This window comes from Methylobacterium oryzae (assembly GCF_036441375.1).
Lineage (GTDB): Bacteria > Pseudomonadota > Alphaproteobacteria > Rhizobiales > Beijerinckiaceae > Methylobacterium > Methylobacterium oryzae_A.
Genome location: NZ_MLCA01000014.1, coordinates 230,687 through 344,456 on the forward strand (window position 1 = coordinate 230,687; position 113,770 = coordinate 344,456).

Sequence of the window (113,770 nt, forward strand, 5' to 3'; positions counted from 1 at the left end):
CCTCCGGCTGGCCAGCGGCCTGATCCTGTTCGGCTACGTGCTGACCCACCTGCTGAACCACGCCCTGGGCAACGTCTCCCTCGACGCCATGGAGGACGGCCTCGACCTCGTCACGGCCGTCTGGCTCAACCCGGTCGGCCTGGCGCTGCTCTACGGCGCGCTGGCGGTCCATCTGCTGCTCGGCCTCCAGGCCCTCTACGCGGCCCGCTTCTTCCACTGGCGGCCGTCCGAGATCCTGCAACTGGTCTCCGGCCTGCTGATCCCGCCGCTGCTCATCAGCCACATCGTCGGGACCCGGGTCTCCTTCGTCACCGCGGGGCTCGACAAGGGCTACGCGCAGGAACTCTACGCCTTCTGGATCGCCTCGCCGACCCTCGGCCTCCTGCAGGTGACGGTCCTGGTCGTGGCCTGGATCCACGGGTGCATGGGCCTGACTTTCTGGCTGCGGCTGAAACCCGGTTTCGGGCGCATGGCGCCCTGGCTGCTGGCGCTCGCGGTGCTGGTGCCGGTCCTGTCGCTGCTGGGCTTCGCGCAGGGCGGCCGGATGATCCTGACCCTGGCGCAGGATCCCGCGTGGCGGGCCGTGGCGCTCCAGCCGGTCCATGTCGGGCTGCCCGATCAGGTCGCGCGGCTCGCCGCCATCCGGGACGGGCTGCTCGGGACCTACGCGGGCCTCGTGGCGGCGGTGATCGCGGCCCGCGGCGCGCGGACGCTCGCCGAGATCAAGCGCGGCACGATCCGGCTCAGCTACCCCGACGGGCGGGTGGTGCGGGTGCCCCGCGGCACGACCGTCCTGGAGGCGAGCCGGCGCAACCGGATCCCCCATGCCAGCGTCTGCGGCGGCCGCGGCCGGTGCTCGACCTGCCGGATCCGGGTGACGGACGGCAGCGACGGCGCGCCCGCGCCCGGCCGGACCGAGCGGGCGGTGCTGGAGCGCATCGCGGCCGGCCCGGGGGTGCGCCTCGCCTGCCAGTTCCGGCCGGAGACCGACATGGCCGTGGTGCCGCTGCTGCCGCCGCAGCCGCGGATGCGCCAGGCCGACCTGCTCGACCGGGCCCAGTCCGGCGAGGAGCGCTTCATCGTGGCGATGTTCGTCGACCTGCGCGGCTCGACGCGGCTCGCCGAGGAGCGCCTGCCCTACGACACGGTGTTCATCATCAACCGCTTCCTCGGCGCGGTCGGCGACGCCGTGCGGGAGGCCGGCGGCTCGACCAACCAGTTCCTCGGCGACGGGCTGCTGGCCCTGTTCGGCCTGGAGACGGAGCCCGAGCAGGCGGCCCGGGACGCCCTGCGGGCGATCGACGGCATCGCCGACGCGGTCGAGACCCTGAACCGGCTGCTGGCGGAGGATCTGGAGCACATCCTGCGCTACGGCGTCGGCGTCCACGCCGGTCCCGCGATCGTCGGCGAGATGGGCGACGCCACCGATGCCCGCTTCACCGCGCTCGGCGACACCGTCAACGTCGCGTCCCGGCTGCAGGGCCTGACCAAGATTCTGGGCTGCGTGGCCGTGGTGTCGGAGGCGGTCTACCGGGCGGCGCGCGTCGCGCCGGCCGGGATCCGGGACGTGGCCGTGGACGGCCGGTCGGAGGCGGTCCGGGTCAGCACCCTGGGCAGCCTCTGACGCTTCCGTCCTCGCGCGCGCAGCGAGGCGACCGCATGCCGCCCTCAGGCCCGCTGCCGCGCCGCCCCGAGGCGCGGCGCCAGGGCCAGCATCAGCGGCACCACGGCGAGCGCCGTCCCGGCCGCCGCCACCGCGGCCCAGTGCGGCCCGGCCGCGTCGCCGAGCCTTCCGTAGAGCAGCGGCGCCGCCAGCGCGCTGCCGCCGAGGGTCCAGGTGTAGAACACCGCGAAGGCCCGCTCGACGCGCCCCCCCGGCGCCAGCTCCGGCACCGTCCCATAGAGCACCGACGAGGTGCCGTTCAGCATCACGCCGAGCAGCGGCAGCAGGATCAGCCCGGGGGCCAGCGGCAGGACGATCACCGCCAGGATCGCCAGCGCCGTCCCGGTCTCGGTGAGGATCACGGTCCGGGTCACGCCGAGGCGTTCCCCGAGGCGCCCGCACACGGCCTTGCCCAGCGCGCCGCCGACGAAGACCAGCGACAGGGCGAGGCCCACCGTGGTCAGCGCCGCGCCCTTCTCCTGCAGCAGGAACGGCAGGTAGAGCAGGAAGGCCGGCCGGGCGGCGTTGTCGAGCATGCCGATGGCGACGAGGAGCCGGAAGCCGGTGCCGCTGCCAGATCCGGCGGGCGCCCGGGGCGCCCCCGGCTTCGCCGCGGCCCGCGCGCCGCGTGACTCCGGCTCACGCGGCAGAAGCCGCCCGACCGCCAGCGCGACCACGATCCCCGCCCCGGCGATCACCCAGAGCGCGTGCCGCCAGCCCGTCAGGGTCAGCAGCAGGCCGACCACGGGAGGGACCGCCGCCTTCCCGAGATCGCCGGTGAAGTTGTAGGTGCCGAGCGGGCCCCGTGCCCCGGGACCGTAGGCCCGGGCGATGACCGCGGAGGCCAGGGGATGCTGGGTGCTGCTGCCGGCGCCGCCGAGCAGGAGGCCGATCCCGAGCCCGACGAGCCCGCCCGAGGCGCCGGCGATCGCGTAGCCGGCCGCGCTGAGCACTGTGCCGAGCACCAGCACGGTGCGGGCGCCCCACGCCTGGGCGAGGCGGCTCGCCGGCATCTGCAGCGCCGCCAGCGCCCCGTTGTAGAGCGAGCGCAGGAACGCCAGGGCGACGTAGTCGAGGCCGAACTCCGCCTGCCAGACCGGCAGCAGCACGTAGATCAGGTCGGTGTAGCCGTCGTGCAGGGCGTGATTGACGCCGGTGGCCACCAGCGTGCGCCGGGCGTCCGGCAGGGAGACGTGTTCGGAAGACGCGGTCAGATCGGACGCGACGGACATCCAGCCATCCTTCGTGGTGCCGCGCCAGGATGGCCGCCTGGTGCGTGGCTGACAAACGACTTATGCTGACGCGCGTGTGAGGAAACCTGACCCGTGCACCGCCGCCTGCCGCCGCTCAACGCCGTGAAAGCCTTCGAGGCGGCCGCCCGCCACGGGAGCTTCACCCGGGCGGCGGACGAGCTGCGGGTGACGCACGGCGCGGTCAGCCGGCACGTCCAGACGCTGGAGGGCTGGCTCGGTGTGCCGCTGTTCGAGCGCCACAACCGGCGCGTGGTCCTCACCGAGGCGGGCAGCGCCTACGCCACCGAGATCGGCGCCGCCCTCGACCGGATCGCCCTCGCCACCGCCCGCCAGGCCGAGCGCGGCCGGCCGCGCCTGCTGCGCGTGAACGCGCTCGCCACCTTCACCCTCCGCTGGCTGATCCCGCGCCTGTCGGGCTTCCAGCGGGCCAACCCGTCGATCGAGGTGCGGCTGACGACCTCGAACGTGCCCCTCGCCAGCCTGGCCGAGCCGTTCGACGTGGCGATCCGGGGCGGGCCGGACAGCCGCCCGGGCCACCGCGCGGAGCCGTTCCTGTCCGAGCGGCGCATCCCAGTCTGCAGCCCCGCGCTGCTGCAACGCCTGCCGCTCCGGGTGCCGGAGGATCTCCGGCAGCACACGCTGCTGCACGCCGCGACGCTCCCGCGGGTCTGGCCGGACTGGCTGCGGGCGGCGGGCGTCGCGGACCTGGCGCCGCGGGCCACGGTGACGCTCGAGCATTTCTACCTGACCCTCCAGGCCGCCCTCGACGGGCTCGGGGTCGCCATGGGGCCGGAGCGGCTGATCGCCGACGACGTCGCGGCCGGCCGCCTGACCCTGCCCTTCGCGGGGCCCGCCCTGCCGGCGCGGAGCTACTACACCTACGTCCCGGACCCCCGGGCGGAGGATCCGGCGGTAAGGGCCTTCTGCGGCTGGCTCGCCGAGGCGGCGCGGCAGCCGTGACATCCCGTCTTCGCGAGCGCGGCGAAGCAACCCGGTGTCGCGCAACGGTGGGAGCCGTGGCGCGGCTGGATCGCTTCGCCGCGCGCGCGAAGACGGCTCCGGAGTGGCGTCCGGGCGCGGTTCCGCGCATGGATCGGATCCGGAACGCCCCCAACCGCGTCCGGGTTGGCGTGAGACGCTTCTGCCGAAGGTGACCGCATGGCGCGCAAGCGTCTCCGCCCGACGATCGAGAGCCTGATCGAGTCCGTAGGCCGGCTCGGCCTGTCGCCCGACGCGGTCGATCTCGACCGGCTGCTCGCCCATCTCGAGCTGCCCGATTACGGCGCCGAGGTGGAGGACGAGCGCGTCGCCCGCGCGCTCCGCGAGATGCAGGCGGCCCGGGCCTTCGCGGAGACCGGCATCCCGGCGATCCGGAAGGCGATCCCCGCCCTCCGGGCCGTGGTCACCAAGGACCACCGCATCACCTGGCTGATCCGGACCGAGATCCCGCTCCTCGACAACGGCCGCCTCGACCTGCGGCTCGACATGGCCCCCGAGCCGGAGGCGGCCGAGATCCTCGCCCGCATGGCCGCCCGGAACGACCCGGCCCACCGCCTGGAGGCCCTGCGCGAGGCCGTGGCGCGCACGGCCCTCCAGGCGACCCGCGCCCTGCACAAGCCGGTCGACAAGCTGCGGGCGCAGCTCCTCGTCGACCTGCGCGAGGTCGGGGCGGACGCCGCCGCCTACATCGCCCACATGGACCGCTCGCTCCGGTCCCGGGTCTTCACCTACGGCCCGAAGCTCGCCCGCGGCCTCAACGACACGCTCACGCCGGTGCGCCGGCACGCCAAGGCGGTCGCCCGCGAGGGCTCGCGCCTGCGCCGCCTGCGCGATCAGGTCGGCTTCGGCGCCTATATCGAGCGGTTCACCGCCGCCCGGCGCCTCAACCGGGCGATCCTGTTCCACATGGGGCCGACCAATTCCGGCAAGACCTACGCGGCGCTCCAGCACCTGACCGCGGCCGGGACCGGCGCCTACCTCGCCCCGCTCCGGCTCCTGGCGCTGGAGAACTACGAGACCCTGCGCGAGCGCGGCTTGCGCGCCGGCATGATCACCGGCGAGGAGGTGCTGGGCGAGGCCAACCCGACCCACACCGCCCGGACCATCGAGACCGCCGACCTGACCCGGCCGATCGACGTGGCGGTGATCGACGAGATCCAGATGCTGTCGGACCCCGACCGGGGCTGGGCCTGGACCAACGCGCTGTTCGGCGTCGCCGCCAAGACCGTGATCGTCTGCGGCTCCGACGACGCGCTGTCGTATGTCCGCCGCGCCGCCGAGGCCGCCAACGAGTCGCTGGAGGTGATCCCCTTCACCCGCAAGTCGCCGCTCCTGCTCGTCGAGGAGCCGGTGCCCCTGGAGAAGGTCGAGGCCGGCGACGCGGTGGTCGCCTTCTCCCGCCGGGCCGTGCACGAGAACCGCGAGATCCTGGTGGCGCGGGGTCACCGGGTGGCGACGATCTACGGCGCCCTGTCGCCGGAGGTCCGCCGGGCCGAGGCCGCGCGCTTCCGCTCCGGCGAGGCCAACGTGCTGGTCACCACCGACGCGATCGGCATGGGGCTCAACCTCGGGCCGCTGAAGCGGATCGTGTTCTCGGCGGTGCGCAAGTGGGACGGCACCGCCGAGCGGGCGCTGACCCATTCGGAGATCCGGCAGATCGCCGGCCGGGCCGGCCGCTACGGTCACCAGGATGTCGGCTACGTGGCGGCGACCGACCCCTACGCCGCCGAGCCGATCCGCACCGCCCTCTCGGGCGCCCCGACGGCGCCGGCGGCCGACACGCGCTTCTTCGTCCGCCCGGACCTCGGGGCGATCCGCTCGGTGGCCGAGGAGATGCGCACGCACAGCCTGCACGAGGTGCTGACCCACTTCGCCCGGGCGACCTTCTACGCCGGCTCGCCGTTCCAGCCCTCGGCCCTGGAGGAGGTGCTCGACGTCGCCCGGATCGTCGACCGGGCGCGGCTGCCGATCGAGGAGAAGTTCGCCTTCTCGGTCTGCCCGATCGACCGGCGCGACGAGATCGCCATGGGCCTGCTGGAGCGCTGGTGCCAGGCCCGGGCCGCCGGCCTCACGGTCCCGGCTCTGCGCGGCAACCTCGCGGGCGAGCTCGACTACCAGGAGCGGACCGTGAAGCTCGCCAGCGCCTATCTGTGGCTGTCGCGGCGCTTCCCCGAGACCTTCGACGACGTGGACGCCATCCGTCACATGCGCGGCCGCGCCAACGACGCCATCGAGCAGCACCTGCGCGAGACCGCGACCCGCAAGGCGGAGCGCCGGAGCCGGCGGAGTGGCGGGGCGCGGTGAGGCCGGAATTCCGCCAGTCGAACCTGAAACGCCCGGCTCACCTGGGACGGATCAGCGTCAGCCAAGGTATCCGGCCGCACGAATGCGCGCTGCTCGAAGTTCCGTACGTTCACGGAGCTGAATTTGCGTCACATCGCATTTTCCGAAATACGACGGATGTGTCGGCGAAGTGGGCTCAACGAGTGGCTACCTGAAAATCCCGATGTGGTCTGCACGTGCGCATGACCCCTGTGCCGCAGCAAAGCTTTCGGACCGGTTTGTCCGGTCTGAAGCCGAAGATGTCCGACACCGTGACGCCGGACAGAGGCAGGGCCGTTATCCTAGTGCGATTCTATGATCGCGGTTCATCGTCAGGTCTCTCACCGCCAAGCATGAGCCCGCCACCGGGGAGCTGGCGGCGAGCAACGAACAACTTGTCGCGCGTGTCGTAACCATCGCCAGGATCGTCGGGCGCGACATTGCGAGCCCGGCCGAGGCCCGCGCGATTCTCCGTCTGTAAATGGTCGACGCGCGGGGATCTTCGGAATGGAGGGTCCTCGTCCAGCGGCTCCTGGCGCGGAGAGAACCGGACCATGGACCTCAAGAGCACCGACCCGCGGGACTATGAAGCATCGCCGCACGGTATCGCGGCGATGCCGAAGGAGTTTCCAGCCGGCTCCCGCGTCCCTCCGCATGTCCATGGACGCGCGCAGCTGATCTACGCGACCTCCGGCGTCATGGAGGTCACGACGGCGGACGGCCTCTGGCTGCTCCCACCGCAGCGGGCCCTCTGGATGCCGGCCGGGATCGCCCACGCGATGGTCGCCCGCTGCCACGTCTCCCTGCGAACGCTCTACGTCGCCCCGGACGCGTGTCCCGCCGCATTTCCGGACACACCGCGCCTGGTCCGGGTCTCGGCCCTGCTGCGCGAACTCATCCTCCGGGTCGCCCGGATGCCGCTGGACCGGGAGCCGAGCGAGCACGAGAGGCGCATCGTCGCCCTTCTTCCCTACGAGATCGCCTGGGAGCCCGGCGGTCTCCTCCATCTCCCGATCCCGAAGGACAGGCGCTTGGCCCGGATCTGCCGCAGCCTGATCGATGATCCCGGGGACGGGCGCGATCTGGAAGCCTGGGCGGCGGAAGTCGGCGCCTCGTCGCGGACGCTCGCGCGCCTGTTCAGGCGCGAATTCGGCAGCACCTTCCTGATCTGGCGGAAGCAGGTGCGCGCCCTGTCGGCCGTGCCCCGTCTGGCGGCCGGCGAGCCGGTCGGCATCGTGGCGGCCGATCTGGGCTACGAGACTCCCGGCGCCTTCGCGGCGATGTTCCGGCAGATGATGGGCGCGCGGCCGAGCCGCTACGGTGACCGAGACCGTTCCGGATCGACCGGCGAGGCGGGCCTGACCTTGTCCGATCCGGCCTAGCAAGTGGCCGGAATCGCGACGCAGGCCAGTGCGGCTCCGCCTAGTCTGCGTTCATGCCGCGCGACAAGCCGCCCAATACCTTCCTGTGCCTGGTGCTGCTGTCGACCTTCCTTCAGGGATCGTCCTTCGTGGCCACGAAGGCCGTTCTTCGTGACGTCCAGCCGCTGTGGCTGGCGACGCTCCGCTTCTTCGTCGCTGCACTCTCGCTGGTGCCGGTCCTGCTCCCCCGCCTCCTGCACCCGAACCGTCGGTCGGGTTCGCGCATGCCGTGGCCGCACCTTGCCGCGATCGGCCTGCTGCAGACGACGGGCGTCATGGCGTTTCTCACTATCGGGCTCACCTCCAGCACGGCGCCGATGGCGGCCATCCTGATGGCCAGCAATCCGTTGCTGGTCGCGCTCCTGGCGGGCGTCCTGCTCGACGAGCCCGTGCGCCGGCAGGGCTGGGCAGGTCTCGCATTGTCCTTCGTGGGGGTGGTCCTCTGCATCGGCGTGGAGACGGTGTTGACCGGCGCCATCGGCCGGGGTGAAGTCCTCGTGATGCTCGGCTCGACGTGCTGGGCCTTGGCGACCATCGTCTCACAGCGCTTCAACCTGTCCATCGATGCCTGGGTTCTGGCCTTCTGGCAGATGGTGTTCGGGACGGCGGGTCTCGCGCTCGTCACCCTGATCCGCGGAGACCCGTTCTCGCTGCCGGCGAGCCCGACGGCGTGGCTCTGGTTCCTGTGGCTCGCGATTCCCGTCTCGACGGGCGCGATGGGCCTGTGGTTCGCGGCCCTGCGGCGGGGCGGTGCGGTGCGCACGAGCGGTTTTCTGTTCCTGTGCCCCCTCTTCGCGGCCGTGATGGCGTTCGTGGTGCACGGCGAGCGGGTGTCGTGGCATCAGAGTCTCGGCGGCCTGCTGATCGCGGCCGGCATCGGTCTCGTCACGACGTCCCGCGCGTCGGGGGCTCCCGCGAGCCGAACGTCGGGGGTCTCTCTCGGGATGGACCGATGACCGCCGGCTTCCCGCAGCGGCGACAACGCCGGCTTCGCCGATCGCCGATCGCGCGACGCCTCGTGCGCGAGACCTGCCTCTCCGCGGACGATCTCATCGCCCCGATCTTCGTCGAGGAGGAGGCGGACGATTTCACCCCCATCCCGTCGATGCCGGGCATCTCCCGCGTACCGGAGCACGCCCTCGCCCGCGAGATCACGGAGATCGCCAGAGACGGCGTGAAGGCGGTGATGCTGTTCGGGATCTCGCATCACAAGGACGCGGACGGCACCGATACAATGGACCCGAGCGGGCTGATGGCGCGCATGGTCCGGGTCGCCAAGCAGGCCGTGCCCGAGATGCTGGTGATCACCGACAACTGCTTCTGTGAGTACACGACCCACGGTCATTGCGGGATCTACCGTGACGGCGCGGTGCACAACGATCTGACGCTTGCAAATTTGGGCCGGCAAGCTGTCGTGGCCGTAGAAGCCGGAGCCGATATGGTCGCACCGTCGGCGATGATGGATGGGCAGGTCGCCGCCATCCGTCTGGCGCTGGACGCGGCGGGGCACCCCGAGGCTCCGATCATGGCCTATGCCGCGAAGTTCGCGTCCGCCTTCTACGGGCCGTTCCGGAGTGCTGCGGGCTGCGATCTCGTCGGGGATCGCTCGGCCTATCAGATGGATCCCGCGAACGGGCGGGAAGCGGTCCTCGAGTCTCTGCTCGACGAGACGGAGGGCGCCGACCTGCTCATGGTCAAGCCGGGCTTGGCCTATCTGGACGTCCTGGCGCGGCTTCGGGACCGGACGCTGCTGCCCCTCGCCTGCTACCAAGTCGGCGGCGAGTACGCGATGATCCGGTTCGCCGCGCAGGCAGGTGCGCTGGATGAGGCGACGACGGCGCGCGAATGTCTGCTGGCCATGAAGCGGGCGGGGGCCGATCTGATCATCAGCTACTACGCGCGCCGCGCTGTGCGGGAGCGGTGGCTGAGCGATCCGTGACCGAGAACGGTCGCGCGAAAACGCGAAGACCCCGCCGTCTTACGGGCGGGGTCTTCGGACAGTTTGTTTGGTTGCGGGGACAGGATTTGAACCTGTGACCTTCAGGTTATGAGCCTGACGAGCTACCGGGCTGCTCCACCCCGCGCCAAGTGTCTGCGGCTGGTCCGGGCGCGCCGGCTCTTGTGAGCGTGCGCGGTGTATCCGGGGCCGGATCGGTGATGGTGATGAGGGAATGTGTGTCTTGCGTTGTGCGGGTCTGGCGGCGACCGACTCTCCCGTGTCTTGAGACACAGTACCATGGGCGCTGGCGTGTTTAACGGCCGAGTTCGAGATGGGATCGGGTTCTGGGCACGCCGCTCAGGCCACCAGACCGGCGCAACGCAAGTGTTTGGCACTGGGCGGCGCAGGGTGCTGCGCCGGCGAGTGCTCAGTTCGGCAAGCAGGCAGCGGATCCGCTGCGGGTCTTTCTGTTTCGTGTGTCTCTGGCTTCGCCAGCCTTTGCGGCTGGCAGGCGCGCCTCGCGGCGCTGAAGGCCGATCCCGCCTACGCCGCCGACCCGGCCTTCCGGGCGGCGCTCGATGCCGGCCTCGCGCAGGTCGCCCGGGCGGTGGCGGTCGGCGACGGCCTCGCGGTCGTCTACAACGGCCTGAGCTTCGCCAGCATCCTGTTCATGGCGGCGGCCGGTCTCGCGATCATCTTCGGGCTGATGGGCGTGATCAACCTCGCCCAGGGCGAGTTCATCATGCTCGGCGCCTACGCCACCTACGGCGTGCAGGAGGCCTTCCGCCGGCTCGCCCCCGGCCTGCTCGACCTGTACCTGGTCGCCGCCATCCCGGTAGCGTTCGGGGCGGTCGCCCTGGTGGGCATCGTCGTCGAGGCCCTGATCCTGCGCCACCTCTACCGGCGGCCGCTGATGAGCCTGCTCGCCACCTGGGCGGTGAGCCTGTTCCTGGTGAACCTCGTCCGCGTGACGGTCGGCACCCAGAACCTGCAATTCGCCATGCCGGCCTATGTCAGCGGCGGCGTGCCCCTCTACGCCGACTTCGTCATGACCTGGAACCGCCTGTTCGCCATCGGCTTCGCGGCGGCGACCCTCGTCCTGACGCTCCTGATCCTGCGCCGCACCCCGCTCGGGCTCGACATCCGCGCCGTGACCCAGAACCGCGACATGGCCGCCTGCCTCGGGCTGCCGACCCGGCGCGTCGACCGCCTCGCCTTCGGGCTGGGCTCGGGCCTGGCCGGCCTCGCCGGTGTGGCGCTCTGCCCGATCTACAGCGTCAATCCCGGCATGGGCTCGGGCTTCATCGTCGACAGCTTCATGGTCGTGGTGCTGGGCGGCGTCGGCAGCCTCGTCGGGACCCTGGTGGCGGCCCTCGGGGTCGGCGGCGCCAACGTGCTGATCGAGCCGATCTCCGGCGCGGTCGCCGCCAAGGTGATCGTCCTCGTCGGCATCATCCTGTTCCTGCAGCGCCGGCCCGAGGGCCTGTTCGCCGTGCGGCGGCGGCGATGAGCGGCGCCGTGCAGACCGCCCTCGCCGCCCCCGCCGGACCGGGACGCCGCGCCGTGCGCGATCCCCTGGTCGCGGGGCTCGTCGGACTCTGCCTCGTGGCCGCGGTCGGGCTCCTCGTGGCGCCGCCCGCCCCCTATCTCGTCAACGCGCTGGGCCAGCTCGCGGCCTTCGCGATCCTCGCCGTGTCGCTGGATCTGGTCTGGGGCTATCTCGGCATCCTCAGCCTCGGGCACGGCCTGTTCTTCGCCATCGGCGGCTACGTCTGCGCCATGCACCTGCTGGCCCACGGCGCCGCCGTCACCGGCGTGCTGCCGGACTTCGTGCAGTTCATGGGCTGGAAGAGCCTGCCGGCCTACTGGACCGGCCTCGACCACGCGGCCTACGCCTTCGTCCTCGCGCTGGCGCTCGCCGGCCTCGTCGCCTTCGTGTTCGGGCTCGCCTCGTTCCGCTCGCGGGTCAACGGCGTCTACTTCTCGATCATCAGCCAGGCGCTCGTCTACGTCGCGATGCTGCTGATGTACCGCAACGACACCGGGCTCGGCGGCAACAACGGCATGACCGGCTTCCCGCTGCTGTTCGGCTGGCCGATGGGCGCGCCGGGCGTGGTCACCGGCCTCGCGGTCGCCGCCCTCCTGACGCTGGCGGCGGTGCTCGCCGGCGCGCGGCGCCTCGTCGGCAGCGCCGTCGGGCGGCGGATGCTCGCCTGCCGCGACGACGAGACCCGCCTGCGCACGCTGGGCTACAGCACCACGCGGCTCAAGCTCGGGATCTGGTGCCTCTCGGCCATGATCGCGGCGCTCGCCGGCATCCTGTACGTGCCGCAGGTCGGCATCATCAACCCGCGGGTGCTCGCGCCCGACCTGTCCATCGAGATCGCCGTCTGGGTCGCCATCGGCGGGCTGGGGCGGCTCGGCGGCGCGGTGATCGGCGCGATCCTCGTCAACGGCCTGAAGTTCTGGCTGAGCGCCGCGATGCCGGAGGCGTGGCCCTTCATCCTGTCCGGGCTGGTGCTCGTCGTGGTGCTGGTCCTGCCGAACGGCCTCCTCGACCTCGTGGGCTGGCGCCCGCGCCCGACCTGGCTGCGGGGCGCCCGATGACCGCCCTCACCATCGACGCCCTCACCGTCGCCTTCGGCCGCTTCACGGCGCTGGATTCCGTCTCGCTCGCGGTCGACCCCGGCGAGGTGCGGGCCGTGATCGGGCCGAACGGCGCCGGCAAGACCACGCTGCTCGACGTGATCTCAGGGATCACCAAGCCGGTCTCCGGCCGGGTGATGCTCGGCGACCGCATCGACCTGACCACGCGGTCCGAGGCCGAGATCGCGAAGGCCGGCGTGCGCCGCAAGTTCCAGAAGCCCAGCGTCTTCCCGGCGCTCACCGTGCGCGAGAACCTGGAGATCGGCTGCGGCCCCGCGCTCCCCGCGCGCCACCGCCCGGCCCGCATCGCCGCCGTGCTCGGCGAGATCGGCCTCGGCCCCCGCGCGGACGTGCCGGCCGGCAGCCTGGCGCATGGCGAGAAGCAGTGGCTGGAGATCGGCATGGTGCTCGCCGCCGAGCCGGCGCTGGTCCTGCTCGACGAGCCTGTGGCCGGGCTCTCCGACGCCGAGACCGCCCAGACCGCCGCGATGATCCGTACCCTGCGCCGGCCGGACCGGGCGATCCTGGTGATCGAGCACGATATGGGCTTCGTCGAGGCCATCGCCGACCGGGTGACGGTGCTGCACGAGGGCCGGACCCTCTACGAGGGCAGCATGGCGGGCGCGCGGGCCGATGCCCGGGTGATCGAGGTGTTCCTCGGCCGATGACGCAAGCTTGCGCATCTCTACCCGCACGCCTCGCCGTCGAGGGGCTCGACCAGCATTACGGCAGCGCGCAGGTGCTGCGCGGTATCGGCCTCGACGTCGAGCCGGGCGCCTGCCTCGCCGTGCTCGGCCGCAACGGCGCCGGCAAGACCACGCTGCTGCGCTGCCTCACCGGGCTGATCCCGGAAAGCCGCGGCCGGATCGCCCTGGACGGGACCGAACTGACGCGCCTGTCGCCCAATCGGCGCGCCCGCTCGGGCCTCGCCTACGTGCCGCAGGGCCGCGAGATCTTTCCCGACCTAACCGTCGCCGAGAATCTGCGGGTGGCGGCCCGTGCCCACGGGCTGGAGCGGACCGACGCGGTCGACGAGGCGGTCGCCCTGTTCCCGGCGCTGCGCGGCCTCTGGCACCGGCCGGGCGGCAACCTCTCGGGCGGCCAGCAGCAGCAGCTCGCCATCGCCCGGGCGCTCGCCACCCGGCCGCGTGCCCTCCTGCTCGACGAGCCGACCGAGGGCATCCAGCCCTCGATCGTCGCCGCGATCGAGGCGGTGATCGCCGGGCTCAAGGGCCGGATCACCGTGCTGCTCGTGGAGCAGTACCTCGATTTCGCCCTCCGGGTCGCCGATTCCGTGGTGGTGCTGTCCCGCGGCAGCGTCGTCGAGCGCGGCGATCCGAAGGTGCTGAACCCCGAAGCCCTCACCCGTCACATCGCCGTCTGACATCCGTAGAAGGAGCCGCCGTGCCGACCCATCACGAGATCCCCGCGACGCCCGAGACCATGGTGCTCGGCTATTTCGACGCCGCGCTGCCGCCGGTCCTCACCGTCGCGTCCGGCGACACCGTCACACTGCACTCGCATCCGGCGGGCGGGCGCGAGTCGCTTCACCCCGACCCCGCCCGCGTTCCCGCCGACCTGCTCCACGCCCTCGACACGCTGGAGCGCGGCCCCGGCCCGCACTTCGTCACCGGCCCCGTCCACGTGGAGGGCGCCGAGCCCGGCGACATGCTGCAGGTCGACATCCTCGACCTGAAGTTCCGCCTCGACTGGGGCTTCGTGGCGATCCTGCCGCTGCTCGGCACCCTGCCGGACGAGTTCACCGAGTACGAGACCGTCCACGCCGACATCGACACAGCGGGCGGCCTCTGCCGCCTGCCCTGGGGCACGGAGCTGCCCCTCGACCCGTTCTTCGGCATCATGGGCACGGCCCCGCCCGCCGCCTGGGGCCGGGTCGGCAGCCCGGTGCCCCGCGCCTTCGGCGGCAACATGGACAACAAGGAACTGAAGGTCGGCACCACCCTGTACCTGCCGGTCTTCAACCCCGGCGGCGGCTTCTATGCGGGCGACGGCCACGGCGTGCAGGGCGACGGCGAGGTCTGCATCACCGCCCTGGAAACGGGCCTGAGCGGCACGTTCCGCCTCACCGTGCGCAAGGATCTCACGGGCGCGTGGCCCTTCGCCGAGACGCCCACCGACCTGATGTCGATCGGCCTGCACGAGAGCCTCGACGAGGCGATGCGCCAGGCCGTGCGCGAGATGGTGCGCCTCGTCTGCGCGCGGACCAGCCTCACCCGCAACCAGGCCTACATGCTCTGCTCGCTCGCCGGGAACCTGCGGATCACCCAGACGGTCGACGGCAACAAGGGCGTGCACATGCTGATGCCCAAGACCGCCCTGGCATCTGCGTCAGCCAAGTCGGCTTGAGGCCCGGGACACGCGGCTGATAGGCAGGCGCGCCACGCCGAGCCCGGCGCCTCAATTCGCGCTTCGTCCGAACGCGAACCGGCCGACACAGGCGTTGGCACCGCGGTGGCGCGGTGCCGGGTGCACGTCTGCAGTCCCGGTCTGGACCGGCCGCGCGCGCTCCGCCCGGACGGGCTGCACGAGCAGGGCGGCCCGGAGCCGCTGGACCTCCGCACGGAGGTCGGCATTCTCCCGCTCGATCCGATCGAGCCGGGCGACACCGGCGGGCTTCAGTCCGCCGAGCCGTCGCCGCCAGCGATAGAAGGTGCCGAGCGAGACATGGGCGGTCGCGCAGATCGCGGCGATCGGTATACCCCGCGCGGCCTCGTCCAGCAGGAAGGCGATCTCCTCGTCCGTGTGCAGGGATCGACGCATGCAGGGTCTCCCGGTTCGGCAGCCTCGGGGCACTCTTCGGGCGGAGGATCAGCAAGAAGCGGACCGGCCACGACGGGCCAACCACGACGCTTTCGTGCTGCAATGCCCGCGATCCAGGCCGGCGGTCGCCGATTCGGGTAACCGGCTCTCGGTTCTGACGTCTCCGTGCGCTTGGGTTTGCGGGCGCTTGTTGCGCGCGTGTGGATCAGCGCTGCGACCGCATCAGATTGGATTTTTGGCATCGCCCAATCAGCTATGCCGCGGCGCGGCTGGCCAGGTAGCGGCGCCAGCCGCCGAACTGCGTGATGTCGGCCGGCCCCCGCGACGCCCTCCGTCTCGACCAGGAAACCCAGCCGCCCGATCGACCTCCGCAACCTGACGCCGATGATCCTGGTCCTCGCGCATTTGCGCGGGCGATCGCTCTCCGTCGCGGCGGCGGAGTTCGCCGATCAGCTCGTTGTTCGGCTCAACCGGGAAGCGGTCTGACGCGATGCACGCCCTGAGGCCGGCCCGTCACCGCTCCCCGCGCCCGGGCGTTGATGCCGGTCGCAACCGGTGCCCGGGATTCCGCGCTGCGCGACGCGTGTGTCTGACGGAGCCGCGCCGGATCAGGGCGCGCCCGCTTCGGCCGTGGCGAGGAAGGCCCGCACGGTGTCGCGGAGGAAGGCGGCATCGGCCGGGTTGGTCGACGGGTTGCCGGCGCGGTGGCCCCAGATGCTCGGGATCGGCTTGAGGACGGCGTCGCGCAGGTGCGGCAGTTCGGCGGCGTTGTCGGCGACGCGGAAGTAGAGATCCGTCTCGCCCGGCATCAGCAGCAGCCGGGCGGTGATCGCGTTGAGCGCCCGGGTGAGATCGCCGCCGTAGCGCGGGTCGCGGCTGATGTCGCCCGCCTCCCAGGTGCAGAGCTGGGCGTAGAGATCGGCCGCGGGGCGGCGGGCGAAGCGTTCCTCCCAGTCGGTGCGCAGGAAGCTGTCGAGGTCCGGGGCGCCGAGCGCGGTGCGGTGGAGGTCAGCCCGGTAGAAGTCCTGGCTGAGCGCCCAGCCCGCATAGATGCGCCCGAAGGCCCGGAGGGCGGCGGCCGGCTCGGCCCAGAAGCGGCCCCCGCCCTCATGCTCCGGCGCCGCCTCCAGCACCGCCATGAGGCCCTTCAGGAACACGCGGTTGTGGGTGGCGGTGCGGGCGCTGCCGCAGTTGATCACCGCGCGGGCCACGCGGTCGGGGAACAGGGCGGCCCAATGATAGGCCTGCTGTGCCCCCATGGACCAGCCGTAGACGGCGTGCAGGCGTTCGATCCCCCACACCTCGGCGAGCAGGCGGCGCTGGGCGTGGACGTTGTCCCAGGCGGTGACGAGGCCGGGCCAGTCCGGGGTGTTCGACGGGCTCGACGACAGACCGTTGCCGAACATGTCGGGGATGACGATGAACCAGCGGTCCGGATCCAGCACCCCGTCGGGGCCGATCAGCCATGCGAGGTCCGGATGCTGGGCCCCGTAGCTCGTCGGGTAGAGCACGACATTGTCGCGCCCGGGCGACAGGGTGCCGTGCGTCTTCCAGCGCAGCTGCGCGCCCGGCAGAAGCGCCCCCGACTGAAGCGTCAGGTCGCCGAGTTCGAACGTGCCGGTGGCCGTCGCCCAGGCGCTCACGGGCGCAGCGTCCGCACGATGCCGATATGCCAGCGGGCGTAGCCCCCCTGCAGCACGCCGGGCCGCCCGCGCATCCCGGTTGGGGTGTCCGCAAGGCGGTGGAACGGGATCGACGGATAGAGGTGGTGCTCGGTGTGGACGGGCATGGCCTACATGAGGCGCCGCATGAGGCCGTTGGTCAAGGTCGTGCGCGTGTGGGTCGGGCCGTTGTCGTCCATCGTGGCGGCCGCCCGCTCCAGGTCGGGCCGGCCTTCGACGCGCCCGGTGTCGGACTGAGATACACGGAAGATCTACTGCGTACATCGGTGTAATAATTTTTGTCGGAAAAATATTTCCCCATCCCGGCGATGTAATGGATCGGTCGGTCCGAAAGCTGCTTGGCACGCGTGTTGCGAATGGGCTGGACGCTTCAGGAGTCCTCTGGCTTGTCCCGCACGTCCGACGTGACCGATCTCTCCCGCCGCACCGTTCTGGCGCTTCCCCTCGGCCTCGCAGCGGCCGCGAGCGGTGCGCGCGCCGCCGAGCCGAGACGCGGGGGCACGATGGTGATGATCGTCCATCCCGAGCCCTCGACCCTGGCCCATTACGCGGTGTCGGCGGGCAACATCCCGCCGATCGCCACGCAGGTCTACGAGGGGCTCTGCACCTACGACTGGGACCAGAACCCGCAGCCGAACCTCGCGAAGTCGTGGGAGGTCGCGCCCGACGGCAAGACCATCACGTTCAAGCTCCAGGACGGCGTGACCTTCCACAACGGCAAGCCGTTCACCAGCGCCGACGTGCAGTACTCCTTCATGGAGATCCTGAAGAAGTACAATCCGATCGCGCCGGTCATGCTCGCGGAGCTGGTGGCCGTCGACACGCCGGACCCGATGACCGCGATCCTGCGGCTCGCCAATCCGGCGCCCTACATCATGAAGGCGCTGTCCGGGCGGGACCTGCCGATCCTGTGCCGCTCGGTGTTCGAGGGCACGGATGTCCTGCAGAACACCAGCGCCAACAAGCCGATCGGCACCGGTCCGTTCAAGTTCACGAGCTGGGAACGCGGCCAATTCGTGCGCCTGGACCGCAACGAGCATTACTGGAAGCCCGGCCTGCCGTATCTCAACCGGATCGTCGCCCGGTTCATCCCGGATGCGGCCACGCGCTCGGCCGCCATGGAGGCGGGGGAGGCGCATTTCGCCGGGTACAGCGCGGTGAACTACGCCGACCTCGCGCGGATGAAGACCAACCCGATCCTCGATCTCACGACCAAGGGCTACGAGATGACGCCGGCCCAGAGCGTCCTGGAGCTGAACGGCCGTCACCCGCATCTCCAGAAGAAGAACGTGCGCCAGGCAATCGCCTACGCCATCGACCGCAAGGTCATCCTCAAGGACGTGATGTTCGGCTACGGCCTGCCCGCCACCGGCCCGCTCAGCCGCAAGTTCAAGACCGCCGGCCTCTACACCGACGACGTGCGCCAGTACGACGTGCCGGACCGGCTGGACATCGCCAATAAGCTGCTCGACCAGGCCGGCGCCCCGCGCGGCGCGGACGGGACCCGCTTCGCCCTGCACTTGGAGGTGAACTCCTTCGGCGAGCAGTGGCTGCGGCAGGCCGAATATTTGAAGCAGGCGCTGGCCGTCGTAGGCATCGCCGTGACGCTGCGCTCCGAGGACACCGCGACCTGGCTGCGGCGCGTCTACACCAACTACGATTACGACCTGAACGAGCCGTTCCTCAGCCAGGGCGTCGACCCGGTCTACGGGCTGAACAAGCAGTTCCTCACCAGTCAGATCCGCAAGGGCGTGACCTTCGTCAACGACACCTTCTACAGCAATCCCGAGGTCGATCGCATGCTCGGCGAGGGCGCGCGCGAGCCGGACCCGGAGAAGCGCGCCGCGCTCTACAATAAGGTCCAGCAGATCCTGGCAGAGGACAGCCCGATGATCTGGCTCATCGACGTGCAGTACGTCAGCGTCTTCAACCGGCGCCTCAAGGACCACACGACCGGCCCCCTCGGAACCCAGCAAGCCTTCGAACGGGCCTGGATGGACACGTAGTCCCGTGCGGCTCGCGCGGTTCCTCGGTTACCGGCTGCTGCTGGCGATCCCGGTGGTGCTCGGCATCGTCGTGCTCAACTTCTTCCTGATCCACCTCGCGCCCGGCGACGCGGCCTCCGTGCTGGCGGGCGAGAGCGGCGCGGCGAGCCCCGAATACATGGAGCAGCTGCGCCACAAGTTCGGGCTCGACCAGCCGCTTGCCACGCAGTTCGGCGTCTATCTGCTCAACATGCTCCACCTCGATCTCGGCTACTCGTTCCGCAACGACAGCCCGGTGGGAAGCCTGATCGTCGACCGGCTCTGGCCCACCGGGCTCCTGATGCTCACCGCCTTCGCGGCCGCGTTGCTGATCGGCACGCTCCTCGGCCTCGTGGCCGCGACCGGGCGCAACAGCTGGCGCGACGCGGTCATCTCGCTGGTCAGCCTCGTGGCCTACGCGACGCCGGGGTTCTGGCTCGGGCTGATGATGATCGTGGTCTTCGCCATCCGTCTCGGCTGGCTGCCTACCAGCGGCTACGACACGGTCGGCGCCGACAACGAGGGCTGGGACGAGGTCTGGGACGTCGGCCGCCACCTCGTCATGCCGGCGGTCGCGCTCGCGCTGTTCTACCTCGCGGTCTACGCCCGGGTGATGCGCGCCTCCATGCTGGAGCAGGTCGGCATGGACTACGTCACCACCGCCCGCTCCAAGGGACAGACCGAGGCGCGGGTGATGACCGGGCACGTCCTGCACAACGCGCTGCTGCCGGTGGTCACCATGGCGGGCGTGCAGGCCGGCAACCTGATCGGCGGCTCGATCGTGGTCGAGACGGTGTTCGGCTGGCCAGGAATCGGCACGCTGGCCTTCAACGCGCTCCAGTCGCGCGACCTCAACCTGCTCCTCGGCATCTTCTTCGTCTCGGCCTGCCTCGTGGTCGTGATCAACCTCGCCGTCGACCTCGTCTACGTCTGCCTCGATCCGCGGCTGGAGCTCTAGCGATGCGTACGGCCCTGGCGCGATTCGCCCGGAACCGCCTCGCGCTCGCGGGCGCGGCGGTGCTCCTCGGGCTGGTCGTCCTCGTGGCGCTCACCCCGCTCCTCTATCCGGGCGATCCGTTCCGGCTCGTCGGCCCCGCCCTCCAGCCGCCGGGCGGCCGGTTTCCGCTCGGGACCGACACGCTGGGCCGGGACGTGGCCGCCGAGATCGCGTACGGCGCCCGCACCTCCCTGATCATCGGCCTCAGCGCGACCGGGGCGGCGATCCTGCTCGGGACGCTGATCGGCGGGCTCGCCGGCTACTACCGGGGCGGCGTCGAGATCGCGCTGATGCGGCTCACGGAGTTCTTCCAGACGATCCCCGCCTTCGTGCTGGCGATCCTGATCGTGGCGATCCTGTCGCCGTCGCTCTTCAGCGAGGTCGTGGCCATCGTGGCCGTCTCCTGGCCCGGCATCGCCCGCCTGGTCCGGGGCGAGTTCGTGGCGCTCGGCGGCCGGGAGTTCGTGCTGGCCTGCGACGGCCTGGGGGCGGGCGACGCCCGCATCGTCTTCCGCCACATGCTGCCAAACTGCACCGCGGCGATCATCGCGGTCGGCACGCTCCTGATCGGCACGGCGATCCTGATCGAGGCGGGGCTCGCCTTCCTCGGCCTCGGCGATCCGAATGTGATGAGCTGGGGCCTGATCATCAGCTCGGGCCGCGCGGTCCTCCGGTCGGCGTGGTGGATCTGTACCTTCCCCGGCCTCGCGATCCTGCTGACCGTCCTCGCCATCAACCTCGTCGGGGATGGCCTCAACGAGGTCCTGAATCCGAGGCTCCGAGAGCGATGAGCGACGCCGTCCTCAAGATCGAGAAGCTCACGATCACGCTGCCGCCCGGCGCGGACCGTCCGAATGCCGTCACAGATCTGGATCTCGTCCTGCGGCCCGGTGCGGTCACCTGCCTGATCGGCGAGAGCGGATCGGGCAAGTCGATGGTGGCCCGCGCGATCCTCGGGCTGCTCCCGGGACCGCGCGTGCGCGTCAGCGGTGGCCGCATCCTGTTCGACGGCGCGGATCTCGCCGCGATCACCCCGCGTCAGATGCGCAAAGTCCGGGGCGCGCGCATCGCGATGATCTTCCAGGAGCCCATGACGGCCCTGAACCCGCTCCACACGATCGGGCGGCAGATCGATGAGGTCCTGCGCATCCACACACCGCTCGGGCGCGCGGACCGCCGGGCGCGCATCCTCGCGCTGCTCGAAAGCGTCCACCTCCCGGACCCGGCCCGGCTGTTGCGCTCCTACCCGCATCAGCTCTCGGGCGGCCAGCGGCAGCGGGCGATGATCGCCATGGCGCTGGCGTTGAACCCGCGGCTGCTCATCGCCGACGAGCCGACCACGGCGCTCGACGTCACCACGCAGGCGCAGATCCTCTCCCTGATCCGCGACCTGCAGCGCGAGCACGGCACGAGCGTCCTGTTCATCACGCACGATTTCGGCGTCGTGGCCGACATCGCCGACACGGTGGCGGTGCTGCAGAAGGGGGTCCTCGTCGAGCAGGGGCCAGCGGCCTCGGTGCTCGGCGCCCCGAAGCATCCCTACACGCGCGCCCTCATCGCCGCCGTGCCGAAGCTCGTGCCGCCGCCGCGGCGGGCCGCCAGCACCGCCCCCCTGGTGGTGGAGGCGCGGCAGGTCGAGAAGACCTACGGCGCCCGCGGCCTGTTCGGCGGCCGCGTCACCCGGGCCCTCGACGGCGTGGACGTCCTGCTGCGGCGGGGCGAGACCCTGGGCCTCGTCGGCGAGAGCGGCTCCGGCAAGAGCACGCTCGCCCGGGCGATCACCCGGCTGATGCCCGTCGACGGCGGGGAGATCCTCCTCGCCGGGCACAGCGTCGCCGAACTGACGCGACGCCAGATGCGCCCGCACCGCCGGCGCGTGCAGATGGTGTTCCAGGATCCCTACGGCTCCCTCGACCCGCGCCAGCGCGTGGTCGACATCGTAGCCGAGGGACCGATCATCCACGGCACCGAACCCGGGATCGCGCGGGTCCAGGCATGCGAGATGCTGGCGCTGGTCGGCCTCGACCCAGCGGCGGCGCAGCGCTACCCGCACGAGTTCAGCGGTGGCCAGCGCCAGCGGATCGGTATCGCCCGGGCGCTCGCCATGAAGCCCGAGATCCTGGTGGCCGACGAGCCGGTCTCGGCCCTGGACGTCTCCGTCCAGGCGCAGGTCCTGGCGCTGCTCGCCGACATCAAGACGCGGCTGCACCTCAGCATGCTGTTCGTGACCCACGACCTCCGGGTCGCGCTGCAGGTCTGCGACCGGATCGCCGTGATGCGGTCCGGTCAGGTGGTCGAGGTCGCGCCCACGGCCGAGATCTTCTTCGCGCCGAAGCATCCCTACACGAAGGCGCTGTTCGCCGCCGTGCCCGGCGCCCGATGGCAGGAACCGATCCCCGCATGACCACCGCGCAGCCCCCCTCGATGGACCCGTTCCTGCCCGGGCCGCGCGTCCGCGTCGCCGGATCCGCGACGGGGCCGCTCGCCGGCCTCACCTTCGCCGTCAAGGACCTGATCGACGTCGCGGACACGCCCACGGGTGGCGGCAACCCGGACTGGCCGCGGGTCTACCCGACGCCGACCCGCCATGCCGGCGTGGTGCAGAGGCTGCTCGATGCGGGCGCCTCGGTCGTCGGCAAGACGGTGACCGACGAGGTCTCCCTGGGGATCCTCGGCGAGAACGCCCACGACGGCACGCCGCTCAATCCCGCGGCGCCCGATCGGGTGCCCGGCGGCTCGTCCAGCGGCTCGGCCTCCGCGGTGGCCTCGGGCGCCTGCGACTTCGCCCTGGGAACCGATACCGGCGGCTCCGTGCGCGTGCCGGCGAGCTTCTGCGGGCTCTACGGCATCCGGCCGACGCACGGCCGCATCGACTTTTCCGGGATCTGCGTCCAGGCGCCGAGTTCGGATACCTGCGGCTGGTTCGCCCGGGACGCGGCGACCTTCGCGCGGGTCGGCGAGGTCCTGCTCGGCCAAGGGATGCCGGACCGTCTGCCCCACACGCTGCTCGTGGCCGCCGACGCGCTCGGCTTCGCGGATGCCGCCGTGCAGGAGGCGCTGGCCCCGCAGATCGACCGTCTGGCCGCCCTCATCGGCGAACGCCGCGACGTGACGCTCGCGCCGCAGGGCCTGTCCGTGTGGCAGCGGGCGCAGCGCGTCCTGCAGAGCAGCGAGGCGTGGCAGACCTTCGAGCCCTGGCTCGATGCCTGCAACCCCCGCATGGCCTTCTCGGTCGCCCGCTCGCTGATCCAGGGCTCGATGACGACCGACGCCGAGCGCAGCGCCGCGGGCCTGATGCGGATCGAGGCCCGGGCGCGTCTCGCGCGGCTCCTGCCCCCCGGCACGATCCTGTGCCTCCCGACCATCCCGTTCCCGGCGCCGCCGCGCGGGCTGCCGCTCGGCGCGCTGCATCCCCTGCGCGAGCGCATCGCCTGCCTGACCAGCCACGGCGGCCTCACCGGCGTCCCGCAGGTCAATCTGCCGGGCGCACGGGTCGACGGCGCTCCGGTCGGCCTGTCGATCCTCGGTGCGCGTGGAGCCGACCTCGACCTGATCCGTACCGCGGTCGCCCTGGAGGCCTGAATGGACGTGACCGTGAACCGCCCCGAGGTCGTGGCCGAGATTACCGCCCTGTTCGAGCGCTACGAGCGGGCGCTCGTCGAGAAGGACGTCGCCGTGCTCGACGCGACCTTCTGGGACAGTCCGTACACGATCCGCTACGCCCTCCATGAGAACTGCTACGGCTTTGCCGAGGTCCACGCCGCACGCGTCGCAGCCGATCCGCCGCCGGGCGGCACCAAGGAGGCGCGGATCCGGCTGGAGATCCTGACGCTCGGGACCGACTTCGCCACCGTCAACCTGGAGTTCAAGCCGCGCGGCAAGCCCGGCCTCGGGCGCCAGAGCCAGACCTGGATGCGCTTGCCCGATCTCGGTTGGATGGTGGTGTCCGCCCACGTGTCCATCCTGCCGATCGGGACGTGAAGCAGGATCGCCGGACGCGGGGGACCGGACACACTAGGTTTGGTCAACCCCGCGGCTCGTCTCTGCCACCAGCCAGTCGATGATCGTGTGAGCAGGACGCAGGCGTCCGCCTCTGGAAGATTGCGTCGACTAGCTGAACGGCTGAGGCGTTTTGGCAGGAGGCCGTCCGCTTTTGCGGCAGTCCCGCTCCGAAGCAGACCAGCCGCTTACGGCCATTTGCAGCCGCCTACTTCGCACCTTTCACTAACTCGAAGGAGCGACCTCCAAGACAATCTTCCCGCGTGGGCGGCGTTCAAGGCTGTCCAGCATCTCATGAGCTCGTCGGGCTTCGGCAACCGGTAGAACGGTGCCGACGCTCGCGGTCAGTACCTCATCGTCGAGGAGGCATCCCAGTTCGGACAGCATTGCTGAGGTCACGTCGACGAGGAAGAACCTGGCTTCCACGTCGGCTCTTTGGGCCAAAGCCGGATCCGGGTGAGATACCGCCGAGACGAGGGTGCCGCCGCGTCTCAGCACAGCGAAAGAGCGCGCCTGAACCTCACCGCCGACAAGGTCGATCACGGCATCGACATCCGTCACGGCATCCTTGAAGGCCGTCGAGCGGGAATCGACGACCTGATCGGCACCGAGACCCTTCACGTAGTCTACGTCGGCTGAGCTTGTCGTGGCGCTGACCTTGAGGCCAGCCTGCCTGGCGAGCTGCACCGCATAGGCGCCCACGTTACCGGTGGCTCCATGGATCAGTACGCTCTGCCCGCGAGCGAGGGGAGCTTGCGCGAACAGCGCTTGCCAGGCCGTCACCGCGACGACCGGCACGGAGGCGGCATGGACATGGTCCAGGCTGTGCGGCTTGAGCGCCAACATACCGGCCTCCGCGACGGCATAGTCGGCATAACCGCCCGTGAAGCGCTTGTTGGTCACGCCGAAAACCGCGTCGCCGACCGCGAACCCAGACACACCCTCGCCGACGGCCGAGATCTCGCCCGAAAGGTCGGACCCGAGCGTCAGGGGGAGTGGCTGCGGCAGGACGCTCCGCCCCGCCCGTATCCAGGCATCCCACGGACCGACGCCGGCCGCACGGACCCGCACGAGAACCTCGCTGGGACCCGGCTTAGGCACCGGGATCTCGTCGAGGCTGATGGCTTCCGGGCCGCCGAAGCGGTGAACGCGACAAGCTCGCATGGGCTACGGGTCCGGCGTCGTAAGCGGATGGTCCCCGGTGTCGAGGACGAAGACGGCTAGGAGCCGTGCGGGCTCGGTGTCGCTGGCGTTCTCGCTGATGGCGTGATGCGCTCCAGGGGGCTCGGAGAAGCTCTCGCCGGCCCGGTACACCTGCGCAGGCGCGTCACCGACTTGGCTGCGGATCGCGCCGGACACCACGAAGGCGTAGACGAACGCGGAGGTGGCATGCCTGTGCGGCGGCGACTTCGCGCCCGGAGGATAATCGACGACCGCGCTGACCAAGCTCTTCCCCGATACGTTCGGGATGGGGGCGCTGAAGGCGGGCGTGACACGTTCGTGCCACTCAGGCTCGGCCCGGACGCCTCGCACCTGTCCGACCAGCGTCAGCGCCGCCGACGCGAAAACCACTACCGTCCTCATGCCCGTGCTTCCAACTCGAATTGCATCAGCGGCGAACTCCAACCTCGGCACGTCGGCATCCAAGCTCTCAGTCTCCGCGAACGGCCCCCTGCAGGCCGGATCAGCGCAGGCCGGGCGCTTCAGGCGCTCCCCCTGGCGACGTCGGCACCCTCAGGACCGCTTGCGGGTGAGGCGTCCGCGCCGCGCTCGGCGGCAGGACTGGCAGCTCGATGTGGGGAGCCTCACCGGTCAGCGTGCGCAGGAACGCCGCGATTTCGCCGGTCTCCTGCGGGGTCAGTTCCTTGCCGAGTTGCGCCGTCCCCATGATCGCGACCGCCTGTTCAAGGCTCCAGACCTTACCCGAGTGGAAGTAGGGTGCCGTCAGGGCGACGTTGCGCAGGGGCACGGCCCGGAACACGTATTCGTCGCTGGCCGTCTTCGTGACGGCGAAGCGGCCTTTGTCCTCGGGCGGGAGGACGTCGCTTCCCGGACGCTCAACGACGCCGAAGGGGAAGTAAGCTTGCCCGCCAAGATTAATGCCGTTGTGGCAACCTGCGCAGCCGGTCTCCATGAACAGCCTGAGCCCGCGCTTCTCCTCGATCGTCAGGACGGTAAGGTTCCCCTCTAGGAACTGGTCGAACCGGGCGGCGGGCGTGATCAGGGTGGCCTCGAAATCCTCAAGCGCGCGCGTGACGTTCTCGAACGTGACGGCGTCGGGCTCACCGGGGAAGGCGGTGGCGAACCTTTGCCGGTATTCCGGAATGCTGCTGAGTACGCCGATCACATACTCTGGCGTCGAGGCCATCTCGACCGCTGCTTGGATCGGCCCCCTGGCCTGGGAGCGGAGATCCTCAGCCCGACCGTCCCAGAATTGGGCAGCGTTGAAGACCGCGTTGAACACGGTCGGCGCGTTACGCGGGCGCTTCTGCCAGCCGTGGCCGATGGAGGTCTCGACGTTGTCGCTCCCGCCCGCGGCAAGGCTATGACAGGAGTTGCAACTGATGACGCCGCTGGCCGAGAGGCGCCATTCGAACCAGAGCATGCGCCCGAGCTCGACCTTTTCCCGCGTGACCGGGTTGTCCTTGACGGTGGGAACGAGCGCCGGGATGGCCTGGAAGACCTCGTTGGCGGCCGCGCGTAGCTCCACGGTGTCCGAATCGAGTGGGGTAGGCTGCTGCTTCCCGCCTTCTGCCGCCCGAGCCCGTTCCAGCGTTGCGACAGTGGCGCAAGGCACCACTGTCGCCAAGAACAGTGATACGACGAACGGCCGGAGATGGTTGATCGGTCGCATCCGAGCTTCTCAACAGGGTGAGCGCCGGGGCCTGGGCACAGATCGTCCAGCGAAGCTTTCGCGATGCCGAGCCAGTCGGAGCTTGTATCGGTCTCACCTCCACGCGGTCCCGCAGGCGACGACGGAGGTGGGCGCAGTGTGACGCGCTCTACCTTGGCCGTATTGTCCCAGATTGCGCTTCCTTGCGCATGGATTGCCGACCTGCGGTCCGGTCGCTCGATGCGTCACCTCGCGCGAAGGCGATACTCGCCGGGTGGTACCCCGACCGCCCGTCGGAATGCCCTTGTGAAGTTCGCTTGCGACGAGAAGCGGCACGCTAGGGCGATGTCTGCCAAGGACATGTGCCCGAGACGAAGCAGCGCCTTGGAGCGTTCGAGACGCCGAAGCCCGAGGTAGCGGTGCGGCGGTAGGCCCGTCGCGACCTTGAACGCCCGGATGAAGTGGTACTGGCTGAGGCAGGCGACCGCCGCGAGATCCTCCACACCGATGTCACGGTCCATGTTGGCGTCGATGAAGTCCCGCACCCTGGAGAGCCGAGTCACGTCCAGCGCGTGCGGTAGCCCACTTCGAGCGCCAGGAGGTAGGCAATTGCCCGAATGCCGGTGGGCCAGGGACGCAGCGAGTGCCAGGGCTGCGCTCTCGACCAGCAGCTTTCCCGATGCTGTCTCGCGTTCGAGTTCCTCCGCGATGGTCCAGCCGACCTCGTTGATCCAGGTGTCATGGGAACCGGCCGCGTATAGGACAGTCGTGGCATCAAGGTCCGGGAACGCGTCCTCTCGCGACAGCACACGGAAGGGCTGGTGGGGCAAGTAGACGTGGAGCATCGCCGGGATTGCGGCCGTGATGCGGATGGAGTCTTCCGACACGCCTTCAGGACACAGCCAATACGTACCGGTTGCGGCCCTGGTCTCTTGGCGGAGGCCATTCCCGCGCCGGTGGATCACGGCGTCCGGATTGCCGCGCAGCGCCAGACCCACGACTGTACGGTCGGAGATCATCTCGGGCAGCTCACCGGTCGTGTGCCGTCTAGTCTCGGCTGCGACCCCGTACCATTTTCGTCCGTTCGAGCAGAGGAGAAGGTTCGCCGAAGGCAGCGCCCAGCGTCCCTCCCCGATCAGGTCGTCGCCCGCTTCGCTCATGACCTCACCCCGGCCAGGACGGCGAAGAGCAGATTTGATACCTGTCAAATGCCGCTGTGCAAGTATCGTCCGATAAGGCGCATGTCCGCCAGAGTGCTAGCCGAGCGGGGGCCTGCCTTCGGATAATGCGGTGTGAGGCTGCTACGACGAAGTCGATTCGGCAGAGGCTCGTCTGCTTGTGCGTCGCGCCTGCTCAGAAGCGGCCGTTCCGCTTACGGCCACACTGCGCCATGCCGGATCGTAGATGGACGCAAAACCGGTCGTTCCGCTTTGCGCCCATTCCGGCCATACGAGCAGCCTGAGCCGCTGCTCCAAAGCAGGCAGTCGCCATTACAGCCGAAAATTCGACCTCTGCGCTGAATAGTGCCGCCTTACGGAACGAAGGGCTGCGCTACGATGAAATATCAGGCGTAGCGAGATGGCGGGCGTTGCGTCTAAGGACCTGGGGCGGCTGGCCGAACGCTCGCAGGAAAGCGCGTCGCATCCGCTCCCGATCGGCGAAGCCTGTCTCCTGAGCGACCGTATCGAGAGAATGCCTGCCGTCCTCCAGCATCGTCCGCGCGGCGTCCAAGCGGAGGTTCTCGACAGCCTTCGCGGGCGACTGGCCGGTCTCGTCGCGGAAGATCCGGCTGAATTGGCGCGAGCTAAGGCGCGCAGCCTCCGCCAGTCCCTCGACGCTGAGTTCGTTCCTGAGATTGCTTCTGGCGTAGGCTAAGACTTTCTGGACCCGGTCGGACCGTGGCTGAAGCTCCAGCAAGGCGGAGAACTGCGACTGGCCACCCGTCCTGCGGTGGTAGACAACGAGTTTCCGGGCGATGCTCTTCGACATCTCGGGCCCGAGGTCGTCCTCGACTAACGCCAGCGTTAGGTCGATGCCCGCGGTCATACCCGCCGAGGTCCAGACATTGCCGTCGGAAACGAAGATGCGGTCGTCGTCGACCTTGATCGATGGGTGCAGCCGCTGCAGGTCGCGGGCGTGGGCCCAGTGAGTCGCTGCCTTCCGACCGTCGAGCAGGCCCGCCTCGGCCAGCAGAAACGCTCCCGTGCAGGTCGCGGCAATCCGCCGGGCGGTAGCCGCCGTCTCGCGCAACCGCTCGATCAGGCCGGGGGCCGAGGGGTCGACCTTGATCGAGCCCACCACGATGACCGTGTCGAAGCGCCGGCCCGAGAAGGCGTCCGTCTCGATGACCATGCCGATCGAAGTCCTGATCGGCAAACCTTCCTCAGACAGAAACGTCACATCGTAGAAGTCGTGGCCGAGTTCGAGATTGGCGAATTCGAAGGCCGTCAGCGGGGCCAAGTTCATGACTTGGAACCCGGGGAACAGGACGACACCGATGGAAGGCATGACGGGTCCCTGCGTCGAATGTCCTAAAAAGGTGGATCTTCGACATATGGGATATGCCGGCGTGCGTCTAGGTTTCATCGCAACAGGCGTGGGCAACACCCCGCGCAGACCCGTCGCTCTGGAACCCGACCGCCATGACCGTGCAACTCGTCACCAGCCTGGGCCATGAAGCACAGGACTACACTTGCCGCTGGCTCCCGTCCGGCGAGATCGCCGTCGCGACCCTGCCGGACGGGACTCGCATCCGATACGTCAAAGTCGGCAGGGGGCCAGACCTCGTCCTGATCCACACGGTGCGGACCCAGCTCGACCTGTTCCAGCGTGTGATCCCACTGCTGTCGCCGCACTTCACGGTGTACGCACTCGACCTGACAGGCTTCGGCTGGTCAGACCTGAGACCGGAAGCCCCGAAGGACGAACCCACCCTGCGCGCGGCTCTGAGGTCGTTCATCGCCACCCTGGGCATCGAGCGCCCGACCCTCGCAGGCGAGTCCATCGGGGCGACGTTGTCGCTCTCGCTCGCCGCGGAACTCGGTGATCAGGTCGAGAGGGTCTTCGCGTTCAACACCTACGACTACCTGCCGGGACTCGAACGGTCGAACCTCCTGGCCTCGATCATCATTAAGAGCGTGCGGGCACCGGTCGTCGGTCCGGTCTTCGCAGCGCTGGAGAACAGGGCCATCACCGGCGGCATCATGAGCGGGGGCTTCCACGACCCACGCAGCCTGCCTTCTGACCTCTTGGACGAGTACGCCCGGGTCGGCGGTCGGCCCGGCTACAGCAAGGCCGCGCGGTCGTTGCTCAAGGCGCTTCCGAGCTTCGTCGCCGCCCGCGCGCGCTATCGCGCGGTCACTGCGCCGGTCACGCTCGTCTGGGGCGACAAGGATTGGGCCACGCCCCGGGACCGCGCGGGCGTCGAGGCCGCCATCTCCTCGCCGGAGGTCATCACCCTCGATCGGACCGGGCACTTCAGCGCGCTGGAGCGCCCCCAGGCCTGGGCAGACATCATCCTCGCACGGACGGCGAAGACGAAGGTCTCGGCGGCGCGCTGACAGCCTGCCGTCTTCGCCGTCCAGATCCCGCGCTCTGCGGTCCGGACGGGGCGAGTTCCGCTGTCATGGCCTACACCGCATTCGCCGCGAGAAACGAGGAATTCATACCATGTCCGAACAGATGACCTCGACCCACGTCACGGTTGAGCACGTGACGCTCCGCTCGCTGAAGTCCTTCGAGGCGGCGCGCGCTGCCCTGGAAGCCTCGGTGCCTCCGCTCGATCACGCCTATGCCAAGCTCCTGCGTGACGGGAAGGTGGATGAGGCGCGCAACCTCCTCGAACGACAGGCGCCGCTCTCGATCTTCGGTGCCCGGGACCATGGCGGCCTGCTCCTCACGGCCGGACTGACCCGCAGCGCCATCCAGTACGATATCGGCAATCCGCTGACGGCCGCGCGGATGACCCGCCACGCTCTCTCAGCCGCCTTGTATGCGCCGATCCGGGTGCTGCTGCGTGAGGATGCCGATGGCGATGTCGCGTTCGAATACGACCGCCCGGCCACTACCTTCGGTCAATTCGGGAAGCAGGAGGTCGATGAAGTCGCCCGTAACTTGGACGACCAGCTCCGGACCACTCTGGCGATGGCTGCAGGCTGAACAAGTGCGATCCTTCCGCGCGGCTCGCTTCGTCGGTTTCGGCGCTGAGAGGCGGACGATGGCCAACGCTGCATCAGCGTCGACGGATTTCACGCGACCATCGCGACGATAGTCCTGCGCTATCCTTGTTGAGAAGATGAACTCATGAAAAGATCTCTGCTTCTTGCCACTGCAATCGCTCTGACTGTTTCTGGAAGAGCATCGGCTGATCAGAGCGTAACCGACGCTCGGGATCTGTTCGCCAGATTCGTGGCCGCGCAGAATGCCCATGCCGTGGACGACGTGAAATCCATGCTTTGGGCTTCGCCGGAGACACTTTTCTTCTCGCGCGGTGTAGACATCCGGGGAGCCGACGCTGTGGCTGAGCGCTTCAAGAGCTACTATCAAGGCACTTGGCGATTGAACCCGGACATGAGCAAATTCCACGCAACGATGCTTTCGACCGATGTGGTCCAGATCCTTGTTCCTATTGTCTTCACGCGCGGGCTTCCGGGACATGAGCCGCAGAGCGACACCTTTCTGATCTGTCAGACACTCAAGAAGACTCAGGACGGGTGGCGTATCGCTTCGATCTTGCCGATAGCTAACAATACGCTGAAATAGGGGCCCACCACCCTAATCCGCCGCGCAATAATCCACCAAATCAGGTGGCGATAGCGCCTTCGGCGACCAGAGTTCGGCGCCCTGTGACTCTTCAGAGTCCGCGGATATTTGCGCGCAGGCACAGCAATGTCCTGCAAAGATTCCGATGAAAAAATCTTTCAAGTTCTATCATCCGAGATTTGGTGAATTTCCATCAACAATGGGAGTTATCATGCAGACGTGTCTTCTTCCGATCGCCGCAATCCTGATGTCCGGGGTGACATCGACCGCCGCTTATTCAGCCGGGCTGCCGAGCGGGGCGGCTCACAATATTGTGCTCGTTCACGGCGCGTTCGTCGACCAATCGAGTTGGAAGCCGGTGGCCGATATTCTCACCAAGAAAGGCTACACCGTGACGCTCGTCAAAAATCCATTGACGTCGCTTGCGGTCGACGTCGAGGCCACTGAGAGCACGTTGGCAAAGCAGGACGGCAAAACTGTTCTGGTCGGACATTCCTGGGGCGGCGTAGTCATCACCCAGGCCGGCAACGATCCCAAGGTGTCGGCACTCGTCTATGTCTCGGCGTTCGCGCCGGACGTCGGGCAATCTCTGGCTTCGCTTGCCAAGAACGGTCTCGCGACGGAAGGTGCTGCGGCCATTCATCCGGATGCGAAAGGCAATCTGTACATCGATCCCAAAGTGTTTCCGTCGGCGGTCGCGGCTGACCTGCCCCCGCAGATCGCTCGTGCCCTGGCGGAGCATCAGCTGCCCCTGAACCACACCGCGTTCGAGGCTCCGGTCGATGTGGCCGCCTGGTGCAACAAGCCGACGTTTTACGTCATCAGCACGAAAGACAAGGTTATCGCACCGGAGGTGCAGAAGTTTTTCGCTGGCGAGATGAAGGCTCAAACGACCGAAGTGGCCGGCAGCCACGCTTCACTGGTCGTTCACGCGCCGGAAGTCGCTGCAGCCATCGAGACGGCTACGCTGGTTAAGAGCCTCTAACAAAACCGGGTTTGGCGCGTTGGGTGGAGATGGCGAGACCCCTCCTTCCCGATGGCCTGTGGGCCGAGATCGCACCGCTGCTGCCGCCTGAACGGGCCAAGCCGAAGGGCGGTCGGCCTCGAACCTCCGACCGCGCAGCACTGACGGGGATCCTGTTCGTGCTGCGCTCAGGCACGCCGTGGGAGTTGCTGCCCCGGGAGATGGGCTGTGGCTCGGGGATGACCTGCTGGCGACGCTTGCGGGATTGGCAGAAGGCCGGAGTGTGGGACCGTCTGCAGCACGCGCTTCTCGACCGGCTCGGTCGCCAGAACGGCATCGACTTCAGGCGAGCTTCCCTCGACAGCGCCTCGATTGCCGCCAAAAGGGGGGCCCGGCGATAGGCCCGAACCCAACCGATCGGGGCAAGCCGGGCACGAAGCGCCACATCGTCACCGATGCGAAGGGCATCCCCCTCGCTCTGAAGCTGACGGGCGCGAACGTCCATGACAGCCGAATGCTGGAGGCGGTCGTGGATGCCGTCCCGCCGATCCGCTCATGCTGGGGACTGCCGCGCAAGCGTCCCTTGAAGCTGCACGCCGACAAGGCCTACGACCACCGCCGCTGTCGTCAGGCGCTCACCCGCCGCCGCATCCAGCCCCGCATCGCCCGGCGCGGGATCGAGAGCAGCCAGCGGCTGGGACGTCGCAGGTGGGTCGTCGAGCGCACGCTGGCGTGGTTCGCCCAGTTCCGTCGCCTCGCCATCCGCTACGAGCGGCGACACGACATCCATCTTGCCTTCTCCACGCTGGCCGCAGCCCTCATCGTCTGGCGCTTCATCGAACGGTGGTTTTGTTAGGCGCTCTAATACTACAGTTGCATTTTTCGCCGGGATCGAACGTGAGCAGCCCTGGCGGCTGTCTGATGCCGTCGTCGCCAGACAGACCAAGCCAATAGCAAGGCGCGCACCGGTGCGATGGCAAGAACGAGACGGGCGAGCAGGTGCCTGATCTCTGGGACGGAGAGCGGCAACATGTGCTCGGACAATTGTCGGGGCGCACGTCGCTTCAGGCGGCCTCGACGACGGCGTCCGGACTCGTTTCGTTCGGTTTACCAGTTGCAAGGCGCACCAACTCGGCGCGCAGCCGCGCGAGGAAGGCGAGNTCCGCCGCTGACCCCGAAGGGCCCGCTCGACTTGCATGTGTTAAGCCTGCCGCCAGCGTTCGCTCTGAGCCAGGATCAAACTCTCACGTTGAAGAGATTGATCTGGCCGATCACGTGTATTCTCAGACGGAGCCTCACATCGACCAAGCATCCGGCGCTTCACAGCGCCAAACACCCGTCGGTGAGCTCAGAAAGAAGAACAACAGATCGGCACAAGTCTACTCACGCCAGACCCTAAGGCCCGGCCGCAAGGACAAACGCCGCCCGCGTCTCCCTTCCTCATTCCAACTTGTCAAAGATCAGTAATCACTCTCGTAATTACTGGCTGAGGAGAAGTCAAGTACCTCGGCTCTCGCCGGATCTACTTTTCTAAACCTCGGGAAGTCCGTCCGACCCGCTCCGTTATTCTTCCGGACCGCGTCGGGAGGCGCCGTATAGGCTGCCCCGAACTTCCGTGTCAACCGCCTATTTTCCCGGCGCAGGAACCGACCCGGCCAGGCCGGTCTCCGGCGCCTCCGTCGACGAAGCGCGGCGCGGAACGGCCCGGAAGCCCTTCGATGCGGCGCTGGACGATGGACGCTCCCTCAGTCGCCGGATCCGGGTCGAGCCTGCGCTCGCGCCCGACAGCGTCCCGACCCCGGAGGGTCGATGCTGGCCGGTGATGCTGCTGGAAGTTCCGGCGGACGGCGTGCCGTCCGGGCCGGTGACGCGGATTTAGTGGTGCGCGCCGCGCCGTGCAAGGCCCCCCGCGCAGGACGGGCAAGCCCGGGACGCACGGCTCCCGGCCGGCGCGGGCGCCGCACTCCGCCCAAAGAAGACGCGGCCCGGCGCCAATCTGCGCAAAACGGACTGCCGCTGCATCGCCTTTGGTCTTCCGCATCGGCCCGCCGGCGCGGATCATCCGGCCCCGGGACCGTCCTGCCCGGGCGCGCCGCCCGCGAACCCGTCCCGCCTCATCCGTCGCCGAGAGAGCGCCATGCCGCGTCACCACGAGATCCCCGCGCGCCCCGAGACGATGGTGCTCGGCACCTTCGACGCCGCGCGGCCGCCGGTGCTGACGGTCGCGTCGGGCGACACCGTCACCCTGCACGCGCACCCGGCCGGCGGCCGGGCGACGCTCCATCCCGACCCAGCCCGGGTCCCGGCCGACCTGCTGCACGCCCTCGACACCCTGCCGCGGGGCCTGGGGCCGCATTTCGTCACCGGGCCGGTCCACGTGGAGGGCGCGGAGCCCGGCGACATGCTGCAGGTCGACATCCTCGACCTGCGCTTCCGGCTGGACTGGGGCTTCGTGTCGATCCTGCCACTGCTCGGCACCCTGCCCGACGAGTTCACCGACTACGAGACCGTCCACGCCGACATCGACGCGGCGCGCGGGGTCTGCCGCCTGCCCTGGGGGACGGAGCTGCCCCTCGACCCGTTCTTCGGCATCCTGGGCACGGCGCCGCCGGCCGCCTGGGGGCCGGTGGGCTCCGCGGTCCCGCGCGCCTTCGGCGGCAACATGGACAACAAGGAGCTGACGGTCGGCACGACCCTGTACCTGCCGGTGTTCAACCCCGGCGGCGGCTTCTACGCGGGCGACGGCCACGGCGTGCAGGGCGACGGCGAGGTCTGCGTCACCGCCCTGGAGACCGGGCTGACCGGCACCGTCCGGCTGACAGTGCGCAAGGATCTCCAGGGCGCGTGGCCCTTCGCCGAGACCCCGACCGACCTGATGTCGATCGGCCTGCACGAGAGCCTCGACGAGGCGATGCGGCAGGCGGTGCGCGCGATGATCCGCCTCGTCTGCGCCCGGACGTCCCTCAACCGCAACCAGGCCTACATGCTGTGCTCGCTGGCCGGGAACCTGCGGATCACCCAGGCCGTGGACGGCAACAAGGGCGTCCACATGCTGCTCCCGAAGGCCGCGCTGGCCACCGCCTGAGCGCGCGGGCCCGCCGGCCGGGGCGGGCCCGCGCGACGCCCGGCCCCGCGACGAACAACAGGACGCTTTCGCGGGCTTAACCTAGGTCAATACCGTATTTCTCGGCCGCTTAAATACGGAATTAGCACATTCCAGGATACCGAGGTGCTGTTTTCCTGCCGCGCGTCGCCCGGCACCCACGCGAGGCCCTGGCATGCGCCCGGATCCCCAGCCCGCCCTCCTGTCGCGTCGGGAGGCGGCGCGCCCGATCCCGACCGAGCGGGACGCGCCGCGCGATCCCCAGGCTCCCTATCTGGCCCCCCACCTGGCGCCCTATCTCGACGCGGTCCGGCAGGGCCTGCTGATGATCGACCGGGCCGGGCGGGTCGTGGCGGCGAACGCCCCGGCGCGGCGGCTCCTCGACAGCCTGACGGTCACGCTGGAGACCGACACCGCCGCGCTCCCGCTGCTCCGGGCCCTGCGGGACGACACCGCCCCGGCGCGGCGCGCGACCCTGCGCGCCCTGCGCCGCGCGCTGGCCCGGCGGCAGCCCGTCCTGTTCGAGGTGCGGCGCCGGGACCACACGGTCCAGGTCGAGCTCCACCCCCTGGCGGCGGGCGGCTGGGTCGTCACCCTGGAGGATGTCAGCACCCGCAAGGCCACCGAGGCCCGCGCCGACGCGATGGCGCGGCTCGATCCGCTCACCGGTCTGCCGAACCGCCTGCTCCTGCGCGAGCGCCTCGCCGAAGCGCTCGAGCGTCTCGCGCGCTCGGGCGAGTGCTGCGCCCTGCTGCTCATCGACCTCGACCGGTTCAAGCCGGTCAACGACACCCTCGGCCACCCGATCGGGGACGCGCTGCTGGCGACGGTCGCCGACCGCCTGCGCTCGACGGTGCGGGCCACCGACACGGTGGCGCGGATCGGGGGCGACGAGTTCGTGATCCTGCAGGCCGGGATCCGCGACGCGGCCGGCACGCAGGCGCTCGCGCGCCGCGTCGTCGACCTGATCGGCCGGACCTACATGGTGGAGGGCCATCTCCTGACGATCGGCGCCAGCGTCGGCGTGGCGCTGGCGCCCGAGGACGGCGCCGATGCCGACAGGCTCCTGAAGAACGCCGACCTCGCCCTCTACCGGGCCAAGCTCGACGGCCGCGGCACCTACCGGTTCTTCGAGCCGGAGATGGATGCCCGCATGCAGGCGCGCCGGAAGCTCGAGCTCGACATGCGCCAAGCGCTGGCCCGCCGGGAATTCCAGTTGCACTACCAGCCGCAACTGCAGCTCGCGAGCGGCACGCTGATCGGCTGCGAGGCCCTGATCCGGTGGCGCCATCCCGACCGCGGGCTGGTCTCGCCCCTCGACTTCATCCCGCTCGCCGAGGAGATCGGGCTCATCGTTCCGATCGGCGAGTGGGTCGTCCGTCAGGCCTGCCGCGACGCCATGACCTGGCCGGACCCCATGTCGGTGGCGGTCAACGTCTCGCCCGCGCAGTTCAAGAGCGACCGGCTCGTGGAGACGATCATCTCGGCCCTCGCCGGTTCGGGGCTGCCGGCCCGGCGGCTCGAGGTCGAGATCACCGAGGGCGTGCTGCTGCAGGAGAACGACAGGACGCTCCAGACCCTGCACCGGCTGCGGGAGCTCGGCGTGCGCGTCTCGATGGACGATTTCGGCACCGGATACTCGTCGCTCAGCTACCTGCGCTCGTTCCCGTTCGACAAGATCAAGATCGATCGGTCCTTCGTGAAGGACCTGACCAGCAAGCCCGACGGCGAGGCGATCATCCGGGCCATCGCGGGACTGGGGAAGAGCCTCGGCATGACCACCGTCGCCGAGGGCGTCGAGACGTCCGAACAGATGCAGCGCATCCGCCTGGAGGGTTGCACCGACGTGCAGGGCTACCTGATCAGCAAGCCCGTACCCGCCGAGGACCTGCGCCAGGTCTTCGCCGCCTTCCCGCAGGCCTGACTCCCCTCCCCTTCCGGACGCACTGCCATGAGCGACCTCTACCGTCTCGTCTATGCCAGCAAGAACCTGCTCCAGGGCCCGGAGCCGGAGGCGATGGCCGCGGTCCGGCAGATCCTGGACGCCTCCCAGCGGAACAACGCGGCTCTGGACGTGACCGGTGCCCTGATGTTCAACGCGGGCGTCTTCGCGCAGGTGCTCGAAGGCCCGCGGCGGGGGGTCGAGGCGACCTTCGAGCGGATCCAGCGCGACCTGCGGCACGACGACGTCACCGTCCTGCAATGCGGCCCGGCGGAGAGCCGCGGCTTCGCGAACTGGTCGATGGCGTTCGTGGGCGAATCGCGCAGCGGGCAGGCTCGTTTCAGCGGCCTCGCGACCGAGAGCGGGTTCGACCTCGCGCGGCTCGACGGCGACCGGGTCTTCGCCATGCTGCACAGCCTCGTTCTTGAGGAGGAAGGTCTTCCGGCCGTGGAGACCGAAGCGGCGGGGACCATCCCCGCGGAGATCGTGTCCGAGCCGCGCGCCGCGTCCGGGCTCGACGTCGCGCAGGTGCGCGCCGAGATCGCGCAGCTGCGCCCGGAACCCGCGCTCCAGGTCGCCGCGCCGCCTCCTGACGCACCGGACCGGGCACCGCCGGCCGGCACGCACGGCAGGGCGCGATGCACGTCCGGCCAGACGGTCTCAAGGAACCAGATCAGTGAGTCGACATTCGGCGAATTCTCGTGTTCCAGCGACCCGATGAAGACGAAGCCCTTGCGGCTATCGAGATCGACGGTGATCTCCGCCTGCGACGCGAAGGCGTGGCTGGCCGCGTCCGAGGACTGTCTCGAGGCGCTGCGCGACGAGCGGGACCTGTGGGCCGGACGGGCCGGACTGCTCGCCCGCGCCATGGCCCAGGAGGCCGAGGGCGTGCGGGCCGCCGCACCGGGTGAGGCGGACGCGCTGCCCCCGGCCATGAACGGGACCCGCGCCGCCTGAAACCGCCGCGGCAGGCGGGCGAATAGGCGTCATCGTGGCCGATCCTGAGGGATTCGATGACGCTGCTGCACCACCTCACGGGTGCGTCCCCCGGCATGACCGGGCGCGCGCTGCTCCTGCGCCTGTCCGCCATCGGCTCGGTGCTGGCCGGGACCGCCGGCACCTTCGCGTATGCCGGCGGCTGGCTCTCGCCCGGCCTGCTCACGCCGGCCCGGATCATCGACCGTTTCGAGCAGGTGAACGGCCCCCATCCCGGCTTCCGGCGCAATCACGCCAAGGGAATGTGCATCGCGGGCCGCTTCACGGCCAACGGCGCGGGCGTGCGCCTCTCGAAGGCGAGCGTGTTCGCGGCGGGACGCGTGTCGCCGGTCGAGGGGCGGGTGGCGCTGGCCGGCGGCCAGCCCTACGCGGCCGACGCCGCCGCCACCGTGCGCAGCCTCGCCCTGCGCTTCCGGCTGCCGGGCGGCGAGGAGTGGCGCACCGGCATGAACAACATCCCGGTCTTTCCGGTGCGCACGCCCGAGGCCTTCTACGCGCAGCTCCTCGCGGCCAGGCTCGATCCCGCCACCGGCAAGCCGGATCCGGAGCGCCTGAAGGCGTTCTTCGCGGACCATCCGGAGAGCGCGAAGGCCGCCGCGCTGATCAAGGCCCGGACCGTGACCGCGGGCTTCGCCGACAGCACCTACTGGAGCCTGAACGCCTTCCGGTTCGTCGCCGCGGACGGCGGCGCGCGTCCGGTGCGCTGGGCCCTGGTCCCCGACCCGGCGCCCGGTGCCGACGCCGCGCCGGCCGATACGAACGCTCTGTTCGACGCGTTCGCCGCGCAGCTGGCGCAGGGCCCGCGGCACTGGCACCTGATCGTCACGCTCGGCCGGGCCGATGACCCGACCGCCGACGCGACGCTACCCTGGCCCGCCGACCGCGAGACGGTGGATGTCGGCACCCTGACTCTCACGGGCGCGACGCCGGAGGCCGCCTCCACCTGCCGCGACATCAACTTCGATCCGCTGGTGCTGCCGGACGGCATCGTGCCGAGCGACGACCCGCTCCTGAGCGCGCGGTCGGCAGCCTACGCGCGATCCTTCACCCGCCGCGCCGGCGAGACGAAGACCCCGAGCGCCGTGACCGCCGCCACGCTCCAAGGAGCCGCCCCGTGACGGATGCCTCCCGCTTCAACCGGCCCGCGCGCCTGCTCCACTGGACCATGGCGGCGCTGATCCTGGCGATGCTGCTGATCGGCGTCGCCATGGTGACCTCGCTCGCCGATTACCACGCCCTTGTGGCCCTGCACCGGCCGCTCGGGATCCTGATCCTGCTGCTCGCCGGGCTCCGACTCGTGAACCGCTGGCGGCACGCCCCGCCACCCCTGCCGGCGGATCTTCCGGGCTGGCAGAAGCGCGCGGCCCATGGCTCGCACATCCTGCTCTACGGCCTCATGCTGGCCATGCCGCTGATCGGGTGGGCGATGCTGTCGGCGGCGCGCGATCCCGTCGTCCTCGCCGGCCCCGTGGTTCTGCCGCCGATCCTGCCGCAGGACGCGATGGTGTACGCGGCCCTGCGCCGGCTTCACACCGTGCTGGCCTACGGATTGTTCGCCGTGATCCTCGCGCACCTGGCGGCGGCGCTGCTGCACGCGCTGATCCGTCGGGACGGCGTCTTCGCCAGCATGGCGCCCTGGCGGTCGAAACAGCCCGAGACCACCGCGCGGCCGTGACAGTCGTTTCGTTCTCTTGAAAGTCTGATCCGTTCTCCATAAAGAACGCTCGCCCGTTCCGGCCGGATCGGACGAGCGGTCACTGCGTGGAGGACGAGGCGATGTCAGAGGGATTAGCGGCCCGTACCGTAGCGGCGGCCAACGGCGTGGCCCAGGACGCGGCCTTCGGCGCGGTGATCGCACCGATCCACCTGTCGACGACCTTCAAGTTCCCGGCCTTCGAGCAGCCCGGCCCCTACGACTACTCGCGCCTGGGCAACCCCACCCGTGACGCGCTGGCCGACACGATCGCCAAGCTCGAGGGCGGCGCCCGCGCCGTCCTGGTGGCGAGCGGCATGGCGGCCCTCGACCTCGCCCTGTCGAGCCTGCGGCCCGGCGATCTCCTGGTCGCGCCCCACGATTGCTACGGCGGCACGCACCGCCTGCTCAGCTTCCGCGCGGACCGCGGCCATTACCGCGTCGCCTTCGTCGACCAGACCGATCCGGGCGCGCTGGCGGCGGCGCTCACCGAGCGGCCGAAGGTCGTGCTGATCGAGACGCCCAGCAACCCGCTGATGCGGGTGGTGGATGTCCGGCGTATCGCCGCGGGCGCGAAGGCGGCCGGCGCGCTGGCGGTGGTGGACAACACCTTCCTGTCGCCGGCCCTGCAGCAGCCGATCGCCCTCGGGGCGGATCTGGTCGTCCACTCCACCACCAAGTTCCTGAACGGCCATTCCGACGTCATCGGCGGCGCCGTGATCGCCGCCGACAAGGCCGTGGGCGAGGAACTTGCCGCCTGGGCGAACACGATCGGCGTGACCGGCTCGCCTCTCGACGCCTACCTGACGCTCCGGGGCCTGCGCACGCTGTTCGTGCGGGTGGAGCAGCAGCAGCGCAACGCCGCCGCCCTGGCGACCTTCCTCGACGCCCATCCGGCGGTGGCGCGCGTGCACTATCCGGGTCTGCCCACGCATCCCGGGCACGCCCTGGCCAAGGCGCAGCAGGCGGGCTTCGGGGCGATGCTGAGCTTCGAGCTGGCCGGCGGCCGCGCAGCGGTGAAGACCTTCGTGGAGGCCCTGCGGGTGTTCACGCTGGCCGAGTCCCTTGGCGGCGTCGAGAGCCTGATCGCCCACCCGCCGACCATGACGCACGCGGCCATGGACCCGGAGGCGCGGGCCGTCGCGGGCATCACCGACGGGCTGCTGCGCCTCTCCGTGGGGCTCGAGGCCGAGGCCGACCTGCTCGCGGATCTGTCGCATGCGCTCGAGACTTTGGGCGCGTGATCCGAGCGCTCACTCCTCCTCGACCACGCTGAACCCGGACGCGTCCTCGACCACCCGGAAACGGGCGAGCTGGACGGTCCGGGAACGCTCGGCCGCCTCGTCGCGGCACTTGTCGACGTGGGCGGCCCGGTTGACCACCTGCAGGTTCGGCGCGCCCCAGTAGCCGAGCAGGTCCGGCCAGGGCGCGTCGCGGTGCTCGCGCCAGACCCGGTAGAGCGGCAGGGTGTGGTCGACCTCGGCCGTCCTGAGCAGGCGCTTGCCGCTGGTGGCGCAGCGATGGCGCTGGCGAAGCTTCAGCGCCCGGACCTGGGCGTGGGGCGCGATCCAGAACTTCCAGGCCGCGACACAGGCCGCGTGCCAGCCGGCCTTGGTGTTGGGCGCGCCGCCCGCCCAGAGATCCCGGTGCCAGCCGAACCGGTAGACCGGCTGGCCGCAGATGCAGCAGGCGCCCCGGCCGCGGGCGAAGGCCGGGTCGCGGAAGGGGGCCGGCGGCAGGCGGAAGCTCCCGGCCCGGCCGGCGCCACCGATCTGCCACGTCCAGCCCTCCGGCGTCCCCGAGCGGGCCGCCAGCGCCCGGGCGAGCCGGTCGGCCCTGAGGATGTGGTTGCGCCAGTAGCTCTCGACGGCGAGCCGCGGCGTCGGCGGGATCAGGGGCCGCGCGAGGGCGTGCTGCAGGACCGGCGCGGGAAAGATGGCCGGGAGGGCCTTCTCCAGCCGCGCCCGGGCCTGCACGTTGCGGAGGGTGCGCCAGCTCGATGTCGTCGTCATGCCGGACCGGTGGTAGCTTGCCGGGCGCCGCGCCGCGACGGCGCCGCTGCAACAGCGGGCCGGTCCCGGACCACCGGAGCGATACCGATCTATTGTGTCGCGCCCGCCGCGCCGGTGTCGGACGAGCCCGGCGCTCGCGCACCGGGTTAAGAGAATGTTTCCCGTGAAACATCGGCCGACCCGGCGGCCCCGGCACGCCGCTGCCCTACGCCCGGCCGGCCTCACCGGCCCATCGTCGTCGCCAGCAACTGGGTACGCGGCCGATGCCGCGATGCCGGCGGAAATCCGGGCGCCCGGTTGCCAGGGTGGACCACGCCGCCTAGACGGGCCCGGCGCGAAACTTGCCCGTCACCCGCCCTCTTGTGCAGAGGTTCCTCCCCGTGATCACCGGTCCGTGCCTCATCGTCCAGCCGATCCACGCGGCGGGCCTCGACCGGCTGCGCGCGGCCGGGCTGGAGCCCCGACCGGCGAGCGGGACCGACCCCGAGACGCTGGCCCGCGAGGTCGCCGACTGCGTCGCCGTCATCACCCGGAACACCGGCTTCCCGGCCCGCGCCGTCGCGGCGGCGCCGGCCCTGCGGGTGATCGGCGTGCACGGCACCGGCACCGACCACATCGCCACCGCCGAAGCGACCGAGGCCGGGATCGCGGTGGTCAACACGCCCGGCGCCAACGCGGTCTCGGTGGCCGAGCAGACGCTGGCGCTGATCTTCGCCCTGGCCAAGGCCCTGCCGGAGGCCGACCGCTCGGTCCGGCGCGGCGACGACAGCTTCAAGTTCACCGCCCGCCTGGTCGAGCTCGCCGGCCTGACGCTGGGCCTCGTCGGATTCGGGGCGATCGGGCAGGCGACAGCCCGGCTCGGCGCCGCCCTGGGCCTGCGGGTGCTCGCCTACGGCCCGAGCCGCCCGGAGGCCGACTTCGCCAATGCCGGCGCCCTGCGGGCCGCCTCGGTCGACGCGCTCCTGGCCGAGGCCGACATCGTCTCCCTGCACGTGCCGCTGACCCCGAGCACCCGCGGCCTGATCGGCCGGGACCAGCTCGCCCGGATGAAGCGCGACGCCTTCCTGATCAACACCAGCCGCGGCGGCCTGATCGACGAGGTGGCGCTGGTCGAGGCGCTGGAGGCCGGCACGATCGCGGGCGCCGGGCTCGACGTCTCCGCCCAGGAGCCCTTGCCGGTCGACCATCCCCTCGCCCGCCAGGAGCGGGCGATCCTGACGCCCCATGTCGGCGGCTCGACCGGGGCGGCCCTGATCCGCACCGCCGAGACCGCCGCGACCCGCGTGGTCGACGTCCTCGCCGGCCGGCGGCCGGGCGGGCTGGTCAACCCCGCCGTCTGGGAGCGGCGCCGCGCGCCGTGACGGTCCCCCTCTCCCGGTCGGGAGAGGGTTGGGGTGAGGAGCCCGATGCTTCGGGATAGGGCGCGCCGTCGCCGCGCCCACCCGCGCGACTCGTCCGGAGAGCACGTATCCCTCACCCTGTCCCTCTCCCGCGCGGGACAGTGGACGCGCGGCCGATCCCGATGGCGCCGTGCAACTGGCCGGCCCGGATCGCGCCCTTTCGTCCGGACCGCGACCGCCCGCCGCGCGCCGTGTCATGCAATCGTCGCAGACGGGCCGGAAAGCCACCCGCTGCATCCGAGGCCAGAGAGGGCTCCATGGACTTCCACCGTCGCTTCACGGTCCTGATGTGTGCCCCGGCCTTCGACCCGGACGATCTCGAGGGCGCGCGCGTCAACCAGATCGTGGCGGCCGTCGAGCAGCGCGGCTTCGAGGTGGTGCGCGCCCGGCGCGTGGAGGACGCGGCCATCGCGGTCCAGACCGACGCGGCGGTCGGCTGCCTCGTGGTCGACTGGGGCAAGCGTGGCCTCGACGGCAAGGCCGCCGCCCTCATCGACATGATGCGCCGGCGCGGCCTGGAGATGCCGATCGTCATCATGGTCCGCCGCAAGCGGCTGGAGGACATCCCGGTCGAGCTCCTCGACTTCATCGACGGCTACATCTTCCTCGCCGAGGAGACGCCCGAATTCATCGCCCGCGGCCTCGTCAGCCGGGTCACGCAGTACGCCGAGACGCTCAAGACGCCGTTCTTCGGCGCGCTCGTCGACTACGCCGAGAAGGGCAACCAGCTCTGGACCTGCCCGGGCCACAACGGCGGCATCTTCTACAACCGCTCGCCGATCGGCCGGATCTTCGTCGAGCACCTGGGCGAGGCGATCTTCCGCGACGACCTCGACAACTCGGTCCTCGACCTCGGCGACCTGCTGACCCACGAGGGCCCGGCGCTGAAGGCCCAGAAGGAGGCCGCCAAGATCTTCGGGGCGGAGAAGACCTACTTCGTCCTCAACGGCACCTCGGCCTCCAACAAGATCGTCCTGTCCTCCCTGGTGGCCGAGGACGACCTCGTCCTGTTCGACCGCAACAACCACAAGGCGGCCCACCACGGCGCCCTGTTCCTGGGCGGCGGCATCCCGATCTTCCTGGAAACGGACCGGAATGCGTACGGCCTGATCGGGCCGATCTTCCACGAGGCCCTGGACGAGACCCGGATCCGGGAGAAGATCCGCCGCAACCCGCTGGTGACCGACCCGGAGGCGTGGCGCCGGGAGCGGCCGTTCCGCGTCGCGGTGATCGAGCAGTGCACCTACGACGGCACGATCTACGACGCGCAGGAGATCCTGGAGAAGATCGGCCACCTCTGCGACTACATCCTGTTCGACGAGGCCTGGGCGGGCTTCATGAAGTTCCACCCGCTCTACGCCCGCCGGTTCGCCATGGGGCTGACCGGGCTCGACGAGACCTCGCCCGGCATCGTCGCCACGCAATCGACCCACAAGCAGCTCGCGAGCTTCTCCCAGGCCTCGCAGATCCACACCCGGGACGGGCATATCCGCGGCCAGACCCGCCGGGTCGAGCACAAGCGGCTCAACGAGAGCTTCCTCGTCCACGCCTCGACCTCGCCCTTCTACCCGCTCTTTGCCTCCCTCGACGTCGGCGCCCAGATGATGAAGGGGCGCTCCGGCATGATCCTGTGGGATGACACGATCCGGCTCGGGATCGAGTGGCGCAAGAAGGTCCGGGCGATCCGGCGCGAGTTCGAGGAGAACGAGCGCGACCCGGCGCGGCGCTGGTTCTTCGACCCCTTCGTGCCGGACGTGACGGTGAACGCCGACGGCGCCGAGGTGCCGTGGGAGAGCGTGCCGACCGACGAGCTCGCCGCCACGCCGCGCCACTGGGAGTTGAAGCCGGGCGCGCGCTGGCACGGCTTCAGCCACGTGGCGCCGGGTTACGCCATCACCGACCCGAACAAGCTGACGGTGCTGACCCCCGGCTTCGACCGCCACACGGGGGCCTACGCCCAGCACGGCGTGCCGGCGCCGATCGTGGCCCAGTACCTGCGTGAGAACCGGATCGTCGCCGAGAAGAACGACCTGAACTCGCTGCTCTTCCTGCTGACCCCGGGGGTCGAATCCTCCAAGGCCGGCACGCTGATCTCGGGCCTCGTCGCCTTCAAGCGGCTCCACGACGACAACGTCGCGCTCGAGGAGGCCATGCCGGAATTCGTCAACCGCCGGCCGAACCGCTACCGCGGCGTGCGCCTGCGCGACCTCTGCAACGAGCTCCACGCCTTCCACCGGGAGGCCGGCACCTCGACGCTGCAGCGGCGGCAATTCGCCCCCGAGCACCTGCCCGAGATGGTGATGCCGCCGAAGCGCGCCGCCCAGCTGCTGACGCGCAACAAGGTCGACTACGTGCCGATCGCCGAGGCCGAGGGGCGGATCGCCACCACGCTGATGCTGGTCTACCCGCCGGGCATCGGCACGGTGCTGCCGGGCGAGCGCCTGGACGCGCGGGCCAAGCCCATGCTCGACTATTTCAAGATGTTCGAGGCCTCCGCCAACCTGTTCCCGGGCTTCGAGGCCGAGATCCAGGGCGTCTACCGCGAGGTCGACCCGGACGGGCGGATCCGCTTCCACACCTACGTGGCGCGGGAGGGGGCCTGATGGAGATCGAGGTCGAGACGCCCGGCCCGGTTCCGGCCCGCGCCTGCCCCGACATCGTCATCCGCGCCTCCTCGGATGCCGATGTCGAGGCGATGGTGGCGATCTACGAGCACCACATCAGCCGGGGCGTCAGCGATGTCGGCGTCGCCGAGGAGGACCGGCTGCTCCCCGACGACCTGAAGCGGCGGCGCAAGACCATGCGCAAGAAGCGCCTGCCGCACCTCGTGGCCGAGCGGGACGGCGCGGTGGCGGGCTACGCCTACGCGGTGCCGTTCCGGAAGCGGCCGGCCTACCGCTACACGCTCAAGCACTCGATCTACGTGCATCCCGACCATCTCCATGCCGGGATCGGCCGGCGGCTGCTTCCGGCCCTGATCGAGGCCTGCGCGGCGGGCGGCTACCGCCAGATGATCGGCTACATCGACGCCGAGAACGCGGCCTCCCTGCGGCTCCACGAGGCCTGCGGGTTCGAGCGGGTCGGCTACCTGCGGGCGGTGGGCTTCAAGTACGGCCACTGGTCGGACAGCGTCATGGTCCAGCGGGCGCTGGGGACGGGGTCGGAGGACCGGCCGGGGTAGCGGGCCGGGACGGGAAGGCTCCGAGTGCCCGCGGGATTCGGACCGTCCAGACCGCGCCCTCATCCTGAGGTGCCGGAGCGCAGCGGAGGCCTCGAAGGAGCCCTCCAGCCGGCCGCGCGATCCCTGGAGCCCTCCTTCGAGGCCCGCTGATGCGGGCACCTCAGGATGAGGGCACGGTCTGGACGTCGATCGCTGGGCGTGACTCGCTTCAGTGGCCGGCCGCCGGCTGCGCCGTCGCGACGATGTCGATGTCGACCCCGACATCGAGCGCCACCCACTGGCCCGAGGCCCAGGCCCCCTGCCCGACGCCGAACTCGGTGCGGACGAGGCCGACGCGCCCCACGGCGTGCGCCGACCCGCCGTCGAGGGTCAGGTGGAACGGCAGCGTCACCGGCCGGCTCGTGCCGCGGATCGTCAGCGTCCCGATCGCCGCGTAGTCGCCCTGCCCCTTGTCGACGAAGCGGGTCGCCTCGAAGCGCGCCTCGCTCGCCGCCTTGACGTCGAACCAGTCCTTCTGCGGCAGCGCCTGGTCGCGCTGGACGTCCCCGGTCCGCGCGCTGGCGAGGTCGACCAGCACGAGCGCGTGCCCCGCCTCGGGCTTGGCGGGGTCGAGATCGACCGCGGCCTTGAACCGCTCGAACCGCCCGGTGAACGGCACGCCGACCTGCACGCCGGAGAACCGGATCGCGCTCCTGGCCGGGTCCACCGCCCACTCGGCGGCGGCGGCCGGCAGGGTGACGGCCTGGAGAGCCGCGAGCAGGCAGAGGTGACGCGCGTTCATCGGGACGGCTCCACGGTGAGGGTGGGCGACGGCCGGCGCCCCGGCAGCATGCGGCGCAGCACGTCGTCGCGCAGGAGGAGGTGGTGGCGCAGGGCCGCCGCCACGTGGACGGCGAGCAGGGCCGCCAGGAACCACGCCCCCAGGGCGTGAACCCGCTTGAGGAGACCCTCGGCGGCGCCCGGATCGGGGACGAGGTCCGCCAGCGGCAGGTGGGGCCAGGGCACGAGCCCGTACAGCACCGTCGGGATGTTGAACGGCGACAGCGACACCACGGCCCAGCCGGTCAGGGGCAGCCCGACGAGGAGGAGGTACAGCAGGGCATGCGCCGCCGCGGCGGCCCGGCGCTCCGGCGCCGGCATCCCGGCCGGGTGCGGCGGCGGCCGGTGGGTCAGGCGCCAGAGGACGCGCAGGGCCGTCAGCGCCAGCACGGTGATCCCGACGGATTTGTGCCACTGGTAGAGCTGGAACTGGCGCAGCGGCGCCAATTCCGCATGGGTCATGGTCAGGCCGAGGCCGATCAGGACGAGCACGGCCAGCGCGCTCGCCCAGTGCACCAGGATCGCCACGGCGGAGTACCGCCGCGCGGGGACCCCTCTCGCCATGGCGGATCCCCTCAGGTCAGTCCTGCTTCTCGAAGGCGCCCGCGATGGTGAGGTGCAGCTCGTCGCCGATCAGCGGCACGTAGGTCTTCACCCCGAACTCGGAGCGCTTGAGCGTGCCGGTGGCCTCGAAGCCGACCGTGACCTTCTTGCTCAGCGGGTTCACGCCGGCGCCGACCAGGGTGACGTCGAGGGTCACCGGCTTGGTCACGCCGTGGAGCGTCAGGTCGCCCGTCACCTTCGCGTGGTCCTTGCCGGCGGGCACGACCTTGGTGGACACGAAGGTCATGTCGGGGAACTTGGCGGCGTCGAGCCACTGGTCGCCCTTGAGCTCGTCGGTGAGCTTGGCGCTGGTCGTCGCCACCGAGGCGACCGGGATCTTCACCGACAGCTTGGCGGAGGCCGGGTTCTTCGGCTGCAGCTCCAGCGTGCCGGACACGTCCGAGAAGCCGCCCGCGTAGTTCGAGAAGCCCATGTGGGAGACCCGCCAGCCGACCTGGGTGTGGCCGGGATCGACCGCGTAGGTGCCGGCCTGGATCTGCGCAGGGTCGCGGGTCGGCGGGGTCTGGGCCAGCACCGGGGTGGCGACCAGCAGGGCCAGAAGGCCGGAGGCGAGAATCGACTTCAAGGGTGTCTCCTGCAGAGCAGAGGGTCGAGCGCGATTCGCTGCGCCGCAGCAGCCCTGTAGACCCGTTCACGCCACCGGTTGAGCCTGCTATCCGGAACCCCATGGTTGCGAGAACGGAAACCTTCCGGGGCGGACTCGAGGATGTGCGCGCCTTCTGCGCCGTGGTCGATCTCGGCACGGTGACGGCCGCGGCCGCGAGCCTGCAGGAGACCAAGGGCAGCGTCAGCCGGCGGATCTCCCGCCTGGAGCGGGCGCTCGGCGCCCGGCTGATGGCGCGGACCTCCCGGGCGGTGTCGCCGACCGCCGAGGGGCTCGCCTTCTACGCCAAGGCCCAGGAGAGCCTGACGCTCCTCGACGAGGCGGCCGAGACCGCCCGCGACGCCCGCACGGTGCCGGCCGGGCACCTGCGGATCACGACCTCGATCGATTTCGGGATCGAGGTGATGCCCGAGATCGTCGCGAGCTTCCGGGCCGCCCACCCGCAGATCACCGTGGAGATGCTCAACACCGACGCGCGCCTCGACCTCGCGGCCAACCGGATCGACCTCGCCCTGCGGCTCGGCGGCGCGGAGGAGACCGGCTACCGCGCCATGGTCCTCGCCACCCTGGCGCTCGCCCTCTACGCCGCCCCCGCCTACCTGGAGCGCCGCCCGGCCCCGACCGACCTCGCGGGCCTGCGCGACCACGACCTGATCCTCGCCCGGGAGCGGATCGGCGCGGCGGGGCTGACCCTCTCCGACGGGCAGGGTCGCACGGAGCCGCTCTCCCTGAGCCCGGCGATCCGGGTCAGCGACTTCGCGACCGCGCACCGGCTCACCCTGGCGGGCGCCGGGATCGGCCATCTCCCGAGCCTCGTGGCCGCCCGGGCGGTCGAGGCCGGGCAGATCGTGCGCGTGCTCAGCCCCTGGGCGACCCGCAGCAGCCGGCTGCGCGCCGTCACCCTGGCCGGACGCGAGCTGCCGGCCCGCGTCCAGGTCTTCCGCGAGCATGTCCGGACCGTCCTGGCCTCGCGGGGCTGTCCCCGCGATGTCGCGGAACTCGACAGTGAATACAGATAAAGAGATTTGTTTGTCTGTATATGCGCTCTACAGACGTCTATATCGATAAATTTTTACGGGATGTCGTAGCGTCCGGTTGAGGCGCCGCGCGCATGCTGCGACGCAGCGGCAAGCTCGGCCGCCCGGTCGGAGCCCCGCGGGGTCCGGCCCGCCGCGTGTCACATCTGGATATCGGTCATGTCCCTCCGCAGCCGGTGCCTGCGCGCCCTCGTGTTCGCCGGGATCCTGGCGCTGGTCGGGATGGGCATCAGCCTCGGGACGGCGCGGGCCGCGCTGCCGGCCACGACCCGGCTGGTGCTGCAGAGGGCGGGCCGGTACATGCCGACCGACCTCTACCTGCGCCGCGGCGACACCGTCGCCCTGCGCAACAGCGACGCGCGGCTGACCCACCACGCCTTCATCGAGGCGGACCGGTTCACGTTCGACGCCGGCACTCAGGAGCCCGGCGCCGAGACGCGGCTCACCCTGGCCGAACCGGGCGATTTCGTCATCCAGTGCGGCATCCACCCGAAGATGAAGCTCACCCTCCACGTCGAGTAGGGCTTCGGGCCGCGGCGCCCGGCTCAGCCGTCGCGGCCGAGGCCCAGGCCCCGGATGATGTCGCCGATCGGATCGATCTTCTGCGACGGGGCGGCCGCCGGCGCGGCGCGGGGCTCGACCATCATCGGGAGCCCCGCCTGCGGATCAGATGACGCCGGCTTCGACCTTGAGCTTCTGGACGAGCTCGGCCGCGGAGGCGACCTTCACGCCGGCCGAGCGGCCCGGCGGTTCGGCGGTCTTCAGCACCGTGAGCCGNGCCCGCGCCGCGGTCGGCGCGCCGGCCCTGGACCGGCCCCCCGTCCCGGCCCTCGACCCGAGCCTCAAGCCGAGCCTCGGCCTGCCCCTCAGCCTGCCCCTCGGCCTGCCCCTCGGTCCGGGTCCCGAGCCAGACCACGTGCTTCGGGCCGCTGCCCCGGCCGCTCGCGTGGACGCGCAGCTCGTCGACCGCGAAGCCGGAGCGCTGCATCCGGCTCTTGAACTTCCGGTCCGGCGCGCCCGACCAGACGCCCAGGATGCCGCCCGGCCGCAGGGCCCAGCGGGCGCGCTTCAGGCCCCAATTGTCGTAGAGCCGGTCGTTCGCCTTGCGCATCAGACCCTCCGGTCCGTTGTCGACGTCGAGCAGGATCGCGTCGTAGCGCCCGGGGCCGGCCTGGATCAGGCGGTTGACGTCGGCCTCCTGCAGGTCGACCCGCGCGTCGTCCAGGCAGCCGGCGAAGACGTGGGCCAGCGGCCCCCGGGCCCAGGCGACCACGGCGGGCACCAGTTCGGCCACCACCACCTGCGCCTCCGGCCCGAGGCCCTCGAGCGCCGCCCGCAGGGTGAAGCCCATGCCGAGGCCGCCGATCAGGATCCGGGCCCGGGGCCGGTCCTGGAGCCGCGCGCAGGTGAGGGACGCGAGCGCCACCTCCGAGCCGCTGCGCCGGTTGTTCATCAGCTCGATCGTGTCGGCCATGATGGCGAACTCGTCGCCGCGCCGCATCAGGCGCAGGTCGGTGCCGCCGCCGGGCACGGATCCGGTGTCGAGATGAACCCAGGGTATCACGCGCGCGTCCTCGTTTGCCGGCGCCCTGTCGTGCGGGCGGCGGAGAGATCGCGGCGGGAGCGAGGCGGCGCCGGAGCGGCAGTGCGCGCCGCGCAACCCCCCGCCCGGCACCGCGCCTTGCCGCGACCGATTCCGGCGGCGTATCAGCACCTATGGCCAAGCGCATCAAGTCGAGACCGCAGGAGCGGGGCTCCGTTCTGTTCGATATCGTCTTCACGGACGGGTCCCGGGCCTCGAACCGGCGCGTGCCGGCCGAGATCCTCGGCGGCCTCGACGGCGACGAGCCCGCCCGGCAGCTCATCGAGGAGCAGGAGGAGGAGATCGCCCGCAAGGCCGGACGGCCGGGGCGCGCGATCGAGAGCCTGACCCGCTCGCCGATCGTCAAGCCGAAGCCGATCGCCTGACCGGGGCGGCCGGGAACGGCCCGGGGGCTGTCAGGCGCTCTCGGCCAGCCGGCGCGCGACCTCCTCGCGCAGGGCCTCGTTCATCGCGGTGAACCGGGCCTGCATGCGCGTCCTCAGCCACGGGAACAGGCCGGGGGCGAGCAGGCCCGCGACGGTCTCCGCCTGGACGAGGCGGACCCCGTCGGCGGTCTCGGTGATCCGGACCTCGTGCTCGCCGATGAGCAGGGGCGGCACCGGGATGCCGCCGCGCCACGTGAGCCGCCGGCCGGGCTCCCAGCAGGTCACCGTCACCTGGCGTGCCCGGTAGGCGCGGCCGTTCAGGGTCCGCTCCAGGCGCCAGCGCGCGCCCTCGCGCAGGCGGCCCTCCGCCTTGCGGATATAGGGATTCCACGCCGGGTAGGAATCCAGGTCCGTCAGCACGGACCAGACCAGTCCGGCCCGCGCGGGGATCGCGATCTCCGTGCTGCTGATCCGAACGCCCGTCATCCGTCCCTCCCGGCGATCCGCCGACCGTTCGCGCCGGCCGCTCCCGCTCTCCGAGAACGCGCACCGCCCACCCCGCGGTTCAGACCACGGTCCAGCCGCCGCTCCGGGCGGGGCTCAGACCGCGCCCTCGACCACCTCCAGCGCCCGCAGGATGGCGAAGCCGATCCGCTCGGCCTCCGCCTCCGCGTCGGCGGGGAGCAGCGCCACGGTCTCGACCCCCGGCTCGTCCTCGGGGCCGACCACGATCCGGATGACGTCGCCCTCGGGCGCCGACGGATCGCGGATCAGGCCGACCCGGTGGCCAGCCCCCGTGCCGAAGACGCGCAGGGGCGCCTGGACCGGATCGGGCTCCGGCGCGGGGGTGCGGGGGACGCCGAAGGCGGGGCGGATGACGTTGTCGTCGGACATGCGGGAACCCAGTCTCCGTTCGTGCGCGGCCGGCGGCGCGCTCAGGCCTGCCCGGCCCGAGGGCCGGCGAGGCCGGCCGTCGCCAGCACCGCGTCGGCCAGAACCTCCAGGCCGGCCCCGGCCCAGGCCGGCGTGATGCTCTCGGCCTCGTTGTGGCTGATCCCGCCGTGGCAGGGGCAGAACACCAGGGCCGCCGGCACCGCGCGGGCGCAGTAGACGGCGTCGTGGTAGATCGCCGTCGGCATCCGCGTCCAGGCGTGGCCCCGCGCCTCGGCCGCCGCCTGGACGCGGTCCACCAGGACCGGGTCGAACGGGGTCGGCGGCGCCCGCCAGAACTCCGCGACCGCGATCGAGACGCCGCGCTCCGCCGCCAGGGCGTCGGCCCGGGCCCGGATCTGCGCCCCCATCGCCTCCAGCTGCGCGGTGTCGCCGTGGCGGGTGTCGAGGCTGAACCAGACCCGGCCGGGCGTGATGTTGCGGCTCGCCGGCTCCGCCTGCAGCACGCCGACGGTGGCGCGGCCGCGCTCCCCGCCCGCGCCGACCGCCGCCCCGGCGATGCCTTCGAGCGACGCGATCAGCGCCGCCGCGGCCATCATCGCGTCGCGCCGGCCCGCCATGGGGCTGCCGGCATGGGCCTCCTCGCCGAGCACCGTGATCTCGTACCAGATCTGGGCGAGCGCCCGGTCGACCACCCCGACGGTGAGGCCCGCATCCTCCAGGCGCTTGCCCTGCTCGATGTGGAGCTCGAAATAGGCGCCGATCTCGCGCAGGGCGGCCGGATCCGCCGCCCCCTGCCAGCCGATGCGCCGCAGCTCGTCGCCGAAGGCGTGGCCCGCGAGGTCCCGGGTCGCCAGGATCCCGGCCTCCGGGACGATGCCCATGGCGACGCCGCTGCCGCTCATCGGCGGCGCGAAGCGCGCGCCCTCCTCGTTGCACCAGTTGATCAGCAGGAGCGGCGCCTCGGTCTCGATCCCGGCCTCGTGCAGGGCGCGCATGATCTCCAGCCCGGCGAGGACCCCGAGGGGGCCGTCGAACTTGCCCCCGGTGGGCTGGGTGTCGAGGTGGCTGCCGACGGCCACGGGCCTGCGGCCCGGGTCGCGCCCGGGGCGGTGGAAGATCATGTTGCCGACCCGGTCCACGGTGAGCGTCAGCCCCGCCGCCTCGCCCCAGCGCCGGAACAGGGCGCGCCCCTCGGCGTCGCGGTCGGTCAGGGCCTGCCGGTCGTTGCCGCCGTTGGGCAGCGCGCCGATCCGGGCGAGGTCCATCAGGCTGGCCCAGAGCCGGTCCTGCGAGAGCGGGAGGTTGATGCGGTCCACCGTGCGATCCATGGCGCCTCTGCTGAAGGCCTCTCGGGCCGAATGCCTACCGGAGGGTGCAGGTTACGGCGCACCGGCAACCCGCACCAGGGCAAGTCCGGCGCGCGTCCCGATCCCGCGGCGCCGACGGCGCGGTGGCCCCGACAATCCGCGGGCCGGAACGCGGATTCCCGGCGGATCGCGGCGTCTACCGATCATTTGTGGTCGAACTCTCCGCGCCCGGCGCCGTGAATCCGGTCTTCGTGCCGCGTCGGGGCGGCCGAGGATTGTCGAGATCCGCGGTGTCTGGAGCCGAAGTCTTGATCATCCGCAATGCAACCCGGTGGCCGAAGCCCGCGAGGCCGTGCCAGAAGCCGTTCGGGCGGCCGATACTGGACTTCCGGCCTGCGGACTGCATGTGTCGCGGGTCAACCTGTTCGCCACTGTACGATTGTCGATTGTAGCCAGTTCGGAGGAGATTCCATGGCGCTGGCTTCCACGGCGGCCTCTGCCCTGCAGGCCGCCGGTTTCGTCGGGACCTGGGACACGGACGTCCGGGCCGGCCGGTCGGTGCTGGATTCCGGCGCGGCGTCGCTGATGGCGGGGGATCCGGGTCTCGCCGGGACGCCGCTGCCGCTGGACGCCGCCCTCGGCCGCATCCACCCGGCCGACCGGGACTGGGTGTTCGGCCGGATCCACCGCGTCCGCCGGACCGGCGGCCCGGTCTCGCTCGAGTTCCGCGTCGTGACCGGCACGGGCGAGACCCGCTGGATCCTCAACCGCGGCTGCGTGACGCCGGCTTCGGACGGCGTGCTGCACGGGCGCGGCGCCTATATCGACGTCACGGATCTCCACCGGCACGCGACGCGGGCCGCGGAGATCGACGGTGCCAGCAACGGCGCGACCGACGAGGCGATGAACGGCACGATGAACGGGGCGGACCTGAACGCCGCGGCCGACCACGGCATCCAGATCCACGCGGCGCTGGAGCGCCACGGCGACCCCTATCTGCGGGCGGTCTCGCAGATGCTGCTCCTCGGGATCGGCCGCGCGCTGGCGCGGCGCGAGTTCTGAGGAGCCCGGCGGCTGCGATCCGCCTCAGGTCCGCCAGGGATGGGCCGGCAGCTCGGTCCGGCCGATCGCCTTGGCGCCGGCCTCCGCGACGGCGTGGTCGTTCTCCACCGTCGAGCCGCTGACCCCGATCGCGCCCGACATGACGCCGTCGGCGTCGACGATCGGGATCCCGCCCGGGAAGGTGATCAGCCCGTCGTTCGAGTGCTCGATCCCGTAGAGCGGGCCGCCCGGCTGGGACAGCTGGCCGATCTGGCCGGTCATCATGCCGAAGAACACCGAGGTCTTGGCCTTCTTGTGGGCGATGTCGATCGACCCGACCCAGGCATCGTCCATGCGGTGGAACGCCTTGAGATTCCCGCCGGAATCGACCACCGCGATGCACATCTGGGTGCCGAGCTCCACGGCCTTCGCCCGGGCGGCCGCGATCGCCTTCTCGGCCTGCTCGATCGTCACGTGCATGGGACACTCCCGTTCGCGTTGTTGGCGCGACAGCCTGTGACGGTTTGAAGCGGCCGATGCAAGATCAACCGCAGGTCGGCAGCGCGCGCGGCCCGCGCCGTCAGCCGGCGCGCTCCCGGACGGCGCGGATGCGCTCCAGGAGGTCGGCCGCCAGCGCCGTGCAGGCGGCGGAATCCGGGCAGGGGCGCTTCCACACCACCCGGCCGTCGCGCAGGACGATCCCCGCCTCGGCGGCCAACGCGGTCAGCGGCCGGTCGGGGCGCAGGTCGGCCGCGACGNCCGGTCGCCCCGTTCAGCCACGCGGTCGAGGTCGACGGTTTCGTCTTCGTCACCGGTCAGATGCCCGACACTCCGGACAGGCCCGGAATCCTGCCCGACGGGATCGAGGCGCAGACCCGCAACGTGATGGCCAATCTCGGGACGGTCCTGGCCGGCCTCGGCCTGGGCCTCGAGAACGTCGTCGTGGCGCGGCTCCCCGGCCGCCTCGGTGGCGGTGAGCCGGCCGTGGGCCGCCACGACGGCGCGCCACGCCTCCGGCGTCAGGTAGAGGCCGTCGCCGGGCTGCGCCGGCGCGTCGCGGGTCTTCAGCCGGCCCCGCGCCTCGTCCATCTGCTCGAAGAAGGCGTCGATCCGGGCCTGCGTGCCGTCCTCGACCGCGAGCCGCGCCCCGGGCACGTAGTCGAGGAGGGTCACGAGGCGCGGGTAGTAGCGGTCCAGGCGGTGCTCCTGGCCGGTGAACGGCTCGAAGCTCTGGCCCGAGCCGGGCTCCAGGATGATCTCGGTGGCCGGGTCGATGACGAGCGCGTCGGCCTCCGCCACCGAGCGCTGCGAGATCGCGTCGTAGGAGCGGATCGCGGTGACGCGGCCCTCCGCGTGCTCGATCCGGCAGGGGCGCGGCGCGGCGGCGGGAAACACCTCCAGGGTGCGTCCGCGGACCGCGATCTCCCCGGGCTCGTCGACCCGCTCGTCGAGGATGTAGCCGAGGCGCTTGAGGTCGGCGGTCGCGGCGGCGACGTCGAGGGAGTCGCCGACCCGCAGGGTCACGCGGGCCGCGGCCCAGGTCTCCGGCGGCGGCACGCGCTGCACGAGGGCCGGGGCGGTCGTCAGCACGAAGTCCGGCAGCGCGTCCCGGTCGGTCAGCCAGCGCATCACGGCGGCCCGGGCGCCCATCGTCGCCCGCGACGGCGAGGCGTGGTCGAAGGGCAGGCAGTCCCACTCGGGATAGACCGCGACCCGCGCGTCGGGCTCCAGCGCCCGCAGGGTCGCGGCGAGCTCCTCCAGGCGGCGGGCGTCCCGGGCGACGTGCACCACCGGCGCGCCCCCCTGGGCGAAGGCCAGGAGCGCCACCGCCAGGGCGCCGGTGGGCATCAGCGGCGCGTCCTCCAGCCCCTGCTGGGCGCCCGCCTTCGTCCTGCGCTTGGCCATGCCTGATCCGAACCCGTCCCTCGTGAGCCGGCAACGCCGCACCCGCCCCGCGGGCTCCCGGCCGCGGCGATCCGATCCACACTTAACCAGCACCGCCCGCCGCCCACGGACCGGCGCGCCGCCCGGCGCGGCGGGGGCGGACGGCGCGCGGAGATCCCCGCCGCGCCCGGATTAGATCGGCTGTACGGCGCGGCCTTGGACAGTGACTGTGGAACGGCGAGGCCGCCGACGATCTAGCGGCCGCTCCGACAGAATGTCGAGTATTGGACGATCACGGAATGCTTGGGCTGATCCCACCGCCGGAACCGTGATGCAGAGTTACACTAGGGAGACGCGGGCGTGTGGGCTATGAGGGTCCCGTGTCGCGGAACGAGACAATACCCCGGCTGTCGGGTTTCGAGCCCCAGCACCCCCAGCGGCTCGCCGCCCTGCGCGCCTACGCGATCCTCGACACGCCGCCGGAGCGCGAGTTCGACGAGATCGCCGAGATGGCCGCCCAGGCCTGCGGCACGCCGATGGCCCACATCAATTTCGTCGATGCCGACCGGCAGTGGATCAAGGCCGCGTTCGGCCACGCCGCGCGGACGATGCCGCTCGATTTCGGCTTCTGCACCGAGGCCATGCGCGAGGACGGCGTCCTCGTGCTGCCCGATCTGACCGCCGAGCCGGAGAGCGCCGCCAACCCCCTGGTGACCGGCGCGCCGCACCTGCGCTTCTACGCCGGCGTGCCCCTGGTGACGCCGGACGGCTGGGCCATCGGGACCCTCTGCGTCCTCGACCGCGTGCCGCGCACGCTGACCGAGCAGCAGCTCTTCATCCTGAAGGCGCTCGCCCGGACGGTGATGACGCAGCTGGAAACCCGCAACGCCGAGGCGGCCCTGCGCCGGAACGAGGAGCGCTACCGCTCGCTGTTCACCTTCATCGATTCCGGCTTCTGCCTGGTCGAGCTGCGCTTCGCGGAGGACGGCCGGGCGGTCGATTACCGTTTCCTGGAGGCCAACCCCGCCTTCGAGCGGCAGACCGGCCTGACGGACGTGGTGGGGCGGTGGATGCGGGACCTCGTGCCCGACCACGAGCAGCACTGGTTCGACCTCTGCGGCCGCGTCGCCCTGACGGGCGAGCCGGTCCGGGTCGAGCAGGCCGCCGAGGCGCTCGGCCGCTGGTACGACGTGCACGCCTATCGGGTCGACGGGCCGGGGCGGAACCGCGTCGCGATCCTGTTCAACGACATCACCGAGCACCGGCGGAGCGCGATCGCGCTGCAGGCCCGGGAGGCGGAACTCCGGCTGGTCGCGGACGCGATGCCGGTCCTGATCGCCTTCATCGGCCGCGACCTCACCTACCACTTCGCGAACGCCGCCTACGAGACCTGGACCGGCCAGGGGTCCGACGCCGTCGTCGGTCGGACCGTCCGCGACCTCCTCGGCCCCGGGCCGTTCGAGGCCCGGCGCTCCGGCATCGAGCGGGCGCTGGCCGGGCAGGAGGTCCGCGAGGAATGGGCCTGGACCTTCCCGAACGGGGAGGCCCGGATCGCCGACACCCGCTACCTGCCGCGCCGCGGCCCGGACGGCCGCGTCGACGGGTTCTACGTCTTCGCCCACGACGTCTCCGACCGGAAGCGGATCGAGGTGCTGCTCAAGTCGCGGGCGGAGCGCCTGGAGGCGCAGGTCGCCGCCCAGTCCCGCGACCGCGACCGGGTCTGGACGCTGTCGCCGGTTCTGAAGCTCGTCGCGGACCGGGACGGGCAGGTCCAGTCGGTGAACCCCTCCTGGAGCCGGGCGCTCGGCTGGTCGGAGGCCGAGACCCTCGGCCGGGCGGCCCTGGACTTCGTCGCGGCCCCCGAGCGCGCGGCGGCGCAGGCGGCGCTGCGCCCCCTCTGCGACGGACAGCGGGTGGAGGATGTCGAACTCGCCTGCCTGACGCACGACGGCGACCGGCGCCGGGTGCTCTGGACCGTCGTGCCGGAGGACGGGCTGTTCTACGGCTTCGGGCGCGACATCACCGAGCAGCGCCAGGCCGAGGAGGCCCTGCGCCAGTCGCAGAAGCTCGAGGCCATCGGCCAGCTCACCGGCGGGGTGGCGCACGACTTCAACAACCTCCTGACCATCATCCGGTCCTCGGTGGAGTTCCTGCGCCGGCCGGAGCTGGCCGAGGAGCGCCGGCGCCGCTACCTCGACGCCGTCTCCGACACGGTCGACCGGGCGGCCAAGCTCACCGGCCAGCTCCTCGCCTTCGCGCGGCGCCAGGCGCTCAAGCCCCAGGTGTTCGACATCGGCGCGCGGCTGCGCAGCATCGCCGACATGCTCGATTCGGTCACCGGCGCGCGCATCCGCGTGGTGATCGACCTGCCGGAGACGCCCCGCTACGTGCGCGCCGACGAGAGCCAGTTCGAGACCGCGCTGATCAACATGGCGGTCAACGCCCGGGACGCCATGGACGGGGAAGGCAGCCTGACCCTGCGCCTGGAGGGCGACAGCCCGATGCCGCCGATCCGCGGGCATGCCGGCGCGCGGGGGCCGTTCGTGGCCGTGCGGGTCTCCGATACCGGCGCCGGCATCCCGGACGCGGATCTGGGCCGGATCTTCGAGCCGTTCTTCACCACCAAGGAGGTCGGCAAGGGCACCGGCCTCGGGCTCAGCCAGGTCATCGGCTTCGCCAAGCAGTCGGGCGGCGACATCGACGTGGCGAGCGCGCTCGGCCACGGCACGACCTTCTCGCTCTACCTGCCGCAGGTCGAGGCGCCGGTCGCGGCCTCCGAGGCCGACCGCGATCCCCGCCGGGCGGCGGAGCCGCGGCGGGGCCTGTGCATCCTCGTCGTGGAGGACAATCTCGGGGTCGGGCGCTTCTGCACCCAGATCCTGGAGGATCTGGGCCACGCGCCGGTCTGGGCGAAATCCGCCGAGGAGGCGCTGGCCGAGCTCGACCGGGCGCCGGACCGGTTCGACGTGGTCTTCTCCGACGTGGTCATGCCGGGCATGGGCGGCTTCGCCCTCGCCCGGCAGCTGCGGAGCAACCGTCCCGACCTGCCGGTGGTGCTGACCTCGGGCTACAGCCACGTCCTGGCCAAGGACGACGCCCACGGCTTCGCCCTCGTGCGCAAGCCCTACTCGGCCGAGCAGCTCGCCCAGGTCCTCTACGAGACGGCGCAGCGGGGCGGGCGACCGGCCGCCCCGGCCCCGCGGCCGGGCACGGCCTGACGCCGATCCCGATTCACAGTCCTCGCCGGAATTCTCCCGCAGCGTACGCGGCGATATTCCCGAATATCGGATCCGGATGTAGTCTATCCCATCGACCATCGGGGCCTAGACTGCCATGCCGCTGACCGGACGATTCTGGTTCCGCCGGACCTGGACCGGCAAGCTGATCCTGCTCGTCGAGGAGGAGCGCGGGCGCTGGTTCCGGCGCCGGCTCGGGCGCATCCTGCGCTGGCGCGACGCGCGGCTCCTCGACCTCGCCGAGGCGCCCCTGCGGGGGCTCATGACGCTGGAGCGGACCTACCGCGCCGAGTTCGGCCCCGGCGAGCCGCGCCGCCCCGCCGGCCTCACGGCGGTCCCGGGCGGACTCGCCCTGCCGCGCGGCGCATCGGACCCAGGAACAAGGCCGCCGCTGTCGGGTTGACGGGAGGCAACACAGCGACGCGTCGCTGTCTTGCAGCCCCTCGTGGGCGTTTCCTCCCTAGACTTTCGGACCGTTCTCCTGGGGGCGGTCCTTTTTTTGCTGCCGTCCCACGGTCCTCAACCGGGAACGCGGCGGAAAGTTCTCACGAATCTCTCAGGAACTCTTGCCGGGGCCGTCCTCCGCGGCGCCGGCCTCGAGGGCCAGCAGCGCGAAGGTCGCGAGCCAGTGCTCGCCCATGTAGTCGCCCGTCACGTGCGGGAGGCCCGCCGCGAGGTGGTCCTCGGCGGCCGCGCGGAGCGGCGGCCGGCGGGGATCGTCCGGCCCGAGGGCGGCGGCGAGCGCGCGCAAACACCACGCGCGGCTGAGATTCAGCCCGTCGAGATGGGCGATCTTCCCGTCCGAGCGGTCGGTCACGGTGGCCGGGCGGAACAGGGTCGCGGGCCGGGCCGCCGCGAGACCGGGCAGGAACCGGTCGAACCAGGGCCCGAACAGCGCGGGCGGCAGCAGCCGGCGCATGCATTCCGCCTCGATCAGGGCCGAGGAGAGGAAATCGTCGCCGCCGGGCTCGCCCCAGGCCGGGCAATCCGCGTCGTCCCCGTACCAGCGCAGGGCGGTGTCGCGCAGCAGGGTCTGCAGCCCGGCATCGCGCGCGCCCTCCGCGTAATCGGCCGCCAGGCGCAGCGCGAAGGCGGTGTTGAAATGGGTCCCGACCCGCACCGGGTAGGCCGCCACCGGCAGGAACTCCGCGAATCGCCGGGCGATGATCCCGGCCAGCGGCGCCAGGGCCTCGGACCAGCGGCGCTCGGGGAATGCGGCGAGCTCGTCGGCGAGCTTCAGGAGCCAGCCCCAGCCGTAGGGCCGCTCGAAGCCCCGGGCGGTCGGGGCGTCGAAATAGGCACATTCCCCCGCCACGGTCGCGGGGGTCAGCTGCGCGTCGAGCCGGGCGCGGATCGCCGGGGCCTGGGGGCCGTCCGGGAACAGCCGCAGCACGCGCGCCAGCAGCCACGTGCCGTGGACGCAGGAATGCCAGTCGTAGCTGCCGTGGAAGGCCGGGTGCAGGGCCGCGGGGGTGCGGGCATCCCCCGGCCCGGCCAGGACGTGCCCCGGCTTGTTCGGATACTCGCGGCCGACATGGCCGAGGGCGACGGCGGCGAAGCGCGCGGCGATGTCGGGGGTGAGCGTGGAAGCGGGCGCGGGCGTCATCGCGGCATTCCGGCGGGGACTCGGCGGGGACTCGGCGGGGACTCGGCGGCCGCCGGCATAGCGGGTTTCCCGGTGCGGCGTCAGGCCCCGCGGATCCTTTGGCGGCGCGGCCCCGGATCGGCTATCGCGGAGCGGACGGGCCGGACGCGCCGGCCTCACCGGGAGCCCCCATGCGCCGCGCGCCGCCCGCCGCCCTCCTCGTCGCGGCCTTGTCGGCCGCCGCGGCCCTGTCGGTCGCCGCCGCGCCGGCCGCCGCCGCGCCGGACCCGAGCCGATCCCTACACGCGGGCGCTTGTCGCGGCGGTGCCGCATGCCGGCAGGCGCCCGGCGCGCGCGGCCCCGGCGGCGGGGCCGCCGCTCTTGGAGATCGAGGCGCTCTCGAAGACCTTCACCCTGCGGCAGGGTTGGTTCCGCCCGCCCCGGCAGGTGGTCGCCGCGGACGCCCTCTCCCTCACCCTGACTGCCGGCGAGACGGTGGCGGTGGTCGGCGAATCCGGATCGGGCAAGTCGACCCTGGGCCAGATGATCCTGCGCCTGGCCGAGCCGGATTCGGGGCGCGTCACCTTCGAGGGCCAGGATCTCCTGGCCCTGCGCGGCGAGGCCCTGCGGGCCGCGCGGCGGCGCATCCAGATCGTGTTCCAGGATCCGTTCGCGGCGCTGAACCCGCGCCAGAGGGTCGGCGACGCGATCGCCCGCGGGCCCATGGCCTACGGGGCGCCGCGGGATCGGGCGATGGCCGAGGCGCGGGCGCTGCTCGACCGGGTCGGCCTCAAGGCGGCCGCGGCGGACCGCTTCCCGCACGAGTTCTCGGGCGGCCAGCGCCAGCGCATCTGCATCGCCCGGGCGCTGGCGTTGAAGCCGCGCCTCCTCGTGGCCGACGAGGCGGTCTCGGCCCTCGACGTCTCCGTGCAGGCCCGCGTGCTCGATCTGCTCGCCGAACTCCGGGCCGAGTACAACCTCGCCATGCTGTTCATCACCCACGACCTGCGCATCGCCGCGCGGATCGCCGACCGGGTGGCGGTGATGCAGCGGGGCCGGATCGTCGAGGCCGGTCCGGCCGAGACCCTGTTCGCCGCGCCCGCGCACGCCTACACGCAGGGGCTGATCGCGGCGATCCCGGGCCGGCGCCTGTTCGGCGGCCTGGGAGAGCCGCCCATGCCCGAGGCGCTGACGGCCTGAGCGCCCCGTTCGGGCCGCCGCGGACGCAGATTGCGGTGTCGTGGAAGGCGCCGCCGGTGCTGAGCCGATCAGCGCGGTGATCCCGCCGCCCGTGAGGACGCGCTCGGCCACCATCACATTCGGCTGCTGTACCAGCAGGCGATGATCGTCCTTCGGCACGATGCGGTCGGAGTAGCGACGCCGGGCCGCGTTCACGCTGCTTGTGCTAGATCATCCTCCTCCTGCACATCGCCATGAGCTCGGCTTCGAGCCCATAACGCCCTTCGGAACACAACCGCACAAGTTGCCTGAAGTACCCGCCCGGGTTCTTGATGCGGATCTCACCCCGTCGCGCGTCGTCGTCATGGAGCTGCGCGACGATCAGCACGAGCACGGAAGCTCGGAACGGGCCCAGGGCCTCGCACGCCTCGCTCCAGGCAGACGGATGTGCACCGATTCCGCCCCGCATCAAACGGCCGATCTCGATGACGTCCGCTTCCGTTTCGAGTTTAACGCCGAATTCAGCAGCCACCGGGCAGGCAGCCGCAACGAGCGCCGGTTCGGGCAGACGGATCAGCCCAGGCTCCTCCTCGGGAGCCTTTGTACAAGGATCGGTAGGAGATCCGGTGTCTTGTTCTAAGTGGCGGCCGGAATTGCCGGCACAGGCGGCCTGATAATACCGTTCCTCGGCCATTACCTGAAGTTCCCCCCAGGCTTCGAGAACGATGTCGGGATCGGCGCCGGAGGACCGTCTCTTCGGCGTGCTGCGCTCCAAGGACTCTTGCGCCGCAAGCAGATCGGCAGCGTCAGTTCTGGGAAACTTCGTGAGCAGGCCGCCGAGGGCCTCTGACACCGCGCGGCGGCGGATGGTCAGGAGATCGAACGAGCGTCGTCGCTGGGCGTCCCTGGCGGTCGCCTCCAGGATAGCGCTTGCCCATTCGCCCCTCCGCGCGACGATCGGGGTCAGGTCGAAGCCGTAAGCGTCGATAATGGCGCCGCCTGACGCGCGGATGGCGAAGCGCTTGCCGTTCGCGCTGTCCCGCGGCGTGATAACTTCCAGCGCCACAAGGTCCCGCAAACCGTAGCGAAGCGCGCGCTCCGACAGACCGGTCATCCCGCACAAGTGCTCGTTGGAGGGCCACACGATCAAGCGCTCCCAGGCCTGCTCACCCCACACGGCGCAGAGCGCCGAGAGGATGGACCGCAGGGCAGGGCGAAGGCGCAGAGCCTTGGCGGCTTCCCGGCCTGCCGCCGAGAGCTCCCTGCGCGAGATCGTCCGCCCGTCATCGAGCGCGCGTCTGCGACCGGCGAGCGCGGCGCGCGTGAGCGGCCGGCCACCGGAATGAACTGTCTCCACCTCGTTCGCCTCCTCGCTGGAGGCAAAGCGGGACCGTTCACCCCGAAGGGTGTTCTTGACGACGACCTGGGGGAGGGGGCATAAAGGAGGTGCGAATCGCCTGTCGCGCCCCATCCCAGGGTATGTCAGGTCCGAAGGCCTCGAGGTTCCCGCCTCGGGGCCTTCTGCTTTGCCCGTTACGTCATGCCGTTTTCTCCTCGAAGGCAGACGCGAGCGCCCACTCGATCGCCTCGGTGCGGCTCTTGAACCGACCGTTCTGGATCGCTTGGTCGATGACGGCCTTGACCGACGGCTTCAGCCACACGTTCTGCTGGGTCATGCCCTTCTGCTTGAGAGCCTCCCTGCGACGTGTCTGACGGCGAATGTCCGCCGCCTTCAGCTCGGCCAGCCGTTCCTCTGCGGTCATCGGTCCCCGCCCGATTCTGCCAACGTGACTGTTCATGTGGACCGATTCTGCAAACCGAGTCCAGCCGCAGCCGAGATTCGTGCGGGGATGGGTGAGTTTGTTAAGGGCGGCCTGCTTCGCGGCGACGTCACGCGCTTTGCCAACCGCCAGCGCGACGGCCGTCACGGTGGCGAGGCGAGGTGCGGCGTTCGGGCCGATCTTCGGCACCGCGCCGATCCTTGCGTGGCATCCGCGCGTCGAGCCGTGCCGCCGGGTCCGGCGCACGAGATGACCTATCGTCTGGCCCGGAACGCGCGGTCCGCCATGCGGCCAACGCCGAACGGGTCCGAGCCGAGCCGAAGGGTCAGGACTGCGCCACGGGAGAGGCGACCGTCGCGACCGCGGATCTGCGATCGGTGCCCGCAGGCCGGCGCTCACGCGGTCTGATTCAAATGGGCGAGGAGCGTGCCAGCGTCCGCGACGCGGGCCCGAATGGCTTTTCCGGTCTTAGCCGCCTCGTGCGTGACCACGACGCTGGCGCTCGGCTCCACCCGTGAGCGGAGGAGCGGCCTTGGTCCGTATCGGGCATGGACGCGCGTCTTGCGGGGCGCCGTCCCGCACGCGATGGACGCGGTCAACCGAGGTCGATGCCGCCGCGTCGTCGAAGCGGGACCGCTTCGGCCGGGACGCTGCTCTCAGGCGAGATGCGCGACGAGCAAGGCCCGCGCGCGGCTCACCCGACTCTTCACCGTCCCGGTCTGGCAGCCCATCACCTCCGCGGCCGCCTCGTAGGTCAGGCCTTGGGCGCCCACGAGCAGCAGAGCCTCGCGCTGCAGTTCCGGCAGCTTGCCGATGTGAGCCCAGACGATCTGCAGATCAGAACCGTGCTCCTGGGCCGCGGGCGCGGTGAGTTGCGCAGCGGCAGCGCCGTTCACATCCTCGATCTCGCGCTTCCGCTTGCGACACTCGGTGTAGAACTGGTTGCGCAGGATGGTGCAGAGCCATGCCTTCAGGTTCGAGCCTGGTATGAACAGGTCCTGCCGTGCCCAGGCCCGGAGCACCGTCTCCTGAACCAGGTCATCGGCTCGCGAGGCGTCCCCGACCAGCGACAGGGCGAACGCGCGGAGGCCTGGGAGGGCTTCCGTCAGTCCCGCGCGAAAGACGACAGCGTGTTCGCGGCGCGGCCCCTCGAGCGCCGCGTCGAGCCGCGCGACGAGGTCGAGGAGGCGCGGCGGCGTCTGCGCCCGCGTCACGGCCTCGTAGGCGGCACGCAGGTGCATACCGAGATGATCCCGCACGTCGGCGGGCAGAGTGGCCAGTTCCGGGAGGGCCTGTCGCCTCAGCGGGCCGGCCTCGCAGTCTTCAGCAACCAACGTGTCCGTCAAGTCACGTCCTTTCAAAGCGCTCGCTGCACGGTCCGATCCCGGACCGCGGTGCGTCTCGCCTGCCCCCCGACGAGCCGTAGCGGGCCAGCCAGCGAGGGCGGGCCGAACACGCGCGTCATCAAGCGTTCACCCCCAGATAGGGCCGGCCATCTGACTGTACAGTGAACATCTAACCCCGCAAGCGCGGGATCGTTCTCCGCGGCCGACGCGTTGGCACTCGCTCCGGCCTGCGACGAGCCGAAGTGATGAAGAACCGCGAAGATCATCGCGTGCAATCAGGCCGGAACCGCGATGGTCGCCGAGCCTCGGCGAGGAACACCGAACCGTGTTGAAGGTGGCGCAACGTCGGGAGGAACGCTCGATCGCCGCGAGACTGTGAGCTGCGTGCGCGGTGCCGCTGTTGCCCGCCAGTTGAGGATCCATTGGGCAGTGCCGATGCCGCAAAACGTCGACTATCGGATTATAGACAGGCCGGATGGTCAGTTCGAAGTCGTGGTGAAGCTCGCGTCCGGCAAGATCTTCCGCCGCTCCGGATGCATCTCGCGTGCCGAGGCCGATACATGGATCGAAGGGTTGCGGATGCTGATGGCCGCGATTGGCGCACCCGTATCGATTGCCGACGCGACCCCGGAAGATATCTCGACCGACGGATCACAGACGATGCACAATGCCGGGCACTCCGAGCCCTGAGGGCGCAACGGTGATTTTCAACCCGGGAACGAGCCCGCGGGCGCCTCGCCCGTCGAAGAGTTCCCAAGCCCTGAGGCGTCGATGGCCTACCCTTCGCCGGGTCCGGTCCTCGCGGAACTATCGCCGAACAGGATTTCGTGGGTTATCGGATCGTAGAAGCGCATGACGTTTCGGACAAACGCTCTCGGCTCGATCTCCAGCGCCTCGGCCCAGGCGCGGTACCGATCCGGAGGAATGCGGCCACGCCCGGTCTCCAGCTGCGAGATGAAGGTATAGTATTCCGCGCCGACGAGCGCCGCGAGCTGCCGTTGTGACAGGCCGCGTGCCTCCCTCAGCTCCTTCAAATACCGTCCGCCTTCCCGTCGCAGCTCCAGCACCTCCTCGGAGTCCAGGCGTTGCTGATGGGCATACACGGGGTTTCGCCTTCCTACCGACCGAGGCCGCGTCACGCGGTGCTAGTACAGCAAGTACCATATAGCCGTGACCCGCCTGCGCTGTCCAGACACGCGTCGGCCACCTTCGCCTCCAAGCGTGTGCCGATGCTTGGCAGGTATCCGAATAGCGCTATCATCATCGCGTCTGGAACGATTTGAAGGAGCGCGCCGAATGCGGCATTGCTGGTGAGTGTCTCCGGACATCGGCCGGCGAATGTCTAGAATTGGACACGCGATCTACGCCCGCAGATCTCAGATCCCGCGGGCCGAGATGCGAGACATACGAGACTCTTGGCCAGTAGGAACGCCGATCGCGCCTATCGATCGCAGGAAGAGGGCAGTATGGGCGATCATTCGCTGCAATCGGCACTGACTATCGGTCTGCGCTCGCTTCGCCCGGTCCTGGCGACGGCCATGGCGTTCGGGCTCTTCATCAATCTTTTGCTGTTCGTCAGCCCGCTCTATATGCTCCAGATATACGACCGCGTTATCCCGAGCCGAAATGAGACGACCCTGGCGGGGATCACGCTGATCGCGGCGTTCGGCCTCGCCGTCTACGCGATCCTGGAGATGCTGCGCGCTCGCCTCCTGGTGCGCGGCGGTGTGGTGTTCGACCAGAAGATCGCCACGCCGATCTTCGATGCCGCACATCGTGGCACGCTGATCCGGCCCGGGGCGCAGCACGACACGGCGCTGCGCGACGTGGATGTCCTGCGCGAGTTCCTGACGGGCAGCGGCATGCTGGCCTTCTGCGACCTTCCATGGATACCGATCTTCCTGCTCGCCTGCTTCGTCCTCCATCCCTGGTTCGGCTGGATGGCACTCGTGGGCGGCGGCACGATCCTCGGTCTCACGTTGCTCAACGAGATCGCGACCCGTCGAACGCTCGACGCCGCGAGTCAGGCCTCGCGCGAGGCAGGTCAGGACGCCGCCGCGGCCTTCCGAAACGGAGAAGTGCTGCAGGCCATGGGCATGGTGGCGTCCATGCGCGGGCGCTGGGAGCGGCGCCACGACGATGTCTTGCTCCTTCAGGCTCGTGCGAGCGACCGCGCAGGCCTGATCCTTGCTGCGACGAAGTTCGTCCGCATGCTGCTTCAGACCCTTGTGCTGGGCGCGGGCGCGTATCTGGCCATTCACCGCGAGATCTCGGCCGGATCGATGATTGCGGCGTCGATCATCATCGGCCGTACCCTGGCGCCGATCGAGGCCGTCGTCGGCAACTGGAAGGGTTTCACGGCCGCCCGAGCCAGTTATCGGCGATTGAGGGATCTCATCGCCGTCGCCGGCTCGGAGACGCGCCGCCTCGTGTTGCCGCGGCCACGCGGCCTGATCGAAGCCGAGAACATCTCAGTCGCGGCACCCGGCTCGACGCGAGCCATCCTCAAGGCGGTGAGCTTCCGGCTCGAGCCCGGCACCGTCGTGGGGATCATCGGTCCGAGCGGAGCCGGCAAATCGACCCTCGTGCGCGCGCTCACCGGGGTCTGGCCCCTGCACGAAGGCACCGTGCGCGTCGACGGCTCCGACCTGCGTCACTGGGACAAAGCTTTGCTCGGACAGCACGTCGGTTACCTGCCTCAGGACGTCGAACTGTTCGACGGGACAGTCGCGCAGAACATCGCGCGGTTCGCTTCCGAGGACGACGCGCGCGTCATCGAGGTCGCCCGTCAGGCCGGCTGCCACGAGCTGATCCAGTCCCTCCCGGAGGGATACAACACGGTGATCGGGCGGGGAGGGCACGGGCTGTCCGGCGGCCAGCGGCAGCGCATCGCGCTGGCCCGCGCCCTCTACGGCGAGCCGAGCCTGGTCGTGCTCGACGAGCCGAACGCGAGTCTCGATCAGCTCGGTGAAGCTGCGCTGATGCGCGCCGTCGCAGCCCTGAAGCAGTCGGGGACGACGGTTGTGATCGTGACCCACAAGGTGAGCCTGCTGGAGGAGGCGGACCGCATTCTGCTCTTGAGCGACGGCAGCGTACCGGTCTCCGGCGCGCCGGAGCAGGTTCTCTCCCACCTCACCGGTCAGCGACCGATCCCGACCCTGGTGCCGCCGGTCGGCCCGCCGCCATCGCAAAGCCGTCGAGGCTCCGAAGCGCAGCGGAGTGCGGGCTAAGCGATGACCGTCTCCCGACCCGCGCTTCCGAACCCGTCACCTGTGCGGCGAACGCCCGTCGGGGAGCGGCCGGGTGCCGCGGGCCTGACGAACTGGCGCTCGTACGCCGTCGCCGGCTACGCGGTCATCTTCGCGACGTTCGGGGTCGTCGGCACCTGGGCCGCCTTCGCGCGCCTCGACCGGGCGGTCATCAGTCCCGGGGTGGTCGTCGCGGAAGGCAGCCGCAAGGTGGTGCAGCATCTCGAAGGCGGCATCGTTCAGGAGGTGCTGGTCCGGGACGGGCAGACCGTTCGCGCGGGAGACGTCCTGTTGCGCATCGATCCCGTGCAATCGCGTGCCAGCAACGATCTGCTTCGCGGCCAGCTCGACGCGGCCCTGGTCCTCGAAGCCCGCTTACGTGCGGAGCAGGGTCAGGCGCCAGACCTGCTTCTGCCGCCGGACATCGCGGCGCGACGCGGTGATCCTGCCGTCTCCCGCATGATCGACGATCAAGCCAGTCAGCTGTCGGAGCGGCGCGCGTCCTTTCAGGCACAGCTTGCCCTCATCGAGGCGCGCGTCACGCAGCTGAAGACGGAGATTTCCGGACTCGCCGTCGAGAAGGCCTCGGTCGAGCAGCAAGTCACCCTGATCCAGCAGGAGCTGGAGGGCCTGCGCGGCCTGCGCGAGAAGAACCTCATCCCGCTCTCGCGTGTCCTGATGATGGAACGCGAGCACGCTCGCCTGGAAGGCGTGATCGGGCGGTCCGTGGCGGAGACCGCCAAGGCGCAGAACGGCATCAACGAGGCGGGGATGCAGACTGCGCAGCTCAAGCAGAAGCTTCAGGAGACACTGACAGCGCAGCTTCTGGACACACGCCAGAAGATCGCCGAACTGCGCGAGAAGCTCATCGTGGCTCAGGACGTCCTCCGCCGTCACGAGGTCCGGGCCTCGCATCAGGGCGTCATCCAGGGATTGAAGGTTTACACGATCGGGCAGGTGGTCCGCTCGGGCGAACCGCTGATGGAGATCGTTCCGACCAACGACAGGCTGGTGGTCAGCGTGCAATTCGCGCCGAACGACCTTGAGGCCGTTCATGCCGGCATGCGGGCCGAGGTGAAGTTCCCGGCCTTTCAGACGCGCCGCACGTCGGCTATCTTCGGGACGCTGACGATGGTGTCCCGCGATCGTCTGATCGACGATGGCACGAAGCAGGCTTATTTCGCCGGCACCGTCGAGATCGACGACCGCCAACTGCCGGACGACGTACGATCGCGTCTCCTGGCGGGGCTTCCCGCCGAGGTCGTCGTCTCCGCTGGCGAGCGCACCGCGCTCGACTATCTGGTGGCGCCGTTCTTCGATGCTCTAGGGCGCGGTTTCCATGAACGATAGACTCCACTCCTCAGCCAATTCGCGGACGTGAGGCCCCGATGGGCGCGGTCATCTCATTCTTTCGACCGGCATCGACGAGCCAAGGTGGCTGGTCGCAGCAGGAGCTCGCGGAATTCTACCGCGTCGAGGCTGCGCTGATCCGTGCCGGCCTCCAGATCGGCAGCGAGCAGGGGCTGAGCGACGAGGCGGAGCCCTGGTTCGTCTTCTGCCGGCCGGATGGCGACGCGATCATGCACTTCGCCCGGATCGACGGCAGCTACGTCGTCGCGTCCGAGGTCTTGGACAGCCCGATGCGGGGCAACGATTTCCGCGCCCTCATCAACCAGATCGCTCAACGCTATCCTGAGCTCCTTCCGATCCCGCAGGGTGCCGGCGGAACGAAGCTCTCGGTTCATCCGGCAGCCCTGCTCGCCGCTCTCGTCGCGGCCGCGGCGCTGAGCCTGTCGCCCGACGTCGCACGCGCCGATGACGGGGAGCGATCGGCAGAGAGCGCATCGCCGGACCTTCACACGGGCCAGACGCATCAGCACGGGCCGACCGAAGCGCGTGACACCGGCGATGCCGATGAGCGCGACAGCCATCGTAAGCAGGTCGGGGCCATCGTGTTCTCGGCGATGGTCTTCGCTGCTGATGCCTTCGCCGCCGACCATCCCGAACAGGGGATCGAGGCGAAACCGTATCTCGGCGCGCTGGACGGCATCAGCCCCGTCTCGGGGGACCAGGGCAGCGTCCCGCCGACGATGGGCGGAGCGGTGGGGCCCACACATTCGGGCACACAGCTCGCCTCCGGCCGTCATGAACCTTCAGCGAGCGGCGCATCCGGCTCGGTAACGGCCGAGCCGAACTCGGTCGCTGTTGCCCGATCGGACGCCACCGATTTCGGAACTGCCGGATTCAGAGATTCGGCCTTCACCCATGGGCCGGCTCGGACCAGCCTGGAGCCCGCTTTCCAGACACTGACACGGGCGGGGGAGGCGAACACCACCCGCGCCGCGGGTTCATCGTCATCTCCCGAACCCGGATCGGACGGCAGCATGGCGGCATCGGGGAGCGCCGACCCGTCGTCAAGCATGGCCAGTGAGGCCGCATCTCTAACCCAGAGCGGGTCGCCGACGGCCGGCCATGCGGCGTCCGAAGCTTCCCCGGCCCCGGTCAACGGCCCCAACGCGGCGGCACAGCCCGAACCGAAACATTTCCCGTCCTCGCCTGCGGGCGAGCGCTCACAGAGCCCGGAATACATCGTGCACTCTGACCGCTTGTCAGAGTCGAGGGAACACAACAACGCGGTCGCGGATGCGGATCCGTCGGGCAGAAGCGCAGGTGCACTTGAACGGGGGCAGCACGGCGCGGACGGCTCCGGCGCAACCGCCATTGCAAGCCTGAGCCCACGCGTGAGCAGCGCGCAGGTCCAGGCAGATAGTGTGGATTCAGGACACGCGCAGGTCGGCGAGGGGCCCGGCCGCAGCGCCGAGGCGCCGGGGCACCTCAAGGAGGCCGTAGCTGGTCCACCGGACGCGGACGGTCACGGCACGGCCGGCGGCGCTAATCCGAGCGGCCTTTCAGGTGTCACCCAGTCCCAAACGAGCGCTGCGGATCCAGGCCACACGCAAGTCGCCGAGGCACCCGGCCGGAGCGCCGACGCGCCGGGTCATCTCGAGGAGACGGCATCCAATCGACCGGATGCGAGCAGTCACGGCGAACCTGACAGCGCGAAACGGGACCCTGCGGCAGGCGTCGCAGAGATCCAGGCGAAGGATGCGGATCCGGGCCACGGACAGGATGCCGAGCGGACCGGCCAGAATGCCGAGGCGCCGGGGCATCTCCGAGACATGCGCCCGCACGCACAGGATGTCGATGGTCACGGGACCGGCAACACCGCGGATCCGGACTCACAGCCCGCTGGCGCGCAGGCTCAGGCGGGCGTTGCGGAGCCAAGCCACACGCAGGGGGGCGACGGAGCCGACCGGAGCGCTGAGGCGCCCGGGCATCTTCGCGGCACGGGTCCGCACATGCAGGACACCGACGTCCACGCCGCTTCTGCCAACGCGGATCCATCCTCGCCGCCAGCTGCCGCGCAGGCAGAGGCGAGCAGCGCGGACCCACGTCACGTGCAGGCAGGCGAAGGCCCCGGCCAGAGCGCCGAGGCGCCCGGGCATCTTCGCGACACGGGTCCGCACATGCAGGACACCGACGTCCACGCAGCTTCCGCCAACGCGGACCCATCCTCGCCGCCAGCTGCCGCGCAGGCAGAGGCGAGCAGTGCGGATCCAGGCCACGTGCAGGTTGGCGAAGGCCCCGGCCAGAGCGCCGAGGCGCCGGGGCATCTTCGGGGCACGGGACCACAGACACAGGATGTCGGCGGTCACGGCATCGGCAACACTGCAGACCCAAGCGTACTGCCAGCTGGGGCGCAGGCTCAGGCGAGCGCCACTGAGCCAGACCAGGCAGAGGCTGGCGAGGGCGCCGGCCGAAGCGCTGAGGCGCCGGGTCATCTCCAAGAGGCCGGACCGCGTCTTCAGGACTTGGATGGACACGGCACGGCTACCGGTACGAACGCAGGCGCCTCAGCAAGCATCGCGCAAGGCCAAGCCGCCGGTGCAGATTCCAGCCTCCCGCGGCTCGCGGACGGGTCACGCAATGTCGCTCAGGACGATGCCGGTGGAGCCACAAACGTCGGACGCCAAGTCACTCTGGACCAACCGACCGCTCGCCAAGGATCAGAGGTCTCAACCAACGTGAACCGTGATCCAGCACCGTCAGACCATCAGGTCTCCGCAAACAGTGTGGGAAGTCACGCTCCGCCGCCGGCAATGAGCGTCGATTCGAACGGTGACATCGTATTCTCGTCCGACAACAAGCACAGCCCGTCGGCCGGATCAAACCACCCCCTCATGGATGGCGCCACCTCCGGCGACGTCGGGCTGATCGGGATTTCAGATCATGGCACCAACGCACACCACTTCGACTTACACTCTTGATGACGGAACAAGGTTTTACAATTTTCACAAGACGACTGCAGCGCGATGTCATTGCTGAACAGTTCCTAGGCTTGATCGCCGAAGGCTGAGAACTCACCCGATGACACCATAGGGGTTTGCTCGGCCGCTCGAACATCCTCGGTCGTTTGGAAAACGCGATCGCCGGTCTCACAAGCGCTCAGGGTGGGACGCGATCGCACTCACTCTTCCTGTGACCGACTCTTGCTGGCTGGCCATTCTGAATCGATGGGTTGAGGTCCGGTGGCGACATCGATGACGCCAAGCTCATCGCTCGTCTCGCGCTGCGACAGTGACAAGCAGCTCCTCATGATCGCTAATGTCCAAGATTGGAGATCGCTGCGGGGACGATATTGGTCTTGCCCCAGCCAGGCTCTGATGAGCGTCTCTTGGACCAAGGCGTCGACTTGCTCCGCTCCCTGAATCAGCGTTCCTGCAGATCGCCTCAGGTCGGGCACTAATCGCAAAAGACCCTGGCGAAATTGGTCGGCGTCGAACATCGGATCTGGGCCAGCTTCCGCGGCGGGATCGCGCGCTGGCAGACCACATGGATGCGGCCGTGAGGAACCGCGGAGTGCAGCGGCAACATATGGACGACAAGCAGCCCCGAGAGCTGGCGCTGTGGCAATCTCGCTGGTGCCCAACCGTAACCGCGTGTCTGGATGGTACCGCATGCGATGCCCGATCCCGCATTGACCACAGGACATGTACAGCGGGGGTATAATAGAAGTTTGCTGTATGGCTCTCAAGGCCACGTGCTCGGCTCTACGCAGCCATCCCTGGCGGGCTGAAGCGCCGGAAGGGTGTCGTCGAGGTTCGGCACGGCCTGCCGGACAAGCTCCGGACTAGGCGAACGGAATGGATCGGTCAGAGATCGATTGAGGCGAGGAGGCCGACTTCGCGGTCGCGTCTGCTGCGCGAGCTCACGCCGAGTATATGGAGAAACTGATCGGCGTGGCCGCCGGCTCTGGTGAGCGTGCGCGGTATCCGGGGTCGGATCGGTGATGGTGATGAGGGAATGTGTGTCTTGCGTTGTGCGGGTCTGGCGGCGACCGACTCTCCCGTGTCTTGAGACACAGTACCATGGGCGCTGGCGTGTTTAACGGCCGAGTTCGAGATGGGATCGGGTTCTGGGCACGCCGCTCAGGCCACCAGACCGGCGCAACGCAACTTGTTTGGCACTGGGCGGCGCAGGGTGCTGCGACGGCGAGTGCTCAGTTCGGCAAGCATGCAGCGGATCCGCTGCGGGTCTTTCTGTTTCGTGTGTCTCTGGCTTCGCCAGCCTTTGCGGCTGCCGAACCAGTCCGGACACGGATCACGAGAGCGATCAAGCCAATCGGGCGATTAGTACCGGTCGGCTCAACGCGTCGCCGCGCTTGCACCCCCGGCCTATCGACGTGGTCGTCTTCCACGGCCCTCAAGGGAGGTCTCGTTTTAAGGGGGGTTTCCCGCTTAGATGCCTTCAGCGGTTNGGGTCACGGCGCGCGCGGCGGCGGCAGCGCGTCGAGCAGCTGGCGCAGGAACGCCCGCACCGCCCGGGGCAGCCGCCGGTCGCGCATGGCCTGGACCTTGATGCCGCGGGCGAGGCTCGCCCGGGACTGGATCGGCAGGCTGACCAGCTCGTTCAGGCGCAGGGGCGTCCGGACCGACAGCGCCGACATCAGCGCGAGCCCGCGCGACCGCCGCACGAAGGGCAGCAGCGCCGAGAGCTTGTTGGCGGTCAGCACAGGCTCGACCGTGAGACCCTCGTGCGCGCAGGCGGCGTCGAAGACCTGCCGCAGGGTCGTGTCCCGGGTCGGCAGGGCGACGGGGTAGTCCAGCAGGTCCGCGAGGCGCAGGGCCGGCGCCCGCGCCAGGGGATGGTCGGGGGCGGCCAGCGCCAGCATGTCGACCTGCCCGTCGTAGAGCACCTCGACCTGCGCGGTCGGTGTCAGCGCGAAGGTGATCCCGAGATCGGCATCCCCCGCCGCCACCGTCTGGGTGACCTGGGCCGGGGGCTGGACGGTGACCTCGAAGCGGATGCCGGGATGGTCGGCGTGGAAGGCCGCGATCGCGTTCGGCACGATGTCGAGGGAGAAGCCCTCGGAGCAGGCGACCCGGATCAGCCCGCGGGCGAGCCCTTCCAGCTCCCGGATCTCGGTGACCACCTGCTCGGAGCGGATCAGCACCTGGTGGGCGTGCTGCGCCAGCAGCTCCCCGGCCGGGCTCGGCACCATGCCGCGCGGGCGCCGCTCGAACAGCACGCAGTCGAGCTCGGCCTCGAGGTTGGCGATCTGCCGGCTGATCGCCGAGGCCGCGACGTTGAGCTGCGCCGAGGCCGCCGCGATCGAGCCGGTGCGGGCCACGGCCAGGAAGTAGCGCAGGCCCGTACTCTGCATTATCGTTCCCGGTACGCTGTATGGTGCCGCGCACATTGCCGATACGGCAACGCAGCACTCGCCAAATTCTACTTGTTGCGATCTCAGATGCACAACACCATGGCAGGGTGAAAAACGCGGCAGCCGCGGAACCGTCCGCCGGGCCTGTCCGCCGCGCCGTCGGAGCCTGCATGCCGCTACGGACTCTCACCCGGGCCGCCACCTTGGCCGCCTCGCTCGCGGGCCTGATCGCCGCGCACCCGGCCCTCGCCGGCAAGGCCGACGACACGCTGGTCTACGCGTCGGACAGCGAGCCCGAGAATGTCAGCCCGTATCACAACAGCGCCCGCGAGGGCGTGATCCTGGCCCGGAACTGCTGGGACACGCTGCTGTACCGGGATCCCAAGGACGGCACCTACAAGCCGATGCTGGCGACCGCCTGGACATGGGCGGACGACACGACCCTCGACCTCACGATCCGGGAGGGCGTGGTCTTCCACAACGGCGACCCGCTCGGGCCGGAGGACGTGGCCTTCACGTTCAACTACGTGCTGACGCCCGAGGCGCGCACGGTCACCCGCCAGAACGTCGACTGGATGAAGTCGGTGGAGGTGACCGGCCCGCATACGGTCCGCATCCACCTCAAGGCGCCGTTCCCGGCCGCGCTCGAGTACCTCGCCGGCCCGACCCCGATCTTCCCGGCCGCCTACTTCAAGAAGGTCGGCCTCGACGGCTTCGCCAAGGCGCCGGTCGGCAGCGGCCCGTACCGGATCACCAAGGTCGACAGCGGCCGCGGCGTCACCATGGAGCGGTTCGACAAGTACTGGGCGGAGAGCCCCCTCGGGAAACCGAAGATCGGCAAGCTGCAGTTCCGCGTGATCCCGGACGGCGAGAGCCGGATGGCCGAGCTGATGACCGGCGGCGTCGACTGGATCTGGCGGGTGCCGAGCGACCAGGCCGAGCAGCTGCGCGCCGCGCCCAACATCACGGTGCTGAACTCCGAGACGATGCGGGTCGGCTTCCTGCAGTTCGACACGCTCGGCCGCGCCAAGGAGAACTCGCCGCTCAAGGACGTGCGCGTCCGGCAGGCGATCTCCTACGCCATCGACCGCAAGGCGATGGTCGACAACCTCGTGCGCGGCGCCTCGCGGGTGATGAACGCGCTGTGCTTCGTCGACCAGTTCGGCTGCACCGACCAGGGGGTGATGCGCTACCCCTACGACCCCGCCAAGGCCAAGGCGCTGCTGAAGGAAGCCGGCTACGAGAAGGGCTTCGAGATCGACCTCGGCGCCTACCGCGAGCGGGACTACGCCGAGGCGGTGATCGGGTACCTCGGCGCCGTCGGCATCAAGGCGCGGCTCAACTACCTGCGCTACGCGGCCTTCCGCGACGCGCTGCGGGCCGGCAAGACCTCGATCGGCTACCAGACCTGGGGGTCGTTCTCGGTGCTCGACGTCTCGGCCTTCGACGGGGTGTATTTCCGCGGCGGCGAGGAGGACCTGACCAAGGATCCGCAGGTGATCGCCGACCTGCAGGAGGGCGACGGCTCCACCGACCCGGAGAAGCGCAAGGCCGCCTACGCCAAGGCGCTCCAGCGGATCGCCGCGCAGGCCTACGCCCTGCCGATGTTCTCCTACTCGACCAACTACGCCTTCACGTCGGACCTGACCTTCACGGCCCAGCCCGACGAGGTGCCGCGCTTCTACGCGGCGTCGTGGAAGTGAGGATGGCCGCGAAGGCGCGACGCCTTTCCCCTCCCCCTTGCGGGGCGGGGTCAGGGGTGGGGGTGGCGCAGACGGCACCGCACCGCTCGATTCTGCGCCACCCCCACCTCCGGCTCCTCCCCACAAGCTTGAGCGATCCCGGGCAAGCCCGGGATCGCCGGGGGAGGAGAGGACGCTTCGTCCTGATCCGGCGCGATCTGCATCGCCAGGAAGGAGCCTGAACCCATGCTGGCCTTCACGTTCCGGCGCGTGCTGGTCGCCCTGGCGGTGGCCCTCACGGTCTCGGTGGCGAGCTTCCTGCTCCTCCACCTCTCGGGCGATCTCGCGACCGCGATCGCCGGCCCCGAGGCCACCGGGCCGCAGATCGCTCAGATCCGCCAGGATTACGGGCTGGACCAGCCGCTGCTGACCCAGTTCCTCACCTGGGGCTGGCGGGCCCTGCACCTCGATTTCGGCAACTCGTTCTATTTCCGCGAGAGCGTGATCGACCTGCTCGCCGCCCGCCTGCCGATCACCCTGTATCTCGGCATCATCGCGCTCGCCGTGGCCCTGTTCGTGGCGATCCCGCTGGGCGTCGTCGCCGCCGTGAAGCGGGACACGTGGATCGACCGGACGGCGCTCGCCGTCTCGGTGCTCGGCCAGGCGATGCCGAGCTTCTGGTTCGGCCTGACGCTGATCCTGATCTTCTCCGTCAACCTCCGCTGGCTGCCGGTCTCGGGCAACGCCACGTGGAAGAACTTCGTCCTGCCGGCGGTCGCCCTCGGCTACTACGCGATGCCGGCGGTGATGCGCCTCACCCGCAACGGCATGCTGGAGGTGCTGGCCTCCGACTACGTCCGCACCGCCCGCGCCAAGGGCCTGCCGCCCCGGAAGATCCTGGTGCGGCACGCCCTGCGCAACGCCGTGATCCCGGTGATCGCCCTGTCGGCGGTGCAGTTCGGCTTCATGCTCGGCGGCTCGATCGTGATCGAGGCGGTGTTCTCGCTCCAGGGCCTCGGGCAGCTCGCCTGGGAATCCATCGCCCGCAACGACTTCCCCGTCGTCCAGGCGATCGTGCTGGTGCTCGCCATGATCTATATCGGCCTGACGCTCGCCGCCGACCTCTTGAACGCCTTCCTCGACCCGCGCCTGCGCCAGTCGTGAGGATCCGCCGATGAGCCTCCCCCCCGACACGGCGGCGCTCGCCGCCCCGGCCCTGCCCCCGGACGCGCCGATCGCGCTGGCGCCGGTCCCCTCCCCCACCCGCCTGATCCTGCGCCGGGGCCTGCGCCACACCGGCTTCCTGATCGGGGCCGGGATCCTCGGGCTGATCGTGCTGGCGGCGCTCGCCGCCCCGCTCATCGCCCCGCACGATCCCTACGCGCAGGACGTGTCCCGCCGCCTGATCCCGCCGGTCTGGCAGGCCAAGGGCACCTGGGAGCACGTGCTCGGCACCGACAAGCTCGGCCGCGACTACCTGAGCCGCCTGCTCTACGGCGGCCAGATCTCGCTGCTGATCGGGATCTCGGCGGCGCTGATCTCCGGGCTGATCGGCACGACGCTCGGCCTGTGCGCCGGCTATTTCGGCGGCTGGGTCGATTCGGTGGTCAGCTACGTCGTGACCACGCGGCTCGCCATGCCGGTGGTGCTGGTGGCGCTGGCCATGGCGGCGCTGGTCGGCGGCTCGCTCAAGGTGGTGGTGCTGGTGCTGGGCTTCCTGCTCTGGGACCGCTTCGCCGTGGTGACGCGGGCCGCCACCCAGCAGATCCGCAACCAGGACTTCGTCTCGGCCGCCCGCGCCGCGGGGCTCACGGACCTGCGGATCATCCGCCAGGAGATCCTGCCCAACATCATGAACGCGCTGATCGTCGTGGCGACCCTGGAGATGGCCCACGCGATCCTGCTGGAGGCCGCCCTGTCGTTCCTCGGCCTCGGCGTGCAGCCGCCCCTGCCCTCCTGGGGCCTGATGATCGCCGAGGGCAAGCAGTACATGTTCTTCCAGCCCTGGGTGATCACCATCCCGGGCGTGGCGCTCCTCCTGCTCGTGCTGGCGATCAACCTCCTGGGGGACGGCCTGCGCGACATCACCGCCCCCGAGGCGCGCCACTGACGCCGTCGCCGGGCCGGAACCGGCCGGCAGGTTAACGAAATGTTTCACGGGAAACACACCATGACGCGAGACGCCGCCATCGCGCGCGCCACGGAGGCCTTCGACTCGGGCGCGTTCCTCGCGCTCCTGCGGGAGGCGGTGGCGATGCCCACCGAGAGCCAGGCTCCCGGCCAGGAGGCGGCGCTGCGCGCCTATCTCGACGCCTTCATCGCGCCGCTCGTCGCCCGCCTCGGCTTCGACGCGCCGAAGATCTTCCCCAACCCGGACGGGGTCCACGGACCGTTCCTGATCGCCGAGCGGCGCGAGGGCGCGGACCTGCCGACCGTGCTGATCTACGGCCACGGCGACACGGTGCGCGGCTATCCCGAGCAGTGGCGGGAAGGGCTCGGCCCCTGGGAGATCGTGGTCGAGGGCGACCGCTGGTACGGGCGCGGCACCGCCGACAACAAGGGCCAGCACGTCCTCAACCTCGCGGCCCTGGAGCAGGTGATCGCCGCGCGCGAGGGCCGTCTCGGCTTCAACGTCAAGCTGCTGATCGAGATGGGCGAGGAATCGGGCTCCCCGGGCCTGCGGCCGTTCTGCCGGGAGCAGGCGGAGGCCCTGCGCTCCGACGTGCTGATCGCCTCGGACGGTCCCCGCCTCAACGGCGAGCGGCCGACCCTCTTCCTGGGCTCCCGCGGCGCCTACAATTTCGAGCTCAGCCTGAACCTGCGGGAGGGACCGCACCATTCCGGCAACTGGGGCGGGCTGCTGCGCAATCCCGGCACGGTGCTGGCCTCGGCGATCGCCTCGATGGTCGACGCGCGGGGCGCCATCCTGGTGGACGCCCTGCGGCCGCCGCCGATCCCCGAGGGCGTGCGCGCGGCGCTCGCCGACATCCGCGTCGGCGAGGACCCGACCGCGCCCACGATCGATTCCGACTGGGGCGAGCCGGGCCTGAGCCCGGCCGAGCGGGTCTTCGCCTGGAACACGCTGGAGGTGCTGGCCTTCAAGACCGGCGACCCGGACGGGCCGCTCAACGCCGTGCCGCCCCACGCCAAGGCGACCCTGCAGCTGCGCTTCGTGGTCGGCACCGACTGGCAGAACCTCATCCGGAACGTGCGCGCCCATCTCGACGCGCACGGCTTCCCGATGATCGAGGTCCGGCCGGCCCGCGCGGCGGAAGTCTTCCAGGCGACCCGTCTGCCCGTGGAGGATCCCTGGGTCGAGTGGGCGCTCCAGTCGATCGAGGCGAGCTCGGGCAAGAAGCCGGCGCTGCTGCCCAATCTCGGCGGCTCGCTGCCGAACGACGCCTTCTCGGAGATCTTAGGGTTGCCGACCCTCTGGGTGCCGCATTCCTACCCGGCCTGCCGCCAGCACGGTCCGGACGAGCACATGCTCGCCTCCGGCACCCGCGAGGGTCTGGCGATCATGGCCGGCCTGTTCTGGGATCTGGGCCGAGACGGGCCCGACATCCTCCGCCGCCGCACCGCGAGGGCCTGACACGATGAGCGAGCCGGTCGTCCGCATCCGCGATCTGACGATCGCGCTCCCCAAGGGCGCCGACCGCCCGCACGCGGTCGAGGGCCTGAACCTCGACCTCGAGGCCGGGAAGATCCTGTGCGTGGTCGGGGAATCGGGCTCGGGCAAGTCGATGAGCGCCTACGCGCTGACCGGCCTCCTGCCCCGGGCGCTGAAGCCGACGGCCGGCACGATCCTGTTCGAGGGCCGGGACCTCCTGACCCTCGACGAGCCGGCGTGGCGCGCACTGCGGGGCCGGCGCATCGCCATGGTGTTCCAGGAACCGATGACGGCCCTGAACCCGGTGATGCGGGTCGGCGATCAGATCGCCGAGATGTTCGAGGCGCACAACCTGCTCAGCCGGAGCGAGCGCCGGGCCCGGGCGGTGGCGCTCGCCGCCGAGGTCGGCCTGCCGAACCCCGAGGAGGCGGTGCGGGCCTACCCGCACCAGCTCTCCGGCGGCCAGCGGCAGCGGGCGATGATCGCCATGGCGCTGGCGCTGGAGCCCTCGGTGCTGGTCGCCGACGAGCCGACCACGGCCCTCGACGTCACCACTCAGGCCCAGATCCTCCGGCTGATCCGCGACCTGCAGCGGAAGCGCGGGATGAGCGTCCTGTTCATCACCCACGATTTCGGCGTGGTGGCGGAGATCGCCGACCACGTGGCGGTGCTCCAGCGCGGGCGGCTCGTGGAATCCGGCACGGCCGAGGCGGTGCTGCGGAACCCGCAGGCGCCCTACACCCGGGCGCTGCTCGCCGCCGTCCCGAGCCTGACGCCGCCGCCGCGCCCGCCCCTGGCGGCCGCCCCTGTCGCGCTGTCGGTGAGCCGGCTGTCGAAGACCTATTCCGGGCGCTCCGGCCTGTTCGGCAAGCCGCGGGTCGTGGCGGCGGTCAAGGACGTCTCGTTCGACGTGCGCCGCGGCGAGACCCTGGGGATCGTGGGCGAATCCGGCTCCGGCAAGTCGACCACGGCGCGGCTGGCGATCCGCCTGATCGAGCCCGACGGCGGCACGGTCCGGCTGGGCGACCTCGACTACACGGCCCTCGGGAAGGCCGAGCTGCGCGACAAGCGCAGCCGCATCCAGATGATCTTCCAGGACCCGTTCGCGTCGCTGAACCCGCGGCGCACCGTGGAGCAGATCATCACGGCGGGCCCGATCGCCCACGGGGTCCCGGCCGCCGAGGCGCGCGCGCGGGCGCGCAGCCTCCTCGACCTCGTCGGCCTCGATCCCAAGGCCGCCGCCCGCTACCCCAACGCCTTCTCGGGGGGCCAGCGCCAGCGCATCGGCATCGCCCGGGCGCTGGCCATGGAGCCGGACGTGCTGGTCGCCGACGAGGCGGTCTCGGCGCTGGACGTCTCGGTCCAGCGGCAGGTGCTGGACCTGCTGGAGGACCTGAAGCAGCGCCTGTCCCTGGCGATGCTGTTCATCACCCACGACCTGCGGGTGGCCGCCACGATCTGCGACCGGATCGCCGTGATGCACCGCGGCGCCGTCGTGGAGATGCGGGGCACCGCGGACCTGTTCGCCGCGCCGGAGCACGCCTACACCCGCAGCCTGCTCGCCGCGGTGCCGGGGGCGCACGCCTCATGAGCCTTCCGCCCCGGGCGGGCCAGTCTGGGACGCAGAGACAAGTTTTTTGGACGGGATCGCCCTGTCCGGATCCTGCAAGGTCAGTAGGATAGCGCCGTTGTCGAGGGTGGAGCACCCCGGCGGATCCACGGCTGCACCGGCTATCCGTCCCCGCTCGTACCTCGCACGGGGACAGGGTTATCGAGCGTGTCGATCTCAGACAAGACCGACGGCATCCGGCCGAACCGCAAGCGCAGCGAGGCGGACCTGCCGCCGGTGCTGCGCCGCGGACGCGAACACCGGATCGTGCGCTGGATCGGCGCCGCCGGCCGCAAGGCACCGCGCCCCGCCGCGGAGGACACCGCGCCCGCCGCCGCGGACAACCGCGTGATCAAGCTGAGCTGGGCCGACACGTTCGGCCGTCCGGGCCGCGCCGAATCCGGCCGGCCCGACCCGGGCCCGGCGCAGGTGGTGGCGTTCCCGGGGCGCAGGAGCGAGGCCCCGCCCCGCCCGGCCCCNCGATCAGCCGCCGGTGCCCGTCCTGCGCTGATCGACGCGCCCGCCGGGCACGCCGAGGCCGATCGCCTTCGCGAGGGCGGAGCGCTGCGCGGCGTAGCCCGGCGCGGTCATCGGGTAATCGTCCGGCAGGCCGTAGCGCTCGCGGTACCGCTCCGGCGTCAGGCCGTGGGCGGTGAGATGGCGCTTCAGGGTCTTGTAGGTCCGGCCGTCGATGAAGCTGACGATCCCGTCCTCCTGGACCGACTTGCGGATCTGGGCCGGCGTCGGCCGCTCCACGGCCGGCTCGGCGGCCGCGGCCGGCGGCTGCCCGTCGAGGGCCGCCAGGGCCGCGTGCACGCTCGCCATCAACTCGGGCAGGGCCGTCGGCGGAACGGAATTGTTCGAGACGTAGGCGGCGACGATCTCGCCCGCCAGCGTGACCAACCTGAGGCTGTTCTCGGGATTCTTTTCAGGCACTGCGCGAGTCCACACAAGGCTTTCGACGACGATGCCTGCGGTTCCAAAGCAAAAACCGCGTATGTGTCAAGACGGTCTTGACAGCTGATCGGTCACCCAAAGCGCTTTTCGGTGCGAGCGGGCCGGATCGCCGGCGCGAAACGCTCCGGTCACCTGCACAAAGGTGCCAATTGGATGCCGGTTACAGGGGCCGAAAGTCGGCGCGGCGGGAAATACCGCGCGGCGTCACCCGATCCCGAGGGCGCGGATCAGCGCGAGGCTGAGGGCGATCAGGACCGCCAGGGAGGCGGTGACCGCCAGGGTGACCCGGCCGCCGACGCGGGCGAGGACCCGGACGTCGACCCCGAGGCCGAGGGCGGCCATCGACAGGACCGTGAGCACGCCGGCGAGCTGGGTCAGCGGCCTCACCGCGCCGTCCGGGACGAGGCCCAGGGAGCGCAGGGTGGCCAGCGCCAGGAAGCCGAGGATGAACCAGGGCACCAGCTTGGTGAAGCCCGGGCGGGACGGCGCCGGCGGCGCCCCAGCTGCCTGCGGCAGACGCGGGGCGATCAGCGAGAACACCACCACGACGGGGCCGAGCATCAGCACGCGCACCAGCTTGACCAGGGTGCCGACCTGGGTCGACAGCAGGCTCACCGGCACGGTCGCGGCGAGCACCTGCGGCACCGCGTAGACGGTGAGCCCGGCCAGCACCCCGTACTGGTTGTCGGTCATGCCGGCGAGGGGCACGAACAGCGGCAGCCCGAGCACCATCAGCACGCCGAGGACGGCGGTGAACGCGATGGCGGCGGCGATGTCCTTCGGCTCCGCGCCGATCACGGGCGCCACGGCGGCGATGGCCGAGTTGCCGCAGATGGCGTTGCCGCAGGCCACCAGGATCGCCATCCGGGCCGGCAGCCCGAGCGCCCGGCAGATCGCCACGCTGGCGGCGATGCCGAGCACCACGGTCCCGACGATGCCGGCCAGCAGCGCCGGGCCGGAGGCGAGGATCGCCCCGAGGCTCAGGGAGGCGCCGAGCAGCACCACGGCGACCTCGAGGAGCTGCTTGGCCGAGAACGCGATGCCGGTGCGGAACTGCGCCGGGGGCGTCCAGGCGGTCCGCACCGCGATGCCGATCAGGATCGCCAGGACCAGGGCCTCGATATAGGGGTGGCCGGCGAGACGCTCCTCCACCGCCTGCGCGGCCATCGCCACCGCGGTGATGGCCGCGCACAGGCCGATTCCCGGCAGGACCGAGGCGGCCGTGCCCGACCGGCCGCCCCGGTCGGGGAGCGTCGGTGTCGGGGCTGTCTTGGACGAGGCTTCAGGGCTCACGAGACGGGGCTCCGGGGTCGCCGGCGGAGCCTATAGGAAGAAAACGTTCGCCGCACCCGCGCAACAGAGAAGTTCAATCTCTATTCAAGCGGAATGCGAGAAGGAACATCTGACCGGACGGCGGAAACGGCGGCGGGCGGGGTGCTGCCGGAACCCGTGCCGCCCCCCGGCGGCGACGGGTCCGGTGCTACGCCCCGGCCCGCTCAGGCCTGCATGCCCCAGCGCTGGACGGTGCGCCGCTCGATCGTCTGGAAGATCAGGTTCTCGACCACGAGACCGATCAGGATCACGGTGAGCAGCCCGGCGAACACGTTCGGGATGTCGAGCATGTTCTTGTTCTCGAAGATGAACCAGCCGAGGCCGCCCGCCCCGGACGACACCCCGAAGACCAGCTCGGCGGCGATCAGGGTGCGCCACGCGAAGGCCCAGCCGACCTTCAGGCCGGTGAGGATCGAGGGAAACGCCGCCGGGATCAGGATCTTGCCGATCAGCCGCGGGCCCGACAGCCCGTAATTGCGTCCGACCATCTTCAGCGTCCGGCTCACCGACAGGAAGCCCGAATGGGTGTTCAGCGCGATCGCCCAGGTCACCGAGTGGACCAGCACGAAGATCAGGCTGCCGTTGCCCAGGCCGAACCAGATCAGCGCCAGGGGCAGCAGCGCGATCGCCGGCAGCGGGTTGAACATCGACGTCAGCGTCTCGAGCAGGTCGGTCCCGATCCGCGACGCGATGGCGACGCCGGTCAGCACGGTCGCCAGGGCGACGCCGGCGGCGTAACCCATGAGCAGCACCTTCAGCGAGCTCCAGGCCCGGGCCGGCAGCGTGCCGTCCGCGACGCCCCGGAAGAAGGCCTCCACGGTCGCCGAGAAGGTCGGGAACAGGAGGTCGTTGTCGAGGTAGCGCCCGTAGGCCTCCCAGATCCCGGCGAGGAGCACGAGGATCACGATCTTGCGCAGCCAGGCCTGGTTGTAGAGGCGCTCGGCGACCGACAGCGGCTTCTCGACCACCGCGGCGCCGTGGGCGTGGCCGGTCTCGCGCACGATCTCGGGCCGGCCGGACGGCGGCAGGGGCGCGAGGCGCGGCGCCGCGCCCGTCCCGGCCAGCGGGGCGCCGCTCAGGGCTTGCGCGCTAGACATTCTCCGCCTCCTGGATCTCTTCCGAGAACAGCATGTGCTGGATCCGGCCCTCGAGCTGCAGCGCCGCCTCCGGCGACGCGGCGCTGTTGAGCTCGGCCTTCACCTCGCCGGGATGGGGCGAGAGCAGCAGGATGCGCGAGCCGACCTTGATCGCCTCGGGGATCGAGTGGGTGACGAACAGCACGGTGAAGCGCGTGCCCTCCCACAGGGCCAGCAGCTCGTCCTGCATGCGCCGCCGGGTCAGCGCGTCGAGCGCCGCGAAGGGCTCGTCCATCAGCAGGATATCGGGCTCCATCGCCATGCCGCGGGCGATGGCGACGCGCTGCTTCATGCCGCCCGACAGGGTGTGGGGGTAGCTGTCGGCGAATTTCGTGAGGTTGACCTTGTCGATGTAGAGGTTGGCCCGGTCCAGGGCCTCGCGGCCTCTCAGCCGGCCCGAGGCCTCGAGGGCGAAGACCACGTTCTGCCGGACCGTCTTCCACGGCAGGAGCTGGTCGAATTCCTGGAACACCATCATCCGGTCGGGGCCGGGCTCGGTGACCGGGCGCCCCTTCAGGCGGATCTCGCCCTCGGTCGGCGCCATGTAGCCGCCCACCGCCTTGAGCAGGGTCGACTTCCCGCATCCGGACGGCCCGAGCAGGACGAAGCGGTCCCCGGGCCAGACCCGGAAGCTCACCCGGTAGGTGGCCGTGACGAGGTGCTCGGGCGTCTTGTAGCGGAGCGTGACGCCGTCGACCTCCAGCAGAGGCTGACCCGTGTCCATCCATCCTCCCTGGCGCCGCGGTTTGAACCGCGTTTCGCTGAGGGCCGGAGATGGTCCGCCCCTCACGGGAAAGTGTATCGGCCCGCGGAAGAGGCTGTAAAGGTCGATATTTTGTATGCGATGGGATCTTCGTCCCGATCGTCAGGCCCGACCGGTCAGGCCGGGTGCCACCACCGGCCCTTCAGCACCACGCCCTCGGCGGTGATCCGCTGGGCGCCCGTCATGTGCTCGCCCCGGGTGTCGACGTAGTCGAACGCGCCGTCCCGCACCGCCAGCACGGTGGCGTCGCCGAGCGCCCCGACCTTCAGGGTCCCGTACTCCATCCGCTTCAGCGCCACGGCGGCGTTCACCGTGGAGGCGGCGATCACGTCGGTGAGGCTCATGCCGAGGCAGAGCATCTTCGACATGGTGGTGACCTGGTCGAAGGCCGGCCCCTCGATGCAGAGCTGGTGCACGTCCGACGAGATCGTGTCGGGCAGGAAGCCGCCCGCCAGCATGGCCCGCGCGGTCCTGAAGGCGAAGGAGCCTTTGCCGTGGCCGATGTCGAACAGCACGCCCCGCGCCCGCGCCTCGCGGAGCGCCGGCTTCACGGCGCCCTGGGCCGTGATGGGCGAGTTCGGGAACGGCCGGAACGCGTGGGTCAGCACGTCGCCGGGCCTCAGCATGGCCAGCACCTGCTCGTAGCTCGGCGGCGGCTCGTCGATATGGGCCATCAGCGGCAGGCCTGTCTCCTCCGCGACCTGCAGGGCGATGTCGAGCGGCGCGGTGCCCTGGTCGCCCGAGGCGTGGCGCCCGACCCGGACCTTGATGCCGACGATCACGTCCCGGTTGGCGTCGGCGACCTCGACCGCCTCCCGGGGCGCCATGAGCCGCGGGTCCTCGCTCTCGCCGACCATGATGGTCTTCGAGAAGCCGAAGATGCCCGCGAAGGAGACGTGCAGGTAGGCGAGGATCCGCGCCTGCGACCGCTCGATCACGTGGCTGCGGAAGCCGGCGAAATTGCCGGGCCCGGCGCTGCCGGTATCGACCGAGGTGGTCACCCCCGAGGTCCGGCAGAAATCGTCGGCGTCGATGCCGAGCGAGGTGCCGCCCCAGTAGACGTGGGTGTGCAGGTCGATCAGGCCCGGCGTGACGATGGCGCCTTCCATGTCGCGGACCTGCGTGGCGGGGCCGGCCGGCAGGTCGCGGCCGAAGCCCGAGACGCGGCCGTCCGCGAAGGCGACGTCGCAGATCCCGTCGTGGTCCTGGGACGGGTCGATGACCCGCGCGCCCTTCAGGATGAGGTCGTGCTGCACGAGAGACTCCGGATGTGGTTCGCGGGAATCCGACCCGTCAGGCCGCCCGGGCGGGCACGGCCGTGTCGTTGAGGTGGCAGGCGGCGAAGTGGCCGGCGCCGACCGCGTCGAGGCCCGGCACCTCGGTCCGGCAGCGGTCGAAGGCGTGCGGGCAGCGGGTGTGGAAGCGGCAGCCCGACGGCGGGTTGATCGGGCTCGGCACGTCGCCCTTGAGCACGATGCGGGTGCGCCCGGCCCCGGGCTCGGGGATCGGCACCGCCGAGAGCAGCGCCTGGGTGTAGGGGTGCTTGGGCGCGAGAAAGAGATCGCGGCGCGGCCCGATCTCGACGATCTTGCCGAGATACATCACCGCCACCCGGTGGGTCATGTGCTCGACGATGGCGAGGTCGTGCGAGATGAACAGCATCGCGAGGTCGAGTTCGCGCTGCAGGTCGCGCAGCAGGTTGACGATCTGCGCCTTCACCGAGACGTCGAGGGCCGAGACCGCCTCGTCGCAGATGATCAGGTCCGGCTCGGCGGCGAGCGCCCGGGCGATGCCGATGCGCTGGCGCTGCCCGCCCGAGAACTCGTGCGGGAAGCGCCCGAGCGCCTCGCGCGGCAGGCCGACCCGCTCCATCAGGCTGGCGAGGCGCGCCTCGAGGTCGGCGCCGTTGCGGGCCAGCCCGAAATTGCGGATCGGCTCGGCCAGGATCGCCCGCACCCGCATCCGCGGGTTGAGCGACGAGAACGGGTCCTGGAACACCATCTGGATGTGGCGCCGCAGGGGACGGAGCGCCCCGGCCGAGAGGTCGTCGATGCGGCGCCCGTCGAGCACCACCTGGCCGGCGGTGGGCGCGTAGAGGCGCATCAGCGCCTTGGCGACGGTGGACTTGCCGCAGCCGGACTCGCCGACGAGCGAGAGGGTCTCGCCCCGGGCCACCGTGAAGGACAGGCCGTCCACCGCCTTGAGCACGCGCTTGGACTGGCCGAACAGGCCGCCGCCGAGGGCGAAGTGCTTCTTGAGGTCGTTGACCTCCAGCAGGGTGCGGGCGGCGGGTGCGGGCGTGGCGCTCATGCCGCGAGGGCGTCCTTCGGCGCGTAGTGGCAGGCGGCGAGGTGGCCCGGCGCCTTCGGCTCCAGGGCCGGCGCGTAGGCGCGGCACAGGTCGGTGACGTCCGGGCAGCGCCCGGCGAAGACGCAGCCCTCGATCCGGCCCTTCAGGCTCGGGACCATGCCGGGGATCTCGGCGAGCCGCGCGTCGGCGCCGTGCTCGACGGCGCCGAGCTTCGGCACCGCCCCCATCAGGCCGCGGGTGTAGGGGTGGCGCGGCGACCGGAACAGCTCGCGGACCGGCGCCTCCTCGACCTTGCGGCCGGCATACATCACCACCACCCGGTCGGCGACCTCGGCCACGACGCCGAGATCGTGGGTGATCAGCATGATCGCGGCGCCGACCCGGGCCTTCAGGTCGCGCATCAGGTCGAGGATCTGGGCCTGGATGGTCACGTCCAGCGCCGTGGTCGGCTCGTCGGCGATCAGGAGCTTGGGCGAGCAGGCGAGCGCGATGGCGATCATCACCCGCTGGCGCATGCCGCCGGAGAGCTGGTGCGGGTATTCCCGCACCCGGCGCCGCGGCTCGGGGATGCCGACCAGCGTCAGCATCTCCACGGCCCGCTCCTCGGCCTCGCGCCGGCCGAGCCCCTGGTGCAGCCGCAGGGTCTCGCCGATCTGGCGGCCGACCGTCAGCACCGGGTTCAGCGAGGTCATCGGCTCCTGGAAGATCACGCTGATGTCGTTGCCGCGGATCTTGCGCATGGCGCTGTTCGGCAGGTCGAGGAGGTTTTTTCCCTCGAACTTGATCGCGCCGGCGATGCGGGCCGGCGGCTCGGGCAGGAGCCGCAGGATCGACATCGAGGTCACCGACTTGCCGCAGCCGGACTCGCCCACGATCGCCAGGGTCTCGCCCGACTGGATCGCGAACGAGACCCCGTCCACCGCCCGGTTCACCCCGTCGGGGGTGCGGAAATGGACCTGCAGGTTCTCGATCGACAGGAGGGGGGTGCCGCTCATGCTGCCGGTCCTCATCAGACGTCTTTCGCCATGCGGGGGTCGAGGGCGTCGCGCAGGCCGTCGCCGACGAGGTTCACGGCGAGCACCGTCATCGAGAGGAAGATGGCCGGGAACAGGATGATGTAGAACTTCACCTGCCAGAGCGCCCGGCCCTCGGCCATGATGTTGCCCCAGGAGGGCGTCGAGGGCGGCACGCCCGCGCCGATGAACGACAGGATCGCCTCGGTGATCATCGCGGAGGCGCAGATATAGGTCGCCTGCACGGTCATGGGCGCCAGCGTGTTGGGCAGGATGTGGCGCCAGATGATCGCCGGCATCCGGGTGCCCGTGGTCACCGCCGCCTCGACGTAGGGCTGCTCGCGCAAGGAGAGCACCACGCCGCGCACGAGGCGGGCGACGCGGGGAATCTCCGCGATGGTGATCGCGATGATCACGTTCTGGACCGAGCCGCGGGTGAGCGCCATCAGCGCGACCGCGAGCAGGATCGGCGGGATCGACATCATGCCGTCGACGACCCGCATGACGATCCCGTCGAGCCAGCGCACCATGCCGGAGACGAGGCCGACCGCGAGCCCGGCGACCGAGGCGAGGAACGCCACCGAGAAGCCGACCAGCAGCGAGACCCGGGCGCCGTAGACCACCCGCGAGTAGACGTCGCGGCCGAGCATGTCGGTGCCGAACCAGTACTGCGCCGACGGCGCCCGGGTGCGCTTGGCCGGCGCCAGGGCGGTCGGGTCGACGGTGCCGAGCCACGGCGCCAGCACCGCCATCAGGAAGACGACGAGGAGCAGCACGCCGCCGACCACGATGGTCGGGTTGCGGCGGACATAGGTCCAGACCCGGCCCCGGCGCTTGCGGGCCGGGATGACGTCCGGCAGCGGCGCCGCGACGGCGAGGCCCGGCGGCGGGGGCGCCTTGGGGGCGGTCCCCTCGGGCGGGGTGCCCGCCTGCGGGGCGCTGCTGGGGAAGGGCGCGACGGTCGCGGTCAATAGCGGATCCTCGGGTCGAGCACGGTGTAGAAGAGGTCGATAGCGAGGTTCACGAGCACGTAGACGAAGCTGAACAGCAGCACGACGCCCTGGATGACCGGGTAGTCGCGGCGCAGGATCGCGTCGACGGTGAGGCGCCCGAGGCCGGGAATCGCGAAGACCGTCTCGGTCACCACCGCGCCGCCGATCAGCAACGCGATGCCGATGCCGATCACGGTGACGATCGGCACCGCGGCGTTCTTGAGGGCGTGGACGAACAGGACCGGCCCCTGCGCCAGCCCCTTGGCCCGGGCGGTGCGCACGTAATCCTGCTGGAGCACGTCGAGCATGGTCGCGCGGGTCACCCGGGCGATCAGCGCGATGTAGACGAGGCCCAGCGTCACCGCCGGCAGGATCAGGTTGGACAGCCAGGGCCACAGGCCCTGCTCGATCGGCGTGTAGCCCTGGACCGGCAGCCAGCCGAGCTCGAGGGCGAAGACGTAGGCGAGCACGTAGCCGACCACGAAGACCGGCACCGAGAAGCCCGTCACGGCGAGCCCCATCACGAGGCGGTCGATCAGGCTGCCGGCCTTCCAGGCGGCGACGACGCCGAGCGGCACCGCCACCACGATGGCGAAGACCAGGGTGACGAGCATCAGCGACACGGTGGGCTGCACCCGCTGGCCGATCATGGTGGTGACCGGCAGGTTGGTGAAGATCGAGGTGCCGAGATCGCCGTGGAGGATCTGCCACGACCATTCCCAGAACCGCACCAGGAACGGCCGGTCGAGGCCGAGCGTCGCGCGGATGCGGGCCACGTCGTCTGGGGTCGCCTGGTCGCCCGCGATGATCGCCGCCGGATCGCCCGGGGCGAAGTAGAGGAGGCTGAAGACGAACAGCCCGACCACCGCCATGACCGGGATGGTGGCGAGGATGCGCCTGCCGATATAGCCGAGCATGGGGCGCCTCCGGTCCTAAGCCTTCGACACGCCCCAGGTGAAGGGGATCGGCCCCTTCACGATGCCCGAGACGTTCTTCCGCCACGCCTGGTAGCCGAGGAAGAATCCGGTCGGGACGTAGACCACGCCCTCGACGGCGGCAGCGTTGACCTTGTCGATGGCGGCCTTCTCGGCGGCCGGGTCGGCGGCGTCGAACCACTCGGCGATGGCCGCCTCCACCGGGGGGATGTCCGGCCAGCCGAACCACGCCTTCTCGCCGCTCGCCCGCACCGCCGGGTAGCCCGCCGGGTTGATGCAGTCGGCGCCCGCGTGCCAGGTGTGGAACATGTTCCAGCCGCCCTGGCTCGGCGGCGCCTTGGAGGCCCGGCGGGTGCCGGTGGTGCCCCAGTCGGTGGCGACGAAGTCGACGTTGAAGCCCATCTGCTTCAGCAGGTCGGCGGTGATGTCGCCCTGCGCCTTGGTGATCCCCTGGTCCTGCGCCACGACGCAGACCACCGGCTCGCCCTTGTAGCCGGCCTCCTTGAGCAGCTTCTGCCCGAGCTTGATGTCGCCCTTGCCGACATTGCCGCCGCCCGCCTCGCTGTAGAGCGGCGTCCCCGGCGTGAAGAAGCCCGGCAGCTTCTTCCACAGGCTGTCGTCGTCGCCGACGATCGAGCGCATGTAATCCTCCTGGCTCATCGCGGTCATGACGGCCTGGCGGATCTTCGGGTTGTCGAAGGGCGGGTGCAGGTGGTTCATCCGGAACGACCCGACATTGCCCAGCGGGTCGGCGATATCGACGTTGAGGTTGCTGTTCTTGCGGAGCAGCGGCACGAGGTCGGAGATCGGGTTCTCCCACCAGTCGACCTCGCCGTTCTGCAGGGCCGCCGAGGCGGTGGCGGCGTCCGGCATGATCACCCACTCGACCCGGTCGACCAGCATGCGCTTGCCGCCCGCGAGCCAGGAATTCGGCTCGTCGCGGGGCTTGTAGTCGGTGAAGGTCTCGAACACCGCCCGGGCGCCCGGCACCCACTCGTTGCGGACGAACTTCATCGGGCCCGAGCCGACATACTCGTTGATCTGCGTGAACGGGTCGGTCTTGGCGATCCGCTCCGGCATCATCAGGGCCATCGGCGCGTTGGTCTTGCCGAGCGCGTAGAGGAGCTTCGGGAACGGCTTCTTCAGGCGCCACCGGAAGGTCTTGTCGTCGGTCGCCGCGAGGTCGTCCTGGATGCCCCGGATCATCAGGCCGATCGGGTCCCGGGCCATCCAGCGGGTGAGGCTCGCCACCACGTCCTTGGCCAGGACCGGCTCGCCGTCGTGCCACTTGAGGCCGGGGCGCAGCCGGAACGTCCAGGTCAGCTTGTCGCCCGAGACCTCCTCGGACTCGACCATCTGGCGCTGCGGCTTCAGCTGCGCGTCGACGCCGTAGAGCATGTCCCAGACGAGGGTGCCGGCGTTGCGCACCACGTACTGGGTCCCCCAGATCGGGTCGAAATTGGCGAGGTTCGCCTGCGGCACGAAGCGCAGGACCTTGCCGCCCTGCGCGAGGGCCGGTCGCGCGAGTTGCGGCGCGGCCAAACCGAGCGCGGCCGAACCCTTGAGAAAGGTCCTGCGGTCCATCGTCTTCTCCCTGGCGGTGCGGATCTCAAGCATCGGTCGCCGGCCCGCACCTTGCGGGCGAGTTTGAACGGTTCTGATGCACGGGCGCAATGGCCCGGCGTGACAACGGGGTCCGGGCAAGCGCCCGCGCCGCCGCCGGCCTCGGGGCGACGTCGGCGCGAACGGGGGCTGCGGTGGCGCGGCTCGGACTCACGGGGCGCGTCTCGCAAGCCCCGCGCCAGCCCGGCCGTCACTGCGTTATGTATTCAGGATCCGCGGGGGATTTTGCGGCCACGGCGCGCGGTCTCGCGAACGCCCGCCATCGCGGGACCGCCGCGCGGGGCTTGGGATCCGGAGCCGCCGAGGCGCGAAGATCCCGCACCGAAGGCGGTCCCGGATTTCCGGCCCGCCCGCGGCGCCCCGGAAGGACGGGGACGGGACGCGCAGAGACGCGCAGGCGTGTCGCGCACGGGGCGCGGGCGAGATGCCGGCGCGATCCCGCCAGCAGATGGGGCAGCCCGATCGCGCGCCGTCCCCGCCCTCGCCCCGCCCCCGCACGGGAGCGGGGGCGCGTCGCGCCGGGTCCGGGCTCAGCCCACCTGCCGCAGGTGGCCGCCCCGCGCGCCCGGCACCGCCTGCATGGCGCGGATGAAGGCCGCGATCCGCGGCGCGATCACCGCCCGGTAGCGCGAGCCGTTGAACACGCCGTAATGGCCGACGCCGGCCTGGAGGTGGTAGGCCTTGCGCGCCTCGGGCAGGTTCGGCGTCAGGTCGAGGGCCGCCTTGGTCTGGCCGACGCCGGAGATGTCGTCGTTCTCGCCCTCGACCGCGAGGATCGCGCAGCGGCGGATGGCGCCGAGATCGACCGGCGTGCCGCGGTGCTTCATCTGCCCCGTCGGCAGGGCGTGGTCGACGAACACGGTCTGCACGGTCTGGAGGTAGTACTCGGCCGTCAGGTCCATCACGGCGAGGTACTCGTCGTAGAACTCGCGGTGCTTCTCGGCCGAATCGCCGTCGCCCGTCACCAGGTGGTCGAACATGTCCGAATGGGCGGTGACGTGCCGGTCGAGATTCATCGCCATGAAGCCCGACAGCTGCAGGAAGCCCGGATAGACCCGGCGCCACGCGCCCGGGTAGATCGGCGGCACGAGGCTGATCGTGTTGCGCTCGAACCACTTCTGACCGCGCTCCTGCGCGAGGCAGTTCACCGCGGTGGGCGAGCGGCGGGTGTCGATCGGGCCGCCCATCAGGGTCATGGAGGTCGGCACCGCCGGCTCGTCGGCCGCCTCCATCAGCGCCACCGCGGCGATCACCGGCACGGCCGGCTGGCAGACCGCCATGACGTGCAGGTCCGGCCCCAGGACCGCGAACATCTCCTGCAGGTAGTCGACGTAGTCGTCCAGATCGAACTGGCCCGCGAAGAGCGGCACCATCCGGGCGTCGGTCCAGTCGGTGATATACACCCGGTGGTTCGGCAGCATCGCCTCGACGGTGCCGCGCAGCAGCGTGGCGTAGTGCCCCGACATCGGCGCGACGATCAGCAGCTTGGGCTGCGGCTCGGCGGGGGCCGCCTGGAACGCGCGGTCGAAGGCGATCAGGCGGCAGAACGGCCGCTCCCAGACCACCCGCTCGGTGACCGGAACCGCCGTGCCGTCCACCACCGTCTCGGTGAAGCCGAAGGCGGGCTTGCCGTACTGGCGGGTGACGCGCTCGAACATCTCGCAGCCGGCGCTGACCGCGCGGGCGTAGGGTCCGTAGGCCAGGGGATTGCCCGGCATCTGCAGCCCGTAGCGGGTGAGGTCGGCGGCGACGCGGGCGGGCGCCATCAGGGCGCGGGCGCCCTCGTACATCGAGTAGGCCAGCAGCATCGTCACCTCGCGGTCTCGGTCCGGCCGCGGGCATCGAGCCGCGCGGCTCCTACCCCTTGCAACCCGAATCGGTAGGATAATGCTCCACCCTGAACGCGGGTGGAACATCCCGGAGCTGCGGCGACTTGCCTGTGACCACGCTCGCCCGCGACCCTCCGCCAGCGACGACGTGTCCGGGTCGGCGTGCCAGGATTCCCAGCACCGTGTCATGCGAAGGGAAGCCGCGGGACGCCGCGCCGGCGAGGCCCGGCCGGCGACGCACCGAAACATCCTATGCCCGATACCGATCTCAGCGGCCTCGGTCGCGACGCCCGACACCTGCGGCTCGACACCTTCGTCCGCCTGCGCTGGCTCGCCATCACGGGCCAGAGCGCGGCGGTGGTGGGCGCGCAGTTCGGCCTCGGCCTGCCCCTGCCCTTCGGCTGGTGCTTCCTGGTGATCGCCACCTCGTCCTGGCTGAACCTCGCCCTGCGGATCCGCTTCCCCGCGAGCTACCGGCTCAGCGACGATTCCGCGGCGCTGCTGCTCGCCTTCGACATCGTGCAGCTCGCCGCCCTGCTGTTCCTCACGGGCGGGCTCCAGAACCCGTTCTCGCTGCTGTTCCTCGCCCCCGTGCTGATCTCCGCCACCGCCCTGCCGCCGGAGCGGACGCTGGCGCTGGGCCTCCTGGCGGTGGGCCTCGCCACCCTGCTCGCCCTGGTGCACCGGCCCCTGCCCTGGTTCGCGGACGGGCGGATCGAGCTGCCGTTCCTGTACGTCTCCGGCGTCTGGACCGCGATCCTGCTCGGCACCGCCTTTACGGGCGTCTACGCGTGGCGGGTGGCCGAGGAGACCCGGCTCCTCGCCCAGGCGCTCGCCGCCACCGAGCTGGTGCTCGCCCGCGAGCAGCACCTGTCGCAGCTCGACGGGCTCGCGGCGGCGGCTGCCCACGAATTGGGCACGCCGCTGGGCACGATCATGGTGGTGACCAAGGAGCTGATCCGCCAGCTCGGGCCCACCGCCTCCCCGGCGGTCGCGGAGGATCTGAACCTCCTGCGCGAGCAGGTCGACCGCTGCCGCGGCATCCTCGGCAAACTGACCTCCCTCGACGGGGACGGTGCCGGGGCCGGCTTCCTGGAGACGGTGACGTTCAGCCACCTCGTGGAGGAGCTGGTGGCGCCGCAGCGGGCGCTCGGCGCCGCCCTCGACGTCACCAGCTCCGGCGAGGGGCCGGAGCCGGCCTGCCGGCGCAACCCGGGCGTCATGTTCGGGCTGGCCAACATCCTCGACAACGCCGTCGACTTCGCCGAGGCCGGCGTCACCGTGGAGGGGCGCTGGACCCCCGACCGGGTCTGGATCGAGATCCGCGACGACGGGCCCGGCTTCTCCAGCGAGGTGCTGCTGCGGGCGGGCGAGCCCTACGTCACCACCCGCAGCCACGACCGGCCGCAATCCGGCGGGACCGTGGGGGCCGGGCTCGGCCTCGGGCTGTTCATCGCCAAGACCCTGATCGAGCGCTCGGGCGCGCAGCTCGCCCTGATGAACGTCGCGGCGCCGGACGCCCACGGGGCGATCGTGCGGGTCTCCTGGGCCCGCCACATCTTCGAGCGCGGCGCCGCGCCGCGACATTCTCCCGAACTCAGTATCCGCGCCCCCCTGCCACCGCGCGATGCCGTACCTATATGAGGGACAGACCAAGAACCCGACGACAAGAACCCGAAAGGATTGCCGGATGCTCACGCAGCCCGGGACCTCGGCGGCGACAGACCCCGCCGTGATCAACGATGCCGATCCGCTGGCCGCCTTCTCCGACCGCAGCCTGCTGATCGTCGACGACGACAAGCCCTTCCAGACCCGCCTCGCCCGCGCGATGGAGAGCCGCGGCTACCACGTGCAGGTGGCCGACAGCGTCGCGGACGGCGTCTCCGCCGTCGAGGCGCGCGCCCCCGCCTTCGCGGTGATCGACATGCGCCTCGGCGACGGCAACGGCCTCGACGTGATCGCCCGCCTCAAGGAGCGCCGCCCCGAGGCCCGGGGCGTGATCCTGACCGGCTACGGCAACATCGCGACCGCGGTGACGGCGGTGAAGCTCGGCGCCTTCGACTACCTCGCCAAGCCCGCCGACGCCGACGAGATCCACGGCACCCTGATGGCGCAGCCGGGCGAGCGGGCCGACCCGCCGGAGAACCCGATGTCGGCGGACCGGGTCCGCTGGGAGCACATCCAGCGCGTCTACGAGCTGTGCAGCCGCAACGTCAGCGAGACCGCCCGGCGCCTCAACATGCACCGGCGGACGCTGCAGCGGATCCTGGCCAAGCGCGCGCCGCGCTGAGGCCGGCGCCGGCCCTGTCGGCGGGTCGGCCGCCCGGTCGGTTGCATCGCCCCGCCTCTGTGGGCTAGCTGCGCGGGTCCCGGACGGTTCGTCCGGGGCCCGAAATCTTTTCGAGGGCGGATCTCGTGAACGGGCGCAACGCCATCACCATCATCAGCATGATGGTCCTCGTCGGCACCGAGGTGTTCGCCGTGGCCATCGCGGCGGGCTGGGCCATCGCGGGCATCTTCGACCTCGGCGAGCGCGTCGGGCACGTCCTGATGGGCGTGTTCAGCCTGTTCGCGGCCTGGATCATGCTCCAGCTCTGGCGGCGGGCGACCAGCATCGAGCCGCTGCGGAGCCCGGCTCCGGTCGCGCATCGCTGAACGAGTTCGCCGGCGCGGGATCTTCTCTCAAGTTGTATCGAACAGCGGAATGATCCCTATGCGTGCGGCGTGTTCGACAGTGCGGCGGCCATCCTGCTAGAAGCGACCCGCGACGGTCTGTGTGACGATGTCGCAGGTCACACTCCCGTCCCGGACACGCGTGAGACCCGAAGATCCATGAAAGCCCGTATCATCGTCAGCCTGAAGACCGGCGTGCTCGACCCGCAGGGCAAGGCGATCGAGGCCGCCCTCCGATCCCTCGGCATCGAGGGCGTCGACGGCGTCCGGCAGGGCAAGGTCTTCGACATCGAGCTGTCGGCGGTCGACAGCGGCGCCGCCGAGGCGACGCTGCGGGCCGCCTGCGAGAAGCTCCTGGCCAACACCGTCGTCGAGAACTACGCGATCGAGATCCTCTGATGCGCGCCGCGGTCGTCGTCTTCCCGGGCTCCAACCGCGAATCGGACGTCGTCCGGGCCCTGCGGCGCTCGGGCGCGCAGGTGAGCCTGGTCTGGCACGCGGACCACGAGCTGCCCGCCGGCACCGACCTCGCCGTCCTGCCCGGCGGTTTCTCGTACGGCGACTACCTGCGCTGCGGCGCCATCGCCGGCCGGGCCGCCGCCATGGACGCGGTCCGGGCCCACGCGGCGCGCGGCGGGCTCGTGCTCGGCATCTGCAACGGCTTCCAGATCCTGTGCGAATCGGGCCTGCTGCCCGGCGTGTTGATGCGCAACGTCGACCGCCGCTTCATCTGCCACCGGCAGACGCTCCGGGTCGAGCGCACCGACACCCGCTTCACCAGCGCCTACAGCCAGGGCCAGGTCATCGACGTCTGCGTCGCCCACGGGGAAGGCAATTACTTCGCCGATCCCGAGACCCTGGCGCGGATCGAGGGCGAGGGCCGGGTCGCCTTCCGCTACTGCGACGCGACCGGCGCCGTCACCGTGGAGGCGAACCGCAACGGCTCCCTCAACGCCATCGCGGGCGTCCTGTCGGAGACCGGGAACGTCCTCGGGATGATGCCGCACCCGGAGAACTTCGTCGAGGACCTGATCGGCGGGACCGACGGGCGCGGCCTGTTCGACAGTCTGGCGGCCTGACTTGGTCGCCCCAAGACTTGCCTTAACTCTGCATTAAGGTTTTCGAGGCATAAACAGGCATCCAGTGATCTGGATGTCGAGTTGGACATGTTCGTCCGCTCTGTTTTGATGCCTCCCTGATGACTCCTCGAGCCGCTCCATCCGGGGCGGCTTTTTTCTGCGCGCGACCGGAGCGGATCACCGATCGCGGGCCCCGGCGGGGAGCTGCGTCGTCCGCCGAGTCACCGCCGCGGAGCGGGGACCCCGCTCCCGCTCGGGAACGCGAAAGCCCAGGCCGGGTGGACCCGACCTGGGCTGAGAGCGATCGCGGCTGCGCCCGATCCGGCGGAGCGCCTCAGTACAGGCCGCCGGCCTGCGCGGCCCGGTCGGGGTCGGGCGCGACCGCCGCGGGGGCGGCCGCCTGGCCGCCGCCCGAGGAGGACGGCGCCGAGTAGGAATCCGGCGGCGCGGTGCCGGGCTTGAACGCCTCCAGGATCGTCCCGGCGCCCTCCCCCGAGCCGGCGCGGGTGCCGCTCGCGAGGTTGATGCGGATCAGCTTGATCCCCGGGGGCACGCGGAACGGGGTCGGCGGCTTGTCCTTGAGGGCCGTCTTCAGGAATTCCAGCGCGATCGGCGCCGCCAGACCGCCGCCCGTGGCGCGGTCGCCCAGCGAGCGCGGCTTGTCGAAGCCGATATAGATGCCGACCGCCAGGTCCGGCGAGAAGCCCACGAACCACGCGTCCTTGGCGTCGTTCGTCGTGCCGGTCTTGCCGGCGAGCGGCTTGCCGATCTGCTTCAGGATCGTGGCGGTGCCGCGCTGGACCACGCCCTCCATGATCGAGACCATCTGGTAGGCGGTCAGCGGGTCGAGGACCTGCTCGGAATCGTCCACCAGCTTCGGCTCGTCCTGGCCGGACCACTTCTCGGCGTCGCAGCCGATGCACTTGCGGTTGTCGTGGCGGTAGATCGTCTCGCCGATGCGGTCCTGGATCCGGTCGATCAGGGTCGGCCGGATGCGGCGGCCGCCGTTGGCCAGCATCGAGTAGGCCGTGACCATGCGCATCACCGTGGTCTCGCCCGCGCCGAGCGACATCGGCAGGACCGGCAGCATGTCGTCGTAGACGCCGAACCTGCGGGCGTACTCGGCGATGAGCGGCATGCCGACATCCTTGGCGAGCCGGACCGTCATCAGGTTCTTCGAGTGCTCGATCCCGTAGCGCAGGGTGTGCGGGCCGCCGGACTTGCCGTCGTAGTTCGAGGGCGTCCAGGCCTCCTGGCCGGGGCCGGCCTCGATGGTGATCGGGGTATCCTGGATGATCGAGGCCGGCGTGTAGCCGTTGTCGAGGGCCGCCGAGTAGACGATCGGCTTGAACGAGGAGCCGGGCTGGCGCATCGCCTGCGTGGCGCGGTTGAACTCGGACTCGTCGTACGAGAAGCCGCCGACCATCGCGTGCACGCGTCCCGTGTTCGGGTCCATGGCCACGATGGCGCCGGAGACCTCGGGCTTCTGGCGCAGGCGGAACTGACCGCGGCCGCCGTCCATCGCCTCGACATAGACCATGTCGCCGGCCTGGAGATTGGCGCGGCCGGCCCAGCGCATGCCCTCGGGCGTGATCACGCCCGTCTCGCGGTCCTTGCCGACCTGGCCGGAGGCCTCGCGCTTGGGCTGCAGGCCGATCTGCACGCCGCCGCCGCCGTTGCCCAGCACCACGGCGAGCCGCCAGGGCGCCACGTCGCCGAGCGCCGGAACCTCGGCCGCCGCCATGCCCCAGTCGCGCCCGGTCAGGTCGACCTTGGTGACCGGACCGCGCCAGCCATGGGCCTGGTCGTAGCGGACGAGGCCGTCGACCAGCGCCTTGCGGGCCCAGGCCTGCATCTTCGGGTCGAGGGTCGTGCGCACCGAGAGGCCGCCCTCGTAGAGCTTCTTCTCGCCGTAGCGCTCGGAGATCTCGCGGCGGACCTCCTCGGTGAAGTAGTTGGCGTTGGCGGCGTTCGGGAAGGCGACGCGCGGGTTGACGCCGAGCGGCATCTTCTTGGCGGAATCCGCCTCCTCCTTGGTGATGTAGCCGTTCTCCGCCATCAGGCGGATGATCTCGTTGCGGCGGTCCAGCGCCGCCTGGGTCTTGCGGTAGGGGTGGTAGTTGTTCGGCCCCTTCGGCAGGGCGGCGAGGTAGGCCGCCTCGTTGATGGTCAGCTCGTGGACCGACTTGCCGAAATAGTCGAGCGCGGCGGCCGCGACGCCGTGCAGGTTGCGGCCCGGGACGATCGTGCCGAGGAAGATCTCGTTGAGGTAGAGCTCGAGGATCTTGTCCTTCGAGTAGGCCGCCTCGATCCGGAGCGCCAGCAGCGCCTCCTTGATCTTGCGGTCGTAGGTCTGCTCGGAGGAGAGCAGGAAGTTCTTGGCGACCTGCTGGGTGATGGTCGAGGCGCCCTGCCGCTTGCCCGACTTGGCGTTGGTCAGGAAGGCGCGCACGATCCCCTCGGGGTCGATGCCGCCGTGCTTGTAGAAGTTCTTGTCCTCGGCCGACAGGAAGGCCGCCACCACGATCTTCGGCATCGCCTGGATCGGCAGGTACAGCCGGCGCTCGCGGGCGTACTCGGCGAGCAGCGAGCCGTCCGCCGCGTGGACGCGGGTCATCACCGGCGGCTCGTAATTGGAGAGCGCGGCGTGGTCGGGCAGGTCCTGGCTGTACTTCCAGTAGAAGTAACCGCCCACCGCCGCGCCGACCACGAACAGCACCGCGGCGGCGCTGAACAGGATCCCGAAGAAACGAAGGATCAGACGCATCCGGTGTTCCGCTCGTCGCTGGCCCGGCCGTATGCCGGAATCGGCTCATCCGGCGCGTGCACCCGCGCGCTGCGCGGCCGGCCCCCGGACGGTCCCGTGAGACCCCCTCGGAATGCCGGTTTCGGCGGCCGTGCGACGGGGCGTCGGACGTCCCGTATCGACACTCTATCTATGGTGAAACTGGGGCGACGGCGGCCGCGCGGCGCGTCGCGGCCGGCGGGCCGAGCGTGGCGCGGTTGGTGAAGAACTGGTCGATCGCCCTGGCCATGGAGCCGGTGACGTCGGCCCGCCACTCCGGCGATTGCAGCATCTCCAGGTCGCGCTTGCTGGAGAGGTAGCCGAGTTCCACGAGCACGCTCGGCACGTCGGGGGAGCGCAGCACCACGAAGCGCGCCTCCCGGTGGGGCTTGGCGCTCATCTTCATCACGGGGGCGAGCTGGCCCATCAGGGTCCGGGCGAAGCCCGACGAGAAGCCGCGGGTCTCGCGCAGGGTCAGCTCCTGCAGGATGTCGGCGATGTCCGGCGGCGCCTCGGCGGCGTCGACGCCCGCGGCGGCATCGGCCCGGTTCTCGCGCTCGGCGAGCTTGGCGGATTCGGCGTCCGTGGCCTTCTCGGAATTGGTGTAGATCGTGGCCCCGCTCACCTGGGGGGCCGCCGAGATCGAGTCCGCGTGGATCGACACGAACAGGTCGGCCCTGGCGTCGCGGACGAGGCGCACGCGCTCGGCCAGCGGCACGAACACGTCGCGGTCCCGGGTCATCCGGACCCGGTAGCGGCCGCCCGCCTCCAGCTTCGCCACGAGCGCCTGGGCGAAGCCGAACACGATGTCCTTCTCGAACACGCCGCCCACCGCGATGGCGCCGGGATCGGTGCCGCCGTGGCCGGCATCGACCATGATCAGCGGGCGCTGGTCCGCGGGCTCCGGCGGGACGGCGCGGGCCTGGGCGGGGGCGGGATCGGCGGCGGCGGCGGCCTTGCGGAACCCGTCGCGGTCGGCGCGCTGCAGCGGGATCGTGAGCAGCACCGCGCCGTCGCGCGGCCGCGTCGCAATCTCGATCTTGCCGACCGTGGCGGGCGCCGCGAGGTCGATCACGATGCGCGACCGGCCGGGCGCGAACAGGCCGTAGCGGAAGGATTGCACGAGGCCGTCGCGGCGGCTGCCGCTCCCCGATTCGAGCTGGAAATTGACCTCGGGCAGGTCGATCACCGCCCGGTCCGGCCGCTCCATCACGAAGCCGCGGGCCTCCACGGCCCGGGACAGCGTCAGGGTGAGGCGCGTGGTGCCGGCCTGGCTCGCGAGGTCGGCCCCGATGGCCACGGCCGGCTTCTCGCCGCTCGGCGGGGGCGCTGGGTTCTGCGCGGCAACCGGCGCCGTCGCCAGCGCCGGCAGGAGCGCGACGGCGAGGCGGAGCCATGCGGAACGGATCAGGCGCGCGCAGTTCGGCATCGGTCCGGTGTCGTCTCCCGTGCCCTCCGTTACGGCATGGGACCGACTTGGTTAACGGCGCGTTGCCGTCGCCGGTTCGATCGGCCCGGCCTTGTGGCCGCGATGCGACAAGTCCCGGCCGCCCGAGGCGCGGCACCTCAGCGGTACGCGACGGCCCGGCTCGCCTGCCCGACCACCGCGACCCAGCAGGTCAGGGAGGCGTCGGCGGCCCGCTGGACCTCGCCGACCTGCAGGCGGATCACGTCGGCCGGCGAGCGGGCCCCCGAGAGCGCCCGGAGATGCGCGAGCGCCGCCTCGCCCTCGCCGCGCACGTAGCGGGCGATGGTCGAGCCGATCTCGACGACGTCGATAGGTCTCGCCGACGCTGACGATGCCGTACTGATGCGTCTCCTCGGGGGCCACCTCCTCGACGGCGATGATGTTGCCGCCGTGGCGATCGTAGGCGGCCAGCATCTGCTGCATGCAGCCGCGGCTGAGCATGTCCGGGAGCAGCACCGCGAACGGCTCGTCGCCGACGATCTCACGGGCGCACCAGACCGCGTGGCCGAGGCCGAGCGGGGCCTGCTGGCGGGTGAAGCTGGTCTGGCTCGACAAGTGCCTGCTCGGCCTGCCGTGGCGCCCGCANGGCCCCGCGGCCGGCGCCGGCGGGAGGGCGATGTCGATGGCGGCCTCGGTTGCGGACGCCGCGGCGGCTTCGGCCACCGGGTCGGACGGGACGGCCACCGCGCCGTCGGGCGCGGTCTCGGCCGAGGCTCGGGGCGCCCCGTCGGGCGCCGCCTCGGGCATGACCGCATCGACCGCCTCGGCGCCGACCCGAACAGGCTCGGCCGGCGGCGCGGCGGCCTCGACGGGGTGGTCAGTCGCCGGAGCGGGTCGATCCGCCGGGCTCGGGGCGGCCGCGGCCCGGCTCTCGGGCGCGTCCGGCACGGCCTGCAACGGCTGGTGCGTCCCGGTGGGACGGCTCCTCGGTCGACGCGGCTTTCCCATCGCGCGATCTCCTCCTGTCGGCGTCGGCCCGTCCTGACGGAGCGGCGGCCGGAAGGTCGTGCGCGGCCGGCTCGCCGGCGGTGTCGGCGCCGGGCCCGTGACGCCCGGGCGTCAGAGCGTGGGATCCGGCAGGCCCGGAGCGGCCCATCGGATCCCGGTCGTCGCGACCCCGATCGCGGATCGGGGCGGCCGGCCTCAGCGGGCGGCGGCGTTCTGCGCGAGGGCGCCGTAATCCTTGGCCTGGGCCTGGAGCGCGGCGAACTGGCTGCGGACGAACTCGGACTGGAGCTCGAACGCCTCGCGGAGGTCCTTCGTGCGCACCAGCTTCTGGGCGAAGTCGAAGGTCGCGTTGGCGTTGGCCTGCGCGTGATCGAACCCCTTCGCGACCGCGGCGCTGAGGGTCGACTGGAAGGTCTGGCCCGAAGCCTGGACCTGCTCGGCGGCCTTCACGGCGTTCGCCATCATGGTGCTGACGGCGGTCCGGGCCTGATCGACGCTCTTGTCGGCGAAGTCGCGCATCTCGGTCGGGATCTCGAAGTTCGGGGTCTGCATCGATGTCTCCAGCATCATCCTTGGAGCGGGACGCCGGATGCGTCCGCGTTGACGCACCTCTATATGTTGCAGTGCAACAAGAAGTCAAGTGCAGGTTCGGGGGGCGATGGCGGATCCGGACGCCCGATAAAGTTCCGGTTCGATGATCTCACGAAGTCATCGCCCGGCGGATCGCGCCCGATAGCAGATTGCGTTCAAGCTGCGCCATTTACAACGACAGCTAAGATCGCTGATCCCGGCGGCGACCCGCTTTGCAAAAAACTATCTCGCTGTCCAGAGGGGCGTGAACGGATCGTGAATTGTTCTGGCATGCCAATCCATTTTCCGCGTCAGGAGCGCTGCGGACGGGCGAGCGGGGACGGATGCTGCATCGCACCAGCCGCCGATTCGGCCAGCCCGGCGTAGAGCGCGCGGAGCGCCGCCGTGTGCGCCTCCAGGCCCAGCGGCGCGGCCCGGGCGAGCCGGCCCGCCTCGGCCCCCAGCGCGGCCGTCAGGGCGTCGTCCCGCAGCGCCGCGAAGGCCTCGGCGAGGGGTCCGATCTCCGGCGCGACCACGAATCCGGTCCGGCCGTGCCGGACCTTCTCGGCGGCGCCGGAGCGGTCGGAGGCCACGACCGGGATGCCGGCCGCCAGCGCCTCGTAGACCGTGAGCGGCCCGGTCTCGTACCGGCGAGCCGCCGGGCGGCGGCCGCGTGCCAGATCCCGGCGGCGGCCGCCCGCGCGGCGCCGAGGGACCAGATGTCGGGCAGGCCCAGGTCGATCCGGCGGATGCCGGCATGGTCGAGGAGCGGGTCGACCGGACCCGGGATCGCCTGGATGTAGGTGACGGCGAGGCCGGCCTCGGCGAGCCCGCGGGCGGATTCCAGCGCCACCTTCTCGGCCCCGCCGGTGGCGGCCGCGAACTCGGCCAGGATCACGACGTGCACGGTGGCGCTCCCGGGGATCGATCGGTCTCGGAGGCCGGGAGGATGAGGCAGACCGGTTTACGGGCGATCAACCGCGGCCGGATACAGATCTCGTTCCCGGATCGCAGCGGCGGAACTCCTGACGTGCACGTCGTCCTCGTCGCAGACCACGCCGCGATCAACGGCGGCCAGGCCAAGGTCGCCATCGAATCCGCCCTGGGGCTCGCCGCCCGCGGGAACCGCGTCAGCCTGTTCGCCGCGGTCGGCCCGGTGGATCCGCGGCTGGAGCCGGCCGGCGTCCGGGTGGTCTGCCTGGAGCAGGACGACGTCACCACGGCGCGCAGCAAGCTCGCCTTCGCGGCCCAGGCGATCTGGAACGGGCCGGCGCGCCGCGCCCTGGCGGCGGAGCTCGCCGCCCACGATCCCCGCGACACGCTGGTCCACGTCCACGCCTTCGCCAAGGCGCTGTCGCCGTCGATCGGCCCGGCGCTCCGGGCATCCGGCCTGCCCTGCCTCTACACGATGCACGAGTTCTTCCTCGTCTGCCCGACCGGCGGCTTCTACGCCTACCCGGCGCAGCGGATCTGCCACCGCACGCCGATGTCGCCCGCCTGCGTCGTGGCGCAGTGCGACGCGCGCAGCTACCCGCGCAAGGTGGCCCGGATGGTCCGCCATGCCGGCCTCGCCCACCTGGCCCGGCTGCCGGAGCTGTTCGCCCACGTCATCACGATCAGCGACCTGCAGGAGAGCGTGGTGCGGCCGCTCCTGCCCGGCGGCACCGCCTTCCACCGGGTCGACAACCCGATCGCGGTGGCGCGGGCGCCGGTGCGCGCGGGCCCGCCGGGCGACTTCCTGTTCGTCGGGCGGATCTCCGCCGAGAAGGGCGCGCCGATCTTCGCCGAGGCGGCGCGGCGGGCGGGGGTGCGGGCGGCCTTCGTGGGCGACGGCCCCGAGCGGGCCGAGCTCGCCGCGCGCTACCCCGAGGCGGCGATGCTCGGCTGGCGCGACGCCGAGGCCGTGCAGGGGCGGCCGCTCGCGACCGCCTGATCCCGTGGTCGCGCCGGCGCCCCGTCGTCGGACGGGGCGAAGGACGGGGCGAAGGACGGCGCGAAGGACGGCGCGGCGGGAAGCCGGACCCGGCCCCGGACCCGCCGGGTCGACGCGCCGCCCCGAAAGATCGGAAACACCCGCCCTCCGTCGCGTTGATGCCCACCGGCACCCTTGCGTGCCTCCGTCACGGACGAGCGAGCGACATGGCCGAGACCCACAAGCCGAACGAGACCAAGCCGGGCTTCCAGCAGGGCAGCGCCAAGCCGGGCGACGCCAAGAACCCCGACAACAAGCAGGAGAAGCTGAACGAGCGCCTGGACGACGCTCTGGAGGAGACCTTCCCGTCGAGCGACCCGGTCTCGGTGAAGATCACCAAGTAGGCCCGCGGAACCGGTGCGGGCCGGGCGGCGTCAGGCCGCCCGGTCGTCCGGCACCGGCTCCCGGTCGATCAGGCGGCGGGCCTCGGGGCCCGGGACCGCCCGGCTGAACAGGAAGCCCTGCACCTCGTCGTAGCCCTCCGCCCGCAGCATCGCGAGCTGCTCGGCGGTCTCGACGCCCTCGGCGGTGGTGGCGATGCCGAGGCTGGTGCCCAGGCTCGCCACCGCCCGCACGATCGCCGTGCAGTGGGTGTTCTCGCCGACCTGGCTCACGAAGGAGCGGTCGAGCTTGATCTTGTCGAACGGGAAGCTGCGCAGGTAGCTGAGGCTGGAATAGCCGGTCCCGAAATCGTCCATGGCGATCCGGATCCCCATGGCCCGCAACGCGTGCAGGGTCGCGAGATTGGCGGTGCTGTCGGCGAGCAGGACCGATTCGGTGATCTCCAGCTCGAGGCGCCGCGGGTCGAGCCCCGTGGCGGCGAGCGCGCCGCGCACGGTCTCGACCAGGGTGCGGTTGCGGAACTGGATCGGCGACAGGTTCACGGCGAGCCGGATCGTCTCCGGCCACGCCGCCGCCTCGGCGAAGGCGGTCTGCATCACCCAGGCGCCGATCGGCACGATCAGGCCGGTCTCCTCGGCGAGCGGCACGAACTCGGCCGGCGAGACCGGGCCGTGCTCCGGGTGGTTCCAGCGCAGCAGCGCCTCGAAGGCCAGGATCCGGTCGGCGCGGGCATCCATCAGCGGCTGGTAGACCAGCGAGAACTGGCCGCGGGCCAAGGCCTCGCGCAGCTCGTTCTCGCGCCGCCGCCGCGCCTGGACCCAGGCATCCATCTCCGGCTCGAAGCACCGGAAGGTGCTGCCGCCCTCGGCCTTCGCCCGGTACAGGGCGAGGTCGGCGTTCTTCATCAGCGTCTCGGGATCGGTGCCGTCCCGGGGCAGGCAGGCGACGCCGATGCTGGTGCCGATATGGCAATCCTGGCCCTCCAGGCGGAAGGGCCGGCCGAGCTCGGCGATCACCCGGGCGATCGGCCCGTCGGCCAGCGCCGGCAGGTCCATCCCGCGCACCAGGATGGCGAACTCGTCGCCGCCGAGCCGGGCCACGAGGTCGTCCTTGCGCAGGCAGCCGGCGATCCGCTCGGCCGCCTCGCGCAGGAGCGCGTCGCCGACCGGGTGGCCCAGCGTGTCGTTGACGATCTTGAACTTGTCGAGGTCGAGGCAGAGCAGCACCGCCTCCTCGCCGTCCCGGGCGTGGCGGGCGATCGCCTCGCCGAGGCGGTCCCGGAACAGCACGCGGTTCGGCAGCCCGGTGAGGGCGTCGTGGTGGGCCATGTGGGCGATGCGGGCCTCGGCCCGGCGCCGCTCGGTCATGTCGATGGCGGCCTCGAGCACGGCCTGCCGCCCCTCGAACGGCATCGCCCGCTGGAACAGGGAGACCGCGATCGCCGAGCCGTCGGCGCGGCGGTGGAGCGAGCCGGCGGCGGTGGGCAGGCCGAGCCCGGCCGCCTCCTCGGCCGCGACGGCGAGGTCGGCCGGCGCCCGGCTCAGGAACTGCTCGCGGCTGTAGCCGTAATGGGCGACGGCCGCGTCGTTCACCGCCAGGAAGCGGTCGCGCGCGTCGGCCACGACCCACATCGGCACCGGGTTGTTCTCGAACAGGAGCCGGAACGAGGCCTCCCGGGCCTTGATGTCGCCGACATCCGTCATGGTCACCGACAGGAGATCGCCGACGCAGCCCGCCTCGACCTTGAGGTAGAGCGTGCCGCCGTCGGACCGGGGGCGGCTCAGCTCGAAGGCGGAGCGGCCGCCCCGCTCGACCATGGCGGCGAGCGTCGCGATCGTCCGCGCGGTGATCGTGCCCGGGAAGAGCTGGCCCACGCGCTGCCATTGCAGGGCGGCGGCGGGGCGCTCCAGGAGGCGCTCGGCCCCGCGGTTGAGGGCGACGATCTTGAAATCGACCGGGCGGCCCGCGGCGTCCCGGACCGTGCTGAGGGCCAGGATGCCCTGGTCGGTGGCGGTGAACATCGCCTGGACCAGCTCGGTCCGGACGCTCGCCCCGTCGAACCCGATCAGCACGAAGGGCTCGCCCCAGCGGTTGCCCAGGGGCACGCCGACGAGGCGGGTCGAGGTCACGACCCCGGCGGCGAGGCGGTCGCACCGGCCGTGGGCCGGTTGGCCGGAGGAGAGGGCGGACGTGACCATCTCGTCGACGGGCTCGCGCAGCTCGATCGGGAGCGCGTCGACCGGGAGGGTCTCGACCGGCGAGGAATCGGCGGCAGAGGGCTCGACCGGCGGGCCTGCCGAGCCCTCCACGCCGTCCGCGAGCCAGGCGCCGAAGGCCTGACCCGCCCAGAGGATCCGGGCGGCGCGCCCGTCGCGGGTCGTCACCAGGGCGGCCCGGTCGGCGAGGCGGCCGAGGCTCCCGAGCACGACGGCCTCGTAGGACGGGATCGGCGCCCCCGGCGTCCGGCAATCCTGCCAGTGCCGGAGGAGGTTCTTGCCCGTCTGTCCGTCGTCGTGCTGCGCGCTCACCGAGCCGCCCCAGTTGTTCACCGGGCGCCAGGAAGCAGGGACTTCGTTTAAGCCGGGTTCATATGCCGACTTATAATCCCATGATACGTACTATTCCCCAGTTTTAGCTGGGCTCTCAGGCGGATTCGAGCAGCCGGCGGGCGATCACCTGGGCCTGGATCTCCGCGGCGCCCTCGAAGATCGAGAGGATGCGCGCGTCGCACAGGATCCGGCTCACCGGGTACTCGAGCGCGAAGCCGTTGCCGCCGTGGATCTGGAGGGCGTTGTCGGCCGCCGCCCAGGCGACGCGGGCGCCGAGCAGCTTCGCCATCCCGGCCTCCAGGTCGCAGCGCTTGCCCTCGTCCTTCTCGCGGGCCGAGAAGTAGGTGAGCTGGCGGGCGATGTTGATCTCCACCGCCATCATGGCGAGCTTGTCGGCCACCCGCGGGAAGTTGACCAGCGCCTTGCCGAACTGGACCCGCTCCTCGGCGTAGCGCAGGCCGACGTCGAGGGCCGACTGGGCGACGCCGATGGCGCGCGCCGCGGTCTGGATGCGGGCCGACTCGAAGGTCTGCATCAGCTGGGCGAAGCCCTTGCCCTCGACCTCGCCGAGCAGGTTGCCGCCCGGCACCGCGAAGCCCTCGAAGGCGAGCTCGTACTCCTTCATGCCGCGGTAGCCGAGCACCTCGATCTCGCCGCCCGACAGGCCCTGGACCGGGAAGGGATCCTCATCCGTGCCGCGCGGCTTCTCGGCGATCAGCATGGAGAGGCCCTTGTGGCCCTTCTCCTCGGGCTTGGTGCGCACCAGCACCGTCATGATGTCGGCGCGGACCGGGTGGGTGATCCAGGTCTTGTTGCCGGTGATCTTCCAGACGTCGCCCTCCTTCACCGCGCGGGTGCGCAGGCTCGCGAGGTCGGAGCCGGTGTTCGGCTCGGTGAAGACGGCGGTCGGAAGGATGTCGCCCGAGGCGATCTTCGGCAGGAAGCGCTGCTTCTGCTCCTCGGTGCCGCCGCACAGGATCAGCTCCGCGGCGATCTCCGAGCGGGTGCCGAGCGAGCCGACGCCGATATAGGCGCGGGACAGCTCCTCAGAGACCACGCACATGGCGGTCTTCGGCAGGCCCATGCCGCCGTACTCCTCGGGGATCGTCAGGCCGAAGACGCCGAGCTCGGCCATCTTCTGCACGATCTCCATCGGGATGTAGGCGTTCTTCAGGTGCCACTCGTGCGCCTGATCGACCACCTCGGCCTTGCCGAAGCGGCGCATCTCGGAGCGGATCGCCTCCATGTCCTCGTCGAGGCCCGAGGCGCCGACGGTCGCCGAGCCGCCGCCGTCGCGCATCAGCGCCACCAGGGCGGCGCGGTTCTCCGGCGTGTTGCCCTCGGCGATCAGCGTCTCGACCGCGTCGGTGCGGTACTGCGCCACCTCCTTGGCGGAGAGGCCGAGCGACCCGGTGAGGCGGACCATCTCGCCCTGGCTCATCGGGATGCCGGAGAAGAGCTGGTCGAGATACTCGCCGGCGCCGATCCGGACGAGGAGCGCCTCGGTCTCGCCGAACCGGCCCTCGGCCTGGAGGCGCTCGGCGTAGCCGCCGAGCTCGTTCACCGCCTCCGCGTAGGTCGCGAGCCAGGCGAGCCCGTGGGCGGCGTGCTGCTGGCTCTCGAGCTTGGCCGCGTCGATCCGCCCGTCCGTCCCGAGGACCCGCGTGCGGACCCGCCGGGTGGCCTCCGCCGCGAGGGCCTTGGCGCTCGCGCCGGCGGCCTTGGCGAGGGCGGCGATATCCTGCGGCTCGGTCTGGATGGCGGGAGATGCGGACATGGTTTTTAGCTCGCGTGGCGTCTTCTTGGATCGGGTCTTTTAACCTGTCGGGCTCCGGAGCCGAAGCAGATTTCGTTTGGCTCGTCTTGAACTCAAGTTGAATACCGGGGCCGGCAGGCCGGCGCGAGGCCGCGCCAAGTCAAGGCCGGCCCGGCGCGGCGCGGCGCGACGGTCCGGACATTGATGATCGCCGATGATCGTGCCTCCGGCCTGCCGAAAGCTGCTGGCCGGACGGCGCCCGCTCAGCGCCTCTGCTCGCACCGCGTCTTCACGTAGGCCCCGTCCTCGCCCTTGAAGCCGGCGCTGGCCGCCAGGACCGGTCCCTGGACGAGGCATTCCTGGAGGGTGTGGGCCGGGCCGGTGACCACGTCGATGGCGGTCTCGCGCGAGCAGTCCGGGGCCTGGACGGAGGCGGCGCAGATGAGGGCGACGACGAGGATCTGGTTCATGGGGCCTCCCGTACGGGCCCGGCTCTCGAGACGGCGGGCGGCGTCTACCGAAAGATGGGCCGCCGGGCCTGGTTTCATCGGCCCCGCGTCGCCTCGCCGCGCGGCGAGGCCGTGGCGTCACGCCAGCGCCGTGAGATCGGCGCCGGATTCGATCGCGTCGGGGCTCGGCACGCGTCCCTCGCTCAGCAGGTGCAGGAACGCCGTGAAGGCCGGGTTGCGGCCGACGCTGCAGGCGGCCACCGCGCGGTTCTCGCGGACGTAGTAGGCGATGAAGTCGAGCGCCGCCGGATCGCCCTGCAGGATGATCCGCTCGAAATCCGGCGCGTAGCCGCCGTAATCCAGGCGCTTGTCGCCCTGGTTGCTCCAGAAGAACGGCGCGCCCGCGAAGGCGCCTTCGGCGCCGAGCATCGCCCGGGCGACGTGCGTCCCGTGCTGCTGCGCCAGCCGCCAGTGCTCGATCCGCGCCGTGGCGCCGCTGCCGCGCTCCGGGAAGGCCGCGATGTCGCCCGCGACCCAGACCTTGTCGGCGAGTCTCAGGTCGGCGCCGACCGGGAGGCCGCCGGTCTCGTCCGGCTCCGCCCCGGCGACGATCCCGGTCTCGGGCGCGGCGCCGGCGCCGATCAGCACGAGATCGGCCGGCAGCCGCGCGCCCTCCGCGGTCTCGACGGCCTCGACCGAGCCGGTGCCGGCGATCCGCGCGACGCTGCCCGTGACGAAGGTCACGCCGTTGCCGGCGTGGTAGCGCTTCAGCGCCGCGCCCACGGCCTCGCCGAAGCGCTTGGCGAAGGGGATCGCCTCCCGGGACAGGACCGTCACCGACAGGCCGCGCTTGGTCAGGAAGGCCGCCGCCTCCAGGCCGATGAAGCCCGCGCCGATCACCACGACGCGCGTCGCCCGCTCCGCGGCCTCGCTGAGCCGCACCGCGTCGTCGAGGCTGCGCAGGGTCAGGACGCCGTCGAGGTCCTTCCCCGCGAAATCCGGCACCACGGCGCGGCTGCCGGTGGCGATCAGCAGCGCGTCGCCGGTGAGCGTGCGCCCGTCCGCCAGCGCGACGCTGCGGCCGGCCGGATCGACCCGGGTCACCTCGGCCTCGACCCGCTCGACCCGGTGGGCGGCGGCGAAATCCGGCTCCAGCAGCGTCTTCTCCGCCGGGGTGGGCTTCGCCAGGAACTGCTTGGACAGCTTGGTCCGGTCGTAGGGCGGGTGGCCCTCGCGGCCGACCATCGTGATCGTCCCCGCGAACCCCTCGCGCCGGAGCGTGGTGACGCAGGCCGCGGCCGCCGCGCCGGTGCCGACAATCAGGACCGTCCCGACCGGGGTCTCGGCCCGCCGCGCCGGGCTCGGCATCGGGGTCAGGGTCGCCACGGCCTCGCCGCCCTCGATCCGGACGGGGTAGCGGGTGAGCGACTCCAGCGCCGGCGGCTCCTCCAGGCCGCCGTCGGCGAGGGCGAAGGCCGCCTTGTGCCAGGGGCAGTAGAG

Annotated in this window: 95 protein-coding genes, 1 tRNA gene, 2 rRNA genes, 10 pseudogenes and 1 other annotated feature (2 of these 109 cut by a window edge); of the genes and pseudogenes, 56 read left to right on the plus strand and 52 right to left on the minus strand. The window is 70.9% G+C overall.

Annotated features, from left to right (window positions below; genetic code table 11):
* Positions 1–1,624, plus strand: the 3' portion of a protein-coding gene (locus MOTC310_RS24755; protein ID WP_331303686.1) for an adenylate/guanylate cyclase domain-containing protein. Its footprint begins 101 nt before the window's first position; the window shows 1,624 of its 1,725 coding nt (coding positions 102–1,725); its start codon lies beyond the left edge, outside the window; it ends in the stop codon at positions 1,622–1,624.
* A 44-nt stretch (positions 1,625–1,668) separates the two neighbouring features.
* Here MOTC310_RS24755 and MOTC310_RS24760 read toward each other — a convergent pair whose 3' ends face one another.
* Entirely contained in the window at positions 1,669–2,895 is a 1,227-nt protein-coding gene (locus tag MOTC310_RS24760; protein ID WP_331303687.1) for an MFS transporter, read from the minus strand.
* 93 nt (positions 2,896–2,988) lie between these two features.
* On the opposite strand from MOTC310_RS24760, the gene gcvA reads away from it, so the two are divergent.
* From gcvA to hemB, 6 genes are all read left to right on the plus strand, one after another.
* Complete coding sequence (gene gcvA / locus MOTC310_RS24765; protein WP_331293014.1) at positions 2,989–3,876, plus strand: transcriptional regulator GcvA; 888 nt, start codon at positions 2,989–2,991, stop codon at positions 3,874–3,876.
* A 198-nt stretch (positions 3,877–4,074) separates the two neighbouring features.
* Positions 4,075–6,219 carry a helicase-related protein gene (locus tag MOTC310_RS24770; protein WP_331303688.1) on the plus strand — a complete coding sequence of 715 codons (2,145 nt, stop codon included), beginning with the start codon at positions 4,075–4,077 and terminating at the stop codon, positions 6,217–6,219.
* Positions 6,220–6,610: 391 nt separating this feature from the next.
* Complete coding sequence (locus tag MOTC310_RS24775; protein ID WP_331293062.1) at positions 6,611–6,718, plus strand: 3-keto-5-aminohexanoate cleavage protein; 108 nt, start codon at positions 6,611–6,613, stop codon at positions 6,716–6,718.
* 73 nt (positions 6,719–6,791) lie between these two features.
* The gene (locus MOTC310_RS24780; RefSeq protein ID WP_331303689.1) at positions 6,792–7,619 is read left to right on the plus strand and encodes an AraC family transcriptional regulator; all 828 of its coding nucleotides are present in this window, start codon (positions 6,792–6,794) and stop codon (positions 7,617–7,619) included.
* A 53-nt stretch (positions 7,620–7,672) separates the two neighbouring features.
* Positions 7,673–8,614 carry a DMT family transporter gene (locus MOTC310_RS24785; RefSeq protein WP_331303690.1) on the plus strand — a complete coding sequence of 314 codons (942 nt, stop codon included), beginning with the start codon at positions 7,673–7,675 and terminating at the stop codon, positions 8,612–8,614.
* Positions 8,611–9,597 (plus strand): porphobilinogen synthase, encoded by a 987-nt coding sequence (hemB, locus tag MOTC310_RS24790; RefSeq protein ID WP_331303691.1) that lies wholly within the window; start codon positions 8,611–8,613, stop codon positions 9,595–9,597. Before MOTC310_RS24785 ends, hemB begins: the two co-directional genes overlap by 4 nt.
* A 68-nt stretch (positions 9,598–9,665) precedes the next feature.
* Here the strand turns inward: hemB and MOTC310_RS24795 are convergent.
* Together MOTC310_RS24795 and rrf (MOTC310_RS24800) are read right to left on the minus strand one after the other, a co-directional pair.
* Positions 9,666–9,742 (minus strand) — tRNA-Met (locus MOTC310_RS24795).
* Between the two features lie 109 nt (positions 9,743–9,851).
* Positions 9,852–9,967, minus strand: a 5S ribosomal RNA gene (rrf, locus tag MOTC310_RS24800).
* A gap of 69 nt (positions 9,968–10,036) precedes the next feature.
* On the opposite strand from rrf (MOTC310_RS24800), the pseudogene urtB reads away from it, so the two are divergent.
* The 5 genes and pseudogenes from urtB to MOTC310_RS24825 all read left to right on the plus strand — a co-directional run.
* Positions 10,037–11,107, plus strand: a pseudogene (urtB, locus tag MOTC310_RS24805) (urea ABC transporter permease subunit UrtB); the annotation flags it as partial.
* Positions 11,104–12,204, plus strand: a complete 1,101-nt coding sequence (urtC, locus tag MOTC310_RS24810) for an urea ABC transporter permease subunit UrtC (RefSeq protein WP_331303693.1) — start codon at positions 11,104–11,106, stop codon at positions 12,202–12,204. The pseudogene urtB and the gene urtC, both read left to right, overlap by 4 nt.
* Positions 12,201–12,911: an ABC transporter ATP-binding protein gene (locus tag MOTC310_RS24815; protein WP_331303694.1), complete on the plus strand. Its 711-nt coding sequence runs from the start codon at positions 12,201–12,203 to the stop codon at positions 12,909–12,911. Before urtC ends, MOTC310_RS24815 begins: the two co-directional genes overlap by 4 nt.
* Entirely contained in the window at positions 12,908–13,627 is a 720-nt protein-coding gene (gene urtE, locus MOTC310_RS24820; protein WP_331303695.1) for an urea ABC transporter ATP-binding subunit UrtE, read from the plus strand. The genes MOTC310_RS24815 and urtE overlap by 4 nt, the downstream gene beginning before the upstream one ends.
* Before the next feature lie 20 nt (positions 13,628–13,647).
* On the plus strand, positions 13,648–14,610 hold the full coding sequence (locus MOTC310_RS24825; RefSeq protein WP_331303696.1) for an acetamidase/formamidase family protein: 963 nt from the start codon (positions 13,648–13,650) through the stop codon (positions 14,608–14,610).
* A gap of 51 nt (positions 14,611–14,661) precedes the next feature.
* Here the strand turns inward: MOTC310_RS24825 and MOTC310_RS24830 are convergent, their stop codons facing one another.
* The 3 genes from MOTC310_RS24830 to MOTC310_RS24845 all read right to left on the minus strand — a co-directional run bounded on the left by MOTC310_RS24830 (position 14,662) and on the right by MOTC310_RS24845 (position 16,813).
* Complete coding sequence (locus tag MOTC310_RS24830) at positions 14,662–15,024, minus strand: transposase (protein ID WP_331303697.1); 363 nt, start codon at positions 15,022–15,024, stop codon at positions 14,662–14,664.
* A gap of 608 nt (positions 15,025–15,632) precedes the next feature.
* Entirely contained in the window at positions 15,633–16,667 is a 1,035-nt protein-coding gene (locus MOTC310_RS24840) for an alpha/beta fold hydrolase (RefSeq protein ID WP_331303698.1), read from the minus strand.
* Positions 16,664–16,813 carry a hypothetical protein gene (locus tag MOTC310_RS24845; protein WP_331303699.1) on the minus strand — a complete coding sequence of 50 codons (150 nt, stop codon included), beginning with the start codon at positions 16,811–16,813 and terminating at the stop codon, positions 16,664–16,666. The genes MOTC310_RS24840 and MOTC310_RS24845 overlap by 4 nt, the downstream gene beginning before the upstream one ends.
* 279 nt (positions 16,814–17,092) lie before the next feature.
* On the opposite strand from MOTC310_RS24845, the gene MOTC310_RS24850 reads away from it, so the two are divergent.
* Genes MOTC310_RS24850 through MOTC310_RS24875 form a run of 6 tightly spaced genes read left to right on the plus strand, consistent with a single transcriptional unit; the run spans position 17,093 to position 23,708 of the window.
* Positions 17,093–18,712, plus strand: coding sequence for an ABC transporter substrate-binding protein (locus tag MOTC310_RS24850; protein ID WP_331303700.1), 1,620 nt, complete (start codon positions 17,093–17,095; stop codon positions 18,710–18,712).
* Positions 18,713–18,716: 4 nt separating this feature from the next.
* On the plus strand, positions 18,717–19,688 hold the full coding sequence (locus MOTC310_RS24855) for an ABC transporter permease (protein ID WP_331303701.1): 972 nt from the start codon (positions 18,717–18,719) through the stop codon (positions 19,686–19,688).
* 2 nt (positions 19,689–19,690) lie between these two features.
* Positions 19,691–20,518 (plus strand): ABC transporter permease, encoded by an 828-nt coding sequence (locus MOTC310_RS24860; protein ID WP_331303702.1) that lies wholly within the window; start codon positions 19,691–19,693, stop codon positions 20,516–20,518.
* Positions 20,515–22,131 carry an ABC transporter ATP-binding protein gene (locus MOTC310_RS24865; protein ID WP_331303703.1) on the plus strand — a complete coding sequence of 539 codons (1,617 nt, stop codon included), beginning with the start codon at positions 20,515–20,517 and terminating at the stop codon, positions 22,129–22,131. The genes MOTC310_RS24860 and MOTC310_RS24865 overlap by 4 nt, the downstream gene beginning before the upstream one ends.
* Positions 22,128–23,309, plus strand: coding sequence for an amidase (locus MOTC310_RS24870; RefSeq protein ID WP_331303704.1), 1,182 nt, complete (start codon positions 22,128–22,130; stop codon positions 23,307–23,309). Before MOTC310_RS24865 ends, MOTC310_RS24870 begins: the two co-directional genes overlap by 4 nt.
* Entirely contained in the window at positions 23,310–23,708 is a 399-nt protein-coding gene (locus tag MOTC310_RS24875) for an AtzH-like domain-containing protein (RefSeq protein ID WP_331303705.1), read from the plus strand.
* Positions 23,709–23,951: 243 nt separating this feature from the next.
* On the opposite strand, the gene MOTC310_RS24880 is transcribed toward MOTC310_RS24875, so the two are convergent.
* The 5 genes from MOTC310_RS24880 to MOTC310_RS24900 form a co-directional block, all read right to left on the minus strand.
* Entirely contained in the window at positions 23,952–24,890 is a 939-nt protein-coding gene (locus MOTC310_RS24880; protein ID WP_331303706.1) for an NADP-dependent oxidoreductase, read from the minus strand.
* 3 nt (positions 24,891–24,893) lie between these two features.
* The gene (locus tag MOTC310_RS24885; RefSeq protein ID WP_331303707.1) at positions 24,894–25,373 is read right to left on the minus strand and encodes a cupin domain-containing protein; all 480 of its coding nucleotides are present in this window, start codon (positions 25,371–25,373) and stop codon (positions 24,894–24,896) included.
* Positions 25,374–25,410: 37 nt separating this feature from the next.
* Entirely contained in the window at positions 25,411–26,580 is a 1,170-nt protein-coding gene (locus tag MOTC310_RS24890) for a cytochrome-c peroxidase (RefSeq protein ID WP_331303708.1), read from the minus strand.
* A 224-nt stretch (positions 26,581–26,804) separates the two neighbouring features.
* Entirely contained in the window at positions 26,805–27,719 is a 915-nt protein-coding gene (locus tag MOTC310_RS24895) for an AraC family transcriptional regulator (RefSeq protein WP_331303709.1), read from the minus strand.
* Positions 27,720–28,110: 391 nt separating this feature from the next.
* Positions 28,111–29,067, minus strand: a complete 957-nt coding sequence (locus tag MOTC310_RS24900; RefSeq protein ID WP_331303710.1) for a GlxA family transcriptional regulator — start codon at positions 29,065–29,067, stop codon at positions 28,111–28,113.
* 134 nt (positions 29,068–29,201) lie between these two features.
* Between MOTC310_RS24900 and MOTC310_RS24905 the strand changes: the two genes are divergently transcribed.
* The 11 genes from MOTC310_RS24905 (at position 29,202) to metB (ending at position 41,262) form a co-directional block, all read left to right on the plus strand.
* On the plus strand, positions 29,202–30,119 hold the full coding sequence (locus MOTC310_RS24905; RefSeq protein ID WP_331303711.1) for an alpha/beta fold hydrolase: 918 nt from the start codon (positions 29,202–29,204) through the stop codon (positions 30,117–30,119).
* A 109-nt stretch (positions 30,120–30,228) separates the two neighbouring features.
* Complete coding sequence (locus MOTC310_RS24910; protein WP_331303712.1) at positions 30,229–30,717, plus strand: DUF302 domain-containing protein; 489 nt, start codon at positions 30,229–30,231, stop codon at positions 30,715–30,717.
* A 144-nt stretch (positions 30,718–30,861) separates the two neighbouring features.
* Positions 30,862–31,320, plus strand: a complete 459-nt coding sequence (locus MOTC310_RS24915; RefSeq protein WP_331303713.1) for a YybH family protein — start codon at positions 30,862–30,864, stop codon at positions 31,318–31,320.
* 211 nt (positions 31,321–31,531) lie between these two features.
* Entirely contained in the window at positions 31,532–32,305 is a 774-nt protein-coding gene (locus MOTC310_RS24920; protein ID WP_331304108.1) for an alpha/beta fold hydrolase, read from the plus strand.
* A 29-nt stretch (positions 32,306–32,334) separates the two neighbouring features.
* Positions 32,335–33,140, plus strand: a protein-coding gene (locus MOTC310_RS24925; protein WP_331303714.1) for an IS5 family transposase whose coding sequence is annotated in 2 segments (ribosomal slippage) — positions 32,335–32,665 and positions 32,665–33,140 — 807 coding nt in all. Because the reading frame shifts where the segments join, the coding sequence is not laid out codon by codon here.
* A gap of 1,281 nt (positions 33,141–34,421) precedes the next feature.
* A complete protein-coding gene (locus tag MOTC310_RS24930) occupies positions 34,422–35,369 on the plus strand; it encodes an acetamidase/formamidase family protein (protein WP_331303715.1) in 948 nt (315 codons plus the stop codon).
* Positions 35,370–35,562: 193 nt separating this feature from the next.
* Entirely contained in the window at positions 35,563–37,311 is a 1,749-nt protein-coding gene (locus MOTC310_RS24935) for a putative bifunctional diguanylate cyclase/phosphodiesterase (protein WP_331293019.1), read from the plus strand.
* Between the two features lie 27 nt (positions 37,312–37,338).
* Positions 37,339–38,286, plus strand: a complete 948-nt coding sequence (locus MOTC310_RS24940) for a BLUF domain-containing protein (protein ID WP_331303716.1) — start codon at positions 37,339–37,341, stop codon at positions 38,284–38,286.
* 56 nt (positions 38,287–38,342) lie between these two features.
* Positions 38,343–39,443 (plus strand): catalase family peroxidase, encoded by a 1,101-nt coding sequence (locus tag MOTC310_RS24945; RefSeq protein WP_331303717.1) that lies wholly within the window; start codon positions 38,343–38,345, stop codon positions 39,441–39,443.
* A complete protein-coding gene (locus MOTC310_RS24950; protein ID WP_331303718.1) occupies positions 39,440–40,000 on the plus strand; it encodes a cytochrome b in 561 nt (186 codons plus the stop codon). The genes MOTC310_RS24945 and MOTC310_RS24950 overlap by 4 nt, the downstream gene beginning before the upstream one ends.
* A gap of 101 nt (positions 40,001–40,101) precedes the next feature.
* Positions 40,102–41,262 carry a cystathionine gamma-synthase gene (gene metB / locus MOTC310_RS24955; RefSeq protein WP_331303719.1) on the plus strand — a complete coding sequence of 387 codons (1,161 nt, stop codon included), beginning with the start codon at positions 40,102–40,104 and terminating at the stop codon, positions 41,260–41,262.
* A gap of 9 nt (positions 41,263–41,271) precedes the next feature.
* Here metB and MOTC310_RS24960 read toward each other — a convergent pair whose 3' ends face one another.
* Entirely contained in the window at positions 41,272–42,030 is a 759-nt protein-coding gene (locus MOTC310_RS24960) for a hypothetical protein (protein ID WP_331303720.1), read from the minus strand.
* Between the two features lie 380 nt (positions 42,031–42,410).
* On the opposite strand from MOTC310_RS24960, the gene MOTC310_RS24965 reads away from it, so the two are divergent.
* The 3 genes from MOTC310_RS24965 to MOTC310_RS24975 all read left to right on the plus strand — a co-directional run bounded on the left by MOTC310_RS24965 (position 42,411) and on the right by MOTC310_RS24975 (position 46,611).
* The gene (locus MOTC310_RS24965) at positions 42,411–43,391 is read left to right on the plus strand and encodes a hydroxyacid dehydrogenase (RefSeq protein WP_331303721.1); all 981 of its coding nucleotides are present in this window, start codon (positions 42,411–42,413) and stop codon (positions 43,389–43,391) included.
* A gap of 296 nt (positions 43,392–43,687) precedes the next feature.
* Positions 43,688–46,033: an Orn/Lys/Arg family decarboxylase gene (locus MOTC310_RS24970; protein WP_331293026.1), complete on the plus strand. Its 2,346-nt coding sequence runs from the start codon at positions 43,688–43,690 to the stop codon at positions 46,031–46,033.
* The gene (locus MOTC310_RS24975; RefSeq protein WP_331293027.1) at positions 46,033–46,611 is read left to right on the plus strand and encodes a GNAT family N-acetyltransferase; all 579 of its coding nucleotides are present in this window, start codon (positions 46,033–46,035) and stop codon (positions 46,609–46,611) included. The genes MOTC310_RS24970 and MOTC310_RS24975 overlap by 1 nt, the downstream gene beginning before the upstream one ends.
* Before the next feature lie 208 nt (positions 46,612–46,819).
* Here the strand turns inward: MOTC310_RS24975 and MOTC310_RS24980 are convergent, their stop codons facing one another.
* Genes MOTC310_RS24980 through MOTC310_RS24990 form a run of 3 tightly spaced genes read right to left on the minus strand, consistent with a single transcriptional unit; the run spans position 46,820 to position 48,619 of the window.
* On the minus strand, positions 46,820–47,392 hold the full coding sequence (locus MOTC310_RS24980) for a YceI family protein (RefSeq protein ID WP_331303722.1): 573 nt from the start codon (positions 47,390–47,392) through the stop codon (positions 46,820–46,822).
* A complete protein-coding gene (locus MOTC310_RS24985) occupies positions 47,389–47,994 on the minus strand; it encodes a cytochrome b (protein WP_331303723.1) in 606 nt (201 codons plus the stop codon). The genes MOTC310_RS24980 and MOTC310_RS24985 overlap by 4 nt, the downstream gene beginning before the upstream one ends.
* A 16-nt stretch (positions 47,995–48,010) precedes the next feature.
* Complete coding sequence (locus MOTC310_RS24990; RefSeq protein WP_331293030.1) at positions 48,011–48,619, minus strand: YceI family protein; 609 nt, start codon at positions 48,617–48,619, stop codon at positions 48,011–48,013.
* Positions 48,620–48,720: 101 nt separating this feature from the next.
* On the opposite strand from MOTC310_RS24990, the gene MOTC310_RS24995 reads away from it, so the two are divergent.
* Together MOTC310_RS24995 and MOTC310_RS25000 are read left to right on the plus strand one after the other, a co-directional pair.
* A complete protein-coding gene (locus MOTC310_RS24995) occupies positions 48,721–49,677 on the plus strand; it encodes a LysR family transcriptional regulator (RefSeq protein WP_331303724.1) in 957 nt (318 codons plus the stop codon).
* 177 nt (positions 49,678–49,854) lie between these two features.
* Complete coding sequence (locus MOTC310_RS25000) at positions 49,855–50,217, plus strand: cupredoxin domain-containing protein (protein ID WP_331303725.1); 363 nt, start codon at positions 49,855–49,857, stop codon at positions 50,215–50,217.
* Between the two features lie 144 nt (positions 50,218–50,361).
* On the opposite strand, the pseudogene MOTC310_RS25005 reads toward MOTC310_RS25000, so the two are convergent.
* Together MOTC310_RS25005 and MOTC310_RS25010 are read right to left on the minus strand one after the other, a co-directional pair.
* Positions 50,362–50,472 (minus strand): annotated as a pseudogene (locus tag MOTC310_RS25005) (electron transfer flavoprotein subunit beta/FixA family protein); the annotation flags it as partial.
* A gap of 118 nt (positions 50,473–50,590) precedes the next feature.
* A pseudogene (locus MOTC310_RS25010) lies at positions 50,591–51,259 on the minus strand (polyamine aminopropyltransferase); the annotation flags it as partial.
* Between the two features lie 152 nt (positions 51,260–51,411).
* On the opposite strand from MOTC310_RS25010, the gene MOTC310_RS25015 reads away from it, so the two are divergent.
* On the plus strand, positions 51,412–51,663 hold the full coding sequence (locus MOTC310_RS25015) for a hypothetical protein (protein WP_331293033.1): 252 nt from the start codon (positions 51,412–51,414) through the stop codon (positions 51,661–51,663).
* A gap of 30 nt (positions 51,664–51,693) precedes the next feature.
* Here the strand turns inward: MOTC310_RS25015 and MOTC310_RS25020 are convergent, their stop codons facing one another.
* From MOTC310_RS25020 to MOTC310_RS25030, 3 genes are all read right to left on the minus strand, one after another.
* Positions 51,694–52,149, minus strand: coding sequence for an SRPBCC domain-containing protein (locus MOTC310_RS25020; RefSeq protein WP_331293034.1), 456 nt, complete (start codon positions 52,147–52,149; stop codon positions 51,694–51,696).
* A gap of 114 nt (positions 52,150–52,263) precedes the next feature.
* The gene (locus MOTC310_RS25025) at positions 52,264–52,557 is read right to left on the minus strand and encodes a hypothetical protein (RefSeq protein WP_331293035.1); all 294 of its coding nucleotides are present in this window, start codon (positions 52,555–52,557) and stop codon (positions 52,264–52,266) included.
* A 41-nt stretch (positions 52,558–52,598) separates the two neighbouring features.
* Positions 52,599–53,885, minus strand: coding sequence for an allantoate amidohydrolase (locus MOTC310_RS25030; protein WP_331303726.1), 1,287 nt, complete (start codon positions 53,883–53,885; stop codon positions 52,599–52,601).
* A gap of 450 nt (positions 53,886–54,335) precedes the next feature.
* On the opposite strand from MOTC310_RS25030, the gene MOTC310_RS25035 reads away from it, so the two are divergent.
* Complete coding sequence (locus tag MOTC310_RS25035) at positions 54,336–54,926, plus strand: PAS domain-containing protein (RefSeq protein ID WP_331303727.1); 591 nt, start codon at positions 54,336–54,338, stop codon at positions 54,924–54,926.
* Between the two features lie 24 nt (positions 54,927–54,950).
* Here MOTC310_RS25035 and MOTC310_RS25040 read toward each other — a convergent pair whose 3' ends face one another.
* Both MOTC310_RS25040 and MOTC310_RS25045 read right to left on the minus strand, forming a co-directional pair.
* Entirely contained in the window at positions 54,951–55,385 is a 435-nt protein-coding gene (locus tag MOTC310_RS25040; protein WP_331303728.1) for a GlcG/HbpS family heme-binding protein, read from the minus strand.
* Positions 55,386–55,485: 100 nt separating this feature from the next.
* A complete protein-coding gene (locus MOTC310_RS25045; protein ID WP_331303729.1) occupies positions 55,486–55,623 on the minus strand; it encodes a hypothetical protein in 138 nt (45 codons plus the stop codon).
* 23 nt (positions 55,624–55,646) lie between these two features.
* Here MOTC310_RS25045 and MOTC310_RS25050 point away from each other — a divergent pair.
* Positions 55,647–55,859: pseudogene (locus MOTC310_RS25050) on the plus strand (RidA family protein); the annotation flags it as partial.
* On the opposite strand, the pseudogene MOTC310_RS25055 reads toward MOTC310_RS25050, so the two are convergent.
* Positions 55,854–56,810, minus strand: a pseudogene (locus MOTC310_RS25055) (DEAD/DEAH box helicase); the annotation flags it as partial. The pseudogenes MOTC310_RS25050 and MOTC310_RS25055 overlap by 6 nt on opposite strands.
* Positions 56,811–57,169: 359 nt before the next feature.
* Here MOTC310_RS25055 and MOTC310_RS25060 point away from each other — a divergent pair.
* The gene (locus MOTC310_RS25060; protein WP_331303730.1) at positions 57,170–60,007 is read left to right on the plus strand and encodes a PAS domain-containing protein; all 2,838 of its coding nucleotides are present in this window, start codon (positions 57,170–57,172) and stop codon (positions 60,005–60,007) included.
* Between the two features lie 115 nt (positions 60,008–60,122).
* Entirely contained in the window at positions 60,123–60,428 is a 306-nt protein-coding gene (locus MOTC310_RS25065; RefSeq protein ID WP_331303731.1) for a hypothetical protein, read from the plus strand.
* Between the two features lie 153 nt (positions 60,429–60,581).
* Here MOTC310_RS25065 and MOTC310_RS25070 read toward each other — a convergent pair whose 3' ends face one another.
* A complete protein-coding gene (locus tag MOTC310_RS25070; protein WP_331303732.1) occupies positions 60,582–61,631 on the minus strand; it encodes a DUF2891 domain-containing protein in 1,050 nt (349 codons plus the stop codon).
* 273 nt (positions 61,632–61,904) lie between these two features.
* Here MOTC310_RS25070 and MOTC310_RS25075 point away from each other — a divergent pair.
* Positions 61,905–62,810, plus strand: a pseudogene (locus MOTC310_RS25075) (ATP-binding cassette domain-containing protein); the annotation flags it as partial.
* 205 nt (positions 62,811–63,015) lie between these two features.
* Here the strand turns inward: MOTC310_RS25075 and repC are convergent.
* The 3 genes from repC to MOTC310_RS25090 form a co-directional block, all read right to left on the minus strand.
* Positions 63,016–64,146 (minus strand): plasmid replication protein RepC, encoded by a 1,131-nt coding sequence (gene repC / locus MOTC310_RS25080; RefSeq protein WP_331293050.1) that lies wholly within the window; start codon positions 64,144–64,146, stop codon positions 63,016–63,018.
* Positions 64,147–64,327: 181 nt separating this feature from the next.
* The gene (locus MOTC310_RS25085) at positions 64,328–64,759 is read right to left on the minus strand and encodes a hypothetical protein (protein WP_331293051.1); all 432 of its coding nucleotides are present in this window, start codon (positions 64,757–64,759) and stop codon (positions 64,328–64,330) included.
* A gap of 467 nt (positions 64,760–65,226) precedes the next feature.
* On the minus strand, positions 65,227–65,916 hold the full coding sequence (locus MOTC310_RS25090; RefSeq protein ID WP_331293052.1) for a sigma-70 family RNA polymerase sigma factor: 690 nt from the start codon (positions 65,914–65,916) through the stop codon (positions 65,227–65,229).
* A 291-nt stretch (positions 65,917–66,207) separates the two neighbouring features.
* Here MOTC310_RS25090 and MOTC310_RS25095 point away from each other — a divergent pair, with 291 nt between their 5' ends.
* Positions 66,208–66,606, plus strand: coding sequence for a hypothetical protein (locus MOTC310_RS25095; RefSeq protein ID WP_331303733.1), 399 nt, complete (start codon positions 66,208–66,210; stop codon positions 66,604–66,606).
* An 86-nt stretch (positions 66,607–66,692) separates the two neighbouring features.
* Here MOTC310_RS25095 and MOTC310_RS25100 read toward each other — a convergent pair whose 3' ends face one another.
* The gene (locus tag MOTC310_RS25100) at positions 66,693–67,019 is read right to left on the minus strand and encodes a helix-turn-helix domain-containing protein (RefSeq protein WP_331293054.1); all 327 of its coding nucleotides are present in this window, start codon (positions 67,017–67,019) and stop codon (positions 66,693–66,695) included.
* A 363-nt stretch (positions 67,020–67,382) separates the two neighbouring features.
* On the opposite strand from MOTC310_RS25100, the gene MOTC310_RS25105 reads away from it, so the two are divergent.
* Genes MOTC310_RS25105 through MOTC310_RS25115 form a run of 3 tightly spaced genes read left to right on the plus strand, consistent with a single transcriptional unit; the run spans position 67,383 to position 73,492 of the window.
* Positions 67,383–69,146, plus strand: a complete 1,764-nt coding sequence (locus MOTC310_RS25105) for a type I secretion system permease/ATPase (RefSeq protein WP_331303734.1) — start codon at positions 67,383–67,385, stop codon at positions 69,144–69,146.
* Positions 69,147–69,149: 3 nt separating this feature from the next.
* Positions 69,150–70,514, plus strand: coding sequence for an HlyD family type I secretion periplasmic adaptor subunit (locus tag MOTC310_RS25110; RefSeq protein WP_331293056.1), 1,365 nt, complete (start codon positions 69,150–69,152; stop codon positions 70,512–70,514).
* A gap of 38 nt (positions 70,515–70,552) precedes the next feature.
* Positions 70,553–73,492, plus strand: a complete 2,940-nt coding sequence (locus tag MOTC310_RS25115) for a hypothetical protein (RefSeq protein WP_331303735.1) — start codon at positions 70,553–70,555, stop codon at positions 73,490–73,492.
* Between the two features lie 1,058 nt (positions 73,493–74,550).
* On the opposite strand, the gene rrf (MOTC310_RS25120) is transcribed toward MOTC310_RS25115, so the two are convergent.
* A 5S ribosomal RNA gene (rrf, locus tag MOTC310_RS25120) occupies positions 74,551–74,666 on the minus strand.
* A 180-nt stretch (positions 74,667–74,846) separates the two neighbouring features.
* Positions 74,847–75,047: a sequence feature (23S ribosomal RNA rRNA prediction is too short), on the minus strand.
* A gap of 19 nt (positions 75,048–75,066) precedes the next feature.
* Positions 75,067–75,924, minus strand: a pseudogene (locus MOTC310_RS32915) (LysR family transcriptional regulator); the annotation flags it as partial.
* 134 nt (positions 75,925–76,058) lie between these two features.
* Here MOTC310_RS32915 and MOTC310_RS25130 point away from each other — a divergent pair.
* The 5 genes from MOTC310_RS25130 (at position 76,059) to MOTC310_RS25150 (ending at position 82,771) form a co-directional block, all read left to right on the plus strand.
* On the plus strand, positions 76,059–77,591 hold the full coding sequence (locus MOTC310_RS25130) for an ABC transporter substrate-binding protein (RefSeq protein WP_331303737.1): 1,533 nt from the start codon (positions 76,059–76,061) through the stop codon (positions 77,589–77,591).
* 225 nt (positions 77,592–77,816) lie between these two features.
* Complete coding sequence (locus MOTC310_RS25135; protein WP_020093969.1) at positions 77,817–78,734, plus strand: ABC transporter permease; 918 nt, start codon at positions 77,817–77,819, stop codon at positions 78,732–78,734.
* Positions 78,735–78,744: 10 nt separating this feature from the next.
* Positions 78,745–79,680, plus strand: a complete 936-nt coding sequence (locus MOTC310_RS25140) for an ABC transporter permease (RefSeq protein WP_020093970.1) — start codon at positions 78,745–78,747, stop codon at positions 79,678–79,680.
* A 60-nt stretch (positions 79,681–79,740) separates the two neighbouring features.
* Positions 79,741–81,162 carry a M20 family metallopeptidase gene (locus MOTC310_RS25145; RefSeq protein WP_331303738.1) on the plus strand — a complete coding sequence of 474 codons (1,422 nt, stop codon included), beginning with the start codon at positions 79,741–79,743 and terminating at the stop codon, positions 81,160–81,162.
* A 4-nt stretch (positions 81,163–81,166) separates the two neighbouring features.
* Positions 81,167–82,771: an ABC transporter ATP-binding protein gene (locus MOTC310_RS25150; protein WP_331303739.1), complete on the plus strand. Its 1,605-nt coding sequence runs from the start codon at positions 81,167–81,169 to the stop codon at positions 82,769–82,771.
* Between the two features lie 501 nt (positions 82,772–83,272).
* Here MOTC310_RS25150 and MOTC310_RS25155 read toward each other — a convergent pair.
* The 11 genes from MOTC310_RS25155 to MOTC310_RS25205 form a co-directional block, all read right to left on the minus strand.
* The gene (locus tag MOTC310_RS25155; RefSeq protein ID WP_331303740.1) at positions 83,273–83,725 is read right to left on the minus strand and encodes a Ros/MucR family transcriptional regulator; all 453 of its coding nucleotides are present in this window, start codon (positions 83,723–83,725) and stop codon (positions 83,273–83,275) included.
* Positions 83,726–83,950: 225 nt separating this feature from the next.
* Positions 83,951–85,039 carry a YeiH family protein gene (locus MOTC310_RS25160; protein WP_331303741.1) on the minus strand — a complete coding sequence of 363 codons (1,089 nt, stop codon included), beginning with the start codon at positions 85,037–85,039 and terminating at the stop codon, positions 83,951–83,953.
* 203 nt (positions 85,040–85,242) lie between these two features.
* On the minus strand, positions 85,243–86,175 hold the full coding sequence (locus MOTC310_RS25165) for an ABC transporter permease (RefSeq protein WP_091681007.1): 933 nt from the start codon (positions 86,173–86,175) through the stop codon (positions 85,243–85,245).
* Positions 86,168–86,938, minus strand: coding sequence for an ABC transporter ATP-binding protein (locus MOTC310_RS25170; RefSeq protein WP_020093977.1), 771 nt, complete (start codon positions 86,936–86,938; stop codon positions 86,168–86,170). The genes MOTC310_RS25165 and MOTC310_RS25170 overlap by 8 nt, the downstream gene beginning before the upstream one ends.
* A 155-nt stretch (positions 86,939–87,093) precedes the next feature.
* Positions 87,094–88,233 (minus strand): amidohydrolase/deacetylase family metallohydrolase, encoded by a 1,140-nt coding sequence (locus MOTC310_RS25175; RefSeq protein ID WP_331303742.1) that lies wholly within the window; start codon positions 88,231–88,233, stop codon positions 87,094–87,096.
* Between the two features lie 37 nt (positions 88,234–88,270).
* Positions 88,271–89,287: an ABC transporter ATP-binding protein gene (locus MOTC310_RS25180; protein ID WP_056533731.1), complete on the minus strand. Its 1,017-nt coding sequence runs from the start codon at positions 89,285–89,287 to the stop codon at positions 88,271–88,273.
* Positions 89,284–90,297, minus strand: a complete 1,014-nt coding sequence (locus MOTC310_RS25185) for an ABC transporter ATP-binding protein (protein ID WP_020093980.1) — start codon at positions 90,295–90,297, stop codon at positions 89,284–89,286. The genes MOTC310_RS25180 and MOTC310_RS25185 overlap by 4 nt, the downstream gene beginning before the upstream one ends.
* Entirely contained in the window at positions 90,297–91,271 is a 975-nt protein-coding gene (locus MOTC310_RS25190) for an ABC transporter permease (protein ID WP_419539953.1), read from the minus strand. The genes MOTC310_RS25185 and MOTC310_RS25190 overlap by 1 nt, the downstream gene beginning before the upstream one ends.
* Entirely contained in the window at positions 91,268–92,209 is a 942-nt protein-coding gene (locus MOTC310_RS25195) for an ABC transporter permease (RefSeq protein WP_076730208.1), read from the minus strand. Before MOTC310_RS25195 ends, MOTC310_RS25190 begins: the two co-directional genes overlap by 4 nt.
* A 15-nt stretch (positions 92,210–92,224) precedes the next feature.
* Entirely contained in the window at positions 92,225–93,811 is a 1,587-nt protein-coding gene (locus MOTC310_RS25200) for an ABC transporter substrate-binding protein (RefSeq protein ID WP_331303743.1), read from the minus strand.
* 569 nt (positions 93,812–94,380) lie between these two features.
* Complete coding sequence (locus tag MOTC310_RS25205) at positions 94,381–95,658, minus strand: polyhydroxyalkanoate depolymerase (protein ID WP_331304110.1); 1,278 nt, start codon at positions 95,656–95,658, stop codon at positions 94,381–94,383.
* A 273-nt stretch (positions 95,659–95,931) separates the two neighbouring features.
* Here MOTC310_RS25205 and MOTC310_RS25210 point away from each other — a divergent pair, with 273 nt between their 5' ends.
* From MOTC310_RS25210 to purQ, 5 genes are all read left to right on the plus strand, one after another.
* On the plus strand, positions 95,932–97,323 hold the full coding sequence (locus tag MOTC310_RS25210) for an ActS/PrrB/RegB family redox-sensitive histidine kinase (RefSeq protein ID WP_331303744.1): 1,392 nt from the start codon (positions 95,932–95,934) through the stop codon (positions 97,321–97,323).
* A gap of 46 nt (positions 97,324–97,369) precedes the next feature.
* A complete protein-coding gene (locus tag MOTC310_RS25215) occupies positions 97,370–97,969 on the plus strand; it encodes an ActR/PrrA/RegA family redox response regulator transcription factor (RefSeq protein WP_012321283.1) in 600 nt (199 codons plus the stop codon).
* Between the two features lie 125 nt (positions 97,970–98,094).
* Complete coding sequence (locus tag MOTC310_RS25220) at positions 98,095–98,334, plus strand: hypothetical protein (RefSeq protein ID WP_331289216.1); 240 nt, start codon at positions 98,095–98,097, stop codon at positions 98,332–98,334.
* Positions 98,335–98,511: 177 nt separating this feature from the next.
* Positions 98,512–98,751, plus strand: a complete 240-nt coding sequence (purS, locus tag MOTC310_RS25225) for a phosphoribosylformylglycinamidine synthase subunit PurS (RefSeq protein ID WP_331289217.1) — start codon at positions 98,512–98,514, stop codon at positions 98,749–98,751.
* Positions 98,751–99,431: a phosphoribosylformylglycinamidine synthase subunit PurQ gene (gene purQ, locus MOTC310_RS25230; protein ID WP_331289218.1), complete on the plus strand. Its 681-nt coding sequence runs from the start codon at positions 98,751–98,753 to the stop codon at positions 99,429–99,431. The genes purS and purQ overlap by 1 nt, the downstream gene beginning before the upstream one ends.
* 334 nt (positions 99,432–99,765) lie before the next feature.
* Here the strand turns inward: purQ and MOTC310_RS25235 are convergent, their stop codons facing one another.
* The 7 genes and pseudogenes from MOTC310_RS25235 to MOTC310_RS32925 form a co-directional block, all read right to left on the minus strand.
* Entirely contained in the window at positions 99,766–102,198 is a 2,433-nt protein-coding gene (locus MOTC310_RS25235) for a penicillin-binding protein 1A (protein ID WP_331303745.1), read from the minus strand.
* Positions 102,199–102,367: 169 nt separating this feature from the next.
* The gene (locus tag MOTC310_RS25240) at positions 102,368–103,645 is read right to left on the minus strand and encodes an N-acetylmuramoyl-L-alanine amidase (protein WP_331303746.1); all 1,278 of its coding nucleotides are present in this window, start codon (positions 103,643–103,645) and stop codon (positions 102,368–102,370) included.
* Between the two features lie 137 nt (positions 103,646–103,782).
* The gene (locus tag MOTC310_RS25245; RefSeq protein WP_331289221.1) at positions 103,783–103,956 is read right to left on the minus strand and encodes a hypothetical protein; all 174 of its coding nucleotides are present in this window, start codon (positions 103,954–103,956) and stop codon (positions 103,783–103,785) included.
* A gap of 37 nt (positions 103,957–103,993) precedes the next feature.
* Positions 103,994–104,236, minus strand: a pseudogene (locus MOTC310_RS25250) (sugar phosphate nucleotidyltransferase); the annotation flags it as partial.
* Positions 104,237–104,827: 591 nt separating this feature from the next.
* Positions 104,828–105,184, minus strand: coding sequence for a phasin (locus MOTC310_RS25255; RefSeq protein WP_331303747.1), 357 nt, complete (start codon positions 105,182–105,184; stop codon positions 104,828–104,830).
* 329 nt (positions 105,185–105,513) lie between these two features.
* Positions 105,514–105,795, minus strand: coding sequence for a glycosyltransferase (locus MOTC310_RS32920; RefSeq protein ID WP_419539954.1), 282 nt, complete (start codon positions 105,793–105,795; stop codon positions 105,514–105,516).
* A gap of 56 nt (positions 105,796–105,851) precedes the next feature.
* Positions 105,852–106,109 (minus strand): annotated as a pseudogene (locus MOTC310_RS32925) (glycosyl transferase family 1); the annotation flags it as partial.
* A gap of 123 nt (positions 106,110–106,232) precedes the next feature.
* Here MOTC310_RS32925 and MOTC310_RS25265 point away from each other — a divergent pair.
* Positions 106,233–107,111, plus strand: a pseudogene (locus MOTC310_RS25265) (glycosyltransferase); the annotation flags it as partial.
* Between the two features lie 230 nt (positions 107,112–107,341).
* On the plus strand, positions 107,342–107,518 hold the full coding sequence (locus MOTC310_RS25270; RefSeq protein ID WP_012321273.1) for a hypothetical protein: 177 nt from the start codon (positions 107,342–107,344) through the stop codon (positions 107,516–107,518).
* Between the two features lie 30 nt (positions 107,519–107,548).
* On the opposite strand, the gene MOTC310_RS25275 is transcribed toward MOTC310_RS25270, so the two are convergent.
* The 4 genes from MOTC310_RS25275 to MOTC310_RS25290 form a co-directional block, all read right to left on the minus strand.
* Complete coding sequence (locus tag MOTC310_RS25275; RefSeq protein WP_331303748.1) at positions 107,549–110,065, minus strand: putative bifunctional diguanylate cyclase/phosphodiesterase; 2,517 nt, start codon at positions 110,063–110,065, stop codon at positions 107,549–107,551.
* 94 nt (positions 110,066–110,159) lie between these two features.
* Positions 110,160–111,842: an acyl-CoA dehydrogenase family protein gene (locus MOTC310_RS25280; RefSeq protein ID WP_331303749.1), complete on the minus strand. Its 1,683-nt coding sequence runs from the start codon at positions 111,840–111,842 to the stop codon at positions 110,160–110,162.
* A gap of 242 nt (positions 111,843–112,084) precedes the next feature.
* Complete coding sequence (locus MOTC310_RS25285; RefSeq protein ID WP_331289225.1) at positions 112,085–112,291, minus strand: hypothetical protein; 207 nt, start codon at positions 112,289–112,291, stop codon at positions 112,085–112,087.
* Positions 112,292–112,408: 117 nt separating this feature from the next.
* Positions 112,409–113,770: the 3' portion of an FAD-dependent oxidoreductase gene (locus tag MOTC310_RS25290; protein WP_331303750.1), read on the minus strand. It continues 213 nt past the right edge of the window; only the last 1,362 of its 1,575 coding nucleotides appear in the window; its start codon lies beyond the right edge, outside the window; its stop codon occupies positions 112,409–112,411.

What these genes read in the sequence shown, in the direction of transcription:
- MOTC310_RS24760 (WP_331303687.1), bottom strand. Translation starts at nt 2,895, where the DNA reads ATGTCCGTCGCGTCCGATCTGACCGCGTCTTCCGAACACGTCTCCCTG.
- MOTC310_RS24770 (WP_331303688.1), top strand. Translation starts at nt 4,075, where the DNA reads ATGGCGCGCAAGCGTCTCCGCCCGACGATCGAGAGCCTGATCGAGTCC.
- MOTC310_RS24780 (WP_331303689.1), top strand. Translation starts at nt 6,792, where the DNA reads ATGGACCTCAAGAGCACCGACCCGCGGGACTATGAAGCATCGCCGCAC.
- MOTC310_RS24785 (WP_331303690.1), top strand. Translation starts at nt 7,673, where the DNA reads ATGCCGCGCGACAAGCCGCCCAATACCTTCCTGTGCCTGGTGCTGCTG.
- hemB (WP_331303691.1), top strand. Translation starts at nt 8,611, where the DNA reads ATGACCGCCGGCTTCCCGCAGCGGCGACAACGCCGGCTTCGCCGATCG.
- urtC (WP_331303693.1), top strand. Translation starts at nt 11,104, where the DNA reads ATGAGCGGCGCCGTGCAGACCGCCCTCGCCGCCCCCGCCGGACCGGGA.
- MOTC310_RS24815 (WP_331303694.1), top strand. Translation starts at nt 12,201, where the DNA reads ATGACCGCCCTCACCATCGACGCCCTCACCGTCGCCTTCGGCCGCTTC.
- urtE (WP_331303695.1), top strand. Translation starts at nt 12,908, where the DNA reads ATGACGCAAGCTTGCGCATCTCTACCCGCACGCCTCGCCGTCGAGGGG.
- MOTC310_RS24830 (WP_331303697.1), bottom strand. Translation starts at nt 15,024, where the DNA reads ATGCGTCGATCCCTGCACACGGACGAGGAGATCGCCTTCCTGCTGGAC.
- MOTC310_RS24845 (WP_331303699.1), bottom strand. Translation starts at nt 16,813, where the DNA reads ATGCCCGTCCACACCGAGCACCACCTCTATCCGTCGATCCCGTTCCAC.
- MOTC310_RS24860 (WP_331303702.1), top strand. Translation starts at nt 19,691, where the DNA reads ATGCGTACGGCCCTGGCGCGATTCGCCCGGAACCGCCTCGCGCTCGCG.
- MOTC310_RS24865 (WP_331303703.1), top strand. Translation starts at nt 20,515, where the DNA reads ATGAGCGACGCCGTCCTCAAGATCGAGAAGCTCACGATCACGCTGCCG.
- MOTC310_RS24870 (WP_331303704.1), top strand. Translation starts at nt 22,128, where the DNA reads ATGACCACCGCGCAGCCCCCCTCGATGGACCCGTTCCTGCCCGGGCCG.
- MOTC310_RS24875 (WP_331303705.1), top strand. Translation starts at nt 23,310, where the DNA reads ATGGACGTGACCGTGAACCGCCCCGAGGTCGTGGCCGAGATTACCGCC.
- MOTC310_RS24880 (WP_331303706.1), bottom strand. Translation starts at nt 24,890, where the DNA reads ATGCGAGCTTGTCGCGTTCACCGCTTCGGCGGCCCGGAAGCCATCAGC.
- MOTC310_RS24890 (WP_331303708.1), bottom strand. Translation starts at nt 26,580, where the DNA reads ATGCGACCGATCAACCATCTCCGGCCGTTCGTCGTATCACTGTTCTTG.
- MOTC310_RS24895 (WP_331303709.1), bottom strand. Translation starts at nt 27,719, where the DNA reads ATGAGCGAAGCGGGCGACGACCTGATCGGGGAGGGACGCTGGGCGCTG.
- MOTC310_RS24900 (WP_331303710.1), bottom strand. Translation starts at nt 29,067, where the DNA reads ATGCCTTCCATCGGTGTCGTCCTGTTCCCCGGGTTCCAAGTCATGAAC.
- MOTC310_RS24905 (WP_331303711.1), top strand. Translation starts at nt 29,202, where the DNA reads ATGACCGTGCAACTCGTCACCAGCCTGGGCCATGAAGCACAGGACTAC.
- MOTC310_RS24910 (WP_331303712.1), top strand. Translation starts at nt 30,229, where the DNA reads ATGTCCGAACAGATGACCTCGACCCACGTCACGGTTGAGCACGTGACG.
- MOTC310_RS24915 (WP_331303713.1), top strand. Translation starts at nt 30,862, where the DNA reads ATGAAAAGATCTCTGCTTCTTGCCACTGCAATCGCTCTGACTGTTTCT.
- MOTC310_RS24920 (WP_331304108.1), top strand. Translation starts at nt 31,532, where the DNA reads ATGCAGACGTGTCTTCTTCCGATCGCCGCAATCCTGATGTCCGGGGTG.
- MOTC310_RS24930 (WP_331303715.1), top strand. Translation starts at nt 34,422, where the DNA reads ATGCCGCGTCACCACGAGATCCCCGCGCGCCCCGAGACGATGGTGCTC.
- MOTC310_RS24935 (WP_331293019.1), top strand. Translation starts at nt 35,563, where the DNA reads ATGCGCCCGGATCCCCAGCCCGCCCTCCTGTCGCGTCGGGAGGCGGCG.
- MOTC310_RS24940 (WP_331303716.1), top strand. Translation starts at nt 37,339, where the DNA reads ATGAGCGACCTCTACCGTCTCGTCTATGCCAGCAAGAACCTGCTCCAG.
- MOTC310_RS24945 (WP_331303717.1), top strand. Translation starts at nt 38,343, where the DNA reads ATGACGCTGCTGCACCACCTCACGGGTGCGTCCCCCGGCATGACCGGG.
- metB (WP_331303719.1), top strand. Translation starts at nt 40,102, where the DNA reads ATGTCAGAGGGATTAGCGGCCCGTACCGTAGCGGCGGCCAACGGCGTG.
- MOTC310_RS24960 (WP_331303720.1), bottom strand. Translation starts at nt 42,030, where the DNA reads ATGACGACGACATCGAGCTGGCGCACCCTCCGCAACGTGCAGGCCCGG.
- MOTC310_RS24970 (WP_331293026.1), top strand. Translation starts at nt 43,688, where the DNA reads ATGGACTTCCACCGTCGCTTCACGGTCCTGATGTGTGCCCCGGCCTTC.
- MOTC310_RS24975 (WP_331293027.1), top strand. Translation starts at nt 46,033, where the DNA reads ATGGAGATCGAGGTCGAGACGCCCGGCCCGGTTCCGGCCCGCGCCTGC.
- MOTC310_RS24980 (WP_331303722.1), bottom strand. Translation starts at nt 47,392, where the DNA reads ATGAACGCGCGTCACCTCTGCCTGCTCGCGGCTCTCCAGGCCGTCACC.
- MOTC310_RS24985 (WP_331303723.1), bottom strand. Translation starts at nt 47,994, where the DNA reads ATGGCGAGAGGGGTCCCCGCGCGGCGGTACTCCGCCGTGGCGATCCTG.
- MOTC310_RS24995 (WP_331303724.1), top strand. Translation starts at nt 48,721, where the DNA reads ATGGTTGCGAGAACGGAAACCTTCCGGGGCGGACTCGAGGATGTGCGC.
- MOTC310_RS25000 (WP_331303725.1), top strand. Translation starts at nt 49,855, where the DNA reads ATGTCCCTCCGCAGCCGGTGCCTGCGCGCCCTCGTGTTCGCCGGGATC.
- MOTC310_RS25015 (WP_331293033.1), top strand. Translation starts at nt 51,412, where the DNA reads ATGGCCAAGCGCATCAAGTCGAGACCGCAGGAGCGGGGCTCCGTTCTG.
- MOTC310_RS25020 (WP_331293034.1), bottom strand. Translation starts at nt 52,149, where the DNA reads ATGACGGGCGTTCGGATCAGCAGCACGGAGATCGCGATCCCCGCGCGG.
- MOTC310_RS25025 (WP_331293035.1), bottom strand. Translation starts at nt 52,557, where the DNA reads ATGTCCGACGACAACGTCATCCGCCCCGCCTTCGGCGTCCCCCGCACC.
- MOTC310_RS25030 (WP_331303726.1), bottom strand. Translation starts at nt 53,885, where the DNA reads ATGGATCGCACGGTGGACCGCATCAACCTCCCGCTCTCGCAGGACCGG.
- MOTC310_RS25035 (WP_331303727.1), top strand. Translation starts at nt 54,336, where the DNA reads ATGGCGCTGGCTTCCACGGCGGCCTCTGCCCTGCAGGCCGCCGGTTTC.
- MOTC310_RS25040 (WP_331303728.1), bottom strand. Translation starts at nt 55,385, where the DNA reads ATGCACGTGACGATCGAGCAGGCCGAGAAGGCGATCGCGGCCGCCCGG.
- MOTC310_RS25065 (WP_331303731.1), top strand. Translation starts at nt 60,123, where the DNA reads ATGCCGCTGACCGGACGATTCTGGTTCCGCCGGACCTGGACCGGCAAG.
- MOTC310_RS25070 (WP_331303732.1), bottom strand. Translation starts at nt 61,631, where the DNA reads ATGACGCCCGCGCCCGCTTCCACGCTCACCCCCGACATCGCCGCGCGC.
- MOTC310_RS25095 (WP_331303733.1), top strand. Translation starts at nt 66,208, where the DNA reads ATGGTCGCCGAGCCTCGGCGAGGAACACCGAACCGTGTTGAAGGTGGC.
- MOTC310_RS25105 (WP_331303734.1), top strand. Translation starts at nt 67,383, where the DNA reads ATGGGCGATCATTCGCTGCAATCGGCACTGACTATCGGTCTGCGCTCG.
- MOTC310_RS25110 (WP_331293056.1), top strand. Translation starts at nt 69,150, where the DNA reads ATGACCGTCTCCCGACCCGCGCTTCCGAACCCGTCACCTGTGCGGCGA.
- MOTC310_RS25115 (WP_331303735.1), top strand. Translation starts at nt 70,553, where the DNA reads ATGGGCGCGGTCATCTCATTCTTTCGACCGGCATCGACGAGCCAAGGT.
- MOTC310_RS25130 (WP_331303737.1), top strand. Translation starts at nt 76,059, where the DNA reads ATGCCGCTACGGACTCTCACCCGGGCCGCCACCTTGGCCGCCTCGCTC.
- MOTC310_RS25135 (WP_020093969.1), top strand. Translation starts at nt 77,817, where the DNA reads ATGCTGGCCTTCACGTTCCGGCGCGTGCTGGTCGCCCTGGCGGTGGCC.
- MOTC310_RS25140 (WP_020093970.1), top strand. Translation starts at nt 78,745, where the DNA reads ATGAGCCTCCCCCCCGACACGGCGGCGCTCGCCGCCCCGGCCCTGCCC.
- MOTC310_RS25145 (WP_331303738.1), top strand. Translation starts at nt 79,741, where the DNA reads ATGACGCGAGACGCCGCCATCGCGCGCGCCACGGAGGCCTTCGACTCG.
- MOTC310_RS25150 (WP_331303739.1), top strand. Translation starts at nt 81,167, where the DNA reads ATGAGCGAGCCGGTCGTCCGCATCCGCGATCTGACGATCGCGCTCCCC.
- MOTC310_RS25165 (WP_091681007.1), bottom strand. Translation starts at nt 86,175, where the DNA reads ATGTCTAGCGCGCAAGCCCTGAGCGGCGCCCCGCTGGCCGGGACGGGC.
- MOTC310_RS25170 (WP_020093977.1), bottom strand. Translation starts at nt 86,938, where the DNA reads ATGGACACGGGTCAGCCTCTGCTGGAGGTCGACGGCGTCACGCTCCGC.
- MOTC310_RS25180 (WP_056533731.1), bottom strand. Translation starts at nt 89,287, where the DNA reads ATGAGCGCCACGCCCGCACCCGCCGCCCGCACCCTGCTGGAGGTCAAC.
- MOTC310_RS25185 (WP_020093980.1), bottom strand. Translation starts at nt 90,297, where the DNA reads ATGAGGACCGGCAGCATGAGCGGCACCCCCCTCCTGTCGATCGAGAAC.
- MOTC310_RS25195 (WP_076730208.1), bottom strand. Translation starts at nt 92,209, where the DNA reads ATGCTCGGCTATATCGGCAGGCGCATCCTCGCCACCATCCCGGTCATG.
- MOTC310_RS25200 (WP_331303743.1), bottom strand. Translation starts at nt 93,811, where the DNA reads ATGGACCGCAGGACCTTTCTCAAGGGTTCGGCCGCGCTCGGTTTGGCC.
- MOTC310_RS25205 (WP_331304110.1), bottom strand. Translation starts at nt 95,658, where the DNA reads ATGCTGCTGGCCTACTCGATGTACGAGGGCGCCCGCGCCCTGATGGCG.
- MOTC310_RS25210 (WP_331303744.1), top strand. Translation starts at nt 95,932, where the DNA reads ATGCCCGATACCGATCTCAGCGGCCTCGGTCGCGACGCCCGACACCTG.
- MOTC310_RS25215 (WP_012321283.1), top strand. Translation starts at nt 97,370, where the DNA reads ATGCTCACGCAGCCCGGGACCTCGGCGGCGACAGACCCCGCCGTGATC.
- purS (WP_331289217.1), top strand. Translation starts at nt 98,512, where the DNA reads ATGAAAGCCCGTATCATCGTCAGCCTGAAGACCGGCGTGCTCGACCCG.
- purQ (WP_331289218.1), top strand. Translation starts at nt 98,751, where the DNA reads ATGCGCGCCGCGGTCGTCGTCTTCCCGGGCTCCAACCGCGAATCGGAC.
- MOTC310_RS25235 (WP_331303745.1), bottom strand. Translation starts at nt 102,198, where the DNA reads ATGCGTCTGATCCTTCGTTTCTTCGGGATCCTGTTCAGCGCCGCCGCG.
- MOTC310_RS25240 (WP_331303746.1), bottom strand. Translation starts at nt 103,645, where the DNA reads ATGCCGAACTGCGCGCGCCTGATCCGTTCCGCATGGCTCCGCCTCGCC.
- MOTC310_RS25255 (WP_331303747.1), bottom strand. Translation starts at nt 105,184, where the DNA reads ATGCAGACCCCGAACTTCGAGATCCCGACCGAGATGCGCGACTTCGCC.
- MOTC310_RS25270 (WP_012321273.1), top strand. Translation starts at nt 107,342, where the DNA reads ATGGCCGAGACCCACAAGCCGAACGAGACCAAGCCGGGCTTCCAGCAG.
- MOTC310_RS25280 (WP_331303749.1), bottom strand. Translation starts at nt 111,842, where the DNA reads ATGTCCGCATCTCCCGCCATCCAGACCGAGCCGCAGGATATCGCCGCC.
- MOTC310_RS25285 (WP_331289225.1), bottom strand. Translation starts at nt 112,291, where the DNA reads ATGAACCAGATCCTCGTCGTCGCCCTCATCTGCGCCGCCTCCGTCCAG.